The organism is Tritonibacter scottomollicae (assembly GCF_032924845.1).
Classification (GTDB): domain Bacteria; phylum Pseudomonadota; class Alphaproteobacteria; order Rhodobacterales; family Rhodobacteraceae; genus Epibacterium; species Epibacterium scottomollicae.
This window is the reverse complement of sequence record NZ_CP136704.1, coordinates 632,644-747,986: the sequence shown is the minus strand read 5'-3', so window position 1 is coordinate 747,986 and position 115,343 is coordinate 632,644. Positions and strand designations below refer to the sequence as shown.

The window sequence follows — 115,343 nt, the reverse complement described above, 5'->3', positions numbered from 1 at the left end:
AGCTGCCGGGGTTGAAATTGCCCAGGTTGCCGACAAGCTGTCGCAGGAATGTCTTGTCCTCCAGGCTCGAGTCGGTCACGCGGCGCTCCAGCGGAATGACCCGGCCATCCTCCAGCGTGTAGCGCTGCACGCTGTCCACCACGCCTGACGATGCGAAGGTGATCGCCACCAAATCGCGCGAGACCACCTGAGGCTCCTTTGCGCCAAAGCGTTTGACCCGCGAGGTCACGTAATAATATCCGCTTTCGTCGGCCAGCGAGTCGATTGTCGGCTCCCCAACGGTTTCAGCGACCGAGTCGCGGGTATCCACGCCAACCACGACCTCGTTCAGAAGGTCCGGTCCGGGGATCCAGCCATGCTTGCGATACTGGGCGGTACAGGCCGTCACGGCCAACACCGCTCCGACAAGAAGCGCGCCCCGCAATGCGGTTTTTACGGTCTTCGGACTTGCAATCATGCGCTTCCCCTGCCCTTCGGGTTGATAAAGACTGAAGTCCCGATTACCTAACTCGGGCTTCTGGTTCAAGAAATGAAAGTACACACGTGAGTTCGCACCCTTCCGAGACGACAGCCCTGCGGGTTGCCGAGTTGCCCCAGAACCGCCCGACACAGTTTTCGGTGGTTCCGGACGCAGACACACTCCGCGCCATCGCTCATGATCTGGGCGTCGACACCCTGCGCAAACTCCGCTTCGAAGGAGAGATCAAGGCGCGCGGCAAGCGGGACTGGACCCTGACAGGCAAACTTGGCTTTACAGTCGTGCAGCCCTGCGTCGTGACGCTGGAGCCGGTGACCAGCCGGATCGACACGCAAGTGGAGCGCCTGTTCCTTGCGCATATCGCCACCCCCGAAGAGGAAGAGGTGGAAATGGCGGAGGATGACAACGTCGATGAACTGGGTGAAACCATCTCTCCGTTTGACGTTATGGTTGAGAGTGTTGCCCTGCATCTGCCGCAGTATCCACGCAAGGACGGCGCGGAACTGGGACAAAGCCTGCACGCTGAACCCGGCACCAAGCCGATGACAGACGAGGACACCCGCCCCTTTGCAGGGCTTGCAGATTTGATGAAACCAAGCGACAAGGACACCTGAACGACGCATTCGGATGTGCGGCTCTGGATGTCCTGGACTGCAATATCTGATGTCACCTGAATTCTTGCTGGCACTTACGTGCTGGCTCTCCTAAGAAAAGCCTTGCGCCGCCGAAGATTCGCAGTATTTTTGCGCGCTCATCGGAATTTTTGGTTGGACATCGGAGAGACTGCGGCCTACACGCACGTCACACCGGACGTCACACCGATTGACACGGAAACATGAAACGCGCCCGACGGCTCTCTTGCCTGGTGGCCCTAGTTAGACAAAGGTTGAGACATGGCTGTCCAACAGAACAAAGTATCCAAATCGCGCCGCAACAACCGCCGCGCGCACGATGCTCTGGTTGCTGCAAACCCGAACGAATGCTCGAACTGCGGTGAACTGCGTCGTCCTCACCACGTGTGCCCGTCCTGCGGCCACTATGACGACAAAGAAATCGTAGCACAGGCCGACGAGATCGACCTGGACGAAGACGCGGCCTGAAGTCGAAACGGGATCACGAATGCCAGGCAGGCACGCAGTCGTATGACGGGTAACACCGCTCCATCGCAGGCAGATGCCCGCCGCACCGTGATCTCGGTGGACGCCATGGGTGGCGATGCCGGACCGGCCGTTGTGGTCGCAGGCATCGCCAAATCCGCCAAGAAGAATCCCGACATCCGGTTTCTTCTTCATGGTCCTATCGAACAGCTCGAACCACTCGTGGCCCGCAGGAAGCACTTGGCGGGCCGTGTAGAGATTCGTGACGCGCGCGACGTCGTCACGATGGAAGACAAACCCAGCCAGGTGATGCGCAACGGCAAGGGCACCAGCATGTGGTCCGCCCTCGAAGCTGCGCGCAATGGCGACGCTGCTGGCGTGGTCTCTTGCGGCAACACCGGTGCGCTGATGGCGCTGTCGATGCTGCGCCTGCGCAAATTGCCAGGCGTAAATCGACCCGCGATTGCGATTCTCTGGCCCTCCCGCAACCCTCAGGGCTTCAATGTGATGCTCGACGTAGGGGCGGACGTGCGCGCCGACGCAGAGGATCTTCTGCAATATGCCCTGATGGGCACCTCCTACATTCGCAACTCGATGGATCTGCCCTGCCCCCGTGTCGGCCTGCTGAATGTGGGCACCGAGGAGCACAAGGGCCGCGCCGAACTGAAAGAGGCCTATGCGCTGATCTCTCAGAATGCGGAAAAGGCCAACTACGAGTTTGTCGGCTTTGTTGAAGGCAGCGACATTCCCGGCGACATCGCAGATGTGATCGTCACCGACGGGTTCACCGGCAATGTGGCGATCAAGACCGGCGAAGGCACCGCAAGTCTTTTGCGCTCCGCCCTGCGCGAGGCGTTTGAATATTCGATTCTGTCGCGGCTTGCCGCGCTTCTGGCCTATACTTCCCTGGCACGGCTGTCGAAACGCATTGACCCGCGACGGGTCAATGGCGGCATTTTTCTCGGGCTGAACGGAACCGTCGTCAAATCCCACGGCGGCGCCGATGCAACGGGCGTATCTGCCGCCATCAAACTCGCGTTTCTCCTTGCAGAGCAAGGCTTTGCGGAAAAGCTTGCAGCCCGGGTTGCATCCGCCGTAGAGCTTGCCCAAGATGACGCAACGTCCGCAGACGCGGACGAACCCGGCGATTCTGAGTCCGGGAGCACGAACTAGAAGGCAGGCAAAAGAATGACGCGACGCGCAGTGGTGATTGGCGCAGGGCACTACCTCCCCGAACGCATTGTAGAAAACGCGGAATTCGAAGCCACGCTGGAGACCTCCGACGAATGGATTCGCTCCCGGTCCGGCATCGAACGCCGCCATTTCGCGGCCGAGGATGAAACCACCTCGCATATGGCGACCCGTGCGGCTGAAGCTGCGCTGAAATCCGCCGGCCGCACTGCTGCGGATGTGGACGCCATCATTCTGGCAACCTCCACGGCCGATCTGACCTTCCCCTCCGCCGCCACCATGGTGCAGTCGCAGTTGGGCATGACCAAAGGCTTTGCCTTTGACGTCCAGGCGGTCTGCGCGGGTTTCGTCTATGCCCTGTCGAATGCCAATGCGCTGATCGCGTCCGGTCAGGCTGAGCGGGTGCTGGTCATTGGCGCCGAGACCTTCTCGCGCATCATGGATTGGACGGATCGCTCCACCTGCGTGCTGTTCGGTGATGGTGCCGGTGCGATTCTTCTGGAGGCCCAAGAAGGCGACGGCACCAGTGCTGATCGTGGTATTCTGGCCACCGATCTGAACTCTGATGGGCGCTACAAGGACCTGCTCTACGTGGATGGTGGTGTTTCGACCCAATCCACCGGCCATCTGCGCATGCAGGGCAACCAGGTCTTCCGCCACGCGGTCGAAAAACTCGCATCAACCGCGACCACCGCACTGGAGCGCGCAGGCGCCAGCACGGATGACGTGGACTGGATAGTGCCGCATCAGGCCAACATCCGCATCATTCAAGGCACCGCAAAGAAAATGGGCCTGCCCATGGACAAGGTGGTCGTGACGGTACAGGATCACGGGAATACATCCGCAGCCTCCATTCCGCTGGCATTGTCCGTCGGCGTCGAGCGTGGCCAGATCAAACAGGGTGATCTTATCGTGACCGAAGCCATTGGCGGCGGTCTGGCTTGGGGTGCCGTGGTTTTTCGGTGGTAAAGCCGACGAAACAGCGCCTTCCAATTCATTGATATTGACAGGGAAATTCTCAACACCCTATTGTTTTTGAAAACAATGGGGATGGCGATGACCGAAAAAACAATTACGAGAATGGATCTGAGCGAGGCCGTGTTCCGCGAGGTCGGCCTGTCACGCAACGAAAGCGCACAGCTGGTCGAGAGCATGTTGCAACACATGTCGGACGCCTTGGTGCGCGGTGAACAGGTGAAAATCTCCTCCTTTGGCACCTTCAGCGTACGCGATAAATCTGCCCGCGTGGGCCGCAATCCAAAAACTGGCGAAGAAGTTCCAATCCAGCCGCGCCGGGTCCTGACCTTTCGGCCGTCTCACCTGATGAAAGACCGCGTCGCAGACGGCAACCGAAAGTAACCCCGAGACGGCTGACCCGTCCGTTCCCAAACCGGCTCTGCGCGCAGGGCCTCATCCAGTTGCGCGCAGCGCGCCACCGATACAAGAGAGATGCCCCAATGTCCAAGTCACCTGACGCCTTTCGCACCATCAGCGAAGTCGCGGAATGGCTGGATATTCAGGCCCACGTCTTGCGGTTCTGGGAAAGCAAGTTCACTCAGGTCAAACCGGTCAAACGGGCTGGTGGACGGCGCTACTATCGCCCGACCGACATGCTCCTGCTGGGCGGCATCCAGCATTTGCTGCATGAAAAAGGGCTGTCGATCAAGGAAGCGCAGGCGCTTGTCCGCGAGGAAGGTGTGCAGCATGTGCAGAGCCTCTCAAAGCCGCTGGAAGCTGACGAAGCCGAGGAAGAGACCCCGCCCGTGGAGGCCAAACCTGTCAGCAAATGGGTCGAGCCTGATGCGGTTCAGCCGCCTGAACCCGAGGCGCCCCGTCCCCCGGTCGTGGATCGAGATCCGCCGGAAGAGCCGGAGCCCCCTCTGCGCACGTCAGCCCCCCCGACACCTCCGCCGTTCAGCGCCCCGCAGCCTCCAGCGCCGGTGGATCATGCAGATCAGCTCGAAGGCCAACCTCTCAATAACCAGCAAGAGGGCGAGAACGCAGGGTCTCCTGCTTCAGCCGCTCCTGCCGCCGCACCTCCAGCAGCGCCTGCCCCTCCTACGGCTCCCACCGTCCAGCCCGATGTGGCCCAGACACCCTCGGGCGCGGAACCGCAGGAACGCGCTGTGGGGGCAGCACCGATAGATACAGCCCTGCCGTCCGCGTCGGAGCGCCCAGAAGGCTCCGCCGATGCTCAGCCCCCGCAGGACACTGATATGTCCCAGCAAAATACGCACCCTGCAGAGACGCCCCCGATTTCCGCTTCCACCTCGAACGCGGGGGACGAGCCTGTGGCATTGACCGACGCGCCGCCAGCTGCGGTTGAGGCCACCGCAAGTGAAACGCCTGCCGAAAGCAGCGCCGACCAAGCTGAAGGCCACTTCGAGGGCGACACTGAGGGCAGCGCTGAGGGCAACACTGATGTCCAAATCGACATGCCCTTTGATCTGCCAGATGCTCCCCAGCGCCCACGAGATCTGTCAGAGCAAGGGCCCGCGCCCTCACACAATCCCGCTCAGATCTCCGATGCCGCGTCTGATGCTGCACCAACTGCGCAACAGGATTTCTTTGCCAGCTCAACCGCAGCGGACACCGCCCCCACGGCGAAGGAGGACGTAGAGGACGCATCGCGCCCGCAGTCGCCTGCGCCTTCAGGGTCTGAGCCCTCAGAGGCGCCTGCGCCGCAGACAGCTCCCATCTCCAGCCCATCGGCCCCGCACGCAGCCCCTCAGGAGGCAAGCCCGCAGGCCGCATCTCCATCTCCATCTGCATCCGAAGACGAGGCGCCAGAGGCCGATGCCTTTGCCGCGCCGGACCCGATGGAGGACGCAAGCGGATTTTCAACGCACCGGGAGTCTGCTGCCGCTGACGATGCCTCCACAGCGGAGCCTGCAGACACGTCCGCCACCGCCCGTGAAAGCAATCCCGAACCCGAGGGTCCGGACAGCAGCCCGCCTGCGACAGAGCCGACCCCGGAGGCCCCCTCACCAGCCGAAGGTGAGACCGCAGAACCGACCAGAACAGCGGAAGAGATCGCACGTGCCATGGCCGCCATGGCAGAGATCATACCGAGCCAGGATCAGGCCTCTGCACCGGACCAATCTCCTGCCCCTGCTGCCGAAACTGATGACGATCAGATCACCCCTGCAGCGACCCCGGATATGCCGGAAGATGCGCCAGATACCCCGGAGGCGGCGCCGGACACATCTGACGCCCCTGTCGAAGAGATGCCGATCTCTGCCGTGGCCGACACATCGGAATTCACCGATCCGTCCAGCGCAGAGGACGTAGACGCCGACGATGACATCAGTGAAAGCGTCGCTGAGATCGAAACCGCCTCCAGCGATATGGCGTCTCCCGATGAGGGCCTGCCCGCACAGTCCAATGACGACAGTGATGCGCAAGACAGCGATCCAGTGCAGACCACGCCGGAGCTGACAGCGGATGAGCCGCAACAGACGTCCCTGAGGGCGCGAGTCGTCGATGTCCCTGATGAGCCGCAAGGGACCATTCCTGCCGGGGTTCTTCAGCGTTTGTCCTCAGTGGCGGCACAGTCACCCGCGCAATCCGCGGTGCTGAGCGAAATCATCGAGGATCTGCGCCACTTTGGACAGCAGCGCTGATCCGCCTTTCTGGCGAGGGCAAAATGAGGCGCGTTGAAAAAGCGCGGAAAAAGCAAATTCGCCTCTTGCCCCTGCCGCAAAAAGCAGTAGAAAGCTCCAACAACGGGCTATGGCGCAGCCTGGTAGCGCGTCCGTCTGGGGGACGGAAGGTCGCAGGTTCGAGTCCTGCTAGCCCGACCATAACAAAACGCCCGAGCGGTCACCGCTCGGGCGTTTGTGTATCCGCCGCCTGCTTTGTCGTTGGTTTTCCAAGGTAAATTCTCGGCCTCAAGTGACAAGGCGATTGTGGCACGACAGAATTTGCGTCAGCATCCTGCGGGATAGCGACGCCATCAGGGGGAACGGCAGATATGACCGGTGTTTTGCCCAGCCAGACGATCGAGACCATGCTTGCCCGCGCGGAGATCATCCTCGACGCGCCGCTGATCGAGGGTCAGATCCAGCCCGCCAGCCTTGATTTGCGCCTTGGCACAGTTGCCTATCGTGTTCGCGCCTCCTTCCTCGCCGGTCAGGGGCGCACCGTGTCCGAACGGCTGGACGAGTTTGAGATGCATCGCATCGACCTCAGCGGCGGCGCCGTGCTGGAAAAGGGCTGCGTCTACGTGGTGCCGCTGATGGAATCGCTCGATCTGCCCGCCAACATCACCGCCGTTGCCAATGCCAAAAGCTCGACCGGGCGGCTTGATCTGCTGACCCGGACCATTACCGATGGCGGCGAGGAGTTCGACCGCATCCGCGCCGGCTATACCGGTCCGCTTTACGCCGAGATCTGTCCGCGGTCCTTCTCGGTGCTGGCACGCCCCGGTATGCGCCTCAACCAGATCCGCTTCCGCGACGGGCAATCGGTGCTGGATGACGACACCCTCGCCGCTCTGCATGCCGACACACCACTGGTCGATGGCGAGGCCGTCATCGAGGATGGCTTGGGCTTTTCCGTCGATCTGCGCCTGCCGGGCACCGATCTGGTGGGCTACCGCGCCAAGCCGCACACCGGCGTGATCGATCTGGACCGGATTGGCGCCTATGACCCCAGCGACTACTGGGAGGAGGTGCGCAGCGACAAGGGCCGCATCATCCTCGATCCCGGTGCGTTTTATATCCTCGTCAGCCGCGAGGCGGTGCATATCCCGCCCGAATATGCCGCCGAAATGGCGCCCTACCTTGCCATGGTGGGCGAATTCCGGGTGCACTACGCGGGGTTCTTCGATCCCGGTTTTGGCCATGCCGAGGCAGGTGGAGCAGGGTCACGCGGAGTGCTGGAAGTGCGCTGTCACGAGGCGCCCTTTGTGCTCGAACACGGTCAGGTGGTGGGCCGTCTGGTCTATGAACGGATGGCCTCCCTGCCCGAGCAGCTTTATGGTGCGGGCATTGCCTCCAACTATCAGGGCCAGGGGCTGAAGCTGTCGAAACATTTCCGCAGCCCCGCCTGAGGCACCTCAGCGCGGATAACTGACGCTTTCTAGGTCCGCCGTGACATCCGCCTGCGCGGTGCGTTCCAGCACTGTCGACAGGGTCAGATAGGTGCTGGTGCCGCGCACCCCCTCGATATCGTAGACCTTTGACAACAGCCCCTCCAGCGCCTGCGGGCTGGCAACGCGCACCTTCATGATCAGGCAGGTATCACCAGTGGTGGAATGGATCTCCTCCACCTCGGGGAATTGCTCCAGCGCCATGATCTCGCGCGTTTTGCCCCAGCCGATGGTATCCACATGGATGAAGGCGAGAATCGGCTTTCCGACCTGCGCCCCATCGATTTGTGCTACGGTGGCTTTGATCGCGCCCGAGGCCCGCAGCCGCTTGACCCGTTCATGCACCGCCGGTGCCGACAGGCCCACCTGTTCGCTGATCGCCGCATAGGACTGCGTGGCATCCTGGCTCAGCGCGCCTAATATTCTTCGGTCCAGCGCGTCCATACCCCGTGCGGATCGTGCCGAGGTCCGAATGCTCTCTGTTTTTTCCACCATCAGATCTTTAACACCTTCACAGAATGATTTTCGCCAATTAAGCCAAACTGCCGAATGAAATTCAATCTGGATTAAGCCTGACCATGCCATCTTCTGCCCCGCCGCTCTGGATCTCCATCGCCACGCTAATGTGCGCCATTGCCATCGTGGGCACCAATGCGCTGTTGCTGTCCCCCTTGGTGCAGACCGTGGGCGCGGATCTCTCCGCCAGCCCGACGCAAGTGCTTTGGGCCTCCAGCGGTTACGGGTTGGGGGTGGCGGCAGCGGCGCTGCTGATTGCCCCGATCGGAGATCGCATCGGCAGCGGTCGGCTGTTGCGGATGGCGCTGGCAGTTCTGACCGTTGGCTTTGTTGCCAGTGCGCTCGCCCCCGGCCTGATCGCGCTGATTGCCGCGCAGGTGCTCTGCGGCATCGCCGGTGGGGCGGCCCTACCCTCGATCTACACAATGGCGGCGGTGATCGCCCCAAAGGGGCGCGAGGCGCGGGTGGTCGGCGCGGTCATCACCGGCTGGACCCTCTCGCTGGTGCTGGGGGTCAGCCTCGCTGCATGGAGCGCCGAGTTCCTTGGCTGGCGCATGGTCTACGGGGCCCTTGCGGCGCTGTGCGCTCTGGTCTGGGGGCTGAGCGCACCGCTGGCGCGGCTTGATGCCCCGGGGGGTGCGACCAGCTCGCCGCTCAGCGCGCTCCGGGTGCCCGGCATGGGGCGCGGTATCCTCGCCTCGGTCGGCCTCATGCTCAGCTTCTATGTGACCTATTCCTATACCGGCGCCCATGCCACCATCGATCTTGGCCTCAGCACCGGTCAGGCCGGGCTCTTGCCGCTGATCTACGGCCTGGGGTTTGGCGGCGCGGTGCTGCTGGACCCGCTCCTTGACCGCATCGGCATGGCGCGTGCCACCACACCGGTGTTTCTCGCACTCACCCTGACCTATGTGGCAATGGGCGTACTGGGCGCCAGCTACCCGCTGTTTCTGGCGCTGGCGGTGCTCTGGGGGATCTTCCAGCATTTCGGCCTGAACCTGCTGGTGGCCCGGCTCACCGCGCTGGACCCGCGCCAGCGGGGTGCGATCATGGGGATCTACTCGACCACCACCTACCTCAGCGTCTTTGCCGCGCCCTTTGTGGGCGGCATCGGCTTTGCGACACTGGGAATTCTGGGCTGCGTTCTGATTTCAGCGACCCTGACTATGATCGCCGCAGTCGAGGCACTGAGCCTGCGGCGCACCACCGCGCTCAGCTCTTCTCACGCGCCGCACGACGTGCCCGACGCGCCTGTCTGACCTCGCGGATACGGGCGCGCTCGGCCTCTTCCTCGGGCGTGCGCTGCGGCTTTTGCGGCGCGCCCTGCGTTTCGTCCTGGCCCCGGCGTGCCGCCTTCTTGCCGCCGGCCCGTTTGCCAACTGCATTGATGCCGGCGTTGACGCCCGCGTTCACCGCGCGCCCGATCAGGCGGCGCAGGACCATATTGGCGATCCGGTCAAATCCCATGAGGACCTCCCTTGGGGTCTGAGTGTAAGTTTGCTGCGTTCGCCATACATATAGGTGCGGAGTACGGCGATTTCTTGGCATGCGCAAAGAGGAGCGAGCGCCAAGCCCCGGTTCAGTCCTCGAACAGCTCCGGCTGCTCTTCGTCCTGTCGCTCGTCCTCGCTGTCGCCCTGACCGATCGGGAAGGCGCTCGGCGGTGGGCGGTTCTCCAAGAGCCCGGCGGCGCGCAGCTCCTTCAGCCCCGGCAGATCGCGCGCGCTCTCCAAACCAAAGTGATCGAGGAAGGTCGGTGTCACCACAAAGGTCACCGGCCGCCCTGGCGTCATCTTGCGCCGCCCCAGACGGATCCACTCCATCTCCAGAAGCTGGTCGATGGTGCCCCGTGACACCGATACACCGCGGATCTCTTCGATCTCGGCCCGTGTCACCGGCTGGTGATAGGCGATGATCGCCAGGGTCTCGATCGCCGCGCGCGACAGCTTGCGGCTCTCCACGATTTCCTTTTGCATCAGATAGCCAAGATCCGGCGCCGTGCGCATTGCCCAGGCGTCCCCCACCTGCACCACCCGCACACCGCGCCCCTCGTAGCGTTTGCGCAGATACTCCAGCGCCTCGCCCGGGTTGCAGCCATGCGGCATGCGCGACACCAGATCGCGCACCGTCACCGGCTCGGCACTGGCAAAGAGCACCGCCTCCACCATACGCTCCTGCTCTGCCATCGGTGGCGCATCGAACAGGCTGTCACTGTCCTGCTTCGCGGACGGCTCATTGGGGCTGTGGGTCTGGTCGTCCATCATATATCCTCTGGCCGGTTGCGCAGCTGAATGGGGGCGAAGCTCTCGCTCTGGCGGATCTCCATCTTGCCCTCCTTCACCAATTGCAGCGAGGCGGCGAATGTGGCGGCGGTGGCAGAGCGGCGCTTGACCGGATCACTGTGCCAGCCGTCTGGCAGATAGCTCAGCATATCGGTCCAGCTGCCGGTAAACCCCAGCAGGCTGCGCATACGTTCCAGCGCCTCTTCCATGGTGAAAACACTCTCGCGATCCATCACGAAGGGCCGGAATTCATCCTTGGTGCGGATGCGCGCATAGCCCTGCATCAGGTCCAGAAGGTTCGCCGTGTAGGTCACCGTCTTGATGCGCTGCACGTCCTCGGCCTGCCCGCGGGCAAAGAAATCCCGTCCCAGCTGGTCGCGCCCCATCAGCCGCGCAGCGGCATCGCGCATCGCCTGCAGGCGCTCCAGCTGGAACGCCAGATGCGCCGCCAGTTCCTCGCCCGAGGGGCCTTCTTCTTCCGGGTCAGGGGGCAGCAGCAGGCGCGATTTCAGGAACGCCAGCCAGGCCGCCATCACCAGATAGTCGGCAGCCAGCTCGATGCGCAGCTCCTTGGCCTTTTCCACGAAGGTCAGGTACTGGCGCGCGAGTTCGTAGACAGAGATCTGGCGCAGATCGACCTTCTGGGTGCGCGACAGCGTCAGCAGCAGATCAAGCGGCCCTTCAAAGCCATGCACATCAACGATCAGCGCCTCGGCTTCGAGGCGTTCCTCGACCGAAATCTGCGTCTCATCCGGGAATAACGAGTTCTTCGTCAGCCATATACCTGTCCGCCCATGAGGGCAGATAGTTCCGCTTCAGCCGCATCCGTGTCAAGCGCAGCAGGGGTTTGACGGCAGGCAAGTGCCGCCTCGGCGCGCCGTTGGGCGGCATCCGTCATGCAGCCGGCAGCCTCAACAACGGCAGCACGGGCCACCAGCGAGGAGTTGCAAAACAGCGCCACATCGCAGCCCGCATCGAGGGATGCCCTCGCAATTGCCCCAGCCGCCATATCTGGATCGTCTGGCTGCAGGCCGGACAGCTCAGGTGCCCATAAGGCCTTCATCGAAATATCATCGGTCATCACCAGACCGTCATAACCCAGCTCCTGCCGGACCAGCTGCATCATCACCGGCGACAGGGTCGCAGGACGCGGATCAAAGGCGTCGTAGACCAGATGCGCGGTCATCGCCATCGGCAGATCCTTCAGCGGCGTGAAGGCGGCAAAATCCTCGGCCCGCAGCACCTCCGCCGGGGCAGTCACATGTGGCAGGTCGTGGTGACTGTCCATGCTGGAGCGGCCATGACCGGGGATATGCTTCATCACCGGCACGACGCCGCCATCCAGATGCCCCGCCGCACACGCGCGGGCAATCGCGGCCACGCTGGCGGCATCCGTTCCGTAACAGCGGTTGCGCAGGAAGGGATGCGTGTCAGCGCTGGCGATATCCGCCAGCGGCGCGCAATTGCTGTCGATGCCAAGCGCATGCAGCTCCGCCGCGATCAGCCGTGCCCGCAGATACATCGCCCGCACCGGGTCGGTGGCCGCCTGCACATGGTCCAGCGCCGGACGCCACTCGCGTGCAAGCGGCGCGCGCAGCCGCTGCACCCGACCGCCTTCCTGATCGATGGTGATCAGACACTCATGCCCCGCCGCCTCGCGGAAATCATCACAAAGCGCGCGGATCTGGTCGGCGCTGTCGATATTGCGGGCAAAGAGGATAAAGCCAAAAGGCGCCGCCTCGCGGAACAGCGCCTTTTCATCCGCCGTCAGGCGATGGCCTTCGGCGTCCAGAATGGTGGCCCCGAACCGCATCGGCTCAGCGCATTGTCACAGGGATGCAATCGGCATTGCCCGCCACCAGGGCCGAGCAGAAGCGCCGCGCGTCCGACAGGTCCTCAAACCCATGCGCGCGCAGGCGATAGAAGATCCGGCCACCGCTTTCGGCGCGCTGTACCACGCGGGCCTTGTCGTCAAAGAATTCACCAAAGTTGGCGCTGATCCGGGTCCACTCGCTGCGGGCCACCTCGGCACTTTCAAAGGCGCCCAGCTGTGCCAGCCGCGTGCCAACTGCCAGGCTCTCGGGGTCAATATCAACGGTCCGCTGCTCTGGCTGTGCGGCGCTCTCGCTTGCGGCGGGCGCCGGGGCAAACCGCGCCGGACGAACCTGCGGCCGCGGTGTTTCGCGTACACCTGGGGCATTGCGGATCGCTGCAGGCACACGGGCGATCGTAACATCTGCGGTATCCAGCGGATCCGGTTGCACGATAGATGCGGAGGTTTCGCGCAGGTCTTCCAACGGCACCGCCCCGTCCGTCAGGGACGCCACCAATGCGTCGATATCATTATTGCGCTGCTCCAGCGGCGAAACATCTTCGATCTCTGCGGTTTGCAGTTCATCCTCGGCGACAGGCGCCTGCGCGTCTTCTGCGGCATATTCCGCCTCGAGCGCGGCCTCGTCCTCTGCCGCCTGGGTCAGTGCCGGGATCGGCTGGTCATCCTCAGTGAGGGCAATGGTCTCAGGCGCCAGCCGCAGGGTATCTGCCGGATCTTCGGCTATCCCGTTTGCGGCAACGGAATTGACTGCCAACCCCTGATTGTCCGCCGTCTCGCCGCCCGGCTCCGCTGGCGCCACGCGCATCGGACCCGCAACGGCGCTGACCACCGGCACGCCGGAGACATCGCGCATAATCAGTTTGTATCCCCAGACGGAGATGCTCACCACAAGCGCGATGGAGGCCGCAGCGCCGAGAAACGCCGCCATGCGCCCCAGCTCGCCGCGTGCAGGTTGCGGGGCAAAAAGCTCCTCTTCGTCACCGCCAAACCCGTCACCATAGTCGCTGACGTAGTCATATCCCGCTTCGGGGTAGTCGCCGGCGTTGTCATAGTTTCCCGCACCGGAAAACGTGCCGACATTGACGCTCGGCGACTGTCTCAGGCCGAAATTCGGATAGGGTGTCTCTGCCACAGGCTCAGCGGCTTCGATGGCGGCCGCTGCCATGTTGTCTTGCGCGTGATCCTGTGCCGGAGCACGCGAATATTGATGAGAGGAAAACGGATCGAAGGCGGAGCCTCCGGTGTCACCATCGCCATTTGAAGAGGGAGCGCCCGCGCCCACCTGTGCAAAATATGCCATATCCGCCTCACTGCCCTAAGTCGCAGTCATCCCGCCAAAATAAAGGGCGGGACGCATGCGCGTGGGTCTCTTGATCTGCCTCGGGCCAGCGGTTCGGGTGACTTTGGCGTCACATCTCCTGCGCTGGTTTAACGCCAAGAATACCAAGACCAGCAGAAATGACAATGGAAACAGAGCGGGCAAGTGCCAAATTAGCATGTGTTGCCGTTTGGCTGCTCTCATTAACAAATCGTAAACTCATTTCAGATTTGCCAAGGTGGTATAGCCCATGCAGGTCCGACGCCAGATCATAGAGGAAAAAGGCGATCCGGTGCGGCTCATTGGTGCGTGCAGCAATCTCTACCTGACGGGGCCATTCGGCGATCTTCCGCGCAACCGACAGCTGTGCATCGTGAGCAAGCGTGCTCAGGTCGGCTGATGCGAGGGTCGCGTCGTCGGTGGCGATGCCCGCCTCCGACGCCTTGCGCAGGGTCGAATGGATGCGCGCATTGGCATATTGCACGTAGAACACCGGATTGTCCTTGGACTGCTCCAGCGCCTTGTCGAGATCAAAGTCGAAGCCCTGATCGTTCTTGCGCGTCAACAGCATGAAGCGCGTCACATCCGCGCCCACTGCCTCGACCACGTCGCGCAGGGTGACAAAGGTCCCTGCCCGCTTGGACATCTTGAATTCCTGGCCGTCCTTGAACAGCTTAACCAGCTGGCAGAGCTTGATGTCCAGCGGAACCTGACCATCGGACAGAGCTGATACCGCTGCCTTCATCCGCTTGACATAACCACCGTGGTCCGCACCGAAGATATCGATCAGCATGTCAAAGCCACGGCTGACCTTGTCGTAGTGATAGGCGATATCCGGCGCAAAATAGGTCCAGGCCCCATCGGATTTCTTCACGGGGCGGTCAACGTCATCGCCATGTTCGGTGGATTTGAACAAGGTCTGCTCGCGGGGCTCCCAATCATCAGGTTTCTTGCCCTTCGGCGGCTCCAGCACGCCTTCGTAGATCAGCCCCTTTGCATCAAGGCTCTCCAGAGCGGTTTCGATCCGCCCGGTGCCATAGAGCGATTTTTCCGAATAGAAGACATCCATCTTAATACCCAGAAGCGCCAGATCGCCCCGGATCAGATCCATCATCATCTCGGTGGCGGCGTTGCGGATTTCCTCCAGCCAGATTTCCTCGGGCTGATCGATGAACTGCGCGCCGTACTTGTCCTTCAGCGCGGCCCCGACATCCTTCAGGTATTCGCCAGGATAGGTGCCGTCTGGGAATTCCACCGTCTGACCATGCGCCTCGAGGTAACGCAGGTAGGCCGAGCGCGCCAGAACATCGACCTGCGCGCCGCCGTCGTTGATGTAGTATTCGCGGGTGACCTCATAGCCAGCGTAGTCCAGCAGGCTCGCCAGCGCGTCGCCAAACACCGCACCTCGGGTATGGCCCACATGCAGCGGCCCGGTTGGGTTGGCAGAGACATACTCCACGTTGACCTTCTTGCCCTGCCCCAGATCGGAGCGGCCATAGGCCTCGCCACCCTTCAGCACCTTGCCCAGAACCTCCTGCCAGACCGATGCCTCAAGGCGCAGGTTCAAGAACCCCGGCCCGGCCACCTCGGCAGAGGCGACGCGCGTGTCCGCCCCCAGCTTTGCGGCCAGCGCCTCGGCAATGTCGCGGGGCTTCATCTTGGCAGGCTTTGCCAGAACCATCGCCGCATTGGTTGCCATATCGCCATGCGCCGCATCTCGGGGGGGTTCCACCGCGACATTGGCAAAATCGAGCCCCTCAGGCAGGGTCCCTTCGGCCGTCATGGCCGCGAGGCTATCAATCACAAGCGTACGGATATCGGTAAAGAGGTTCATGTCTGGCGTCCTTTGGTTCAGCCTCAGCGGATACCGAGGGGCGCGCTCAGGGTCAACAGTCGAAGCAGGCGCGCCCAGTGGCCGCGCGCGAACTCTGCGGCGCGACATCGCCCGATCTGCCCCCTTCAAAGGGGGGCACCACCAGCCCAATCCTGCTCAAAGTGAACCACCGCGCGCGACGCAGAAGGGGTTTAGACGCCGCGATACCAGCGCCCCTTCAGCTTTTTGCTAAATACCTCGGAGCGCGAGGCAGCGCCTCGCTTCCCCACACTGCAGCACCTGCCGTCAGTCTCGGAGGTCCCCCAGCGCCAACTGATCATAGAGCTGCAGCGCAAAGCGGTCGGTCATCCCGGCGATATAGTCCGACACGATCCGCGCCCGCTCCACCTCTGTGGCAGCAGCACGGATGTCATCATGCCAGCGCTCCGGCATCGCCATCGTATTCTCCAGATAGTAGGTGAACAACGCCTTCACCACATGTGCGACCCGCTCCCGCACCACCATCACCGACGGGGCACGATACATGCGGGTGAACAGGAACGCGCGCAGCTCTTTCAGCTGACGCCATATCTCATCCGAGAATGTCACGACCGAGTGGTCAAGCGCCCGGATCTCCTGCACCGACTGGGCGCCAGAGGCGGCCAGTTTCCGGCGCGCGGTGTCGATCACATCACTGACCATCACGCCGAACACCCGGCGCAGCGCCTCGTGCCGACGGCGGTTCGCATCCAGCCCGGGGTATGTCTCGTCGACCTGCGCATAGGCGGGGCCGATCAGAGACAGACCGCAAATATCGTCATCACTGAACAATCCGGCCCGCAGCCCGTCATGCAGGTCGTGATTGTTATAGGCCACATCATCCGCCAGCGCCGCTACCTGCGCCTCGGCGCTGGCGTAGGTGTGAAGCTCCAGATCAATCGCCTGATTGCAGGCTGCAAGCGCCCAGGGCAGATCCCCCACAACAGGCCCATTGTGTTTGGCGATCGCTTCCAGTGTTTCCCAGGTCAGGTTCAACCCGTCGAATTCGGCATAGTGCCTTTCCAGCGCCATCACGATCCGCAACGCCTGCGCATTGTGGTCAAAGCCGCCATAGGGCGCCATCATCTCGTGCAGCGCGTCCTCGCCGGTATGGCCAAAGGGCGTGTGACCGAGATCATGGGCCAGCGCCACCGCCTCTGTCAGTTCCTGATTGAGCCCCAGTGCACCGGAAATCGTCCGCCCCACCTGCGCCACCTCGATGGTATGTGTCAGCCGGGTGCGATAGTTGTCGCCTTCGTGTTCGACAAAGACCTGTGTCTTGTGCTTCAGCCGCCGAAAGGCGCTGGCATGGATGATCCGGTCACGGTCGCGCTGGAACGGCGAGCGAAAGCTGCTTTCTTCTTCGTCGACCTGACGCCCGCGTGAAAGCTCGGGCATGGTGGCATAGGGCGCGTACATGGTTTATTCCTCGGGAAATCTTGTCGCCTCGCGCGCACCTTTCTATATTTGACTCAACGCTGCAACACGCCATCGGAGAAAACCAGTATGCAACTGCCCCCAAAAGTGACGGATCGTGCCTTTGACCGGCTGGCCGAGATCGGGGCCGCCGACCAGGGCCAGGCCCTGCGCATCGCCGTAGAAGGCGGCGGCTGTTCCGGGTTCCAGTATGAAATCGCTCTGGACGCGCCCAAAGCAGAGGATCTGATCCTCGAAGGCAAAGGACAGAAAGTCGTTGTCGACGAGATTTCCCTGCCCTTTCTGGAGAATGCGGTGATCGACTTTACCGAAGAGCTGATCGGCGCGCGCTTCACCATCGAGAACCCCAATGCCACCTCCAGTTGTGGCTGCGGCACCTCCTTCTCGATGTAACGGCTTTGTGTAGCGGATGTCAGCGCCGGTTTAGCGTCCGGCGCGCCAGGCGCCGCGACACTTTCCGACATGGGGCTTTTCACGCGGTGCTGGTGCCGTGCCTCGCGTCCGCGCCGGCCGGCGACGTCCGGCCCTCTATGCCCCCTCGCCCCCCAGCGCCACGGCGCGGGCCGCTTTGATGGGCGGGGTGTGCGCCTGATCCCACACCAGGAACACGCCAGAGGCCGCAACCACGGCCATGCCCAGATAGGTTGAAACCGCTGGCAGCTCACCAAAGGCCAGCACCCCGATCAATGTCATCCAGACGAATTGCAGGTTGAGCAACGGCGTAACCGTATAGGCTGGCAACTGACGCAGCGCCAAGACCAGCAACCAGCGCGCGCCGAACAGAACAACAGCATAGGTACAGATCCAGCCCCAGTCGGCCACCGCCATCGGCCGCCAGACGAACGGCAAGACACACAGCATCACCACCCCCAATGTCAGGTTCGGATAGAAGACCTGCGGCAGAACATTGCTGTCATACCGACTGATATAGCGCGCCATGATGATGGACAGGGTTCCGAAACCCACGCCCGCCAGCGCCAAGGCCGAACCGGTAGCACCGCCCATCTGCACGGCAGGTCGCATCACCAAAAGACCGACCACCCCGAGACATAGCGCCAGCCAGACCACGGGTCGGATCCGCTCCTTCAGGATCAACCCCGACAGCAGCGCTGCAAAAAGCGGCATCAACGCGATGAAGACAAACACCTCGGCGAGCGCCAGATACCGGAAGGCAAAAAAGAACGACGTGCAGGCCAGAACCGTCGCAACTGACCGCAGCATCATCGCCTTCACGCAACGCGTACTCAACCCATCCGGGGGCCCCTGCACGTGATTTACGCCAAGACAAAAGGCCGCCACCAACAGGCCGGAGACCGCGAACAGCTGCGCCGGTGCGAACTCCGACGCCATCATTTTGGTGATCCCGTCCGCCGTTGCGATGAGGCCGGTGTACACCAGCACTGCAATCACCCCTGCGGCAACCCGGTTCATGCGCGACCAACTTGGCCCGAGCGCGAAAATACCTCGAAGAAGGGCTCAAAAACGGGGGTGCTAGCCTCGACCCGGCACAGCACATCTCCATCCTCCGTGCTCAAACTCTGCAACAATGGACGACGCATTCTGGCCCAGGTTCCGGGGGCCTGATCCAACAATGTGTAAAGAGCCATCGACACCCCCCGCAACGCACTGGGGCGCGCTTGCCCCTCGATAACGACTGACCCTTTGCAGTCTGCATCAGAAAATCCGCGGCGTCCAACCAGAAGTTGAAACCAGTTGCACATAAAATAGGGATGGTAGTCGTCGTTTCCGACGCGCCCTTGCGCTGGCCGCAAGGTGAAGCTGCCGACTTGCTGGTCCAACCAACGGCACCAATCCTGCGGCGGCACCTCGTTGCAGAAGGTCAGCGCGATGCAGATCTCGGCCAGCAGATCCGCGTCCTGATCCAGAAAGGCAACCAGCCCAGCGAACAGCAAGCTGCGGCGCTCTTCGCTCTCCAGACGGATCGGCGCGCGGCCATATTCAGTCAGATAGAAAACCACATGCGTCAGCTCATAGGCGGCCTTGCGGTTTGGCACCGCGAAACAGGCGCTTTGGCGCATGAAGCCCCGCAACCTGTCATCAAGCCCCTCCACGCCGCGCAAATCGACGCCCCGGCGCGCCAGCAAGCGCCGCGCCTCGCCCCGCTGCAGATCCGACAATTCATTGCGTGCGATATCGCGGTCGGCAATCCAGCCCGCCATCGCTTCGCCCCGCTCCCCCGGCAGGCCCAGATCCTCCAGGTCGAGACAGATCGACAGGATAAAGCGGTAATACTGACGGAAGAAATTGAGGTGCCGCAGGCTCCCTTCGTAAAACGGGAGCAAAGGCTCCAATGCGTCGCAGGATATTTTGCAACCCGTGGTTTCTAAAACATTGAGCAGCTCCGCATTTTCCTTGAGCCACAATACATCGAGGCGATCCTTTCGAAATGCGCCAAAGGTTTCCAACAACCCTGAAACTCCAGAACTGCCTCTCTGCGCACGGGCATTTGAAAATGATAAAACCTGCCCCATCGGCATCCCCTCCGCGGAATTAAAAACCTGTCGATTTTCGTGATCCAGCACAGGCCGGATCACGATATCTCACCGGGGTTACTTCATCTGCTCGAGGCAGGTCGACGACACCATATGCGTTGCGGCGCCGCCATGCATGTCCGTCACGTAAGAAGAAATACATGTGGAACTGTAAAGGGATACGTGGCCACCCTCATGCGCACCATCAAGGCAGGTCGAGCTGACGAGCCCAACATTCTCACCAGCAAATGCGCCGGTTTCACACAGTGCGACGTCTACCATTTTCTTCAGTGCAGTCATGACTTTTCTCCTATTTGGAAGCTCACACTTAAAAGGTGCCCGCAAATATAAATACATCAAGAAAATAATTAGAAACCGCGCCCACCAAATGACAATATCACATTAATTCCGATCAGCAATAAACTGATTCCCGATCCAATTTCGAGTTACACACATTCAACTCACAGAATTACTCACACCGTCATTCCTGCAAAGCAAAAGTCAAAACCGCTTAGGTTGTACGTAGATATTTGCTTTAACCTATTCCAAACACCAATTCTCCCTCCCCGGAGGATTCGGCTTCGCCCCCTCTCGCCCGCTTGCAGGACGGTTGGAATTCAGCGATAGAACGGGTCTCGGATCGCAACACGGAGACCGCCATGAAGATCGCCAGTTTCAACATCAACGGCATCAAGGCCCGTGTGAATGCGCTCGCCGATTGGCTGGACGAGGCGCAACCCGACGTTGCCGTCCTGCAGGAAATCAAATCTGTCGACGACGCCTTCCCGCGCGAGATGTTCGAAGAGCGAGGGTACAACCTGGAGACCCACGGCCAAAAGAGCTTCAATGGCGTTGCGATCCTGTCGAAACTCCCCCTTGAGGATGTACGTCGCGGCCTGCCCGGCGATGACAGCGACGAACAAGCCCGCTGGATCGAGGCCACGGTGGTCGGCAAACAGGCGATCCGGATCTGCGGTCTTTACCTGCCCAATGGCAACCCGGTCGAGCTGGAAGAGGACGGAACCCCGGTGGCCGGCGGCAAATACGCCTACAAGCTTGCCTGGATGGAGCGGCTGAAGGCGCGGGCCGAAGAGCTCATGGCAGAAGAGATGCCCGCCCTCATGGCCGGTGACTACAATATCATCCCTCAGGCCGAAGACGCCAAACGGCCGGAGGCCTGGCAGGAAGATGCGTTACATCGGCCCGAAAGCCGCGCCGCCTTTCAGCGCATCGTAAACCTTGGGTTCACCGAAGCCTTTCGTGCCCGGACGCGGGGCCCGGGGCACTATACGTTCTGGGATTATCAGGCGGGCGCGTGGAACCGCGACGACGGCATCCGCATCGACCACTTCCTGCTGACGCCACAGGCTGCGGACCTGCTGAAGGACTGTCAGATCGACAAGGACATTCGCGGCCGTGAAAAGCCGTCCGACCATGTTCCGATCTGGGTCGAGCTGGACATCTGAGCCCTTAGACCATCCGCTCGCCAATGGGCAGGCAACGAGGCCATGCTTTCAGAACGGGGCATGCGCCGCGAATACCTCCCGCCCGGCATCAGCGGCATTCATAATGCCACCATGCCCGTTGGGCCGAGCGCCGCGCGCCCCGCAAGGGGAGCGCGGCGCGGGTCGCTTCGGGCAAAGCCCGAAGCGAAACTCCTCACGCATCGACAAGTGTTTCAGAGCGCGGTTTCATCGTGGCGATAGATCCAGTCGAACTGACTGACCATCTTCTGGGGTGCCAATGAGCCTGCGGCGCGCAAGATCTGATGTGCCGGCCAGCTCAGCGGCGGGCGCAGGTGATACTTCCAGGCATTGCCATTCGCCGCTTCGACCACCTTGGAGGCACGTGTGCGACGACGGGCCTGATAAGCAGCGAGGCCTGCCGCAAGATCCTCTGCCTGCCCCAGACAATCGGCCAAGGCATACGCGTCCTCCAGCGCCATATTGGCTCCCTGCGCCATGAATGGCAGTGTCGGATGGGCGGCATCGCCCAACAACGCAACCCCGTCATGCCCCCATGTCTGCGCCACGGGATGACGGAACAAGCCCCAGAGCTTCACCTCGCGCACATCATCAAGCAAGGCACCAGCCGCCCCGCCAAAGCTACCAAACGCCTGGCGCAGGTTCTCCGGATTGTCGCTGCGGTTCCAGCTCTCATCCGCCCATTCTCGACGCTCTTGGGCTGCAACCAGGTTGACCAAAGAGCCGTCTTTGAGGGGATAGGCCACCAGATGTCGCCCCGGCCCCATGAAGACCTGCGCCTCGGCTGGCAACTCCAGTCGGTTGGGCACGGTTGCCCGCCAGGCCACCTGACCGGTGAATTTTGGTGCCGAGACAGGATTGAGCGCCGGACGCACCCGCGAATGCAGCCCATCGGCACCAATCACCAGATCCGCGCCACATCGGGCGCCATTGGCCAGCCGGACTTCGGGACGCGCGCCGGGCACAACGCTGCTGACCTTTTGCAACAGCCGCACCTGAACGCCGGACCGGCGCACCGCATCCGCCAGCAGGTTGATAAGATCAGCACGGTGGACGAAGTAATACCGCAGATCGTGAGCATATTGGTCGAGATCCAGGCGCAAAACCTCGCGGCCCTCGCGGTGATGGCGCAGCACCACGGCACGCGCGCGCTGTGCGCACCAGGCCAGATCATCCGCCAGCCCCATTGCCCGCAGCACCGCCACACCGTTGGGCGTGACCTGCAGCCCGGCGCCGACTTCGGAAATCTGCTCGGCCTGCTCCAGCACCGTGACCTGCGCGCCTTTTGCACGCAAAAGCTGCGCCACCGCCAGGCCGCCAATCCCGGCGCCGATCACCGTTACCCTGATATCCTTGAAATTCATGCACCCAATGCCTGCTTACCGCACGTATAAGCTCATAACAAAAAAGCGCCGGAGCAAAAGGCCCGGCGCTTCATAAACTTGTGGATGGACTATAAAATTAGTCGTCGCGATGGACTTTCTCACGCCGTTCATGCCGTTCCTGAGCTTCAAGGCTCATGGTGGCAATCGGACGTGCGTCCAGACGCTTGAGTGAGATCGGTTCCCCCGTCACGTCACAATATCCGTATTCGCCCTCGTCGATACGGCGGATTGCGGCGTCGATTTTGGCAACCAGTTTGCGTTGACGATCACGCGTGCGCAACTCCAAGGCCCGGTCAGTCTCTTCGCTTGCGCGATCAGCCACATCGGGAATGTTACGCGTGTTTTCCTGCAGGCCTTCGATGGTATCCCGGCTTTCGTCCAAAAGCTCGGCTTTCCAATTCAGCAACTTGCGACGGAAATACTCCATTTGCCGTTCATTCATAAACGGCTCGTCTTCGGCCGGGCGATAGTCCTCCGGCAGAAACACGTCCTGCTTCATTTCGGCTCCTTCGGTCTGGCCCATAATCTTGGTCTCTTTTAAATTTCCAAGCATCGTGGCTCCCCCATGCCGCAGCGTTTAATCCCAAGCGCGCCGAATGTCACTACACAATAGTGGTGCGCTATGATTATACGGAACCCTAACATGCCAGTTCGGCAATTCTATGGCGCAACCCAAGGGAGAGTTCATGTTATTTCAGGGCACTAAGGACTATGTGGCAACCGAAGACCTGAAAATTGCGGTCAATGCAGCCGTCACGCTGGAGCGCCCTCTGTTGGTCAAGGGAGAGCCCGGCACCGGCAAAACCGAGCTGGCCAAGCAGATTTCCAGCGCCCTTGGCATGCGCATGATCGAATGGAACGTGAAGTCGACCACCCGCGCCCAACAAGGACTCTATGAGTATGACGCCGTCTCCCGTCTGCGTGACAGCCAGCTTGGTGACGAACGCGTGCATGACGTGGCGAACTACATCCGCAAAGGCAAGCTCTGGGAAGCCTTCGAGGCCGATGAAAAAGTGGTTCTGCTGATCGACGAGATCGACAAGGCGGACATTGAGTTTCCCAACGACCTCTTGCAGGAACTCGACAAGATGGAGTTCCACGTCTACGAGACCGGCGAAACCATCCGCGCCAAGAACCGCCCGGTGATCATCATCACCTCGAACAATGAAAAGGAACTGCCCGACGCCTTCCTGCGCCGCTGTTTCTTTCACTACATCCGCTTTCCCGATGCCGAGACGATGAAAAAGATCGTTGAGGTGCACCACCCCAATATCAAGCCCGACTTGCTGTCTGCCGCACTGACGCAGTTCTACGAGATCCGCGACACGCAAGGTCTGAAGAAGAAGCCCTCGACCTCCGAGGTGATCGACTGGCTGAAACTGCTGCTGGCCGAAGACCTGAGCCCCGAGGATCTGAAACGCGACGGCGCCAATGCGCTGCCGAAACTGCATGGCGCGCTGCTGAAGAACGAACAGGACGTGCATCTGTTCGAACGGCTCGCCTTCATGGCGCGGCGCGGGCGCTGACGCGCCCCGCCTGCCCCGGCTGGCACACGCAGGGCCTCAACACCCTCATGACTGCAAGGCGGCAGGCAAAAGCCGACATGCAGGGGGGCGCCCCAAGACCAGCGCCTTGATCGGGGCCATTGCGTGGCATTGACGCCACGCACCGCCCTCTCCGCTTCAAACTGATGTCCAATTCCTGGTCAAAGTAGTAGCCTTGATAGGGTCCGTTTCCGATGACGGACCAGACAGGGCAGTCAGTTGAATTTGAAACACCATTTTTCGGGATACAGCTTGCGCGCACGGCGCCCCCTGATGACCGGGTTGGCGGTTCTGCTGGCATTGGTCGCCGGGGCCTGCAGCGACGGCGCCTCACCGCCATCGCGCGCGTCGGCGTCCCTGACCATGGACCTGCCCCCGATCCGCACCTTCCCGACACGCGCCGCCCTGCCGCCCCAGCGCTCCAATGCCGATATGGCGCGCGATTTTCTGGATCTGCACTTCCGCCTCGAAGGCGGTACGGAAATGCCGGTGCTGACCCGATTTGAAACGCCCGTAGGCGTGACCATCACCGGCAGCCCCACCGCAACGCTGCGCCCCGATCTTGAGGCCCTGCTGTCCCGGTTGCGCAACGAGGCCGGGCTCGACATCCGCCGGCTGCCGACAGGGACGCCCGCGGCCATTACCATAGAGGCGGTCAACCGCTCCCGCATTCAGCGCCTGCTGCCGCAAGCCGCCTGTTTCGTGGTTGCCAATGTCAGCTCTCTGGACGAATACCGCCGCACCCGCCGACAGCCCCAGACCAACTGGAAGAACCTGCGCAGCCGCACGCGGCTGGCCATCTTCGTTCCCAATGATGTCAGCCCGCAGGAACTGCGCGACTGTCTGCACGAGGAACTGGCCCAGGCGCTGGGGCCGCTGAACGACCTCTACCGACTGCCGGACTTTGTCTTCAACGACGACAACGTACATACGGTTCTGACCGGGTTCGACATGCTGATGTTGCGGGCAACCTACGACCCGGCGCTGAAGACCGGCATGACCCGCGCCGAGGTCGCCGCGAGGCTGCCAGCCATCCTGGCCCGCTTGAATCCGGCCGGTCAGCGTCGCGCCTCTGCCCCTCTGCCGGAAACTCCACGCAGCTGGGGGCTGGCGGTAGAGACCGCATTGGGCGGTTATGGGTCCGGCGCCATGCGGATCCGTGCGGCGCATGAGGCCGCGCGCATTGCCCGTGACCTCGGCTGGCGGGACCATCGTCGTGCATTTGGGCATTTTCTGATCGGCCGCGCCATTCAGGACAGTGATCCCACAGAGGCTGAGGCCCATTTCCGCAGCGCGCTGACCTTCCTCGGCAGCGGGCCCGACACGGCAGGGCATCGTGCGCTCGTGCAATCCCGACTGGCCAGTTTCGCCCTACGCCAAGGCAAGTTGAAAGAGGCGGACCGCCTGATCGCAAAGGCCCTGCCCGCGGCAACCGCTGGGCAAAACGCGGCTCTGATGTCCACTCTGCTGGTCTTGAAGGCGCATCTGGCCGAGGCGCGCGGGCAGAAACGCGCAGCGAGCAGCCTGCGGTCCGAGAGCCTTGGCTGGGCGCTCTACGGCAATGGCGTCGAGGCCACGGTGAAAACACGGCTGCGCGAGGTTGCCGCAGCGCGCCCGTGACCTTTGCACATGAGGCAAAGCCGGGCTATATCCGACAAATCACCTGACACCGGTCACTCCACTGATCCGTAACGCACCCTGCGGACCATGCCGACCACAGACCTGGATAGCTTCCACATGATCGTCATTCTCTCGTTTCTCCTCGGCGCGGCAATCGGTGCCTTCAAGGCCCGCAAACGTGGCGGCAATGTCGCCGACATGCTGCAATACGGGGCTGTCTACGCCATCATCTTTGGTATTGCTGGCCTGTTCGTCACAATCGTCATCGACCGCACCCTGTTCTGATCTCCCACAGATCCCGACCACGCCGGAGGCCCCATGTTCCAGCCCTTCTTCGAGAATCTGCGCAACGCCGCCGTGCCGGTGAGCCTGCGCGAATATCTCGCCTTTCTCGAAGGGCTGAAAGCGGGGCTGGCCACCTATGACGTGGAGGCGTTTTATTACCTCGCCCGCGTGGTGATGGTGAAGGACGAGCGCCACCTCGACCGCTTTGACCGCGCCTTTGCCGCCACCTTCGAAGGGCTCGACCAAATCCCCGCCTCTGCGGTGATGGAGGCGGTCGACATCCCCGAGGAATGGCTGCGCAAGATGGCCGAAAAGCATCTGAGCGCCGAGGAACGCGCCGAGATCGAGGCGCTGGGTGGCTTTGACAAGCTGATGGAGACGCTGAAGGAGCGCCTGAAGGACCAGGAGGGCCGCCATCAGGGCGGCAACAAGTGGATCGGCACCGCCGGCACCTCGCCCTTTGGCGCTTATGGCTACAACCCCGAAGGCGTGCGCATCGGCCAAAAGGAAAGCCGCCATCAGCGCGCGGTCAAGGTCTGGGACAAGCGCGACTTCAAGAACCTGGACGGCGATGTCGAACTTGGCACCCGCAACATCAAGGTCGCGCTGAAACGCCTGCGCCGCTGGGTCCGCGAAGGCGCCGCCGAAGAGCTGGATCTCGACGGCACCATCCGTTCCACCGCCGAGAACGGCTATCTCGACGTCAAGACCCGGCCAGAGCGCCACAATGCCGCCAAGGTGCTGCTGTTCCTCGACGTCGGCGGCTCCATGGATCCGCATATCAAGGTGGTGGAGGAGCTGTTCTCCGCCGCGCGCAGCGAGTTCAAGCATCTGGAATATTACTACTTCCACAATTGCCTTTATGAGGGCGTGTGGCGTGACAACCGCCGCCGCTGGGACGCGCAGACGCCGACCCATGAGGTGCTGCGCACCTACGGTCCGGACTACAAATGCATCTTTGTCGGCGATGCCTCGATGAGCCCTTACGAGATCGCCTACCCCGGTGGCGCCAACGAGCATTGGAACCAGGAGGCCGGTCAGGTCTGGCTGCAGCGCGCCCGCGAGCAATGGGGCGCGCATCTGTGGATCAACCCGGTGCCGGAGAAATACTGGGAGTACACCCATTCGATCCAGATGATCCGCGAGATCTTCGAGGACCGCATGGTGCCGATGACCCTCGACGGGCTGGAACGCGGCATGCGCGACCTGACCCGCTGAGCCGCATCACTTTCGCGAGCTAACACTTTCCAAACGCAACGTTCTGACAGGGCGCAACCCGCATCTGGGTGCGATTTTCGGGCGTGGCCCGACAAAAAGTATCAGCCTTCCTGCCCCATTGTTTCGTGCGCGAAACAATGGGGCAGCCCTCCTGACCTGTTCAGTCTGTTTGGCCTAACCGCCCCACAAACCCCAGGCCCCCAGCAGCATCACCGGGACAAACAACCAGCCCTGCGGCAGCACCGCATAGGACAGCCGCCGCAGCGGTGGTACGGAAATACCGATCCCGGCGCTCATCGCCGCCAGCAGCACTCCGGCCAGCGCCATGTCGCGGCGCCCCAGTGCTCCGAGAACGAGAAACAGCGCCATCAGGGCCAGCATGCCAGTCACCAGATGCCAGCACAGGATCATGGTTTCGCGCACCTCGTTCGGCAGCGTCGTGTTCGCCGCCAGCGGGCGTTCGCACTGCCGTCCGCCAATGATCACATGCACCAGCATCCAGCAGGCCGAAAGCCCGGCCGCACTCACCAAATAGAGGTTCATTCCAATATCCCTTGCCCGCATCTGCCGCCAGGGAACCACGCGTCACCGCCCCGCGCCACAGGCACATGGTCGCAGGTCTTCAAGGGAGAGCTCCCGCCACTGTTTCCGCAGGCACAGCCTGCGTCAAAAGCGTTGGGCCGGGCGGCAGCCGCGCCGCAGGCGCGGCTGCCGCCCTCGCGCGATTTGCAAAGCAAAGCGCAACACCTCTGACCTAGTACTCAAGAACGCGCCTCACCCGCGGTCCATCACCTCGACCGACAGGATGGTGGGCAGATGCCGGGCGATCTCCTGCCACGCATCGCCTTCGTCAAAACTGGCGAAGACAGAGCCGGAGTTGGTGCCGAAATAGACCCCTGCCGGGTCGCGCCGGTCCCCGGCCATCGCCTGTCGCAACACGGTGAAGAAACACCCTTCCTGCGGCAGGCCGGCCCGACAGTCCTGCCAGCTCTCACCTCCATCGCGCGACCGCCACACCGCCGCCGCCGCCTCAGGTGGGAACCGCCCGGCGCTGTCGCCGTTGAGCGGCAGCGTCCAGATCACCTCCGGGTCGCGCGGATGCACATGGATCGGAAAGCCGAAGGTCGAGGGCAGCCCGGCGTTGATTTCCTCCCAGCTGCGGCCCCCATCGCGGGATTTCCAGACCCCGTGGTGGTTCTGCTGGTAGATCAGCTCGCCGCCCCCCGGTGCCCGCACCATGTTGTGCACGCAATGTCCGGTTTCCCCGTCCCGCGGTGCCGCCGGGTGGTCATGATGGGCGCAGCCTTCCGCATTGGACAGCCGGTTGCGCCGCTCCCAGGTTATCCCGCCATCCTCGCTGGCAAAGACGCCGGCAGCGGAGATCCCGCACCACAGATGCGAGGGACGCTCCGGGTCGGTCAGGATCGTATGCAACACCAGCCCCGCCGCGCCCGGGGTCCAGCTGTCAGACGATGGATGAGTGCTCAGCCCCTCCACAAGGGTCCAGCTTTGACCGCCATCCACGCTGCGCAACAGGTTGGCGGGTTTTGTGCCAGCATAGAGCACGCCTGCACCGACCCCCACCGACCAGATCTGCTGGAAGTCGCTGCCAAAGGGCAGCTCCACCAGCTCATAGCCGATCATCGCGGCAAATTCCGGGTCTTTCTCGGCCCAGTCATCGGTGGTGCCCCGTGTCAGCCGGGTCACCTGCCAGCTCTCGCCGCCATCGGGGGAGTGCCAAATCCCGGCGCCGGTCCACTCCCCGCCACCACCAGCCCAGATCTCACCACTGGCAGGATCCCCCACCACATGGTTGATCCCCCAGCCATCACAGAACGGCCCGCGCACCCGCCATTCGCTTCGCTCTGCGCCACCGTCGATCAGGAACGCGCCCTTGGTCGTGCCCACCAGTACCGTCACCGTGCCATCCATCACTGACCCTCCTCTGCCTGGCTATCGCTGGCGCAAGGGTAACATGAACCGCCCCACAGCTGGCGTGAAATCCCGCAAACCGCTTGTCGCGGGCCGGAAACACGCCCATATCACAAGTCATGCTGAGACTGACTCCCATCCTCCTCGCCGTGATCTACGGGCTGGGCATGTACCGCCTGTCCGTTTGGCGCACCCATCGCGAGCTGGACGCCCGCTCCACCGAGCTCGCAGACCCGCATCTGAAGCGCATGACAGACCGGCTCGCCGCGGCGCTGGAGCTGCCGCGCATCCCGGTCTACATCTACGAGATCGACCCGGTGAACGGGCTGGCGGCACCGGATGGGCGGATCTTCATCACCCGCGGCTTTTATCGCAAGTTCCAGAGCGGTGAGGTCTCCGACGCCGAGATGGCCAGCGTCATCGCCCATGAGCTGGGCCATGTGGCGCTGGGACATGCCAAGAAGCGCATGATCGACTTTTCCGGCCAGAACGCCCTGCGCACTATGTTGATGATGGTGATTGGCCGCTTTATCCCGGTGATCGGCCCGTGGATTGCCGGCGCGCTGACCAGCCTGATCGCCGCGCGCCTGTCGCGGGGGGATGAATATGAGGCGGATGAATATGCCGCCGCACTTCTGACCAAGGCCGGCATCGGCGTCGAGCCGCAAAAGAGCCTGTTCCGCAAGCTCGAAGAGCTGACCAGTGCGCGGGCCGGCATGGCGCCTGCCTGGCTGATGAGCCACCCCAAGACCGAAGAGCGCATTGCCGCGCTGGACCGGCTCGAGGCCAAATGGGACGAGGGCTGAGCCGAACAGGCCCGGTTTCCGCCGCAGCCCTCTTGCGCACGTCACCACGAGACCCCATCTAGACCTTCCAGCAAGGAGAAGGTTTTCATGCGCTATTCCGTCCTCGATCTCGCCCCGGTTCCGGAAGGCTCCTCTACCGCAGACGCGCTGCGCAACAGCGCCGATCTGGCGCGTCATGCGGAGGGTTGGGGCTATCATCGCTATTGGCTGGCGGAGCATCACAACATGCCCGGCATCGCCAGTGCTTCCACGGCTGTGATGATCGGCCATATCGCGCAGGCGACCTCTACCATGCGCGTCGGGGCCGGCGGGATCATGCTGCCCAATCACGCGCCCTACATGGTGGCCGAGGCCTTTGGCACATTGGCCGAGATCCACGGACCGAGGATCGACCTCGGGCTGGGCCGCGCGCCGGGCACCGACATGGCCGCGATGCGCGCCATGCGTCGCGGCTTGCAGGAGGCTGGAGACCGTTTCCCGCAGGATGTGCAGGAGCTCATCGGCTATTTCGGCCCCCGCTCCGAGGGCGGCAATTTGCGCGCCATTCCCGGCGAGGATACGCAGGTGCCGGTGTGGCTTCTCGGCTCCAGCCTCTATGGTGCGCAGCTGGCGGCGATGCTGGGGCTGCCCTATGCCTTTGCCTCGCATTTTGCGCCGCAAGCGCTGGAGCAGGCCTTCGAGGTCTACCGCCGCCAGTTCCGCCCCTCGGCGACGCTCGACAAGCCCCATGCGATGCTGGCGATCAACGTTTTTGCCGCCGAGAGTGACGCCGAGGGCGAGCGGCTCCGCACCACCATGCAGCAGGCCTTTGCCCGCCTGCGTCTGGGCATGCCCGGCAAGCTGCCAGCACCGGTGGACAATATCGCCGAGGCCCTGGCGCCGGAGATCCTGGCCGGGGTCAATCAGGCGCTGACCATATCGGCGACGGGGTCAAAGGAGACGGTGCGCGGAGACCTGTCGCGGTTGATCGAGACATATCAGCCCGACGAGGTGATCTTGACCGGGCAGATCCACGACCACACCGCGCGCTTGCGGTCCTTTGAGATTGCAGCGGAAATCTTGGGCGAATTGGGGAACTAAGGGCCGAGCCTGTCCGCGGGCGTAAGCAAAGCGCCCGCGCATGGGGGCGGACGGGCGCTGCCCGGTCTTGCGACCGGGCGGTAGACTATCCTGCGGCCTTGCTAGAACCTGACGAACCTAGGGCCTTGGCAATCCTCGGCAAGCGCGCCTTTTTCAAGAGCGCCCGCATCTCCCATGTCTGGCCGGACAGGCGATCAGCTTCGGCCAGCACCTTGGCCCCAACTGCGGCCAACCCGTCGCGATCCTTCAACCACAGTTCATAAAGCAGCTGATCCGGGCCCAGTCGCTCCAGCCCTTCCTCGGCGAGCAGATTGCGCGGGAAATCCTTGATATTCACCGTGACGATACCATCCGCATGACCGCTGATCGCCGACGACAGCACGTGGATGTCATTGGCATCCGGCAGCCACAACCGCGAGGTCACCCCCGGCTTCAACGCCACTTCTGCACGCGGCCAGACCGCGCGCAGGAGGGCGATTTCCGCCTTGGCCTGCACGGGGCCTTCGGGGCCGATCTTGGCCGCCGCGCGTTCCCATTCCCCGAGGATCCGCTCCGACCAGAGCGGGGTGAAATGCCCCAATTTCGCCGCGCCCAGCAGCATCTCCCGCATCACCGTCGGGTAGAGCACACAAGTGTCCAGAAGCAGCTTCATCGGGGCGTCTCCTGTCTCAGTCCAACCGGAAGAACACGGATTTCAGATAGCCGCTCTCGGCCAGCTGCGGCATCTGCGGATGGTCCGCCCCGGCATAGCCGGTGTGCAGCAGCTGCCCGCGCCGACCACCCCGCCCGATGCCACGCGCCGAGGCATTGCGGAACAGCGTCAGATCGGCCGCGTGGGAACAGGAGCACAGCCCCAGATAGCCGCCCGGCTTGACCAGCGGCGCGGCCAGTTTGGCGATGCGCTCATAGGCGCGCAGACCGGCCTCCAGCGCCGGTTTTGCAGGCGCAAAGGCGGGTGGATCGCAGACCACCACGTCAAATTGCGCGCCCTCTGCGGCAAGGGCAGCCAGCGCGTCAAAGGCATCGCCTTGACGGGCGGTAAACCTGTCGCCGTGGCCGGAGGCCGCGGCGCCCGCTTGGGCAAGATCAAGGGCGGCAGCAGAACCGTCGACGCAGGTCGCATGGCCTGCACCCGCTGCCAGCATCGCCAGACCAAATCCGCCCACATGCGAAAACACATCCAGCACAGCCGCGCCGGGTGCCACCAATCGGGCGGCAAAGGCGTGGTTGTCGCGCTGGTCGTAAAACAGCCCTGTCTTCTGGCCGCCGGTGAGGTCGGCCATATAGGTCGCGCCGTTCATCTGCACTGGCAGAGGCGCGTCGGGGGCGGCGCCCTTCAGCACCGCGTTCACATCGTCCAGCCCCTCAAGGCTCCGGGTGCGTCCAGCGGCATTCTTCAGGATCACCTCACAGCCGGTAACCTCGCCCAGTGCCGTGCTCAGAGCCTCCAGATGCGCGTCTGCCCAGGCGGCATTGGGCTGCACCACGCAGGCCGCGCCAAAGCGGTCGATCACCACGCCGGGCAGCCCGTCGGCCTCGGCATGCACCAGCCGGTAGAATGGCGCATCATAGAGCTGCGCGCGCAAGTCCTGCGCGCGGGACAGCCGGGCGGCAAACCAGGCCACGTCGATCTGTGCCTCTGGATCGCGGTCCAGCATCCGGGCGATGATCTTGCTCTCCGGGTTCACCGCCACCAGACCCAGGCGGGCGCCGGTCTCATCCTCCAGCACTGCAAGGCTGCCGGGGGCGATCTTCTTGGTGCGCCGGTCGGTCACCAGCTCATTGGCATAGACCCAGGGAAAGCCGTGGCGGATAGCGCGAGCGTTCGATTTGGGTTTCATCTTCACGCGCGGGCGTGGCGTCGGGGTCAGGTCAGGTTCTGTCATGGATCTCACATAGCCTGACTTCTGCAAGACCCCAAGACGTAAAAGCAGAGGCGCACGAAACAGAAGCCTCTGCCTTCTTTGCCGCTTGGGCGCAGCGCCGATGGCTTACATCTTGTTCAGGGTCTGGAGCAGCCCAAGCCGCGCATTCCGGTAGGAGTTCGGGTCTACCAGAACCTGCTGGATGACCTGTGCGAGGTGATCGGTGATGCGTCGCTTCTGGGTCTCCCCCCGCGCCATCGCAGTGATCGCAGCCTTGCCGCCATAGGCCTCCAGATCGGCCTCCACCCGACGAACATCGGACAGTGGCGTGCCGGTTGCCGGATCGACGAGGCGCATATCAAAGGCGATTGAGTGAACTCCGCCGGTGAACTTGCGCGCCTTTTCCGTCAATGCATGAAACCGCACCAGCTGAACCTGCAGGATTGCCTCGACAGGGCCATTCATGCCCGCAACACCACGCTCCATGGCGCTCTGAACGATGGTTTGGACCTGCTGGTAGCGATCTCCCGCGGGATCTTCGCGCCAGACAATGTCACCGGATGGCAGAAAGAGGTTCGCCTCCGTCACCCGCAGCGATCGCGGCACCACCACCTGCACATCAATTACCGAGACCGACGGCACCGGCAGCGGCGCAATCGCCGGGGAGATGGCGGCAAGTGGCTCGCCGCTGGCGTTGCGGCTGGGTGGTTCGACCGCTCCGCAGGCAACAAGCGACAGGCACAGCCCCAAAGTCATAGTCAAACGCGTGATCAGCATAGAACCCCTCCTGGCCCGCTAGGGGGCCACAATCCACCGTGTTGCAGATGATGTGGCAGCCAATCAGGGCAGGATTTCGACCGAACCCGCACATTTTAACGAGTTGTTAACCATTTTTCTGGCCGCTGAGCGGTTCGGCATGAAAGATTGCGGCGCGGCGCGCGATCCACGGAAGCAGAGCCACAGATCAAGGCTTCAGACCACGCAAACGGTCACTCACTGCGCGGGCGGGCGCGCCAGCCGCCGCGGCGCCTTGGACGGACGCTCCCTGCCAGACCATCGCGCAGCACGCCTGTCATCGGATGATCGGGATGCATAGGCCCATAGCGTTCCAACAGGGCCGAGAGAGCCGCATTCGTGTCCTGATCCATGGGCGCCGACAAAGCCCAGTCGAGAAAGATGCTGCGGCACTGCGCGGCATCAACCCCCTCGATCCGGTAGGCTTCGCGGATCAATCCCTTTGGGTCCAGCGCCCCGGCCTCAGCTGATGGCTTGCTCATCACTCTCGTCCTTCGTTCCCGCGGCGGCACCCACCGCGGCATCAATACAGGCGGCCGACGTCGCATAAGCTGCTTCCAGCGCCTGTTGCAAGGTGCCAATCCCGTCGCATCCGGTGCTCCGCTGAAGGAAGGCCGCGCCCCCCTCACCCCGTACCGCACCGTCAGAGCCTTTGCCCGCGATCAACCGCGCGGCGCTCTGTACCGACCAATATAGCCCATATGCCTCTGTCAGCCCTTGCGCCTGAGCGTCATCAAGCCAGCCACTGGCGACACCTGCCAACAGCCCCTCTGCCACGGTCCGGCAGGATTGCCCCGCCAGCAGCGTGCCAGCCTGCGCTGCCAGTTCGATATCCAGCATACGTCCCGGCCCGGTCTTGGCATCCCAGGGGCCATCCGGCGTCTTTGCCGCAGCCAGACGTCGGCGCATCTCCGACACCCCTGTCAGGACCGTTGTCCGGTCGCGTGGTGCCGCAAGGAAGTCGCTGCGGAAGGCCTCGACCTCGGCGGAGAGATCCCGGTCTCCCGCGACGACCCGGGCGCGGGTCAGTGCCAGATGCTCCCAGATCCAGGCGTCGTTCTTCTGATACTGGGTGAAGCTGGGCCAGCTGGTGGCCACCGGCCCCTGACTGCCGGAAGGGCGCAGGCGCATGTCCACCTCATAGAGCCGTCCTTCCGCCATCGGCGCAGACAGCGCCGTCACGACCGCCTGTGTCAGCCGCGCATAATATGGCCGCACCGCAAGCGGGCGTTTGCCCTCGGACATCTCGGCATCGAGGGGGTCGTAGATCATGATCAGATCAAGGTCAGAGGAGGCTGTCAGCCGTCCTGCGCCCAGCGACCCCATGCCGACGATCACACAGCCCCGCCCCGGCATCGGTCCGTGCTTGGCGGCGAAATGTTCTGTCACCTTCGGCAGCAAGCCGACAATCACCGCATCCGCCAGCTCCGCATAATGCTGCCCGGCCTCCGCCGCATCAATCAGTCCACGCAGATGATGCACACCCGTGCGGAAATGCCATTCGCGATGCCAGCGCCGGGTCAGGTCCAGCTGACGCTCGTAATCGCTTTCGACAGCCAGCGCCTCCTGCAGTTCGGCGATCAGCGCGGCGCGCCCCGGCCAGTCGGAAAAGAAACCGCCATCCAACACCGCGTCAAACACGGAGGAATTGCGCGACAGATAATTGGCCAGCGCTGGCGAGGTGCCGACGATATCCACCAGCAGGTCGATCAGCTGCGGATTGGCCTCGAAGAGCGAAAACAGCTGCACGCCCGCCGGCATGCCGGCCAGGAAGCCATCCAGCGCGAGCAGCGCCTCGCCGGGGTTGGCGGTCCGGGACAGGCGGCCCAGAAGTTCCGGTTTGAGCCGCTCGAAGATCCGCGCGCCGCGATCAGACCGCAGCGCGGGATAGGTCGGCCAGCGGGCGATCACCGATTGGTCCAGCTCCTCGGGCACGGGCTCTGCCGGTTTGGCCGTACCACCGCCGGAGGGCACGAAGAAGTCCTCTGTCAGCCGATGCACCTCCTGCAGCCGCTCCCGCAGACCGGCGACAAAGCTCTCGGCATCCTCGTCCATCAGGCAGGCGATGCGGGCAAGCCCCTCCTCCGAGGTGGGCATCCGGTGGGTCTGGGCGTCATGCACCATCTGGATGCGATGCTCGATCTCACGGTGGTCGCGATAGTGACGGGCCAGCGTCTCGGTCACATCGGCAGAGATCCACCCGGCCTGCGACAGCGCCTGCAGCCCCTCCACCGTGCCGCGCACCCGCAGCGAGGGATCACGCCCGCCCGCGATCAGCTGACGAGTCTGGGTGAAGAACTCGATCTCGCGAATGCCGCCGCGTCCCAGCTTCATGTCGTGGCCCAGCACGGTGATCGGCCCGCCGGTGCCCTTGTTCTCGCGGATGCGCAGCCGCATGTTGTGGGCGTCCTCGATGGCGGCAAAATCCAGATGCCGTCGCCAGACAAAGGGAGTCAGGGTCTTGAGGAACCGCTCACCCGCGGCGATGTCACCGGCACAGGCGCGCGCCTTGATATAGGCGGCGCGTTCCCAGGTGCGGCCCAGGCTCTCGTAATAGCGTTCCGCTGCCTCCATCGCCAACGCCACCGGTGTGACCGACGGATCCGGGCGCAGCCGCAGATCGGTGCGAAACACATAGCCCTCGGCGGTGCGGTCGTTGAGGGCGGCGCTCATGTTACGGGTGGCGCGCACCATGGCCTGACGCGCCTCCATGAAGTCATCGGGCGCAAAGCGGGTCTCGTCAAAGAGACAGATCAGGTCGATGTCGGAGCTGTAATTCAGCTCATAAGCACCCATCTTGCCCATGGCAAAGACGGTCATGCCGCCAGCGGTTGCGATGTCTTCCTCGCTCATCCCCGGCAGCTTATTGCGTCGGATCGCCAGGGCGATCTCCGCCTTCAACGCCACATCCACCGCCAGTTCGCCAAAACGGGTGAGCGTGCCGGTCACCTCCTCCAGCGGCCAGTGACCGGAGAGATCGCAAAGCGCACAAAGCAGCGCGATCTTGCGTTTGGCCCCGCGCAGGACAGACTTCAGCTGGTCCGGTGGGCAAGCGCGGCAGTCGTCGAACACCGTCGCGCGTGCGGCGAGGGGATCCGCGAGGGCGCCCTCGATCCAGTCACGCTCGGAGCGGATCAGGGTTTGAAGATACGGGCTGCTGCCCGCTGCCCCTTCCAGAAGCGCGCGCCAATCGGCGGGCAAGTGGCCAAGCTCTGCCGTGACCTCGCGGCTGATCGCGGGGTCGAAGGAACGGGGACAGCGTATGATCTGAAGCGCATTTGACATGGCGGGAGACTGTGGCGCAGCGACCAGAGCGTCAATCCCCAAATGCCAGGTGCCGTCCGCGCAAGAACATCGTTAAATTTTCGAAAAGCGATATTGCTGACGCCAAAGCCTGCGCGTTTTTCGAAGCACCAGACGCGCCGCGCCCTCCGTAAACACTCAATCTTTTCGGTAAACTAACGGTTCAGGAGCCGTAAGGCGCATCTACAGCCTTCCACAAATGCAACTATTCGGATATTATTGAAACAGCGGTCGCGCTCCCATTTCGGGGACCGAGTGATGCAGTAACCAGTTGTTTGTCTGGCGGGCTTGTTTCCGGCAGGCCGTCCGAAACCAGTGTTTTCGGACATTATACCTAGTACACGTGGTTTTGGGCGCGTGGCCGCACCTCGGTTTCCCTCTCTCTCTGCGCTTTTGCGTCATCCCGCGTCGCAGTCTGACGGCCTCGGCGCTGTCCTTGGCAGGCATGTTCCTACGCAAAATCAAAGTAAATGTGAAAAACATTTACATGCCCCCTTGTAGGGAGGCCGGTGGCTCCACATATCGGTGATGTAAATGATGTTTACATAAACCCATCACCGTGGAGAGAACCGATGACGAGTTATACCACCAACCTGCCGCCGACCCCGCACCAAGGGTGGCTGGCCAAGAGCGAAGCCTGGCTGGATTCCAAGGGCAAAGGGGCCTGGATCGCGGCAATGGTTCTGGGTTTCGTTCTCTTCTGGCCTGTCGGCCTTGCCATCCTTGCCTATATGATCTGGAGCAAACGTATGTTCAAATCCTCCTGCCGCCGCCGTTCGTCCCACATGCATCACGGATTTCACGCGATGAAATCGAGTGGCAACAGCGCCTTTGACGCCTATAAGGCCGACACGCTGTCGCGCCTTGAACAGGAGCAGAGCGATTTCGAGGCTTTCCTCGCCCGGCTGCGCGCCGCAAAGGACAAGGCCGAGTTTGACGAATTCATGGATGAGCGGTCCCGTCACGCCGGTACCGAAACATCGGATGATGACACCGCCGACCGTCCCGCCGGTCAGGCCTGATAGACACCCTGCCCGCCCGGAGCTGTTCCGGGCGGGAGCGCCGTTTCCAAATTTGCAGGAGCCCCGAATGACCGCCCTTCCCGATCCAGACATTCAGGCCGAGTTCTACTCCGGCGTCGCACCCAAGCGGCTGTTTGCCTTCCTGATCGATTCTGTCCTGATCTTTGCCATCGCAGCACTGATCGTGCCGTTCACCGCGTTTCTCGGTCTGCTGGTATGGCCCGCCCTCTACCTGACGGTCGGCTTTGTCTACCGGGTCGCGACGCTGGCCAACGGGTCTGCCACATTGGGTATGCGGTTCAGCGGCATCGAGCTACGTGAACAATCCGGGCAACGCCTGGATGGCGGCAGCGCGCTGTTGCACACCGTGGGCTATACCGTTTCCATGGCGGTTCCGGTGCTGCAGGTGATTTCCATCCTGCTTATGCTCACCACCGCGCGTGGCCAGGGGTTGAGCGATCACATGCTGGGAACCGTGATGCTGAAACGGCGCGCCTGACGCGCCGTTTTTAACGATGGATTCCGAGGCGTTAATCCATTTTTCACATGGCCACTTGTCTCGCGCGACCCTGTTGCTATCATCCAGATACTACAGAATTGTCATTGGACCGCCGTGCCTCGGCGGTCTGTCCCGTTAGAAGAGAGCCACAGACGCCCCTCATGCGCCATACGCTTCCGATTGCTCCTCAGTTTTATGTGACCGCACCGCAGCCCTGCCCCTATCTGGAGGGCCGGATGGAGCGCAAGCTGTTCACCTCACTGCAGGGCAACGGCGTGGAGCAGTTGAACAGCTCTCTGAGCCAACAGGGGTTTAGGCGATCACAAAATGTGCTCTACCGACCGTCCTGTTCGGATTGTTCCGCCTGCATGTCGGCGCGGATCAACGTCGACGCCTTCAAACCGACGCGTAGCCAGCGCAAGACCCACAATCGTAGTCGGTATCTGGAGCGTCGCGCCACATCGCCCTGGGCAACGGAAGATCAATACGCCCTGTTCCGCGAGTATCTGGACCAGCGCCATGCGGACGGGGGCATGGCCGACATGGATGTCTTCGAATATGCGGCGATGGTGGAGGAAACCCCGATCCGCACTCGCGTGATCGAATACATGGACCCTGAACGGAACGCGCTGACAGCCGTCGCGCTGACCGATGTGCTCGAAGACGGACTGAGCATGGTCTACTCCTTCTATACGCCGGACCTGCCGCAAAACTCGCTTGGCACCTTCATGGTGCTCGATCATATCGAAATCGCGCGCGAGGCGGGATTGCCGTATGTCTATCTCGGCTATTGGGTCGCGGGCAGTCAGAAGATGGGATACAAGGCGAACTTCTCCGGGCTTGAGGTCTATTTCGGCGGCCAGTGGACGCCGCTCAAGGATCCCGCAGCCTTTGAAGCCGAAGACCACCCGCTGTCCTCCGCGCCCATCGCCGAACAGGTGGCCAACATTCATCTGCCGCAGGGCCAGCACCCGTCAAAGAGATAGAGACCATGCAGCATCTGCATGCTCTGTCCCTTGTCGTTCCCGATTATGACGCAGCCATTGCCTTTTACTGCGGCCAGCTTGGCTGGCAGCTGGCCGAAGACGTCGATCAGGGCCGCAAGCGCTGGGTGCGCATCCTGCCACCGGGTGCCAGCCAGGGCAGCCTGATCCTTGCGCGCGCCGATGGCCCAACTCAGCAGGCAGCGATCGGAAACCAGTTCGGCGGCCGTGTCGGTCTGTTCCTCGCCACGGATGACTTCGACCGGGATCACGCCGCGATGCTGGCGGCCGGTGTTGTCTTTGAGGAAGAGCCACGGCACGAACCCTATGGCACCGTCGCTGTCTGGCGCGACCCGTTTGGCAACCGCTGGGACCTGATCCAGCTCGTCTAGATTTTGAATTCACTTTGGTTGATGAGGCCAGCCGCTGGGGCGGGCTGCTCAGTTTTGAGGCTGTGCTTTCCGCCCCTGAACGATGCCACGATGCGCAAAAGCCAAAGGGCCCCGCAGTTGCTGCGGGGCCCTTTTCTGTCTTGGTGTCTTGCCGGTGTCAGATCAATTCGGGATCAGCGCCGGCACGATGGTCACGATCGACGGGAAGAACCAAAGGATCGCCAGCCCTGCCACCTGGATCAGCACAAAGGGCAGAACCCCGCGATAGATATGCCCGGTGGTCACCTCTCGCGGTGCCACGCCGCGCAGGTAGAACAGCGCAAACCCGAACGGAGGCGTCAGGAAGGAGGTCTGCAGGTTCACCGCGACCATGATGGTGACCCATTTCGGGTCGAACGAACCGCCATAGATCACCGGGCCGACGATGGGGATCACGATGTAGATGATCTCCAGGAAGTCGAGCACAAAGCCGAGGATGAACAGCACGAGCATCACGATCAGGAAGACTTTCATCTCGCTGTCGAAGCTCTTCAGGAAGTCCTGAATATAGTGTTCGCCGCCAAAGGAGATCACGACCAGGTTCAAGAGCTGCGACCCGATCAGGATGGTGAAGACCATCGACGTCACCTTGGCGGTCTCCCGCACGATCGGCGTCATCACCCCGCCCCGGAACAGCACCCAGATGCCATAGAGGAGACCAAAGAGGGCAAACAGATAGCACGCGTAGGCAAAGAAGAAGGCCGCGTAGCTTTCTGCCGGCACCACGTCCTGATTGATGCGCAGGTCGAAGTTCACACCGGTCAGGATCGCAAGGATCACCGCAAAGGTGGCCCAGATGATGATACTGCCGGTCTGCCCCTCATCCTTCAGCTTGCGGTAGGCCGCCAGCATGATTGCACCACCGGCCCCAAGCGCCGCGGCCGGCGTCGGGTTGGTAATACCACCGAGGATGGACCCCAGCACCGCCACGATCAGAACCAGAGGCGGGAACACCACGCGGATCAGGTCGTTGCGGGCACAGCGCGCCGCCGCTTCACGACAGCCATAAAGCGCAAGCAGGGTCGGCAGCAGCATCCAGGCCACCGTGGCCGAGGCCGAAGTGGTTGGCGTGATCGCCACGATATCCACCAGCGCCAGAACCAACAGGCCGATGGCCCCCAGGATCAGCGGCTTGGCATCGCGTGACGGCGCCACCCCACGGCCTACGGCCAGGGTCAGACCCAGCAACACGATCAGCGTCGCGATCCCGGTACCGATGGGAGCTGCGTTGGCGATCTTCTGCTCCAGCGCAACCGCCTGCTCGTCTTCCGAGAGTTTGGTCGCGGCGGCAACCCCACCTGCGGCGTCGATCTTGACCTGCTCGGCCACCGCATCGTCCCAGGCTGATTGACCATGCAGATCGATCATCGCTGCCTGACAGTCCGGCCCCACATTGGTGCGCAGCGTCGCGGTCTGCCCCGCATCCGAGAATGTGGAAATGGTGATGTCCTGGCTGCCAACCACGTTGAGGCTGCTCATCAGGACCGTGCCAACGATCAGCGCCGCCGGAACACCAAGGAACCAGGTCAGCCCCTCACCGCGGGTGATCGGCTCTTCATTGGCCGCCCCCATCGACACCGCCGGTGCCTTGTGCGGGTTCATCAGCGCGTAGCCAAAGGCATAAAGCGCATAGAGCAGTGCCAGCATGATCCCCGGCAGCAGCGCCGCCTGGAACAGGGTGCCGACAGAAACCACTGCCGGCTCGCCGAGATAGGTCAACGCGTCAGAGCACCCTGCCTCCTGAGCGCGGTTTTCCTGCGCGGTGGAGTAGAGATCCCCTGCCAGCGTGCCCAGCAGAACGATCACGATCGAGGGCGGAATGATCTGCCCCAGCGTGCCGGAGGCCGCAATCACACCCGTCGCCAGCTCTGGCGAGTAGTTGTTGCGCAGCATCGTCGGCAGAGCGAGCAGGCCCATGGTGACCACGGTGGCCCCCACGATCCCGGTGGACGCGGCAAGAAACGCGCCCACAACCACGATGGACACCGCCAGACCGCCTGGCAGCGGGCCGAAGACGCGCGCCATGGTGGTCAGCAGATCGTTGGCGATCTTGGAACGTTCCAGCGTGATGCCCATCAGCACGAACATCAGCACCGCCAGCAGCGTCTCGATCGACGCACCTGCAAGGACGCGTTCGTTGATGCGATTGACGATGAAGGAGACGTTGCGATCCATCGCAACTTCCCAGCCCTGCGGGAACACCGGTTCGCCGATGCGTGGCAACTCCGGGTATCGGAAGACCGAGATCACATCGGGTTTCACACCCGAGTTGACCAGATTGCTGTAGGCTTGGCTCGACGTATCGATAGCCTGGTGGATAAGAAGGCCACCACTGTCCAGCGCGGCGATGATCCCGAAGGAAATGACCCCGGCCCCGCCGATGGCAAAGGCCACCGGAAAGCCGGAAAGAATGCCCCCGAAGAGGCAGAAAAAGACGATGATCAGGCCGATTTCGACGCCATCAAGTCCGAATAGCATGTGAGCTGTCCCTTAGTTAATGAGCGCCTTCATAGGCTTCTTCACCCGCGCCAAGCGTGTCCTTGTCGAGGTACTTCCCCTCTGCTTCCTCACCCTCGATGAACTCGAGGAAGGAGCGGTAGAAGAAGGCCACCGCATGCAGGAACACCAGTCCCGCAAAGGAGATCAGCAGGATCTTGAACAGGAAGTAGGCGTTGAAGCCGTTGGGCGAGAACCCGATTGTTTCGACATTCCAGCGCAGCGCACGCGCCTTCATGACCAGGCGATCAAGCGTGTCGGACGCCGAAGGGTTCGGCACGATCAGATGACGCCACAGGAAGAACCAGCCGTACATCCAGGTGATAACCGCAACCGGCATCATGAAGATCAGCGAGCCGATCATGTCGATGACACGTTTGGCCCGGTGTGAAATGCCAGCGTAAATCAAATCGACCCGCACGTGGCCGCCCTGCACGAAGGTGTAGGTGACGCAGAAACACACCACGAGGGCGTTGTAGAGTTTCAACTCTTCGGCGAACCAGGAAATGTCTTTTTCCAGCGCGATCCCAAGACCGAAGCTCATGTCCGGGCGGGCAAAGACGCGCTGCATGAACACGATGATGATCTGCTGGACCACCATCAGCAACCCGGCCCACGCAAAGATCCGTCCCAGCGTGTTGGCAAAGCCCTCAAGCGCGCGCACCATGCCCCACATGAAGCCGCGGAAGTAGAGCCCCACGCCGGTCAGTACGAGGAATGTGGTGAAGACCACAAAGAAAAACTCGACCGAGCCACCGTAGTAGACAAAGCGCATCACCGCCTCTTTGTCCTCGGTGGTGTTTGCCCAGGTCAGCCAGCCGAGCCAGAGCTCGGGATGGGTGATGGCATAGCCAAGATTATAAAAGGCGCCAAAAACATTAGAGACGAGCCACCACAGGAAGCCGCCAATTGCGCCAAAAAAGGAAATACTCATGTCGTCCTGCATGGCTCCCCCGGAAGTTCAGCAGGCGGTCAGGGGGCGTCTGGCAACGGAACATCCGGAGACGCGCACCTCAAGACCGCAAGTGCAAAAGAGATCCCCCGCGCGATGCGGGGGATCCGTTTCAAGTTCACAACCGGGGATTAGCCCAGAACGCGATCTCGCTGTGCCACATAGGTGCCGGACGAGGTGTTGATCCAACCCGAAGACGACTTCATCGACGCCATGGCGCTGTCGTAGATCTTCTTGTAGAGCTCGTCGCCCATGTTTTCCTGATGCACTTCCATGGAGGCCTTGCCGAAGGCATCCCAGACGCTGTCGGGGAATTCCATGACCTTGACGCCACCGGCCTGCAGACGCTGCAGCGCCGCGCCGTTGTTGGCGAGGAACTGGCTGAGGTTCCACTGGTGCGCTTCGGCGGAGGCGATCTCGATCACCTTCTGATGCGCGGGCGACAGGCTCTCGAACACTTCGCGGTTGGTGGCAACGGACAGACCCGCACCCGGCTCGTGGAAGCCCGCAGTGTAGTAGGTCTTGGTGATTTCCTGGAAACCGGCTTTTTCGTCCGCCCAGGGGCCGATCCACTCGGTGCCGTCGATCGCACCGGAGGACAGCGCCTGATACACTTCGGAGCCCGGGATGTTCTGAACGGAGGCGCCCAGTTTACCCAGTGCTTTACCGCCGAGACCCGGCATACGAAACTTCAGACCGTTGAAGTCGTCGGGGCTGTTGATCTCTTTGGAGTACCAGCCACCGGCCTGCGCGCCGGTGTTGCCGCCGAGGAAGGATTTCAGACCAAAGATCTGACCCAGCTCGTCGTGCAGCTCCATGCCGCCGTCCTGGTAGTACCAGTTCGCCAGTTCCTGCGCGGTCATGCCGAAGGGCACAGCGGTGAAGAAGGCATAAGCCGGGTGCTGACCGACGAAGTAGTAGTCGGCACCATGATACATGTCGGCCTGACCGGCGGTCACGGCGTCGAACACTTCGAACGCGCCGACGAGTTCGCCTGCGGCCTTGAGGTCAACGGTCAGCGCGCCATCGGTCATGGCGGTGATGCTGTCGGCCACGCGCTGCGCGGAGTCATGCACGCCTGCAAGGCCACGGCCCCAGGTGGTGACCATGGTCAAGGTGCGGTTGCCCTGGGCATAGGCCGGTGCGGCGAGGGTTGCGGATGCGGCAGCAGCGGAGCCGCCGATGGCGGATGTTTTCAGAAAGGATCGACGATCCATGGTGTTAGTTCCTCCCAAAACGTATCGGCCGCTCCGGTGCACGACACTTTGTCCTTGCGCGTGCGGCCTTCTTAACGTGACACACACCCTACCCACCCGGTGAGACATGTGAATACCAATTAATACGTAGACGCGGTGCTTTTTTGTCCGTAGCCGGAGGAAACCAGACCAGAAATGCCTTGCGAAACTGCCTGCGCGCAGCTTTGTGAGGGGGCAAGCGGTTTGCGGGGTTTGAATCTGACCGTCGGTGCCGTAACGATTTGAGATGCCCCTCTGCCCGACCTCCAAATTGGCCAACTGCGGAACCGATATGATGATCCGGCGCCTGTTTCGCCCGAATTACGCACAAAAACTGTCTCTTTTGGCAACGCTCCCGCTGATTGTGGCCTGCCTGGCAATTGCCGCGCTGGTGGCGCATCAGTCGCGCTCCATGGCAGAGCGCGAAATTCAGGTCCTTGAACGGCAGTTGATCGAGGCGAAGAAAGCCGAGCTGCGCAACTATGTTACCCAGGCTAGAAACGGCTTCATGCATATCTATGGCCCGGCTGCTCCTGATGACGCGCAGGCCAAGCAGCAGGTCACCCAGATCCTCAGTGCGATGATTTATGGCAAGGACGGCTTCTTCTTTGTCTATGACTACGACGGCACCAATCTCGTCAGCCCGCGCCAGACGGACTTCATCAATCGCAACTGGTCCGGTCTGACCGATCGCGATGGCGTGCCTGTCGTCGACCGGTTCATCGAGATCGCGCGTCAGGGCGCGGGCTGGCACAGTTTCACCTGGGAGAAACCCTCCACCGGCGAAGACGCGCAGATGATTGCCTATGTGGTCGGATTGCAGGACTGGCAATGGGCGGTGGGCACAGGCGTTTTCATTGACGATGTGATTGCCTCGATCGCCACCTCCCGCCAGGAGGTGGAGCACCGCGTGCGACGGACGTTTCTCTATATCGGGGCGATCACGCTGGTGGCGCTTTTGCTGGTATTTGCCTCCGGCATGCTCCTGAACATACGTGAACGGCGGTTGGCAGATGCCAAACTGAAGGAGCTGACCCAGAGGGTCTTTGACGCCCAGGAAGAAGAGCGTGGCCGGGTGGCGCGGGAGCTGCACGATTCCATCAGCCAGCTTCTGGTCGGGGTGCGCTACACGCTGGAAACCGTGAAACAGCGCATTGGACGCGGCGAATACAAAGCTGCCGCCGCCCCGCTGGGGAAAGGCGTCGAGGGGTTGGCAACCGCGATCACCGAAGTGCGCCGGATCAGCCGGGATCTGCGGCCGGGCGTGCTGGATGACCTCGGCCTTGGTCCCGCGCTCAAGGCTTTGACGGATGATTTTGCCAGCCGAACCGGGATAGAAACCGAATTCACCACGGTCGTATTCCGCAACCGTCTGGATCAGGAAGCCAAAATCGCCCTCTATCGCATCGCGCAAGAAGCACTGACCAATATCGAACGCCACGCAAAGGCAACACGGGTCACCATGGATCTGCGCGGCCACGAAAAAGGTGCAACCATGCGGATCACCGACAATGGCATTGGCCTGCCGTTGGACCAGGCGCGTGGAACCTCCGGCATCGGACTGCGGAACATGCAGGAGCGGATGGAACAGCTTGACGGTAGCATACACATTCTGTCATCTCGCGGCGCCACAGCTGGCAAGACCGGTGGAACCGTGATCGAAGCCAGCCTGCCGCTCAGTCACCTGCTGCCACCGGGAGACGAGCTGGCAGCACACCGCCTGCCCTAGCGCATGCACCAAGGAACCGACGGTTGATCGAACCGGGAGACACAACATGACCGCTATCACCCGCGTCTTGGTCGTGGACGACCACCCGATGGTGGCCGAAGGCATTCAGTCCATCCTGGAGGGGTATGAGGACATCGAAGTGGTTGCAGCCGCCTCCGGAGGCCGCGACGCCATCACCCGCGCCGAAGACCTGCTTCCGGATGTGATCCTGATGGATCTCAACATGCCCGATGTCGGCGGCCTCAGCGCCACCGAAATCATCCTGGAACGCTGCCCGGACATCCGCGTGCTGATCCTGTCGATGCACGACAGCCCGGAATATATATCCGCCGCCCTCAGCCATGGCGCCGTGGGCTACGTGCTGAAGGACGTCCAGCCAGAAGAGATCAAGACGGCGATCGATGCTGTCATGCGCGGAGAGCAATACCTCTGTACAGGCGCTGCGGGATCGCTGGCGCCCAGCTCCGGCACCAGCCGCGAGGCGCTGACCGGTCGCGAGCAGACCATCCTGCTGGAGCTGGCGCAGGGCAAGTCCAACAAGGAAGTGGCAATCGCACTGGACATCTCGGTGCGCACGGTGGAGACCCATCGAAAGAACATCAAACGCAAGCTCGGCATTTCCTCCACCGCAGGTCTCACCCGCTATGCGTTGGAACATGGCGTGCTGCAGGGCACCGGTCGCGGCATCTAACGTTACCCGATGCCCTCAGGCCAGGTGGTCCGTCCGTCCGGCGATGCAGACCGCCCTACTTCATCTTTTCCCAAATATCTCGGAGCGCGAGGCAGAGCCTCGCACAGAGCAGCGCGCACAACCGCGCTGCTGATCCGGCGCGCCGCAGGCGCTCCGCGTGGCCCTCTCCGCTACAAAAGCCACGAGGCGTCAAAAACCACCCCAAATCTTCCCAATAATGTCAAAAAACAATAGGCTGACGAAAGAAAACTTCACAACAGGGGTGTAAAACCTGTCTTTTCCCTGTTGACCCTCCCCGCGGACGCTCATAATGTCGCCGAAGAACGCATGAAGGAGGCCACCGACAATGGCACGGCTAGTCGTAATTGTAGGACACACGCGCATGGGCCGGTGACGGTAGACCATAATTGAACCCATGCGCCTCCGATCCAGAAAATCGGGGGCTTTTTTATGCCAAGACCACTGAGTGAAGACCGACGCGAAGAAAGACGATGTCGTGAACTGGAGCAAAGCAGATGACACGTGAAATGACCGGCGCAAAAATGATCGTACAGGCCCTGAAGGATCAGGGCGTGGACACGGTATTCGGATACCCCGGAGGCGCCGTCCTACCCATTTACGACGAAATCTTCTTGCAGAATGACATTCGCCACATTCTGGTCCGTCACGAACAGGGCGCGGTGCATGCCGCCGAAGGCTATGCGCGCTCCACGGGCAAGCCGGGCGTTGTGCTGGTGACCTCCGGGCCGGGTGCCACCAATGCGGTGACCGGACTGACGGATGCGCTGCTGGATTCCATCCCGCTGGTGGTTCTTACGGGCCAGGTTCCAACCTTCATGATCGGTTCGGACGCCTTTCAGGAGGCAGACACCGTCGGCATCACCCGCCCCTGCACCAAGCATAACTGGTTGGTGAAGGACACCGAGAAGCTGGCCGCCACCATCCACGAGGGCTTTCACGTTGCCACCTCCGGCCGCCCCGGCCCGGTGCTGATCGACGTGCCCAAGGACGTGCAGTTCGCCACCGGCGAGTACCAGCCGCCAAAGCCCACCGCCTCGCATTACCAACCCTTGGTGAAGGGCGACATGGAGGAGATCACCGAGCTGGTTGCCGCCATCGAGAAGGCCGAACGCCCGGTGTTCTATACCGGCGGCGGCGTGATCAACTCCGGCCCCGCCGCCAGCCAGCTGCTGCGCGAACTGGTAGAGGCGACAGGCTTTCCGATCACTTCGACCTTGATGGGACTGGGCGCCTATCCGGCATCCGGCAAGAATTGGCTGGGGATGCTCGGCATGCATGGTCTCTACGAGGCCAACATGGCGATGCATGACTGCGACCTGATGATCAACATTGGCGCGCGCTTCGATGACCGGATCACCGGCCGCATCGATGCGTTCTCGCCGAACTCCACCAAGGCGCATATCGACATCGACCCCTCCTCGATCAACAAGGTGATCCGGGTCGACATCCCGATCGTCGGCGACGTGGCCCATGTCCTGGAAGACATCCTCAAGGTGTGGAAGTCCCGCGGTCGCAAGACAAATGCGGAGGCACTGGCCAACTGGCAGGGCCAGATCAGCGAATGGCGCGCCATCAGCTGCCTGAGCTACACCGGCTCCGAAACCACCATCAAGCCGCAGTATGCGCTGCAGCGGCTCGAAGCGCTGACCAAGGATCGCAATCGCTACATCACCACCGAGGTGGGCCAGCACCAGATGTGGGCGGCGCAATATCTGAACTTCGAAGACCCCAACCGCTGGATGACCTCCGGCGGCCTCGGCACCATGGGCTATGGCGTGCCCGCCTCGATCGGGGCGCAGGTGGCACATCCCGATGCGCTGGTGATCAATGTCGCCGGTGAGGCCTCCTGGCTGATGAACATGCAGGAAATGGGCACCGCGACCCAGTACCGCCTGCCGGTGAAACAGTTCATCCTCAACAATGAACGCCTTGGCATGGTGCGCCAGTGGCAGGAGCTCTTGCATGGTGAGCGCTATTCCCACAGCTGGTCCGAAGCCCTGCCCGATTTTGTGAAACTGGCCGAGGCCTTTGGCGCCAAGGGTATCATCTGCAAGGATCCGGCGGATCTCGACGATGCGATCATGGAAATGCTGGACTATGATGGCCCGGTAATCTTCGACTGTCTGGTGGAAAAGCATGAGAACTGCTTCCCGATGATCCCCTCGGGCAAGGCGCATAACGAGATGCTGCTGGGCGAGGCCGAAACGCAGGGCGTGATCCAGTCCGGCGGCGCGGTGCTGGTCTGATCTTCACAGGTTTTCTCGCGCGGCGTGCCTGCCACGCCGCGCCCCGATATTTCGAGGAAAGGGACTGACATGTCTGCCCTACACATCAAAAAAGGCTCCACCAAGCACTCCGCCTACAACCTGCGTCCGAACTTTTCCGACGTGCAGGAGCGGCACACGATCACCGTGCTGGTGGAAAACGAACCCGGCGTGCTGGCCCGCGTCATTGGCCTGTTTGCTGGACGTGGCTACAACATCGACAGCCTCACCGTGGCCGAGGTCGACCATACCGGCCACCTGTCGCGCATCACCGTGGTCACCACCGGCACGCCGCAGGTGATCGAACAGATCAAGGCGCAGCTGGGCCGCATCGTGCCTGTGCATGAGGTCACAGATTTGACCGTTGCCGGCCCCTTCGTCGAGCGTGAGCTGGCGATCGTCAAAGTGGTCGGAGAAGACGACAAACGCGTCGAAGCGATGCGTCTGGCCGATATTTTCCGCGCCAAAGTGGTGGATACCACGCTCAACAGCTTCATTTTCGAGATCACTGGCACACCGGACAAGATCGACGCTTTTGCGGATCTGATGCGCCCACTTGGCCTGACCAAGATCGCCCGGACCGGAGTTGCCGCCCTGCTGCGCGGCGAGTGATCCGCCACAGGCCGGCCTGGCCGGCCGAAGGCTCAAACCTGCAAAAGCGCACCCGCAAGGGTGCGCTTTTTCCATTGGATCACGTAAAATCAGCCAGAAACGCCGCAGACGTGGCGACCTGATCAGTGTCAGCGCATCAGCGCTATGCGCGCATCAGTTCAGGAAACAAGGGCAGGATCGTCGCCCCGGAATGTTCCGTATTGGCAGCGGCTCGCCGTTCAGGCTCACCGCCCCGCACCGGGATCGACAGCGTCGTGACCTGCGCACCGTGGTGCACAGTATCGCGTCGATCTTCGACGTCATGACCAGCCAAAGCCTCACCATCGACGACGGTCTCACGCTGAGCAATGTCACCAGACACCGCCTCACTGCCCGCGGTCGGCACGCCAGCTTTCAGCACATCCGCAAGCCCTGGTCGCGTATCCATATCAACGACACGAACACCCGCGGCCATGCGCAGACCGCTTTCGTATTGGCTTTTAAATTCCACGAGATCGCCCTTCTTCAACAGGGTGGGTTTGGACACCACATCCTGATGAACGTAATAGGCTAAATCTCCTTGATCTTCACACCAGATGACCGCTTTTGACTTTGCGGTATCGGCCCAGACGACAACCCCGATCATTGCGGACCCCTTTTTGCCCGACTCTATTGTGCGTCAAATTCCTCTTTTCAAACATCCCCAACTTTCGCAATGAGAATTGCAATTTGTGTCGGCGTTGATACTCTACAGCGTCAGGGATTTCAAAAAATGTCTCTGAATGGCGTCATGCCATGATACCCAGAAGAACCAGTGCCGGAGTGAGTGCGGACCAAACATGTTGAAACAAAGCCGATCCCCTGCAGAATTGAGGACAGTCTTCGGAGACAATCTACGCATTCTGGCCCGCGAATACCCCTCCATTTCCGAACTCTCACGACGCCTTGGTATCAACCGCACCCAGTTCAACCGATATCTTTCCGGAGAGAGCTTTCCACGTCCCGATGTGCTGGACCGGATCTGTAGCTTCTTCGACGTCGATGCACGAATCCTCCTCGCTCCGGTTCAAACGCTTGGCCAGAATGAAAGCCACGCGCTGCACGGCAACTATCTGAAAGATTTCATCGACGCCGGGCTCAGCCGTCTTACCGAAGATATCTTTCCTTCAGGGTTCTATCGCTTTACCCGGCGCAGCTTCATCAGCGAAGACAAGTTCGTCGTGGGCATCGTCCATGTCCACCGGATTGACGGGGTGACCTACGTCAAAGGCTACGAACCCCGTGCTGGTATGCGCTATCAGGGCCTCTCGACCGACGGGCCATCCCGGGAATACCGCGGCTACATGACCTGTCACGAGGATGGCGTCGCCTTTGTTCTTAGCCGCCGAAATACCCTGACATACTCCTTCAACTATCTCGCACGGGTCTCATCCGCCGAAAACAGCCTCTGGGCCGGCTATGTCGCCCGTACCGTCCGCGAGAGCGAAAGCGGAGAGCGGGTGCTGCGCATGATCTACGAATATCTCGGCACTGACGTGTCGCGTGCAATCGCCGCTGCCCGCAGCGCTGGCTTCACCAGCGCGCCGGACATCATCCCGTTCCACAAACGGCTGCTGCAACTGGGCACCCCGTTCAAGTAGCCGGAGCGTCGACCCGGAGCAGCCGATAGAGATGCCAGCTGGAATGCCCCAGCCACGGCAGCACGATCAGCAGACCGAGAAACCCCGGCAGCAGCGCGACAAAGGTCAGCCCCGCCAGCAACATGGCCCAGCCAAGCATCGGCAGCGGATGCGCCTGAACATAGGTGAAACTGGTGATCATGCCGGTCACAAAGTCGATCTCACGGTCCAGAAGCAGCGGCAAGCCCAGCACGGTGATCATGTAAATCAACAGCGCGAACAGCGCCCCCACCAGCGTACCGACAGCCAGCATGGTCACACCCTGCAGGGTCAGAAAAACTTCGGTCGAGGTCGACACATTGACCATCGGCATATGCCCGAGAAACAGGGCAAAGATCATATGTCCGAGGAAGAACCAGAACATGAAGACGACGACGATTATGGCGCATATGGATGGCAATTGCCGCCCGCCCTGCTCAAGTATGACGCCAAAGATGCGGCGCGCATCCAGCCCTTGCCCCTGCTCGAGCCGACGTGACACCTCATAGAGTCCAACGGCGGCAAACGGGCCGATAAGAGGAAAACCGATGGCGGCCAGTACCAGCCAGTAACTCGTTTCGGTGCGGAGGGTGATCCAGGCCATCATCCAGCCAGCCAGCACATAGAACCCCGCAAAGATCAGGCCAAACATCGGCTTGGCCCGAAAATCGCGCCAGCCGCTGTACAGGGCCTGGCGCAAAATCGCTGCGTTCACGGGTCGCAACTCCGGCACCCCCATCGGGCGTGTGGGACTTTGCTGGTCGGGCCCAGTGATGTCTGTCATCTGCATCTCACCTTCCGTTCTGTCTCCGGCTCTGTCGCGGAACGCCTGGCGCTGCGCGTCACTCCCTCCGCGCGGTCAGGTCGCCGCCATGGCATTGTGGTAACGCTGGCCGAGGCCGAGGATCCGGGCGTCACTGTTGTGAGGGCCGATGATCTGAAGACCGATCGGCAAGCCTTCAGCCCCGCGCCCTGCAGGCACCGCCAGAGATGGCAGTCCCAACAGGCTGGCAGGCACCACGACCTCCATCCAGCGATGATAGGTGTCCATCGCCTGCCCGGCAATCTCGGTGGGCGCGATCCACTCCACCGGGAAGGGCCAGCATTGCGCTGTCGGCAACAACACCGCGTCATAACTCTCGAACATCCGTGCGGCCGCGCGCATCCATCCGGCCCGCAGGTCGGACGCGGCCTGCACTTCCGCCCCCGTGAACCCGAGACCGCGGTCCAGTTCCCACAGGGCGGCCTCCTTGAGCTGATCGCGCCGTTCGGCCAGTGGGCGCAAACCGGCCGCCACCGCATAGGAGCGCAGGGTGATCCAGCTCTGCCAGATGTGCTCGGCCGGATAAGGCGGGGTCAGACGGTCGACCTGATGGCCTTGTGCCTCGAGGTCGGAAATTGCGCGCTCGCAGGTGTCCAAAATTCCCGCATCCATCGGATACGCGCCGCCCCAATCGGCAAGCCAGCCCAGTTTCAGCGGCCCCGGATCCTGCAACGGTAGCACCGACTCAGCGCCCCGATGCAGGGGCAGACGCGGATCTCCCCCCGCCATGACATCCAGCAACAGGGCAACGTCCTGCGGCGTGCGCGCCATCGGCCCGTTGGTGGCCAGCATGTGCTGGAACATGTCCCCTGCCGGCTCTGATGGCACCCAGCCCCAGGTGGGGCGAAACCCGTATATCTCGTTCCAGCCCGCCGGATTGCGTAGGGATCCCATCATGTCGGAGCCATCGGCCAGCGGCACCATCCCCGCAGCGAGTGCCACCGCAGCGCCGCCGGACGAGCCCCCGGCGGAGCGGCTGGGGTCGATGGCATTGCCGGTCGCGCCATACACGGGATTGAACGTATGCGAACCGAGGCCGAACTCCGGCGTGTTGGTCTTGCCGATCAGGATCGCACCGGCGGCGCGCAGCCGCGCCACAAAGATATCATCCGCCTGTGCCACCTGCCCTGCAAAGAGCGGCGAGCCCTGAGAGCTGACCAGTCCACGCGCATTGGACAGATCCTTGATCGCCATCGGCAGACCATGCAGCGCGCCCCGTTCGGCCATCGGCACTGCGTCGGCAGCTCGGGCCTCGGCCATCAGCTCCTCGGTGGGCCGCAGTGCGACGATGGCATTCAGCGTTGGATTACGCTCCGCAATACGCGACAGAGAGGCCTGCATCAGAGCCTCCGCGGTCAGTGTTCCCTTGCGCAAATCGCCGAGTAATTGGGTGGCAGTCGTGTCGCAGAGCGTCATCCGAAGTCCCTTTCGATCTTTCGACCCAGAGCCTAGGATGCGGATAACGGTCTGAAAAGCCCCTAAAAACTAGAAAAGCAGATGCGCTAGGCGCACTGCAGCCGGACCGCCAGGTCAGGCTGCCACGCCCAACGCCGGAAGGGCATCTGTGATGCATGCACCGGGGGCGGGAGCCGTTCGCGCCAGCATGGGGCGTTGGCCGTCAGGCTAACGTAGCGACGAACACTGAAGAGACCCAATGGGACGCGCAGCCTAAAAGCGACACAACGGCGGACGCGGCGTACCCTTTTCAGTGAATGACGCGCCTTCAAACCATCCGGCGCCAATAGCGCCCCAAAACACCTCAAATCCGATCCAAACATTTTCAGGCTCGCGACCTGCCAACTGTGTCCAAAGCAGATACGCCTCCCTGCCCATCAGAGCGCCAGATACCTCATTCGTATCGCAGGAGGTTTCCGCGCCGCGCGCCCTGACGAACGTATCGAAATGCTGCTCCAGCATGGCATGACTGCGGGCGATCGCAGCTTCCTCCTCAGACGTCCAGCATGCGGGCGCTGTCAGCATGAAACCGGGTGGGGTGACCAGAATATCGTCGGAGAAAAAGGTCAGCTCCCCTTGCTTCAGGCCAGAGGCGATCAGCGCTACCGCTGCACGGAAGCTGCGATCTTGCGACCAGCCGCGTGTCTGTTGCAGTGCGCGCGTCAATTCCGTCGACCCGCCCAAAAGACAACGGGGGCGTTCCATATATTCTGCGAGGGCATCGGGATCGACACCGACAGCGCGCAACTCTTGCGCGGTAATGCCCTGCTCCTCGAAATTGCGAAGCGACAGCCCCTCCTCCCGCAGCGTGTCCGTCGTCTCGTTCAGCCATTGAATTTCGTCCAGCGACGGGATGGAAAGGGCCGTCCGCAAAGTGTTTTGAACCTCGGGACTGTTCAGCGTCAGCTCCGATGTAACATCGGGAAACCGTATCGTGCAGACCTCCGGGCCGAGCACGGTCCAGTCGCCTTGTTTTTCTGCAGATCCATCCACCAGAAGCCGCGCGCCGAGGGCCGTCAGTGCGTCCCCATCAAACCCAGCCGCCGTCGCAGCGCCCGCGCTATGCGGACCGATCACGCAGCCATCGCCACCGAGGTAAGTCAGCAACGCCTCTTCATTTGTTTCCGGAGTGGAGGCGCGATCTTCTGCCGCTGCGGGAAGCATACCTCCGAGAAGCAGCCACGTGACCATGACACACTTCAGCGCAGGTCTCTTCATGGCCTTAGTCCTCGCCCTGGGCGTCGGCGCGGCTCTTGCCGGCCACCTTCATCGCGAGCGTTGCCGCCATGAACCCGTCGAGGTCACCATCCAGCACCCCTTTGGTGTCAGCGGTCTCGAAGTTGGTCCGCAGGTCTTTGACCATCTGGTAAGGCTGCATCACGTAGGAGCGGATCTGGTTGCCCCAGCCTGCATCGCCCTTGGCCTCATGCAGCGCATTGACCTCAGCGTTGCGGCGGTCGAGCTCCATCTGGTAGAGCCGCGATTTCAGGGCCTTCATGGCGATGTCGCGGTTCTGGTGCTGCGATTTCTCGGAGGAGGTCACAACAATGCCCGTCGGCGTGTGGGTGATCCGCACCGCAGAGTCGGTGGTGTTCACGTGCTGACCGCCCGCACCGGAGGACCGATAGGTGTCGATGCGGATATCGGCCGGATTGACCTCGATCTCGATATTATCATCAATCACCGGATAGGCGCCGACGGCGGCAAAGGACGTCTCGCGTGTGCCCTTGCCAAAGGGCGAAATCCGCACCAAGCGATGCGTGCCGCTCTCGGATTTCAGCCAGCCATAGGCGTTGTGGCCCTTGATCTGATAGGTGGCGGATTTGATGCCCGCTTCGCCGCCCCCCTGCTCTTCCTGCAGGTCTACGGTAAAGCCACGGCTTTCGGCCCAGCGAACATACATCCGCGCCAGCATCGACGCCCAGTCGCAGGCCTCGGTGCCGCCGGCGCCGGCCTTGATCTCCAGGAAGGCATCGTTGGCATCGGTCTCGCCATCCAGCAGCGCTTCCAGCTCCTTCTTGGCGGCCTTTTCCTTCAGCGCCTTCAGGGTGTTCTCGGCGTCGGTGACGACCTCTTCGTCCTCTTCCATCTCGCCCATCTCGATCAGCTCGACGCTGTCGTCGAGATCCTGACGGATGCCCTTGTAGGTGTCGATGGCATCAACCAGCGACTGGCGATCCCGCATCAGCTTCTGCGCCGCTGCCGGATCATCCCAGAGGTTGGGATCCTCGACCCGTGCGTTGAATTCCTCAAGCCGAAATTCCGCCGTCTCCCAGTTCATCCGCTGGGCAAGCAGGTCGAGCGATTTTTCGATATCGGCCACGATGGTCTGGATCTCGGCGCGCATGAGCATTCCTTGAAATCTTGTTTGAGATTGCGTGATACCGCAGCACCGGGACCACTACAAGAGTGCGGGCAGACAGGTGTACCCCGCCTGCCCGCACCAGAACTGTCAGTGGTGTCAGTAGAGCCCGCCGGAGCTGACGTCGCCAAAGGTCGCCTTGGGACCCAGCACAGCAGTGCCGCCGCTGGAGGTGGTGACCTGACGACCAGATTCGCTGACTTCCTCGAACAATGGCAGGTTCGATCCCATGCCAAAGCCCCCGTCGAAGGTCAGACCAAAGATCGGCTCTTCCCCGTCGCGGAAATATTCCGCCACCACATTGGCACCGCCCGCGCCGTTGGGCAAACGCCCGCCCGTATAGCGGTCGATCTTGATGAAATGTCCGCCCGGTGGCACGTCAAACGGACCGCCCCCGAACTTCTCGGTCGCCTTGGTCATGAACTGCTGGAACACCGGCCCACACAGGGTGCCACCGTAACCGCGGCCCCCCTTCATCGGACGCGGATTGTCATAGCCGAAGTAGCACCCTGCAACGATGTTGGAGGTAAAGCCGACAAACCACGCGTCGCGCGCGTCATTGGTTGTCCCGGTCTTGCCTGCAGCCGGCACCGGCAGGTTGATAAGCCGCGAGGCGGTGCCGCGATCAACCACGCCTTTGAGCATGGATGTCAGCTGATAGGCAGTGATCGGATCCATCACCTGTTCGCGGTTGGTCACGATCTTGGGCGCGCGGCCCGCGTCGAGTTCGGTAAAGCTGCAGTCCACGCAATCGCGATCATCGTGACGATAGATGGTCTGACCAAACCGGTTCTGGATACGGTCCACCAGCGTTGGTTCCACCCGTTCGCCGCCATTTGCAAACATCGCATAGGCCGCGACCATCTTGTAGAGGGTGGTCTCTTCCGACCCGAGAGAGTTGGCGAGGAACGTGCCCATGTTGTCATAGACGCCAAAGCGCTCCGCATAGCCGGCAACCACTGGCATGCCGACCTCCTGCGCGAGACGGATGGTCATCAGGTTCCGGCTCATCTCGATCCCGGTGCGCAACGGCGTGGGGCCGTAGAACTTGTGGTTGGAGTTCTTCGGTCGCCAGACACCCTGCGGGGTGTTGATCTCGATCGGAGCGTCGATCACGATCGTCGCCGGGCTGTACCCGCTATCCAGCGCTGCGGCATAGACAAACGGTTTGAAACTGGAGCCGGGCTGACGCTGGGCTTGTGTGGCGCGGTTGAACACCGAATCCTGGTAGGAGAACCCGCCCTGCATGGCCAGAACACGGCCCGTGTTCACATCCATGGCGACAAAGCCGCCCTGAACCTCTGGCACCTGCCGCACCGACCAATGCTTCACTGCGTCGCCGTCGCGCACTGCCAGGGCATGGATCACATCGCCCGGTTTGAAGTTGTCGAAGAAATCGCCCCGCAGCCACTTGATATCCGACCGTGGAACGGTGCCGGTTCCGGTGACGCTCTCAATCCCGATGGTCAAGGCGTTTGCCTCAACCTCCATCACCACGGCGGGCAGCCAGGCGCCATCCTCGGTAATGATGTCACGCGAAATATCCGCATCGCCCAATGCCGCACGCCAGTCGTCCTCTGCGTCCAGGAGTGCCGGATCAATCTCTGCAACCGGCCCCTGCCAGACACCGGTGCTGCGGTCGAACTCTTCCAGCCCCTTGCGCATCGCCAGCGCGGCCTCGGTCTGCATTTCCTCGTCGATCGTCGCACGGATGGTAAAGCCGCCGGTAAAGAACTCGCCCTCGCCAAAGTCATCAGACAGCTGGCGGCGGATCTCGTCGGTGAAGTAATCGCGCGGCGGCAGTGCGGTCCGGAAGGCGTCGAAATCGCCGTTCTGGACCGACCGCAATTCCTGTTCGCGCTCCACCTCGTAGACCGCTTCGGAAATGTAGCCGTTCTCTTTCATCTCCCGCAGCACATAGTTGCGGCGTTGGAGAAGGCGCTCTTTTTCACGAACCGGATGATAGTCAGACGGCGCTTTGGGCATCGCGGCCAGCGTGGCTGCCTCATGCGGTTCCAGCTCGCCCAGCGTTTTGTTGAAATAGGTCTGCGCCGCCGCCGTCACCCCATAGGAGTTCTGACCGAGGAAAATCTCGTTCAGATAGAGTTCCAGGATCTTGTCCTTTGACAGGGTCTCCTCAAGCCGTGTGGCGAGGATGATTTCCTTGATCTTGCGCTCCGCACGGCGGTCACCGGACAACAGGAAGTTCTTCATGACCTGCTGGGTGATGGTGGAGGCACCGCGAACGTTCTCCCCGCGGGATTTCACCGCTTCGATGGCGGCGGCCAGGATACCACGCGCGTCATAGCCTGCGTGGGAGTAGAAGTTTTTGTCTTCCGCCGAGATGAAGGCCTGCTTTACCAGATCGGGAACCTCTTCCGATGGGGTAAACAGACGGCGCTCCTTGGCGAACTCGTCGATCAGCTGCCCCTCGCCGGAGAAAATCCGGCTGATGGTCGGCGGCTGGTACTGCGCCAGCGACTCATGGCTAGGCAGATCCCGGCCATAGACCCAGAAGATCGCCCCGATGGACAGGGCACCTACCCCGATTCCAAGGGTGATGGTACTGAAAATGGATCCAAAAATGGACAGAATGAACCTGATCACGGTGTGGGCCTCTCTCGCACGATGCGGCTCCTTATAGGGGGCAAGGTGACAAGGGTCAAAACGAGTTATGGCGGCGCATGAAACGCCACCGGATGGAGGGTAGAGCACATCATAGCAGATGCGCTGGGGTCTGTATTCTCACAATCTTATGTGGGGCCCCGACCGGCAAAAACCAGCAGAGTCGCAACCGCACAAGGGGGAGATCCCTGCACGCGGCGTCACTCTTGCTACGTCACGCTGTGTTGCCGTCCCGCCGGAGGGTGGCTACTGCCGTACTAACGCGCGGCGTGCGACATCGGCCTCACGCCAGGCCAGAAGACCATTGAGGATGCTTTGTGCCGTTCTCGCCTGCCACGCCGGATCGGTCAGCAACTCCAGATCGCGCGGGCTGGACATGAAACCCAACTCGATCAGCACTGACGGGATATCCGCGGATTTCAGCACCGAAAACCCGGCAGAGCGCAGCGGGCGGCGATTGACCGGTCCCCCCTGCTCCATGAGCGCCTCGATCACCGATTGCGCCAGTGCCTTTGATCGCGGATGCGTCTCCTGGCGCGCCAGATCGAGCAGAACATCCGTTACCACATCATCCGCTTCGCTCAGATCGCTGCCCGCCAGAAGATCGGCGCGATCATGGCGTTCCGCCAGTTTTGCCGAGGCCACATCCGAGGCGGCTTTCGACAGGGTGTAGATAACGGTGCCATGGGCCATGCCCTCTGTTACCGAATCCGCGTGCAGCGAAATGAAGATATCCGCGCCCTGCTGATGCGCCATGGCGATGCGGCGCTCCAGAGAAACGAAGTAATCGCCCTCCCGCGTCAGCAAGACCTCGAATGCGCCGGAGCGCACCAACCGTTCGCCGAGATCATAGGCAAAGGCGAGCATCAGATCCTTTTCGGCGATGCCGCCTTCTGCCTCTGCCCCGGGATCAAGTCCGCCGTGGCCCGGATCCAGCATCACCACGAGGGGGGCGTCTGTGTCGCGCGGCATCGGGCCCTCGATCTGTGCTGGCGCGGACAAATCCAGCCGTGGGTCATAGGGCGCCCCGGCCGCAACTGCAAAGGCCTCGGCGTTGGTCTGCGCCAGCGCCAGTTTCAGGGTGGCAGCGCTGGTTTCGCGATCAATTTCCATCGCTGCGGACCTCACCTGCATCGGCTCGGCCAATTCCAGCACCAGCCTGGACCAGCCGGGAACATAGCCGCCAAAGCGCACATTGCTGACTGGCGCTGCCTGCAGAAAGGTCGCCGCATCCAGTCCCGTCCAGTCCACTTCCTGAAAATCCAGCACCACCCGGCGCGGATCACTGAGGGTAAAGACCCGAAACGGAACCCCCTGGCTCAGCCCCAGTTCAAGCTGCACACCGGAGCCATCATCGCTGAGACGGCTTTCCTCGGGCAGCACCCGCGCCAGAGCCGAGAACCCCTGCGCCATTGCCCCGACCGGCAACAGCAAAAGCAAGCACGTCAGAATAGTCGCAAGTCCCCGCATCAGCGACGGCCTTCCATGAAGGTCTTGAGCCGGGCCAGACCTTCCTCGATATCCGCCGTAGATCGCGCATAGGAAAACCGCAGCGTTGTTGCGCCGCGCGCAGGATCGAAATCCAATCCCGGCGTCACCGCAACCCCTGCCTTTTCAAGTACTTCCGCGGCGAAGCTGCGGCTGTCGTTGGTCAGGTCGGACACATCCGCATAGACGTAGAAGGCCCCATCCGGCGGCGCGATCTTGGTGAACCCGGCTTTGGGCAGCCCCTCCAGCATCAGAGCGCGGTTCTTTGCGTAGACTGCAAGGTTGGCCTCCAACTCTTCGTGGCAGTCCATCGCAGCAAGGGCGGCAACCTGACTGGCGTGCGGGGCGCAGATGAACATGTTCTGCGCGATGCGCTCCACCGTTCGGATATGGTCCTCTGGCACCACCATCCATCCGACCCGCCAACCGGTCATGGAGAAATACTTGGAGAATGAATTGATGACATAGGCCTCGTCCGAGATCTCCAGTGCCGTCACCGCCTTCGCCTCATACTCGATGCCGTGATAGATTTCATCGGAGATGAAGCTGGCGCCTTCATCGGCTGCAGCGTCCATCAAGGAGGCCAGCGTCGGTCGATCGAGCATGGTGCCCGTCGGGTTGGCAGGGCTTGCCACCATCAGACCCGCAAGGTTCTGATCGCGGATATCGGCGGCGACGGGCTGTAGGCGATGTTCCGGCGCGGTCTGGATGTCCACGGGTTGCATGCCAAGCGCGCTCAGGATCTGGCGGTAGGACGGGTAGCCGGGCGCGCCAATGCCGACGCGATCCCCACTGTCAAACAGCGCCGTGAAGCTGAGGATAAACGCACCCGACGAACCGGGCGTGATCACAACGCGTTCCGGGTTCAGGTCGACGTTATACCACTCGCCGTAAAGCTGCGCGATACGACGGCGTAGCGCTGGCAGACCCAGCGCGACTGTGTAGCCCATGGCGTCCGTCTCAAGCGCCTGCGACAATGCGCGCCGCGCCGCTTCCGGCGCGCCGGTGGCGGGCTGGCCCACCTCCATATGGATGATATGACGTCCCTGTTCCTCCGCCTTGCGGGCGGCTTCCATCACGTCCATCACAATGAAGGGATCGACTTTGGACCGGCTTGAGTTTCGCATGCTGATCTCCCATGGTGCGGCCATGAGTTTTGACCGTGTATTCTCCTCCGCGTCAATCCCGGGCAGGCGCCTGTGGCCGCTTCTTTTCCATGCCGTTTGCGGCCTGTTTCACCGTGGGCGCATGACGGGCGCTGCGGTGGTCGTTGCGCTGGTGCTGACGCCAATGACGGCGCAGGCGCAATCCATTCGTTTGCTGCGCGATGCAGATATCGAGCATGGGCTGACGGAACTGGCCCGCCCGATCCTGCGGACCGCAGGTCTGAACCCGCGACGGGTGCGGATACTGGTGGTCAATGACAGTGGCTTCAACGCCTTCGTGATCGACCAGCGGGCGATCTTCGTCAACTACGGGCTGATTCTGAAGTCGGATACGCCGGAAATGCTGCAGGCGGTGCTGGCGCATGAAGCCGCTCATATCGCCAATGGCCATATCGGACGTCGCATCCAGAACATGAGATCCGCAAGCACGGCCGCCGGGTTTGGCGCCGCTCTGGGCATGCTGGCTGCGGCTGCGGGGGGCGGGCGTGCCGCCGCGGGGGTGGCGTTCGGGGTGCAATCCTCGGCTTTGCGAAATTTCCTGTCACACACCCGTGCGGAGGAATCCTCTGCCGACCGATCCGCCATCGGCTACATGACCGCCGCGGGCATCAACCCGAAGGGAATGGTGGAGCTGCATCGGATCTTTGCCGGCCAGGAGGTACTGAGCCCGGCCAGTCAGGATCCCTATATGCGCTCTCATCCGCTGAGCCGGGATCGTATCCGCGCTGCGCAGGCCTATGTGGCCAGCGCCGGAGACGGCACCCCGACAGATCCGCAAGCCGCCTATTGGCTGGCGCGGGTCCAGGGCAAACTGTCTGCCTTCACCCGCGCGCCCAGCTGGACCAAACGGCGGGTGGCCTCCGAGCGTTATGCGGATCTGAAACGCATGCGGGTTGCGGTCGCCCACCATCGCCAGAACAACCTCGGTCGGGCACAGGCCGAGATGCAGGCGCTGCTCGCGGCACGCCCGAAGGATGCATACTATCATGAGCTGTGGGGGCAGATCCTCTATGAGAACCGACGCTGGTCCGCTGCGGTCTCTGCCTTTGCCACCGCAGCAAAACTCGCCCCGAGCGAGCCGTTGATCCTGGCCAGTCTGGGCCGGGCACAGCTTGCTGCCGGCAATCCACGCGCGGCACTGGACACAATGGAAAAGGCGCGCAGCCTCGATTTTCGCAACGCAACCTTGCTTCGCGACATGTCGCTGGCCTATGCCAAGACCAAACAGACCGGCATGGCCGCACTGGTCACGGCAGAACGATACGCATTGCGGGGACGACTGGAAGATGCTGGCCCTCACGCCAAGCGCGCCACTGGCATTCTGCCACGCGGCTCCCCGGCATGGCGCCGGGCACAGGATGTGCTGATTGCATTTGAACAAGACGAGAAAAGGAAGAACAAATGATTGCCCCGACACGCATGGCCCTGATGGCGGCCTGCGCGCTCTCTCTCACCGCTCCGGCGGCGCGGGCGCTTGATCTGAACGACATGACCGAGGCCGAGCAGACGGCCTTTGGCGCAGCTGTGCGCAGCTATCTGATGGAAAACCCCGAGGTGATCCTGGAGGCCGTGGACGTGCTGGAACAACAGCAGGCTCAGGCAGACGCCCGGCGTGACGAAGCACTGGTCGCGGCCAATCTGCAGGAGTTGCAGGACGACGGCTATTCCTGGGTTGGCGGCAATCCCGATGGCGACATCACGCTGGTGGAGTTCATGGACTACCGCTGCGGCTATTGCCGCCGCGCCGCTCCGGAGGTCGAGGCATTACTGGCCGCAGACTCAAATATCCGCTTTGTGATCAAGGAGCTCCCGATCCTGGGCGACGCCTCTGTCCTGTCCTCGCGCTTTGCCATCGCCACCAAACTGGTGGCCGGTGACGCGGCCTACAAGGACATCCACGACACGCTGCTCGCCTTCAAAGGCGAACCCAACGAGGTCGCAATGCGCCGTATGGCCGAAGGGCTGTCGCTGGATGCCGACGCGATCCTGGCCAAGATGGATGCGCCCGAGGTGAACGAGCAATTGCGGCGCACCCGGACGTTGGCGCAAACCCTGTCGATTTCCGGCACGCCGACCTTCGTGCTGGAAGAGGAGATGCTGCGCGGCTACCTGCCTGCGGATCAGATCCAGATCATGATCGAGGAAATCCGCGCAGCGCGCAGCTGAGGGATGCCACCTTCGACGGGCGCGAGTGGCCCGGCCGCTATGACGTCCGGGGGGCAGCCAAGACACCAAGAGCATGGGGGCTCTGCCCCCAAACCCCCGAGATATTTATGAAAAGATGAAGGACAGAGATTACTCTGCCGCTTGCTCTACCGCCGCCGCCTCAGCATCGAGTGCGGCGGCTTTCTTTTCGACCTCCTCAACAATTTGGTCGATCATCTGGTCGTTGGACATCTTGTGGCTCGCCTTACCTGCCAGATAGACCATGCCAGAGCCTGCGCCCCCGCCGGTGAACCCCACGTCGGTCATCAGCGCCTCGCCGGGGCCATTGACCACGCATCCGATGATCGACAGGCTCATCGGCGTCTTGATATGCTCCAGCCGTTCTTCCAGCGTCTCCACCGTCCGGATCACGTCAAACCCCTGCCGCGCGCAGCTGGGGCAAGAGATGATGTTGACGCCGCGATGGCGCAGCCCAAGCGATTTCAGGATCTCAAAGCCGACCTTGACCTCCTCGACCGGGTCCGCCGAAAGGCTGACGCGCAGGGTGTCACCGATGCCCATCCACAAAAGCTGCCCAAGACCGATGGCAGATTTGATGGTGCCAGACATCAGCCCGCCCGCCTCGGTGATGCCGAGGTGGATGGGAGCGTCAGTGGCCTCCGCCAGCATCTGATAGGCGGCGGCAGACATGAAGACGTCGGAGGCCTTCACGGAGATTTTGAATTCGTGGAAATCATGATCTTGCAGGATCTTGATGTGGTCCATGCCGCTTTCGACCATCGCGTCGGGACAGGGCTCACCGTATTTGTCCAACAGATGCTTTTCCAGACTGCCGGCATTGACCCCGATGCGGATCGAGCAGTTATGATCGCGCGCCGCGCGGATCACCTCGGCCACGCGTTTCTCGTCCCCGATATTGCCCGGGTTGATGCGCAGACAGGCCGCCCCCGCCTCGGCGGCCTCGATGCCGCGTTTGTAGTGGAAATGGATATCGGCAACGATCGGGACTGGGCTTTCGCGCACGATCTCTTTCAGCGCGCGCGAGGAGGCCTCGTCCGGCACGGAGATCCGCACGATATCAGCGCCCGCATCCGCCGCCGCCTGCACCTGGGCAATCGTGCCCTTGATGTCGGTGGTCAGCGTGTTGGTCATGGTCTGCACCGCAATCGGGGCATCCCCGCCAACGGGAACATTCCCGACATGGATCTGGCGGCTCTTACGGCGTTCGATGTTACGCCAGGGGCGAATGTGATTCATGGACATGGCTGCCTCGTCCTGCTTGTCGCGTCCCCCTTAAATAGGCCGACACCCCGGAGCCTGCAATGGCTGTCCGGGGTGTCAGGTAAATCCGTAACGGGAACGCAGGGTCTGCGTGATCGTGATGTCAGTCCGAGACAGACCCCGGGGTGGTCTGAACCGCCCGCAGCTGTGCAACCATCGTGGCCAATGCCTCGTTCTGATCGGCCTCGAGATCCGCGAGCTGGAAACGTCCGCTCAACGCATCCGGCGAAAGTTCGACATTCTTTGTCACCTGACCACGCCCGCCGACAGGACCGTAGTGCTGGCCATTGACAGCGAAGTAGATGGCGCTGCTTTCGCCGGTGCGCAGGCGCGGCGCATCCTCGGTCAACGGCACCTCGAACGTCTGCCCCGGTTCCATGATGGTTTCAAAGATAACACTGCCATCGGCGGCCTTCACCTGAACCCAAGATGGTCGGACAGCAAGCATCTCGACTGACGGTGCAACGTCCTCAAGAACCTGTGGCACCGAGAGATCCGTTGCCTCATTCGCTGGAACCATTGCCTCCGCCAGCATCAGGCCGGGACGCTCCGTGCCCGCGAAATTACCCTGACCGCGCGGATCGAGTGTCGAAATCGGCGCGTCGCGCGCCACAAGAACCGGAACATCCAGGGCCTGCGGACGATACAGACGATCCAGCGCTTCCGTTGCGGGATCGTCGGTCACATCACCCGTCGCCAAGGCGGCAGTGGCCAGCGGGTCGAGTTCGGCAAGCACCTCGGGCGTTTGCTCTATCGGAGCAAATGTCACCTGCTGAACTTCGTGCAGCAGCTTCCACCCCCCGAAGGTCAGACCGCCAATGACACCGCACAAGACCAGCAAGGAGCCGATGGCACGCGGATCAACCTGGCTCAGCAGACTGTCGGTCACGGGCACGAAGGGCGTGGTGGAGTTGGTAAACGCGTCTGCCCCAAGCCCTTTTCCAGCGCCGTAGGTCAGTTCCTTGGGCTTGCGAACAGAGGCCTCGGAGGACATCCCATGCGCCACGGAAAACCCGCTCTCGGCGCAAAAGCCATTGAAGGCCTTCTCCGGATCCATGTTCAGGTAACGGGCGTAGGAGCGCACATATCCGGCAATAAAGCCCGGCGTATCAAAGACAGAAGGATCGCAATTCTCGATGGCGTCGATGTAGGAGGCCTTGATCCTGAGTTCACGCTGCACATCAAGCAGCGATTTACCCATGGTTGCCCGCTCGCCGCGCATCATGTCACCAAGGCGCACCTCGAAATCATCAAAGCCGCGGGGCGGCTCTGTTGTATTTTGACGACCTCGGAAACTGCGCTGCGTAAGGCGCCCGATCATGCCTGCTGTCCCATCAATACCTGCCGTTTTGCGACATATGCGCTGTACCAACCGATTCTCGATTCGTCAGCGCAGTTTCATTGATGAAACGATAACACAATTCTGTTTAATGAACACTTAGCAGTAGCTCATCCGGCTAGTTCGGCACGATTTAGCGCACAATGCGACCAAAGACTGTCCATGGCGCGCACCAGATGATCCATTTCCTTCGGTCCGTGCACCGGCGAGGGTGTGAAGCGCAGGCGCTCGGTGCCGCGCGGCACGGTCGGGTAATTGATGGGCTGCACGTAAATCCCGTAATCCGCCAGCAACATGTCCGACAATTTCTTGGTGTGGACGGGGTTTCCGACAATAACCGGCACGATGTGCGTGCCGTGGTCGATGATCGGCAGCCCCATCATCTTGAGACGGGTCTTGAGATACCGTGCCTGCTCCTGATGCTTGTCGCGCAAGTCCTGGGCGGTCTTCAGATGGCGCACGGAGGCTGCTGCGCCCGCCGCGATCGACGGTGCCAGCGATGTGGTGAAGATGAAGCCCGGCGCGTAGGAGCGGATGGCATCGCACATCTTGGCCGATGCCGCGATATAGCCGCCCATGACGCCGTAGGCCTTTGAGAGCGTGCCGTTGATGATGTCGATGCGATGGGCGAGATTGTCACGCTCGGCAACGCCGCCACCGCGGGGACCATACATGCCAACCGCGTGGACCTCATCAATATAGGTAAGTGCGTTGAACTCTTCGGCGAGGTCGCAGATTTCCTCGATCGGGCCAAAATCCCCATCCATGGAATAGACCGACTCAAACGCGATCAGCTTGGGAGCAGCCGGGTCGTCCGCTGCCAGCAACTCGCGCAGATGGGCGACATCATTGTGGCGGAAGACACGTTTCGCACCGCCATTCCGGCGCACGCCTTCGATCATGGAGGCATGGTTCAGCGCATCGGAGTAGATGATCAGGCCGGGCAGCAGCTTTGGCAGGGTCGAGAGGGTGGCGTCATTGGCGACATAGGCAGAGGTGAACAGCAGCGATGCTTCCTTGCCATGCAGGTCAGCCAGCTCCGCCTCGAGCTCCTTGTGATAGACCGTTGTGCCAGAGATGTTGCGGGTGCCCCCCGATCCGGCGCCGGTGGCGTCCAGCGCATCGCGCATCGCCTTCAGCACCACCGGGTGCTGGCCCATCCCGAGATAATCATTGCCGCACCAGACGGTGATGTCTTGCTCTGTCCCGTCGGGGCGTGTCCAGACGGCATGGGGAAACTGGCCACGACGGCGTTCAATATCAATAAACGTCCGATAGCGATCTTCCTCGTGAAGGCGTTCAATCGCTGCGTCGAGTTGTGAGGTATAATCCACCGTCATCTCCATAGCTGTCTGCCGTTGCCTGACCGGCCTGGCTGCGTCTTGATCCCGAACAGCCCTGCTGATGAAGCATGAGCGTCGTGATATATTTCACGGTCTCTAACTGGCACCCCTGTCCTGCACAACGTGATAGAGTGTCACGGCTCCAGCATCCTTGATACAGGTCAAATAAACCTTTTCTGGGCTTTTAGAACCATTCTGAGTTTCAGGCAAGCGCCAGAGGCCGCAATGGCGCCATGTGAAAGTAGCGCAAAACGCCGCAGACAAGCGCAATGGTTGCGGATCGGAAACAGCTGTTCCGAAGCGAGACGACGCCGAAAAACTGCCGCCGGTGTTCTGATACAATTGTGCGACTGGCCCTTGATTTATCCCACTGCTAGGCTCCGCTCCGAGACCCGCCAGCAGCGCCTCGACCACAAGGCCCGCATGCGGAAAAGCACTATTTTCAGGAGAGACCGATGTCCCTTACCCCCGTTCTCGACAAGATCGATTCCGATATCTCGGCTGCAACCGACCGGCTGTTGGAGCTGCTGCGTATCCCGTCCATTTCAACCGACCCCGCCTACAAGGCTGACTGCGAGACCGCCGCGGATTGGCTGGTGGCAGATTTGAACAGCATCGGCATCAAGGCCGAAAAGCGCACAACTCCCGGCCATCCGATGGTGGTGGGCCATGTGGGCGAGGGAAACACGGAAGGCCCACATCTTCTGTTTTACGGGCACTATGATGTGCAACCGGTGGACCCGCTTGACCTGTGGAACACGCCCCCGTTTGAGCCACAGATGGAAGAGACCAAAAACGGCACCGTGATCCGGGGGCGTGGCGCATCCGATGACAAGGGCCAGCTGATGACCTTCGTCGAGGCCTGCCGCGCATGGCAGGCTGTGCATGGCACCCTACCCTGCCGCATCACCTTTTTCTTTGAGGGTGAGGAAGAATTGGGTTCTCCCTCGCTGATCCCTTTCCTGGAGGCTGCAAAGGAAGAGCTGTCTGCGGATATCGCGTTGATCTGCGACACCTCCATGGTCGCCCGTGGCGTGCCGTCGGTGGCCTCGCAGCTGCGCGGCATGATGAAGGACGAATTCACCCTGATCGGGCCGAAGATCGACCTGCACTCCGGCCACTACGGCGGTCCCGGCCTCAACCCGCTGCGCGAGATTTCCCATATCATCGCCTCTTTTCACGATCCCGAAACCGGTGCCGTTGCCGTGGATGGATTCTATGAAGGTGTGCGTGAGGTGCCCGCCGATATCTTGCGCCAGTGGCAAGGCTGCGGCTTTGACGAGAAAGACTATCTGTCGAATGCCGGCTACACGGTGGCCCATGGCGAGAAAAAATACTCCACCCTGGAGCAGCAATGGGCCCGCCCGACGCTGGAAATCAACGGTCTGTGGGGCGGCTATCAGGGCGCGGGCACCAAGACGGTGATCCCGTCAGAGGCACATTGCAAGATCACCTGCCGTCTGGTCGGTGACATGGACCCTGCCGCGCTGCGCAAGAAGATCCGCGCCCATGTGGAGGCCCGCCTGCCCAAGGATTGCACCGTAAAATGGGATCTCGATCTGGACGGCGCCCCTGCCTATGTGATCGACACCACCCGCCCCGAGTTCGAGGCCGCCCGTGGCGCACTGACCGAGGAATGGAACCGTGAGGCGGTGTTCTCCGGCATGGGAGGCTCCATCCCGGTGGCCGGCTATTTCAAGTCGATCCTGGGCATGGATGCGATGTTGATCGGCTTTGCCAATGAAGATGACGCGATCCACTCTCCGAACGAGAAATACGATCTGGAGAGCTTCCACAAAGGCATTCGCTCCTGGGCGCGCGTGCTGGATGCTCTGAGCAAAGCCTAAGTTAACAATGCGTGGGGGCGATGGGCGCCCCCGCGCTTGCGTAGGACAAAGCCCTGGATTGAGCCGACAGCCGATACCGTTGCTTTCGAGGGCGGTCCCTGCTCTCGTGTCACTCCTCGCGCAGCACCGGCCTTGGGCGCGCGTCATCATCCAGCGCCACAAAGGTAAAGATCGCCTCGGTGACCTGCTGGGTCTCTTCCTGATGGCGGGCACGACGCCACGCGCGAACACGAATTCGCATCGAGGTGCGCCCGACCTTCAACATCTCCGCATAAAGAGAGACCTCATCCCCGACCAGAACCGGGCGATGGAACTGGATCTCTTCCACCGAAACGGTGGAAGCGCGCCCCTTGGACACACGTGCGGCGATTGTGCCTGCTGCGAGGTCCATCTGGCTCATCAACCAGCCCCCGAAGATGTCGCCTGCCGGATTGGTGTCAGTCGGCATGGCAATCACGCGGATCGTCGGCTGAGATTCAGGTGGGCTTTCAGGCGGATTTTCTGACACTGGCATGAATGGGCTCTCGTCTGTTCAACGGATGGCTGGGATCTGCCCCACTGTGTCGCCAGGATCTGCGCAGGAAAAGGCCAAACAGCCGCCTGAATGCGCGAAGAAACGACTAATGCCAGTGTTTTGGAAGTTTTTGCAAAAGGAAGTGAAAGTGGCGCGGTTGACGGGGCTCGAACCCGCGACCTCCGGCGTGACAGGCCGGCACTCTAACCAGCTGAGCTACAACCGCGCATTTTTGCTGACCTTGGTCAGCAGCTCCCATCCGGGACGGTCCTGATCCCTGTCGAGGGCCCTCAGGCGGGATGAAAGTGGCGCGGTTGACGGGGCTCGAACCCGCGACCTCCGGCGTGACAGGCCGGCACTCTAACCAGCTGAGCTACAACCGCGCATTTTCAATGCTGACCTTCGCCAGCGCTTCCCATCCGGGACGGTCCTGACCCTCTGACGAGGCCCCTCAGGCAGGGCAGCAGTGGCGCGGTTGACGGGGCTCGAACCCGCGACCCCCGGCGTGACAGGCCGGTACTCTAACCATCTGAGCTACAACCGCTTGCTGTGCGTTCAGCACCGTGTCTGAACGTTGGGGTGTAATATTCGCAGGTCGCAGGGGCCGTCAAGCGCAGAAACGCCATTTTTCTGGCTTTCGAGGGAAAATTTTGCTGCCGTCGATTAAACACATGAATTCGTGTGGGTTTCCCTGACCGAACCTACCGCGCCTTGGCGACGTCGCCACATCGCTCGCGATCCCGGGCAGAGCAACTTGTGCTACACCAACGCTCAGAGGACTGGGCCGCATGCCGAGCAACACCGCCGCCCCTCAGCCCCCCGCATCACTGAGGCGCAGACTGGCAAATACATAACGGACCGACGCAATATGGCCCGCGCAGCGCGACACGCCTCACTCATGGACAGGTCCATGCATATCCGTAAATTAATGTGTGATTGCGACTGGATTTTCTTTTGTTCGGGATCTAGCCTACCCAAGTTCAAACTCCGAGCCTGTCGCCTTCGGCCTCCCCGATGCCTCGACAGCAATCAAACTCGAACGGCATCCAGGGCGATAGCATCTTTTATGTGCGTTAATCCGGATCGTGGTCTCGTATTTGAACGTCAAAGTATTGGTTTCGAACTTTGGCCTTTAAATGGTTAAGTCATCAGTCATCATTTAGCTTTATTTTTACGGTAACAGATGTCGCCATCCGTTAACGAATACGGTGAATGGCTTCGATCACCGCTTGCAACACTGCACAAGAGGCGCAGAAACGGACTACGTCATGAGGATGCGTATGCTTACTTTGTCACCAGACCTCAGGCGCTCTGTCTCCACGCAGAATGATCTGGTGCGCGCAGACCTCCCGTCCCGGTTCGCGTCGATTACACTGATGTCGATCATGTCGCTTTACTTCCTGCCGATACGGACCGTCGCGGCGATCTACTGCATCTACGCTTTCGTCGAAATCATCGGGCTCGTCGTGTACAAAATGCTGGCGCGCAAAGTCACATTTGGCGCTGTCTTGCTGTTCACATCCTCGGCGTTCTGCGGCGTCTGGATTTTCAATGCGATCCCCGTGATGCTGTTTCTGCAACCGGATCCCTTCCCCAAACTGATGGGGGCGATGCTACTGACCATCGCGCTCAATCACTGTGTGGTCGCGCGTGCGGCCTGGATGTTCTTTGGTATCCTGACAGCTGTCCCGATCATCTGCGTCGTCGGCTACATGATCGGCAGCCTGCTCTATTCCTTTGCCGACCCGATCGAAATCGCCATTGCCGGGGTGGTGGTGGTGTTGGGGGCGGCCTACATGCTGAACGCAATGTGGGCGCAGCACCGCCTGACCAGCCGATTGCGCGAAGCGCTGGTAGAAGCTGAAGCTGGCAGCCGTGCCAAGAGCCGCTTCCTCGCGTCCATGAGCCACGAGATCCGCACCCCCCTGAACGCCATCTGCGGCATGTCCGAGCTTATTGAAGAAGGGCATTCCGACGCGGAACTACTGAAAGAGCGCACCCATCTGCTGCGCAAATCCGCACAAGCACTGACCGGCATACTCGATGACATACTCGACTACGCAAAGATAGAATTGGGTCATTTCGCATTGAACCTCGACGCCGCTGAGCTGAGGCTTGAAATCTCAAGTACGGTGGAAATGTTCCGATCACAGGCTGCAGACAAGGGACTTCAATTCGAAATCCAACTGGACGACTCCGTTCCGACCTATGCCAAGTGTGATGCCCTGCGCCTGCGTCAGGTGATCGGGAATCTGGTCTCCAACGCAGTGAAATATACAGAAAAGGGTGTTGTCTCGGTCAACGTGTGGGGAGAACCGCAGGACGGCAGCACCCTGCTGACTGTTCAGGTGACCGACACCGGGCGCGGCATGACGGAAGAACAGGCGGCCCATCTGTTCACGGAATTCTATCGCGCCGAGGACAAAACAGCGCCGAGCGTTCCGGGCACCGGGCTTGGCCTGTCGGTCGCACGCCATCTGGCCCGATTAATGGGCGGCGACATCACCTTTGCCACCCGCCCGGCAAAGGGAAGCAGCTTCACACTGGCTTGCCAGGTCGAAGCACTGCCGGCATCCGAGGCCCCCGCGATACCAGCGCAGGCAAAACCCGATGAGCGTCAGGACCTTGGTGGCATCCGGTCCGTCTTGCTCGTCGACGACACGGCCTCCAATCGCATGGTCGTGCGCGCCTTCCTCAACAACAGCGATGTTGAGATCATCGACGCTGGCAACGGTGCCGAAGCGCTGGAGCAGCTTGAAGAACGCTCGGTTGACCTTGTCTTGCTGGATATGAAGATGCCGGTGATGGATGGTCAGGAGACCCTGATCGAGATGGCGCGGCGCGGAGGGCGGATCAGTGCGACGCCGGTGATCATGCTGACTGCAAATGCCGCACCGGAAGATCAGGAACTGTGCCGCAGCCTGGGGGCCGCCGGGTATCTGGCCAAGCCCGTCAAGAAGTCCGTCTTGCTGTCCGAAATGCGCAGGGTCGCCAGCGCCCGGTCTTCTAAAGTGGCCTGATCCGCCTAAACCGGCACAGCCCCAACTATGAAATTTGCGCCTGAAGGTTGCAAATCAGTCGCCCGTTCATCGCGCGGCGAATGCCTGTGATCATGGCCCAATCAATTTCCATTTTTGCAATATGACTTGTCTCACAATCCAACAACTTGATCGCCCCTGACTGTCTGGTTGCCTCAGGCGCCACACCATCATTTCTCCACCCAATTAATTCTTAATTTACTATTTTAGGCGAATCTATTTTCAAATTTAAACAAATTTTCCCAAAGCTGCTTTTGGGAAGACTGAAAAGGTGGATGGGCACCGTCATGCAGTCGACAGAAATCACTTTTGAAAACCTTGGCGAGACAGGGGCTCTTTTCACTGAGCTGATGCGCGCACGGTATCATCATTTTATCGAAGCGCGTGGCTGGCCACTTCCGAATGTGCGCGGCCTGGAGTTCGATCAGTATGACACGCCAGAGAGCATATACTGTGCAATCCACGATGGCTTGGATGTGCACGGTGGCTTCAGGGTCACGCCGACAACCGCCAAATGTGTAAATTCCAGTTACATGCTGCGCGATGCGCAGCTTGGTCTGTTGCCAGACCTTCCGCCAACGATCCTAGACCACCCTGCCCCGCAAGACCCCAAGGTCTGGGAGGTGAGCAAAGTCTTCGTCGGCGACACGCTGAGCAGCCGTGAACGGATGAAAGTGCGGGACCAAATGGGGCTGAACTTCGCCCGCGTCGCGCGAAACTGGCATATTGATGCCTTTCTGTGCATCACCTCCGTCACCGTGGCGATGCTGACACGCCGGTCGGGGTTGGACATGCTCGCCGCAGGACCTCGGTTCGAAGCGGGCGGCGAAACGTGTCAGGCCTATCTCCTCAAGGTCAATGCAACCAGTTTGCGCAGCCGCGCCGCCTGAGTACGATGTGCGTCACATTCGAAATCTGGTCAGGCTATACTGGCGTCGGCGGACGCCAACACTGTGCTATGCGCCTGTGGCAAGGCAGACATCTGGCCTGAAAGCACCAGATCAGCTTGCCATTCCAGGTATCGGGACTGTAGAGAAAGCCGAACTTGCATAAATGGAGCCGGAGATGGCCGAGGAGCTTCTGTTCGAAGACGAACCGATGGCCCGTCAGCGGCTGAGACTGTGGCTGCAGATGTTGAAATCAGTGCGCCACGTCGAAGGTGTCCTGCGCGAACGACTGCGCGAGGGGCACAACATGACCCTGTCCCGGTTTGACGTTCTGGCCGCCCTCCATGCCGCACCTGACGGCATGAAGATGAGCGAGTTGTCCCAACACCTGGTGGTCTCCAACGGCAATGTGACTGGTGTTGTGGATCGGCTTGCCAAGGATGGTCTGGTGCAACGGGCCCCCTCGCCGCACGACCGCCGAGCATTCGTCGTTTCGGTCACTCCGGAGGGGCGCGAGAAGATGGATCAGATGGTGCGCGAACACCTGGCCTGGATCGACTCCCTGATGTCACATGTCTCAGAGCCGGATGTCGCACGGGCGATATCCGTGATGCTGGATATCCGACAAAAGCCTGACAGACCGTCCGACACCTGACATCTCGTCATATCAGACAGGCGGAGATGCAGAGATGCGGATGACTTCTGCACTCAGACGCTATGAACAGTCTCCTTGCTTTACACGCAGGAACAACCGGTCGTGCCTCGGGCATGTGTGCGTACCTGCGGATCTGGCCCTAACTGAATTACTTTGAACCTAAAGTAAAAAGCTGCATTTCGGCGCGCTGCGGGCCCGTGCGAGAGGCCGACGCGGTGGGATTCGCGACGCCTCGACGCCTGCCTACCGATGCTGCAGCGCAGAGAAAACAGGCGCTCCCCCGACAAAGTCCCTGAAAATTCGCCCAAAAACCAGCGTCCAGAAAAATATTCACTGCGATTAGAAACTTTATACTTGAAACAATGAGAAATATCCACCTGCATATATACCAAGCGAGAACAACAACAGGGATGAGGTCAATGAACCAAACAGACACGCTTGCCGCACTTGCCTCGGGACTTCTGGATGGGGGGATCAGGGTCGTCGATTGCTCCGCCCCGCTGGGACCGGACACCCCGCTTTTAAAGCTGCCGCCCGAGATCGCAGACGACACGCCCCAGATCGAAATTCATCAGATTTCGAGATACGGCGACCGTGGTCCGTTCTGGGCCTGGAACTGGCTCAAGCTTGGTGAGCATTCGGGCACGCATTACGATGCGCCGCACCACTGGGTCACCGGCAAGGACTATCCAGATGGGTCCGTGGACACGATCAATCCGCAAAAATTCATGGCCCCTGCAAATGTCATCGACTGTTCGGCGCAGGCCGCCGAAGACAATGATTTCCTGCTGACCAAGCAGGGCGTGCAGGACTGGGAAGCCGAGCACGGAGAGATCAAGGCTGGCGAATGGGTCCTGATGCGCACCGACTGGGATCAGTACAACCACGACGAGGACAAGTTTCTCAACACCGATGAGAACGGCCCTCACACTCCCGGCCCCTCGGCAGACTGCATCGAATACCTGATGGAGAAAAATGCGCTTGGTTGGGGGTCTCAGTGCATTGGGACCGACGCCGGACTCGCGGCCAGTTTTGAACTGCCCTTCCCGGCCCATAACCTGCTGCACAAGGCAAACCGCTATGGTCTGGCCTCGCTGACCAATCTCAAGGAGCTGCCCGCCAAAGGCGCGATCGTGGTCACTGCGCCGCTGAAGATCGTCAACGGAACAGGATCTCCGGTGCGTGTTCTCGCACTGGTCCCGGGGGCCTGAAACTATGTCATCTGCCACTGAATTCGACGTTGCCATCATAGGTTCAGGCATCAACGCGCTGACCTCCGGCGCCCTGCTGGCCAAGGCCGGAAAGCGCGTGGTGCTGCTGGAACGTGAATCCGTGGCAGGTGGCTGCATGCGCACCGAACCGCTCGGCGACGGCGTGCTCCATGACCCTTTGGCGACCACATTGGTCCTGTGGGTGACCGGAGCTGCCCATGCCGCCCTTGGCGACGACCTGACCCGTCACGGCGTCGAATTCTGCGCCACCCAGACGCCCACTGGCGTGCTCCTGCCCGACGGTCAGGCGCTGGTCTACCAGATGGATCGTGCCGCCAATGTTGCGGCCTTCAATGCGGCAGCGGCGCGCGATGGCGACCAGCTTTCTGCGGATCTGGACGCCTTCGGCGGCAAGGCTGATCTGCTGTTCGGCCTGATGGGCGGCGATCCATGGTCTCGCGCAACTGCCAAGCTGCTCGGCAAGGAGGCCTGGAAACGTGGCCCCCACGGGCTTGCCGCGACCATGGGGGAATCGCTGACCTCGATGCGGGGTTGGCTGGAAACCTCCTTCCAGTCCGAACTGTCTCAGGCGCTCTGGGCGCCGTGGTGCCTGCATGCGGGTCTCGGGCCGGAAGCTGCCTTTTCCGGACAGATGGGGCAGATCATCGGTTTTGCCCTCGAAGCCGCCGGTGCGCCGATCGCCAAGGGCGGCATCGCGTCCATGGTGCAGGGCCTGTGCGCGATCATCGAGGAACACGGCGGGACGGTGCGAACCAACGCCGACGTCAGCCGGATTGAACAGGCCGGCGGGGCGGTCACCGGCGTTACCCTCGCTGGCGCGGAGTATATCGCCGCGCCCTCCGTACTGGCCTCGGTCACGCCGCATCAGCTCTACGGCACGCTGCTGGAAACAGAGAGCAAAGCGGATGACCTGCGCCGCTATCGTTACGGCAAGGGAAACTTCCAGCTGCACTACGTCCTCGATGGGCCGGTGACCTGGCGCACGCCGGGTGTTGAGACCGTGCAGCTGTTGCATCTGACACCGGGATTGGACGGGGTCTCCAAGGCCGGAAATGAGGCAGAGCGCGGCCTGCTGCCGGAGGTGCCGACAATCTGCGTCGGCCAACCCTGTGCGGCAGACCCGACACGCGCGCCGGACGGGAAATCCGTTCTTTGGCTGCAGATGCCAGAGGCCCCGCGTCACGTCAAAGGCGATGCCAAGGGCGAAATCTCCGTCCCCGAGGACGGCAGCTGGACGCCGGAGCTGCGCGAGGCATTTGCAGATCGTGTCGAGCAGATCCTGGCCAGCCATATCGACGGCTTTGCCTCCAAGGTCGTGACACGACGGGCCATTTCACCTGCAGATCTGGCTGGCATGAATGCCAACCTTGTGGGCGGCGACCCCTATGGCGGCGCCTGCTCGCTGGAGCAGTTCTTTCTCTGGCGCCCATTTACGGACAGCAAACGGCACACCACCGGGGTAAAGGGCCTCTATCACATCGGGGCCTCGACCCATCCGGGCCCCGGTCTGTCAGGTGGCTCGGGCTATCTCGTAGCGAAGGAGCTTGGCGCATGACCACCGGCCCCGATCATCTGGAGGAGTTCACCCCCTATCTGATGAACCGCATCATGGCGCGCTACAACAAGGGTGTTGAAGAGGCCCTGAAGGAGGTTGGGATCACGGTGGCGCAGATGCGCGCGCTGGCGGTGCTGACCGAGAGCGGCCCCTGCACCATCAATACACTCTCGGTGCTGACGGTGATCAAGCAATCAACGCTGTCACGCACGCTGGACACGATGGAAACAGCCGGGCTGATCCGGCGCGAGGCCGACAGCAAAGACAGCCGCATCCGCCACATCCAGCTGACAGACACGGGGCGGCACGTCCACGAGACCGCCTGGCCGGCCATGCTGCAGATGCAGGAGGTCATGCTGTCCGCGCTCTCTCCAGACGACAGAAAGATGATGAACGATCTGCTGCTGCGCGTGTTCTACAACATCCGCCAGCACGATTTTTAAAAGGCCCTCGCGGCCCTGTCCCGATGAGGGGCAGATCCATGCCACCTGCATCGCGCATGTGGCCAAGTTTTCCGACATGGAGGCACAGCGACAGTGCGTCGTCCCCTTCAGATGTCGGTCGGTACGACCCAAGGAGACCACCCATGGCTGAACGTTCCTTTGCCAAGGAAGTCCAAAAACTGAAACAGGGAGATGGAGAGACCTTCTCGGGCGAAGGGATCCTCGCCATCACCAAGGCGCTGCTGGAAAATGGCGTTGGATATGTCGGGGGCTATCAGGGCTCGCCGATTTCGCATCTGATGGATGTTCTTGCAGATGCGCAGGAGATCCTCGGAGAGCTGGGCGTCCGGTTTGAAGCGTCCGCAAGCGAGGCCACCGCAACGGCGATGCTGGCGGCATCCGTACATTACCCCATTCGCGGAGCGGTCACCTACAAATCCGTTGTCGGGACCAATGTGGCCTCCGATGCGCTCTCCAATCTGGCCTCGGGCGGCGTAACCGGCGGCGCGCTCATCATCGTCGGCGAAGACTACGGCGAAGGCTCTTCGATCATGCAGGAGCGCACCTACGCCTTTGCCATGAAAAGCCAGGTCTGGATGCTGGACCCGCGCCCCAACCTGCCCTCGATCGTTGCCGCAGTTGGAGATGGTTTTGAACTGTCGGAGGCCAGCAACACGCCGGTCATGCTGCAGATGGGCATCCGCTCCTGCCATGTGCACGGCTCTTTCGCCGCCTCCGACAATCGCCGCCCCGATATGACAGTGAGCCAGGCGCTGGAAAGCCCCCGCCGGGATCTTGAGCGGATCGTCCTGCCCCCTGCCACCTATCTCCATGAGGCGGAGAAGCTGACAAAACGCAAACCCGCGGCTGAACGCTTCATTCTGGAACGCGGCCTGAACGAGCGGTTTGGGCAGCCATCTGGAAAGGTCGGTCTGATCATTCAGGGCGGGACCTACAACACGGTGATCCGCGCGCTGAACCGTCTTGGGCTTGCCGATCTTTATGGCGATACCGATCTGGATATTCTCTGCCTCAACTGTGTCTACCCGCTGGTCGAAAGCCAAATCCTCGACTTCTGCGAGGACAAGGAGGCCGTTCTGATCGTCGAGGAAGGCCAGCCCAACTACATCGAACAGCAGATCGGGCATATGCTCTACAAGGCCGGCAAGCGCGTCACGCTTGAGGGCAAGGGCATGCTGCCGATGGGGGGCGAATATACCGGACAGGTGATGCTGCACGGGCTTGGGGAGTTTCTGACGGCATATGCGCCGGGCCTGATGCCAGCCGCCGCGGTCACCAAAAATGAAGCACCGGCGCCGATCCCGGATCTGTCCGACGTTCTGCCCGCACGCCCGCCGGGGTTCTGCACCGGCTGCCCGGAGCGGCCGATCTTTGCAGCGACAAAACTGGTCGAGCAGGAACTGGGTGAGCACCACATTTCATCGGACATCGGCTGCCATCTGTTTTCGATCATGCCGCCCTTTGATCTTGGCGCAACAACGATGGGATATGGTCTGGGTCCGGCCTCGGCTGCGGCGTTTCACAACGAAGACCCGCATGGCCGCCGCTCTATCTCCTTCGTCGGGGATGGCGGGTTCTGGCACAATGGTCTGACGTCGTCTGTGGGCAATGCGGTCTTCAACAAGTCCGACAATGTGATCGTGATCGTCGATAACTTCTATGCTGCAGCGACCGGCGGGCAGGACATTCTATCATCCCGCGCAGACAACAAGACCAAGCAGACGCAGAACTCCATCGTCGAGGCCTGCCAGGGCATGGGCGTCAAATGGATCCGCCAGATCGACAGAACCTATGACGTCACCAAGGTCCGCGACACGCTGAAAGAGGCGCTGACCACACAGGTTGCAGGCCCGAAGGTCATCGTCGCCTCCTCAGAATGCATGCTGAACCGGCAGCGTCGGGAGAAACCACTGCTGGCCAAGGCCACCAAGGAAGGCAAGCGCACCGTGCGGCCACGCTTTGGCGTCGATGAGGACATCTGCACCGGCGATCACGCCTGCATGCGGCTTTCGGGCTGCCCGTCCCTGTCGGTCAAGGATACCGGCGATCCGCTGCGCGATGATCCGGTCGCGGCGATCGACCAGACTTGCGTCGGATGCGGCAATTGCGGCGAGGTCGCCGATGCTGCCGTGCTCTGCCCCAGTTTCTATCAGGCCGATATCGTATCAAACCCCACCCCGCGCGAAGGCCGTAAGGCGCGCAGGACCCAGAAGATCATTGATTGGCTGCAACGCAGGCGTGACGCGAAACGCGTGGTTTTCGCCTGAAGGAATTGACGACATGAACATTCAAAACACCTCGATTGCCGCCCGCCGTTCGCCCAGCGCAGAAGGTGAAAAGATCATCACGTTGGCCGCACTTGCCGTTGGTGGCCAGGGCGGTGGCGTCCTGACCAACTGGATCACTGCCGTCGCGGAGGCCAATGGCTATCGTGCGCAGTCCACCTCCGTCGCGGGTGTGGCCCAGCGCACGGGGGCCACGATCTACTATGTCGAAATGTGTCGCGACACCGGCCGTATGCCGGTCTTTGCCCTGTCGCCCGCCGAAGGGGACGTCGACATCCTGATCGCGTCCGAACTGATGGAAGGCGGCCGCGCGATCATGCGTGGCTTTGTGACGCCGGGGCGCACCACCCTGATCGCTTCGACCCATCGCATTCCTGCGGTTGCGGAAAAAACGGTTCCCGGAGATGGGCGTGCCGATGGTCAGAAGGTGATCGAAGCCATGGGCATTGCCGCCGATCATACGGTGGCCTTCGACATGGAGGCGCTGGCAAAATCTGCCGGTTCGATGATCTCGTCCTCGCTGTTGGGCGGGCTGGCCGGGTCTGGCGCCCTGCCCTTTCCCAAGGAGAGCTATGAGGACGTGATCCGCGCCTCAGGCCGTGGCGTCGAGGCCTCGCTGCGGGCTTTCAATGATGCGTTTGACTGCGCCACGGGTAAACAGCAACCGCCACAGCCCGAAGCGGTAACGAAGCAGATCGAAACGCTGCATGTGCCATCCCGCCATCAGGACAAATGGGCGCAATTGCAATCGCGCCTTACTGCCTTGCCCGTCGCGGCCCAGGAGATGACAGGGTTGGGATTGACCAAAGTGGTGGATTATCAGGACCTTGCCTACGGCGAGCAGTATATGGACATGGTCGAAGCTCTGGCCCTGACGGACAGTGCTCCGTTCGAGATGACCATTGCAGGGGCGAAATACTGCGCCCGCGCGCTGTGCTACGATGACATTCTGCGCGTCGCCGACATCAAGACCCGCGCCAGCCGGATGACCCGTGTGCGCGACGAGGTCGTGGTGGGTGATGACCAGGTGTTGATGGTGACCGAGTATTTCCATCCGCGCTTTGAAGAATTCACCACGACACTGCCCGGCTGGCTTGGCAAACGGCTGCGCAATTCATCCCGTCTCGAAGCTTTCTACGCGCGCTATCTAGACAAGGGGCGCCGGATCCGAACCGACCGGCTGCGTGGGTTCCTGATGCTCTGGGCGGTGTCGGCGCTGCGGCCCTGGCGCCGGTCTTTGCTGCGGCATGAAACAGAGATGGCCCATATCGACCAGTGGTTTGCCACGGTGACAGATGTGGCCCAACGTGACCGTGCTCTGGCGACGGAGCTTTTGGCCAACTACCGGCTGATCAAGGGCTACTCAGACACACATGTGCGCGGCCATTCGAAATTCGCCCGCATCATGCAGGCGCTGCCCATTCTGCAGGGACGGCCCGACGCAGCGGACTGGATGCGACGACTGCGCACTGCCGCCTTGGCCGATGAGTCTGGGGCGCAGCTCGAGGGCGCGCTGGCCACGGTCCAGAGCTTCGCCGGAGACGCTGCATGAGCGGCCCCATTCACGTCATTGGCGCCGGGATCAACGGTCTTGTGGCCGCCGCGGATCTGGCCGCACGCGGGCGCAAGGTTCAGGTCTGGGAGCGCGGCCCCACCCCCGGCGGGGCGGTACAGACCAAGGCGCTGACACTGCCCGGCTTTCACCATGACGTGGCCGCGATGAACCTCTCGATGTTCGCAGGCTCCGGCTTCATGGCGCGCCATGGCGCGGAGATGGCCCGCCATGGGCTGGAGCTGGTGTCCGTTGATCGTCCCTTTGCCCAGGCGATGACGCCGGGCGATTTTGTCGGCGTGTCGACAGATATCAACGAAACGCTGGCGAGCTTTCACAGTGAGCAGGACAAAGACACCTGGCAGTCATTGATGCGCGAATTCCCCGAGAAGGCCGCGGTAATCGGTGGGCTTCTGGGGACGCCAATGACGCGAACAGCGCTGCTGAAGTTCGTTTGGCGACAGTGGCGCAGCCTGGGGCTCGGCAAGATGACCGATATCGCCCGCCTGCTGATGACCTCGCCGCGCGACTGGCTGCAGGATACGTTCGAAGATCCCCGGTTGCATTGCGCCTTTTCCACTTGGGGGTTGCATCTGGACTTTGCGCCGGATGTTGCAGGCGGGGCCATCTTCCCGTTCCTTGAGGCCCTCGGCGGACAGGCACAGGGCATGGTCATCGGCAAGGGCGGTGCCGCGACTGTCACGGACGCACTTGTGCGGATGATCGAGGCCCATGGCGGCAGCGTCACCTGCGATGCCGATGTCCGCGCCATTTCCCACACGCACGGAACCGTCACGGGCCTGAGCGTCAATGGCGAAGACATCGCAGCCGAGACGGTGCTGGCAGGACTGGCACCGCGTCATCTGTCCACGCTGATTGGCGACAGCGGCCACGCCCGTTTTGATGCCGGGCTTGACGCCTTCCGTCACGCACCAGGCACGATGATGATCCACCTTGCACTGGATGGCCCGGTGCCGTGGGCTGCCCCCGAATTGGGTCGCTTTGCCTATGTGCATGTCGGCCAGTCCATCGACGCCACGGCGCAGACCTATCAACAGGCGATGGCCGGTTTGCTGCCGGACAGCCCGGTGTTGGTGGTTGGGCAACCTTCGGTCTTTGATCCGTCACGCGCGCCGGAGGGCAAACAGACGCTCTGGGTGCAGGTTCGCGTCCTGCCTGCGGATATCGCAGGGGACGCCAAGGGCAAGATCTCCGCACGGGACTGGGATCAGGCCAAAGCACCATTTGCAGCCCGCGTGATTGATCAGCTGGAGGAGCAGGCACCGGGAGTGCGGGACCGCATTCTCGCCCAGACCGTAGTGTCGCCGAGAGACCTGGAAGCTGGCAACCCCAACCTCGTGGGCGGCGACCAGCTCTGCGGCTCGCATCATCTGCGGCAGAACTTTCTGTTCCGCCCGGTGCGTGGGTTCGCCGATGGCACGACCCCCATCAAGGGGTTGCATATGATCGGAGCAGCGGTCTGGCCAGGCGCCGGCACCGGCGCCGGTTCGGGGTTTTTCAAGGCACAAGACCTTTGACCGCCCTGCGGTCGCCCCTGCCCGCATGGGCAAAACACAAAAAATAAATTGGGTCGAAACAGGCCCGCCAACAGGAGAGAGAAGACATGAACACTATGAACCGTCGTGGTTTCCTAGGCACCTCAGCCTTTGCCACCGCTCTTGCGGCCTCGGGCCTGCCGGTGATCGCCCAGAACGGGGGCGACCTGACCATTGCCTATAACGTGCCTGTGCAAAGCTGGGATCCGACCACCGGCCCGGCTGCGGTCAACCCGGTGCTGCAATCCATCTACCTGGCGGTGTTCGACCGCTTTGTCGGCCAGAACCCGGATCTCAGCTTTGACGCGGGGCTGCTGACCGACTGGGGGTTCAGCGAGGACAAATCCCAGGTCCACATGACCGTCCGCGAAGGGGTGACCTGGCAGAACGGGGATCCGCTGACCCCGGATGACATCGTCTGGTCGCTGACCCGTGCCGCCCAGTCCGAAACCGGAAACCCGATGCAGTTCGTCTGGTCCAAGATCGGCAATTTCCAGATCGACGGGCAGCGCATCACCGCAGATGTGATCGAGTTCGAACCGGCCTTGTTCAAATGGATGGCGTTTCTGACGGCCTTTGTTCTGCCCAAGGACTATTACGAAAGCGTCGGCTCCGAAGGGTTTGAAAAAGCGCCGATCGGATCTGGCCCCTATATGGTGGATACATTCGAACCCGGCGCCTACGTCCGCCTGAAAGCCTACGACGGCTATTGGGGGGCGGCTCCGGAGTTCTCTACCGTGACGATCAAATTCGTGACCGATGCGACCTCGCGCGTGGCCGAGGTGGAATCCGGCAACGCGGATATTACCACCAATATGCCCTACGAAGATTACGACCGCCTGATCGCCAAGGACGGCCTGTCCGGTCAGGCGGTGCCGATCACCGATATCGGCATGATCTTCCTCAACGACATCGGGCCGATGCTCGACAAGAATGTCCGCCTCGCGGCCCACCACGCCATCGACAAGGAGCTGATCATCGACCGGCTGCTGAAAGGCTATGGCGTGCCGCTCTCCACCCTCGAAGTGCCCGGCTATGCGGCCTTCGACGACAGCATCACGGTGCCCTACGACCCGGAGCGCGCCAAGGCGTTGTTGGCAGAGTCCGGCTATTCCACGGACAACCCGGTCAAGTTCACCATTCAGACGACCAAGGGCTTTAAGCCCAAGGATTATGAAATGGTGCAGGCCATCGTCGGACTGTGGCGTCGTGTCGGCATCGAAGCCGAAATCGAAGTTTACGAGATCGCCAAACACTACGAGCTGCGTGCCACCGACCAGCTGGCGCCTGCGGCCTTCTACAACTGGGGCAATTCCATCGGTGATCCGTCGACATCGACGGGATTTTCCATGTTCGGCCCCTCGCCACACGCGGTCTGGGACACGCCGGATCTGGTGGAAAAGATCGGCCCGCTGTTCGTGGAAGCCGACGAAGAAAAGCGCATTCAGGGCTACAAGGACGTATCCCGCTACATTGCTGAAGAGGGCTATGTGATCCCGCTCCTGCAATATGTGATGCCCATCGTCTACCGCTCGGATCTGAACGTCGCGGCCTATACCTCGGGCGACCTGCTGCCCCAGGCCGTGACATCCGTCTGATCTGTCAATCTCCTGCTGCCGGCCCGTTGCGGTCGGCAGCATCGAAGCGGAGTACCTTTGATGTTTCTCAGGACAGTGCTGTCCCGTCTGTTGACGACCCTCGTCACGCTGTTTGGCGTTGCGGTTGTTGTCTTTGTTCTGGTGCGTGTTGCACCAGGCAATCCGATCGCCATGATGCTGCCGCCAGGTGCGAGCGAGGATGACATCGCCCAGCTGACGGCCCTCTACGGGTTCGACAAGAGCCTGGTCGAACAGTTCTTCATCTGGATTGGCGGGGTGGTTCAGGGCGATTTCGGCACCTCCATCACCCTGCGCCAGCCGGTCGCCGATCTGGTCTTGTCCCGCCTCCCGGCGACGCTGGAGCTGTCATTTTTTGCCTTGCTGATCGCGGTCGCCATCGGCGGTGTGGCTGCCGTGATCGGGGCGCGTCGACGGGGCAGTCCGACGGAGGCCGCTGTCGATCTGACCAGTGGCGCTGTGCTCTCAATCCCCGATTTCCTCTGGGGGCTGCTGTTTGTCCTGCTGTTTGGTGTGCTCTGGCCCGTCCTGTCTATTTCCGGGCGTCTGGATCCGAGGCTGGAATTCGATTTCCTCACCAACTTCGTGGCTATCGAAGGGCTTTTGCGGGGGCGTTTCGACGTCGCTGGCAGCGCGTTTTCACATATGCTGATGCCGGCGCTGTCGTTGGCGCTGCCGTTGGCGGCGTTGATTGCACAATTGCTGAAGCAGAACCTCAAGGAGGTTCTGATCCAAGACTACACCACCTTGTCGCGGGTGCGCGGGTTCTCTGAAACGCAAGTGATCCTGCGGGACGCCATGCGCAATGCCGCCCTGCCGACGCTGACGCTGGTTGGGGTGCAGTTCACCTTTCTCATCGGTGGCACGGTGATCGTGGAGCGCCTTTTTGCCTACGGCGGCCTTGGGAACATGGCCATCGATGCGGTTATCAATCGTGATCTGCCGCTGATCCAAGGCATCGTGCTGCTGTTTGCCGCCCTGTTTGTGGCCATCAACCTGCTGGTGGATCTGTCCTACACCCTTTTGAACCCGAGGTTGCGTCATGGCTGATGTCTCCCTGCAAACCACGCCCCGTGCCCGCTCAGGGCGCCGCAACCTGCGTCTGTGGTTGCCATTGGCCTGGATCACCACGCTGGGTCTGGCGGCCCTCTTTGCACCGCTGATCGCGCCTCATGATCCGCTCTATCAGGATCTGTTCCTCGAACGCCTTCCGCCGTTCTTCATGTCCGGCACGGAACCGGGCTATTGGCTCGGCACCGACAGTCTGGGCCGGGACGTTCTGTCGCGGGTCATCTACGGCACCCGCATCGCGCTGTGTGTCAGCCTGATCGCGGCAACGGCAACCTGTCTGGTGGGCTCGACCCTTGGGTTGTTGGCCGGGTACTTCGGCGGTTGGTGGGACCGGGTGATCTCTCGCCTCATCGAGATCTGGATGGCCTTTCCTCCGGTGCTGTTCGCGGTGTTGCTGGTGGCAGTCATGGGCACTGGTCTGACCTCGGTCATCGTGGCCATCGCCCTGATTGACTGGACCCGCTTTGCCCGTGTGATCCGCGCCGAGACCATGGTGCAGGCGCAGATGGATTATGTGGACAGCGCCCAGATCGGCGGCGCCCGGCGACTGACCACACTGGTTTCGGAAATCCTGCCAAACGTGCTGCCGTCGATTGTCGCCCTGCTGATGCTGGAGATGGGCATCGCGGTGATCGTCGAGGCGATCCTCAGCTTCGTGAACCTGTCTCTGTCGTCGGATGTGGCGACCTGGGGCAGCATGATTGCCGAGGGACGCAACGCCATCCACTTTGCCTGGTGGGTGCTGCTGTTCCCGCTGATCGCCCTGTTCCTCACGGTGCTGAGCTTCTCGCAGCTCGGCGAAGGGCTGAAACAACGCTTTGATCCGGTGCTGCAATGACCATGTCCTCGACGCTGAACATCCAGAATCTGACCGTATCGCTGCGCAGCGGCTTGCCGCTTCTGAGACAGGTCAACCTGACGCTAGAGCCCGGAGAGGTGCGCGCGCTAGTTGGGGAAAGCGGCGCTGGCAAGTCGATGATCGGCAAGGCCGTTCTGGGCACCCTGCCTCCGGCGACACGGGTGACCGGCGGTCAGATATTCCTCAGGGGTCAGGCACTGGTTCACCTCAACGCCGCCCAGAGACGCCATTGCGTTGCCCAGAGTGCCGCCCTGATCCCGCAGGACCCGCTCACCGCACTAAACCCGGTACGCCGGATCGCGCCGCAGATCACCGACCCGCTGACCCGCATCCATGGCTGGTCTGCTGAACGTGCGCAGACGCGGGCACTGGAATTGCTGGATCGGGTCGAAATTCGTGATCCGGCGCGTGTCATGCGCAGCTACCCGCATGAACTGTCCGGCGGCATGCGTCAGCGCATTCTGATCGCAGCAGCCTTTGCACCCTCGCCGCCCCTGATTGTGGCGGACGAGCCGACCACTGCGCTGGACGTCACCGTACAGAAGCAGATTCTGAAACTTATCAGAGAGTTGCAAAAGGAAGTTGGCACCGCAGTGCTGTTTGTCACCCACGACATGGGGGTCGTGGCCAAGATCTGCCAGAAAGTATCCGTGCTGTTTCAAGGCCGCGTCATGGAGGATTCAACCACCGAGGCGATCTTCTCCAGTCCGACGCATCCCTACACGCGCGCGCTGATTGCCGCCACGCCCAGCTATGCCGACCCCGCTCGCAGCTTCTCTCCGGTGCCGCCCGAACTGATCGCACAGATGAAATCAAAGATCGCACAGGAGGAGATCTGGTGATGGCCGCTCCCTTGATCTGCCCACAGACGGCTCCCGCTCCGGCGTTGTTTTCGGTGCGCGGCCTGCGCCTGTCCTTTCCCGATACCGCCCATAAGCCGCTGTTTGCCCCCGCACCCCGGATCGAGGTTCTGAAAGGTCTCGATCTTGATCTGCCGCGGGGCCAGATCACCGGCATCGTTGGCGAGAGTGGCTCCGGCAAATCGACCTTGGGGCGGGTTCTCGTGCGTCTGCTGCGCCCGGATGCCGGTCAGGTTCTGCTCAATGGACAAGATATCGCCACGCTGGACGAGGCGGCGTTGCGTCCCCTGCGGCGAAACTTGCAGATGATCTTTCAGGATCCGATGTCGTCCCTCAATCCGCGCCACAAGATCTGGCGCATCGTTGCAGCCCCACTGGCGCGCTACGCGAATGACACGTCCAGCCGCAGCGGAAGCGCCGCGCGTCGGGATCAGGCCCTGCGGGCGCTGGAACGTGTCGGCCTCGATCCCAGCTTTGGCGAGCGGTATCCGCATGAGCTTTCCGGCGGGCAGCGCCAGCGCGTCGGCATCGCCCGCGCGATCGCACTAGAGCCGGAGTTCATTCTGGCCGACGAGATCGTTTCGGGCCTTGATGTCTCCAGCCAGGCGCAGGTGCTGTCGCTGCTCAAATCGCTGGCGCAGGAGATGAACCTGACCATCGCCTTCATCAGCCATGATCTGAGCGTGATCCGGCACCTATGCGACAATGTCATTGTATTGAACCGTGGTGAAATTCTGGAGAATGGCTCCGTAGAGCAGGTCTTTGCCGCCCCGCAATCCGAGATCACGCGCCTGCTGCTCGATGCCATTCCACTGCCAGAGCTGGACGACAAATGGTTCGACTGACCATGTAACACAAGACAACGCCACAGTCCGCGCTGGCGTAGCGAGATCCAGTTTGGACCAACGGAGACGATCAAAATATCGCCCCTGTCGCGCCAGTGCGCTGCGCGGGCGAAAAATTCACATTCTTGCGCGACTTGGCGCATTGAGGTTGCAAAAATCACCACACCCCAAGATCCGTCGCATTTTTATTTCAGACTTAAAGCTTCATGCTTGAAGAATTGAGAATGAGGCTCTACGCTTTTCGATATGGATACGGAACACCAAGAGGCTCAGAAGCGCCCGCTCCGCGCCAGCACACTCACCCAGGGAGACCGACTATGACCATCCGCTCACTCGCCACTGCCGCGTTTTTTGGCGCCTCAACCTTCACCGCAGCCGGCGTTCAAGCCGAAGAGGTGACGCTGAAGGCTGTCACGGCCTTTGCCACCGGCACAACTTTCTCCCGCGACTTCGAAGCCTTTGTCGACTGGGTCAATGAAAACGGCACAGGTCTGGTTCAGATCGACCTGCTGGGCGGGCCCGAGGCAGTGCCGCCCTTTGAACTGGGCAACGCGGTTCAGGCTGGCATCGTCGATATCGCGAACAACACCACAGCCTATTATCCCAACCTGCTGCCCACCGGTGATGCGCTGCATCTGGCGCAAAACACCATTCAGGACCAGCGCGCCAATGGCTGCTATGAGCTGATCGACAGCATTCACCAGCAGCAGATGAATGTGAAATACCTCGCACGCGTGGGCGACAACATGAACTATCACCTGTATCTGGCGAAACCGCTGGAGGGTCCGGACCTGACGGGTCTGACCATTCGCACCACGCCAGTCTATCGCGCGATGTTTGAAAAGCTGGGGGCAACCCTTGTGCGCACCGCCCCGGGCGAGGTCTATACCGCCCTCGAACGCGGTGCGATTGATGGCTATGGCTGGCCCAGCCAGGGGGTTCTTGATCTTGGTTGGCACGAGCAGACAGCCTACCGGGTCGACCCTGGTTTTTATCAGGTGGATGTGAATTTCCTGGTGAACATGGATCGCTGGAACGACCTGAGCGCCGATCAACAGGCGCTGTTGGAACAGGCCGCCACCTGGATCGAGACGCAGAACGAAGAAAACATCGCGCGCAATCAGGCCGAAGCAGAAGCACAGGCGGAAGCTGGCATTGAAACCGTCACCTTTGACGGCGCCGACAAGGAGCTATGGGCTGAGACCGCCCAATCCGAAGGCTGGGGCGAGGTGATGGAAATCGACGCTGAGCTTGGCCAGCAACTGCAATCCTGTCTGACAAAGTGAAGTGGCTGGGGCGGCCTCTGGTCGCTCCGCCGTTGTTCCCATGATGAACTTCAACCGCTGCTTCGGCGCGCTGACCACTGGCCTTGCCGTGCTCGCCGCCGCCATCCTTGCGGCGATCACGCTGGTGATCCCGTTAAATGTGTTTCTGCGCAACCTGGGCCTGCCGGTGATCTACGGCGCGCTTGATGTCATCGAGTACGGTCTGATGGCCATCGCCTTTCTGGGCGCCCCTTGGGTGCTGCGACTGGACGCCCATGTACAGGTCGACCTCGTAACCCGCGGGCTGCCGCCGCGTGGGGCACGCGTGGCCGCAATCCTGACCTGCCTGCTGGGGGCCATCACCTGTGCCGCGCTTGGCTGGGCCGGACTGCAGGCCCTGATGCAATCCTACGCGCGCGGCTCCATGGTGCGCACCGCGTTCACCTTTCCTGAATGGTGGACACTGACCGTCCTGCCGCTGTCGATGCTTCTGTGCATGATCGAATTCCTGCGCAAAATCTTCCAACCCTCCGAAGACTCTGCGCCGCTGACCGGCCTCTGAAAGGAAATCCCATGGATTGGATTCTCACGCTTTCGCTGATGCTGGGGGGGCTGGCGGTCCTGCTGCTGATCGGCCTTCCGGTCGCCTTTGCCTTTATCACCGTCACCATGATCGGCGCGTTCGAGGTGTTGGGCGGGGATCGCGGCCTGCTGCAACTGGCCCGAAACTCCACTCAGTCGGTGGCCAATTTTCAGATGGCCCCGATACCCCTGTTCATCCTGATGGGGGAAATTCTGTTTCAAACCGGCATTGCCCACAGGGCCATAGATGCGATCGAACGCGTGGTGACCCGGGTGCCTGGCCGCCTGTCGGTGGTCACCGTCTTTGGCGGCACGATCTTTGCCGCTCTGTCCGGCTCTACCATCGCCAATACGGCCATGCTGGGCTCCACATTGATGCCGGGCATGCTGCAACGCGGCTACCATCCGACGATGGCCATGGGGCCGATCATGGCCTCTGGCGCGATCGCGATGCTGATCCCCCCGTCAGCCCTGGCAGTTCTGGTCGGCAGCCTTGCGGGCATCTCCATCTCGGGCCTGTTGATCGCGGGCGTGATCCCTGCGCTGATGCTGGCCGGTGCCTTTGTCGTCTACATCATCGGTCGCAGCATCCTGGACCCCAGCGTTGCCCCGCCGGATGATCTGCCCGAGATGACACTTGCAGAGCGTTGGCGTCCCTTCATGATCTACGTCGCGCCCCTGTCCGTGCTGTTCGCGGTGGTGATCGGAAGCCTGCTGATGGGGTTTGCCACCCCGACAGAATCCGCCGCTCTTGGCTGTCTCGCAGCACTTGTGATCGGGGCCGCCTACCGCGCCCTGTCGCTGAGCAAGATCGCCAAGGCATTGATGGAAACGGTCAAACTCTCGGTGATGATCCTCTTCATCATGGCGGCCAGCCAGACATTTGCGCAGGTTCTGTCGTTCAGTGGCGCCACCAATGGTCTGATTGCTGCAATCAATGCTGTGGACCCGACCCCGACGATGGTACTGGTGGGCATGATCCTGATCCTGCTGTTCCTGGGATGTTTCGTGGATCAGGTTTCGATGCTGATGGTCACGGTGCCGGTGTTTGTGCCGCTGGCGGCGCAACTGGGCATCAACGAGCTGGTTCTCGGCGTCGTCTATCTCCTGACCATGGAGATCGGACTGCTGACCCCGCCGTTTGGCCTGCTGTTGTTCGTGATGCGCGGCGTCGCGCCCGAGGGGATCGGCATGAAGCATATATATGCGGCTGTGACGCCATTCCTTGTCATCAAGCTCGCGGTATTGGCATTGATCGTCTGGCAACCTGCCATCGGCACCTGGCTACCGGGGTTGATGGCGCACTGAGCCGTCTGTCCCGAACAGGCGCACCGGGCGACACGTGATCGCCAACCACGGCACTCTGTGCCGTTCTCCGGGCCCGCCATGACGCGGGCCCGGAGAAGCGGAGCCACAAGGCTCTCGCCGCCCCCGTTCATCTGCCACAGCCCGGCGTATCCCTGCGCAATACCCTGTGGGCCGAACCACCGAGACCCGGCCTCCGCTGACATGCTGACCAGAACTGTGTCGGCGACCTGACACCCGATCGGCCCCTCCTTCACGACGCCTCCACATATTCTGCGCGCGATCCCAACGCTCTACCGCTAACTCGCGAAACATCTGACAGAGGCGGGGAGCGGCGAATGAAAATCACAAAATCCAGCGGAGGGTGGCCGATATCCGGACTGACCCTGCGCGACATGGCACTTTTGGTATCCATTGCCGTTGGAGCCTGTGCGGCCTCTGATCAGGAAGGGGAGATTGTGGCCAGAGCCATCAGTCCGCTGGAGGGGTATTGGACACTGAGCGATGCCCCAAATACCGTCTTGATAGAACCCTGTGAGACGGGATCAGAAAAGCTCTGCGGTCGGCTTGTTGTCTTTGAGGGAGACCCAAACGCGCGCGACGCTTTCAACCCTGACCTTTTCGCCTGGGGGCAAAAGATCTGCAACAGTGTCGTCATCTCCGATCTCGAAGCAACCAAAGAGCCTCAGTCATATGCAGGTCGATTTTATGATCCCGGAGACGGCGAAGACCTCAATCTCATCATATCAATGACGTCGCACAATGTGATCGAAGCGCGCGCCTATTACGGAGCCAGCATTGACGAAGCGGTCGACCTGGGCGTGGCTGCCGCCACCGGAGAGCTGCCCGTATTCGCGACGGTTTCCTACGCAACGCGTGCCATCATCGGCAAGAAACACCTGGGCGAGACCTTCAGCTGGGTCCGCACAGCAAAACCGCAGCAACTGTGCAGCGACGCCCTCTGACCTTACTTTGACGCCTGACGGAAGCAGGACAGGATCTACCGCGCCGCCTCTCCTGTTGTGCGGCCATACGACGGTGATCCGGAAACAGGGGGGTGGATTTCATAGATCCGCAGGCGGGTGAGCTTTTGATGTATTCTCCCGCAAACTCTTGAGAACAAAGGCCAGCAGCGCTTGGCGTGCTACTCAACAACGCAAGGCAAGGCTTTCTCTATTGTTCCGAGCCTGGATTCTTGCTTCATTCGCCCCGACGAGGGGACAATATTGATAAAAATACTTCACACTGCCGACCTCCACTTGGATTCACCACTCCGATCACTTGCGCTGAGAAATTCTGGCCTGCGCGACACCATTGCAGCAGCGTCCCGAAGTGCCTTCAGCCAGTTGATCGACCGTGCGATTTCCGAAGAGGTCGCCGCATTTCTGATTGCCGGTGATCTCTTCGACGGCAAGGAACGCACGGCTACAACCGGCGCTTTCTTGTTGGCAGAACTGGATCGGCTTGGTGAGGCGGGTATCGAAGTCTTCTACATCAAGGGAAACCATGACGCGGAGAATCCGATAGCCGGAGCCCTCGACCTGCCCGCCCATGTGCATGTGTTCGACGCGCGCGGGGGCAAGAAACAACTGAACGATGACATCTGGATTCACGGTGTCAGCTTTGCCGATAGCCATGCCCCGGACAGCCTTCTCCCGCGCTTCAAATCACCGGTGCCGGGTGCGGTGAACATTGCGATGCTGCACAGCTCTCTTGGGGGGGCTGCAGGTCATGATGACTATGCCCCTTGCAGCATCACCGCACTGACCGAGATGGGGTTTGATTACTGGGCGCTTGGTCACATCCACAAGCGGCAGGTACATTCGCGAACACCATGGGTTGTGATGCCCGGCATGCCACAGGGCCGTGATATCGGCGAGGCTGGCCCCAAGTCCGCGACACTTCTGACGATTGATCGTGGATGCATCAATGTGAGTGAAGTGCCCACATCTGTCGTAGAATTTGTCCATACCGAGCTGGACGTGACCGAAGCCGACAATAACGAGACCCTGCGCGCACTGCTCAAGACCCACCTAAAAGAGACGCGGCACGCAATCTCTGCACCCGCAGGCGTCCTCCGCTTGTCTCTGACCGGTTGCCCTGCCCGCCATTGGAAATTCCTCAGGGACCGAGATGTCTGGAGCGAACAACTGGGCGAACTCGCCGAGAGCGCTGGCAATCTTTGGATCGACAAGCTGCTGTTCGCCTTTTCACCACCAAGCGCGAATGACACGGCCGGCAACGCCTCGGACGAGCTGGCCACAACCATGGCGACAATCCGCACGGAACCGGGGTTCACGGAGCTCGCGCGCACCGAGGTTGAGACAGTTCTGCAAGCTCTGCCTGCCACGATACGCGACAGACTGATGGCGGATGAGGCCGAGCGAGATGCCTTGGTCGAGCGCCTCGCGAAAGCGGGCGCAGATCTTGTGCTCGCGCAGATGAAGGGCGTGGAGAAATAATGCGGATCCAACGGCTTTCCCTCGACCGTTTCGGCCATTTTACCAACCGGCAGTTCGACTTCGGACCTGCGGGTGATGGTCATGATTTTCACATCATCTATGGCCCCAACGAAGCTGGTAAAACCACCACGATGGAAGCCGTCTTGCGGCTGTTTTACGGCTTTCCAACACGCGAGAGCTACGCGTTCAAGCACCCGCGCAAGAACCTGAAAATCTCCGCGATGCTGGATTTCGACGGGGAGCTGCGAAATTTCACCCGTCTGCCTACCAATAATGGCGCGCTGGTGGATGATACTGGTACTCCCGTACCGGAAGCGGCGCTGTCCGCTCATCTGGCCGGCCTGTCAGAACTGGATTACCGCCGCCTTCTTTGCCTCGACGATGAAACGATCGAAAGGGGCGGCGAGGAAATCGCCAACGCCGAAGGCGATATAGGGCGCCTGCTCTTTTCTGCTGCGGCGGGGGTCGCCGACCTCAGCAGCGTTCTGGACGGTATTCGTGAAAGGGCTGACGCGCTCTGGAAAAAACGCGGCCGCACCACACGCATCGCAGAACTAAAACGCGCGCTGATGGAAGTCGAAAAGGACATCAAGGCGCGCGACGTGACCGCCAGCGCGTGGAAGGCGCTCAAACGAGATCTTGGGAAGGCACAGGTCGCCGAACAGGCAGCGCGCACGGCACGCGATGCGTTAAACAGAGCGAAGGCCCGCACAGAGGCGCAACGACGCGCCCTGCCGCTGATCGCTGAGATACGCGAGCTTGAGCAAAACATAGCGCCTTGGTCCGATTATCCCGAGCATCTCGACTTTCATCCCGAGCGCCTGATTGAGCTGCGCAGTGATCGCGGCGTCGCCACGCAGAACATTGCACGCCTGACCGATGAAATCGCGGCACTGGAAAAAGATCGCGCAGCGCTCACGGTTGCGCCAGAGCGTCTTGAGCTCGCGACCGCCTTGGAGGCGCTGGAGGACCTTGCTGCGCGCGACCGCACTGCACATCTCGACCTCAAAAGGCGACAGGACGAACATCAAGCGGCAGAGACAGCCATGCGGCAGGCAGCCGTGGATCTAGGCATCACATCGCCGGATACGGATCTGCAAGACCTTATCCTGTCGAGCGCCGATATCGCCGAATTGGAGACTGCCGGAGAGCGGCTGCGCTTGGCCATTTCAAAAGAAGCGGCCGAGGCCGACGAAGTCGTAGAACTGCAAGAGCGCGTGGGCGCCGCCACCCAAGCCTTGCAAGCTGACATGCCATCCTCTGAGACTCCGGAAAAGGTTGGTGACATTCTGCTCCGGTTTGATGCGGACAGCCTTGCGCCCGCCCATGCAGCTGCGCTGCAAGCAATCGGGGTTGCGCAGGCAAAGCTCCGACGAGCCCTTTCGGCGCTCGCGTTCAACGGTGTCACATTCGACGCGCCGCCCGTCTGCCCAAGTTCGCGCCAGCAGGCAATAATCTGGTCCGAACGCCATCAGGAGTTGCTGCGTGAGCTTCGCAAGACGACGGACAAACGGGACGAGTACCTAGAGGACGCGGAGGCGCGCGCCGCCCACGCCAACGCACTGACACGGAGTGCAAAGATCGTCTCTGACGCAGAATCTGAGGAGTTGCGCGGGCTGCGTGACGCTCGATGGTCAGAGCATCTCGCCGCATTAGACACCGGCACTGCCAACAGTTTTCACACGGCGATGCAACTGCATGACAATGCCGCAGATGCGCGATTGGCGCAGCATCGCGAACTGGCACAGCTGCGCGAGATTTCACAGGCCGAGGCCGAGGCGCGCGCACGCGCAGCACAGACCGAAACGCGTCTCGCATCCCTGCGCCAAGAACTCTCTAACATTGAGGCGGCGGTCCATGCGGCAGCAACCCAAGTGGGGCTTGCCGCCAGCATCATGCCTGCCGAGTGGCTGGAATGGGTGCATCGACACGAGGTGGCCAGTGACGACGCTCAGGCCCTTTGGGAAACGCAAGAGGCGCATCAATCAACACTGCAGCGCGCCGACGCCCTGATGGCAGAGCTTTCAGCTGTCCTGCCGGTCGCTCCTGCAGATCTCGATATCGCCCTGAAAACGGCAAGACGTCTGGCCGAGGAGGAGCGCAAACAAGCAGAGATGCGCGTAAAGGCCGAGCACCTACTGCAACAGGCGCAACGTGATCTTTGCCGTCGTAGAGAGCGCCACGCAGACGCACTTAAAGCCAAGGAAAGTGCCAACCGGACCTGGCGCGCGCTTGTCAATGACCTTGCCGGAGCGCTGCTTTCGCCAGAACGTCTGATGGCCTCTTTGGAACCGCTGCGCGCCTTGCGCGAGTACGAGAAGACCCGCGCGAATGCTGCGCGAAGGGTCACAACAATGCAGGCAGACCAAAAGCAGTTCATCACGGAAGTCAGCACCTTAGCGCACGCTCATGATGTTCCAGCCCAAACCACGGCCGCCGAAACATACGCGACGCTCAAATCACTCGCGGAAGACGCGCGCTTGGCGCGGGAGAAGCGCGAGGCAATCGACACTGCAATAGCGGCCGCCAAGGCCGACAAAGACACCCACACAAAAGCGCAAAATGCCATCGATCAAGAGGTCGCGGCGATCGCATCAATCTTCCCGAAGCCTGACGCGCTGCAGGATGTTGATCGTCTGCGTGAGGTCGTAACCCGCGCACAGAAGGTGATCGAAGACCGCGCCTTGCTTGAAAAGCGCACCCGCGAAGTCCTGTCCGAGCTTGAAACCACCGATATGGAGGCGGCTCGGGCTGAGCTTTCTCGAACCTCGGTCGCCGCACTGGAGGCCGCACTGGAAAGCCACGGCTCCGACCTTTCCCACGCCGAAGAAGAGCTGACCCGATCAACCCAAGCGCGGGTCACGGCGGAACATGCCCTTGCCGCGATCAAGGGCGACGACGCGGTTGCCACGCTGGTCGAACAAAAGGCGATGCTGGAACTTCAGTTGGAGGACGCTGCAGTGGAGCATCTTGAGTTGTCCTTGGGTCATCACCTCGCCTCCGACGCAATTCGACGCTACCGTGACAGTCACCGCAGCGGAATGCTAACGGCGACAGAGCAGTGTTTCTCCAGCCTCACACACGGTGCCTACCCCTCCCTCAGCACCCAGATCGACAAGGATAGCGAGGTTTTGCTGGCCGTTGACAATAATGGCGTCAGCAAAAGGGCGGATGAAATGTCAAAGGGCACGCGGTTCCAGCTGTATCTGGCACTGCGTGCAGCGGCGCACGATCAGCTTGTCGCTCAAGGCACGACACTTCCCTTTTTCTGCGATGATATTTTTGAAACCTTCGATGAGGCGCGCACCAGTGCCGCGTGTCGCGTCATGGAAACCATAGGTAGACGCGGACAGGCGATTTACCTGACCCATCACCGCCATGTGGTCGATATCGCCAAGGCCGTTTGCACCACGCCACCCATTGTTCATGAGCTTTAGAGCGCGGCGGCCTTGGCGGATCTGTCTTAGCCCGAGGGCAACACATAGTGGAGTTGTTGGTGGTGCTTGCGTGCCCGGCCTCCGATATCAATTCACACGGTAGGACAAACCGCCGACGATCAACGTTTTTCTCCGCCATATGCTGTAAGGCTGCTCGCAAGTGTGACGCCATACGAGAGCCAGTTGCCTTGCCGTTTCACGTCATGCCAGCTCTTTGGCGTGTTCGCGCAGGACAAACTTCTGGATTTTGCCCGTGGAGGTGCGTGGGATCGGCATGAACACGAACTGTCCCGGTACTTTGTAGGACGCCAGCTGTTCTTTGCACCACGCACGCAAGACTGCCGCATCCACGGTTTGACCGCCGACCAATTCCACAAAAGCGCAGGGCGTTTCGCCCCATTTTTCATGAGGCATCGCAACCACTGCGACAGTCTCAACCGCAGGATGGCGATACAGCGCTTCTTCCACCTCGATCGACGAAATATTCTCGCCCCCCGAAATGATGATGTCCTTGGAGCGATCCTTGAGCTGGATATAGCCATCCGCGTGCCGCACCCCCAGATCACCGGAATGGAACCATCCCCCCGCAAAAGCCGCCTGCGTGGCTGCAGGATTGCGAAAGTAGCCCTTCATCACGACGTTGCCGCGAAACATCACCTCGCCCATGGTTTTGCCGTCACGCGGCACGGGCTGCATGGTTTCGGGGATCAGCACGTCAAGACCTTCGAGCGGCAGATAGCGCACGCCCTGACGGGATTTCAGCGCCGCTTGTTCCGCCGCAGGCAGGTTTGACCAGTCTTGATGCCAGTCATTCACTACGGCGGGTCCGTAGGTTTCGGTCAGCCCATAAAGATGCGTCACGTCGAAACCTGCGGTTTTCATATCTGCCAACAGCTTTTCGGGCGGCGGGGCGGCGGCCGTGAAGACCTGAACCGTCTGGCTGAGAGGGCGTTTTTGAGCTTCGGGGGCAGAGATCATCAGAGACATCACGATCGGTGCGCCGCAGAGATGGGTGACGCCCTCCTCCGCCAGGGCGGTCCAGATCGGCTCTGCCCTGACCTGGCGCAAACACACATGGGTTCCGATAATTGCCGACAGGGTCCAGGGGAAACACCAGCCGTTGCAGTGGAACATGGGCAGGGTCCACAGATAGACCGCATGTTTCGCCATCGAGGTGGTCAGCGCATTGCCCTGTGCCAAGAGGTAAGCACCACGATGATGCGAGACCACACCCTTCGGGTCGCCGGTGGTGCCTGAGGTGTAGTTGATTGAAATCGCATCCCATTCATCCAGCGGCATCAGCCAGTCAAAATCGGGATCACCCGTGGCGAGAAACGCGTCATAGTCCTGCAGATCAGTTTGGATCTCAGCCTCGGAGAACTCAGGATCATTGTACTGAATAATCAGCGGCTTCACTGTTGCCAGTGCCAGCGCCTCTTGCACCAGCGGCATGAATTCGCGATCCACAATGACCACTTTCGACATGGCGTGGTCCAGCTGAAACGCGATCACGGATGCATCAAGGCGCGTATTCACCGAGTGCAAAACTGCGCCGCACATGGGCACACCATAGTGGCATTCCAGCATCGCAGGCGTATTGGCCAGCACGGCAGACACCGTATCCCCACGCCCGATGGCCTGCTGCGCCAAAGCAGACGCCAGTTGGCGCGACCGCGCGTAAAACTCCGCATAGCTGCGACGCAACGCGCCATGCACGATCGCTGTGTGTTCCGGAAAGACCAACGCTGCCCGTTCCAGAAATGTCAGCGGTGTCAGCGGCTGGTGGTTTGCGGGATTGCGGTCCAGGTCGGTGTCGTAGGGGTTCGCACTCATGTCTCAGGCGTCCTGCCAATGGGGGCTGCGCTTTTCAATGAATGCGCTGATACCTTCGCGCGCGTCCTGCGCCAGCATATTTTCGACCATCACGCTGGAGGCGTAGTCATAGGCGTCAGACAGCGACATGTCGCGCTGCGCGTAAAAGGCGCGTTTTCCGGTCGCCAGTGTCATGCTGGATTTTGACGCGATCTTGCGTGCAAGCTCCATCGTCGTGTCTTGCAACACGTCTGACGCAACGGCGTGGTTTACAAGACCGATCTCCGCCGCCCGCGTGGCTGACGTGATATCGCCCGTCAGCAACATCTCCATCGCGTGTTTGTTCGCCACATTGCGCGACAGCGCCACCATCGGGGTGGAGCAGAACAGCCCGATATGCACGCCGGGCGTGCTGAATGATGCGCTATCCGATGCAATCGCCAGATCGCAGCTTGCAACCAGCTGGCAGCCAGCGGCAGTCGCAACACCGGTGACTTCGGCGATGACCGGCTTGGGGCAATTCACGATGCCCTGCATGACGCCCGCACACATCGACATGATCTTGGCAAAATAGGCTTTGCCACCATCGTCTGCGCTGCGTCCCGCCGTCATTTCCTTCAGGTCGTGACCGGCACAAAACGCAGGACCGTTGGCGGCCAGAACAACGACGCGCACGGCTTGGTCCGCCCCCGCGGCGTCAAAGGCCGCGCCAAGTTCTGCCAGCATCGCCTCGGACAGTGCATTGCGCCGCCCAACATCATTCAGTGTCAGCCGTAGAATTCCGCTCGCGTCCAGATCACGCTGCAGGATGTCGGAGGTGGTCACGACGATACTCCTTTCGGGGTTCAAACTATGTTGATTTCTACACTGTCAGCCAAAGTATTGGCGATAAAGCAATATCGATGCGCGCGGTCCTGCATTTGCGCCAGTTCCTCGGTGGTAACGGCAAACCCAGTGTCGAAACGCACCACAGGATGCAGGTCGATCCGGGTCACCGACATTTGCCCCTTTGGGTTTTTGCCCAGATGCGCCTCAGCGTAATCGTGATAGCTTGCCACCGGCCAACCCGCTTTGGCCGCCAGCGCCAGAAAAGTCATCATGTGGCAACTGGACAGCGCCGAAGCCAGCGCCTGTTCGGGGTTTGTGTTGTCCGGATCTCCGCCCCAGTCTGGGGCGGAGTCCACAAGCATGTCATAGCGGTTGTTGTACTGAACCGTATGTTCGTTGGAATATGTCCCTGTCTGAAACACAGGTGCCGCACGCTGCCAATGCAGCTCAATGGCGAGGTCTGACATTTGAATTGCCTTTTCTGAAGATGCCTTACGCCGCTGCGATCTGCTTTTTGGGATCATAGAACGGACGCTCACAGATGGTCGCACGGGCGGGGCCGGAATTGGTCACCACCTCGACCTCTGCGCCGATGTTGGCATGCTCTGCGGCAACCATGGCCAATGCGATGTTCTTCTCCAGACGTGGTGAATAGACCGCGGATGTCACCTTGCCGATTTCCTCACCGGCGGACTGCACCCCCCAGAAGGTCGTGTTCGGCCCGGTAAGTGGCGCACCGTCGAGGATCAGCCCCACCTGCTTGCGGCTGACGCCTTCTTCCTTGATCCGGCGCAGCGCGGCTTTGCCGATAAAGTCGGCCTCCATGTCAAGGTTCACCAGCCGGTCAAAACCCAGCTCGAACGGGTTGGTACCCATGTCTGCATCCGCGTGATAGGACAGCATCCCGCCCTCGATACGCCGGATGGACGACGTGTGACCAGGCTTCAGGCCAAACTCCAGCCCCGCGGCCATGATCGTCTCCCAAAGCAGATCACCCTTGGAGCCGTCACGCAGGTAGATCTCATACCCCAGCTCGCTCGACCAGCCGGTGCGGGACACCACCAGCGGGATGCCGTTCAGTTCAACCTCGCGCAGCCAGTAGTAACGCAGGTCCATAATCTCGTCACCGAACAGCGCTTTCATGATCTCACCCGACATGGGACCCTGCAATTGCAACGGCGAGACATCAGGTTCACCAATCACGACATCAAGGCCGGAATTGATCGCAACCCCTTGCGCCCACAGCAGAATGTCACTGTCGGCCAGCGAAATCCAAAAGTGGTTTTCAGCGAGGCGCAGCAAGATTGGGTCATTCAGGATGCCGCCATCGGCGTTTGTGATCAGAATGTATTTGCACTGCCCCACAGCCATCTTGGACAGGTCACGGCAGGTCAGCATCTGGGTGAATTGCGCGGCATCCGGACCGGTAATTTCGACCTGCCGCTCAACCGCGACATCACACAGGATCGCGTCGTTCACGAGGTTCCAGAAGTTCTGCTCCGGATCCCCGAAATCACGTGGGATATACATGTGATTGTAGACCGAAAACCCTTGCGCGCCCCAACGCACAGTTGCGTCAAAATAGGGCGATTTGCGGATCTGTGTGCCGAAACCAAAATCATCTGCGTGCATTGAAACGCCCTCCCGTTTTGTCCGTGATCCTCCCGACCACAAACTGCCAAACTCTGTCCGAGATATAGTCCGAGAGATGCAGCGACTGTGGTCTGAAGTTTTTCAATTCGCAGACTGGTCAGGCCGTTTATTGCCCTCCAACAGGACCGATTGGACCGGCTTGCCTATTTTTGACGTTCGCAGATGCCAGCTTTGCGATACTGGGCAAGGCTGACTTCACCTGCCGCGTCGCGAAATGAGTCATGTAGCGATCAATGCCGAGATCTTCGGCATGAAACTCTTCCATCAGATCCTGAAACGCAGAGAGCGTGGGTGTGATCACCTTCATGATGTAGTCGACCCCGCCACCCGTGGCGATGCAGTCAATGATCTCGTCGCGACTGTTGATGAAGGCCTCGAAACGATCAAAGTCTATCTTCCGGTGACGGCTCAACGAGACTGTCACAATCACTTGGGCGAAATCAGCCAGTTGCGCCAATGCGATGTCAGCATGATAGCCGCGAATATACCCGGCAGCTTTCAACCGTGTCAGCCGTGCCCAGCAGGGCGTCGCCGAAAGACTGCAAATCTCTGCCAGTCTTGCTTTGCTCAACTGGCCGTGTCTCTGCAGCGCACTCAGAATACGAATGTCTGCGGCATCAAGGGCAAGCTGTTTCATTCACGTCGTCCTTACGGTCCTAGCAATTTGCAGAATGCGGTCATGGACGGTTCTAGCCTGCCCCACCCGCGCCAACGCCCTCTTTTGCGACAAGTATCCACTCTTAACGCCCCGCTGACCTGCGCGCGTTCCCCAACTTCATTGGCGGAGAAAAACGATCTCTTGGCGGTACACCAGCACGGTGATTGGCAATTTGACGCGCAGTAGATTCCTTCGCAGCCGATCATACCTGCAATAGCGACGATGATACCGACACACCGCGTTCGACTGCGGAGACAACTGGAACACTGCGCATCGCGATTAGTTTGCCAAACCATACTAGGGTCAGGACTCGTTATCCTTCATAGCCAGAAGATGACGAGAGCGGCGAGAGCGATAGCTGACAGGAACACTGTTGGTGATCTGTCGTATCGTGTTGCGACCCTTCTCCAGTCTTTCAGCCTGCCGAACATGATCTCGATCTGGTTGCGGCGTTTGTAACGGCGCTTATCGTACTTGACAGGGGTTTTACGCTGTTTGCGCCCAGGGATGCACGCCTTTATCCCCTTGTCTTCCAACGCTTCTCTGAACCAGTCAGCGTCATAGCCCCGGTCGCCCAGCAGCCATCCGACCGTCGGCAGGCTGCTGCACAGAGCCCGTGCTCCGACGTAATCGCTGACTTGGCCGGCAGTGATGAACAAGTTGAGCGGGCGACCACGGCTGTCGCAGATCGCATGCAGCTTCGTGTTCATCCCGCCTTTTGTGCGACCGATCACCCGCCCGCGCTTGTCTCCAGGTCCCCTTTTTTCGCCCGTAGGCTGGAAGCCGTACGGTGCGCTTTGAGATACGTCGCATCGATCATGACAGTTTGTTCTTCGCGATGATCTGCGGCCAGACCGACCAGCATTTGTGCGAAAATGCCCTTATCGCTCCACCGCTTCCAGCGGTTGTACAACGTTTTGTGTGGGCCGTATTCCTTCGGTGCATCACGCCACCGCAAGCCATTGCGATTGATGAAGATAATGCCACTTAGGACCCGCCGGTCATCAACTCGCGGCTTGCCGTGAGACTTGGGAAAGAAGCGCTCAAGACGCGCCATCTGCGCATCGCTCAACCAGAAAAGATCAGACATCGTCACCGCCCATTTTTGATGCGGTGAATCACGCAGCCAACCGAAAATCAATGGGTCCTGACCCTAGGCCGGTCAGCGCCAAAGAACGTATGACCTGTACACACGGTACTCCCAAGCGCATGAAAGTATCCGCGGCGTTTGAATTCAAGCGGCAGGAGGTAACAGTGATAACGACGTCCCAAACGACGGCGTACCTTTGCCGGATGGCAATGCCGGGTCACATCTGCCCCTTTGGGCTGAAATCAACGCGTGGTGATCGCGTTGATCCTGCAGGGCCATTCCAACCAGTCGGCAGCATTGCGGCGCGGCGTTGCGCGCCAGATCGTCAAGGTCCATCGCCGCAACATCGACGTTAATTGATGATCACTTTGCAGGCAGAATTATTCGCGATGCTGAACTGCCTTGTTCTGCGCAGGTGAAGCACGACAGAGAGATGAGGGGATGTGTTACCGCCCTGCCCCGCCGATCAATTGCTTCCCGAACACTCGAAACTGACGTTTGGATCCTCTTTGAGCGCCTCGCGGCACGCCGCGCCTGTCAAAACTCGAGCAGAGTCATCCCTTCGACTTATTCGTCTGCCGGAGCAGTCTACAACTTACACCTGATCATTCCCGCTGGAGGCAAAAGCCCCACTTCGGTTTGCACGGGCTCAGCACTATGGTTAAACCAGAACTCTTCTGTCGCGGTGCGGCGGGTACGGACCCCTTCAGGCATTTTGCGCAACGCCAGCCCCGCCGCTGTGCCAATGATCGTGATCAACTGATCCAGACCATCCGCATCAAGCCAACCACCGCAATAGGTCTGTCTGCCCATTCGCATCGCTACCGGAGCGCCCTGCGCAGTCACAAGGATCACTTCGGCGTCCCCTTCCAATACCTCCAGATAGCAGTGTACCGCGCCGCCATTCCTCAGCGCGACAGGCATATCTGGCCGCAGGCTTTCCACTCGGGAAACCGTCACATCAAGCCCGACAAGCGCAGGTGGCAGCGGATTGGTCGGGATGTTGAAGTGATCATCCCGCGCGCCACTACGGGGGCCATAAAGGACTTCGGCATCGCTCTGTTCCAGCGAGGCTTTCAAATCCGCTGGCATATGCATCATGCCTGGCGCGAGTATCAGCCTATAGCCGGCGAAATCGCGCGCCTTGGCGGGAAGGATATCAATCGTAAGACCGGCCCGCCGAAGCGCTTTATAGTGGTCGAGGATCAGTTGGAAATAGCTGAGCCCAGCGCCATGCGGCTGCGTCGACCAAGCCCAATCGGCGTCATAATCAAACAAGATCGCCACTTGAGCCTGTGCGGACTGGACCTCAGGCGCGTCTTCCAACTCACTCGCCACGTCGCGTGCCTCCTCGATGGCAGGTGCGTCCTCGCTGTCGGGGCGCAGAAGTCCTGCGTGCATCTGTTCTTGTGCGAACGGGGCTTGCCGCCAGCGAAAATAACAAACCGCCTCAGCCCCATGGGCGAAGGCCTCCCAGGTCCAAAGTCGCACCATTCCCGGCAACGGCGCAGGATTGTAGGGGGCCCAGTTCACCGGGCCCGGCTGCTGCTCCATCACCCACCAACGCCCGCGCCCGACAGCACGGTAGAGATCGTGATGCAGCGCCTGGAAATCGGGATCGCCCTGCCGTGCATAGGCGCGTTGTTCTTCGGGCGTCGCACCGACGCGGTCCTCTAGAAACCCGAGCGGATAGCTGTCCCACGTCGCAATTTCCAGATCTTCTCCCAGCTTGAAGTGATCAAAATCGGTGATCCGCCCCATGTAGTTATGAGAAATCGGCGCGGTAGAGCATGCCTTGATGATGTCCACCTGAGCGCGGTTGAAGGCCACCACCTGATCCGAACTGAAGCGTTTGAACGCAAGCACATGCGCGGGGTTAGGTTCCGTCACCGTCAGGTTTGGCAGGCCGATCTCGGAAAAACTGCGGTATTCCATAGACCAGAACACATTGCCCCAAGCCGCGTTCAGGGCATTGATGTCGCCATCGAAAGTCTCAAACAGCCAGTCGTGAAAAGCCACTTTGGCGGCGTCGGAATAACTGATGGTCGTATCATGGCATCCATATTCGTTATCAGTCTGCCATGCTGCCACATAGGGATTGCCGCCGTAACGCTCCGCCATCAGACGGGTGATGCGCTGGCTCTCGGCAAAGTAGCCTTTGTGACTGAAGCAGTAATGCCGCCGTGATCCGAACCCGCGCACCTGCCCCTGTGCATCCACGGCGAACATGTCCGGGTGGCGATCTGCCATCCAACGTGGCGGCGTCGCTGTGGGCGTTCCCAATACCACCTGCAGGCCCTGCGCCCCAAGCGTCTCGATCGCGCGATCAAGCCAATCCCACTGCAGCTCACCTGGGTTAGGTTCGATCTTTGACCAAGAGAACTCACCGATGCGGACCCACGTAAGGCCTGCCTCTTTCATCCGCGCGGCGTCCTGAGCCCAGATTTCTTCCGGCCAATGTTCGGGGTAGTAGCAGGTGCCAAGGGTTCGTTTCATGATCGTCTCACAAGATGACTTGATGTTCACGCTGCCCCACGACCGATGTCGGCGCAGCGAAGGTCTGACCAGCGGGGGAGCGGTCCAGTCCCTCGGCTGCTGTGGTGATATACAGAGTGGAAAGATCCGCCCCACCAAAGGCCGGGCAGGAGGACTGTGGGGTTGGCACGGAAACAGATGCCAACAAGGCCCCTTCAGGGCTGTAGCAGGCCACGCGCCCTGCGCCCCATTGAGCGTTCCAGAGGTTGCCATCCGCGTCCACGACCGCGCCATCGGCGCCAAAATCCTCTCCGCTGAAATCAAGGTAGACTTCAGCCTCCCCTTCAGGCCAACCGGACTGAACCGCCAGCGGCTGGCGCAAGATCGTGCCCACATTGGTGTCGGCATAATACGCACAGGAGCGATCAGGCGCGAAGCAGATCGCGTTTGAAATGGTCACATCCGACACCAGTTGGCGCAATTCGCCGCGATAGTAGCGATAGATGGCCCCTGCCCCTTTTTCTGCATGAAAGCCCATGGTGCCGATCCAAAATCCCCCCCATGGATCCGCGCGCCCATCATTGGAGCGTGTTGTCGGATTATCCGCTTCCAGAGGACACAAAAGCACGCGCTCTTCGCTCAAGAGGTCGAACCGCCAAAGGCCAGTTTGGCTGGCGATGACCAGCGTATCATGATCCACCCAACCGGCAGCAGAGACGCATTGGGCAAACTGCCAGATGCGCGTCTCATCCCCCTCGACCGAGAGCATCCGCTTGCCCAGAATGTCGAACCAAAAAAGCTGTTGGCGCTCCGGGTGCCAAAGCGGTCCCTCTCCGAGTGCACAGGCCACATCACTGAAAACCGACGCGTTCACGAAAACGCCTCGTCATAGGCACGAACCATCTTCCGTGCGTTGGCTGCGATCTCTGCAACCGCCATGCCGGGCTGGAAGAGATTTGACCCGATCCCGAAACCGCTGATCCCCGCCGCCTTCCAATCGGCAAAATTCTCAGGCCCCACGCCGCCCACCGCATAGGTCGCGGTACCCGCAGGCAGGATCGTCTTGATCGCCCTAAAGCCATCAACTCCGAGTTTGAAAGCGGGGAAGAATTTCAGCCCATCCGCCCCCGCGCGAAGTGCGGTGAGTGCCTCAGTCGGGGTGAACACACCGGGAAAGGACAGCATCTCTGCCGCTTTGCTCGCCGCGATGACCTCTGGGTTGCAATCGGGCGAGACGACCATCTGCGCACCAATGTCCTGAAGACGCGCGACGGATTGCGTGTCAAGCACGGTCCCGGCCCCGATCAGCGCCCCGCCCGAAGCATGTTTCACCATCGCAGAAATACTGTCGAAAGGACTGGGTGAATTCAGCGGCACCTCAATGCGCGTAATTCCGGCTTCGATAAGCGCGTCTGTGACAGGCAATGCTTCCTCGGGTGTAAGCCCCCGCAGGATGGCAATAATATTGCGGCTCATGGATTTATCCTTACTTCATTTGAGCGCGGGCGGCACTGAGACCGGCCAGCGTGGCTTTTTCCGCTTCAAAGATCTCGACCGTCGCGCCCCCTATTTTGAGAGCTGTGGCGTAGGCCTGCGCGATTGCATTGTCGCCCACGACCACAACCGGACGCCCCCGCCAGGCGTCACGCATCGCCGCGACCTCCATGCCGAGCAGATATCCTGAGGCGCGCGCACGTGCCGCGACCGGATCAAGATCGTTCAACAAAGCTGCAGCCCGCAGACCAAAGAGCGCGTTGGCCAAGTGATCTGGCCTGGCAGCGCCATCCCGACATCCCGCGTCGAAGGCTTGATCGTCCCAACCTTCATGCGCCAGCGTATGCCGTAGCACGGAATGGTCGCTGACCAGTTGGAACAACTCACCCGACATAAAGGTCGAAAACCCGGTGATACTGCCCTTTTGAACCGAAACCCATTTGGTATGAGTGCCGGGCAGGCAAATGACCCCGTCTAGCTTTGAGTGCGTCGCAAAGACGCCGGCGATCTGGGTTTCCTCGCCGCGCATCACGTCGGCAGGTTCGGATTGTTTTACACCTGACAGGATATGCACGCGAAGACGCTTGTCCCCTGTTGCAACGCGTGTTGCGGTTTCAAACGAGGGCGGCCTGCACGGGGTTGCCATGTAGGGGGCCTCCGCCCAGCCCTGCCGTGAGCCCGCCATGCCGCAGCACACCACTGTCACTTCCCCGTCCGAGGTCAGATACGGCTCCAGCAAGTTCAAAAGTGTCTGCTCATACTCAGCGGGTGTCAGCCGCGACATGCCTTTGTCAGAATCGATGCGGCAAAGCGGCACCCCATCCGCCCCCATCGGCCAAAGCCGCAGATGCGAGGTGCCCCAATCCACCGCCACCCATTGAGCCGGAGTATGGTTCAGATCACTCATCCTGACACCACAACGCCACCATCCACCACCAGCGCCTGACCAGAGATCATGCGACTGGATTTGGACGCCAGGAAGAGGTCGATTCAACAATATCCTGGGGTGCGAGATGGTCTTTCAGGCACTGGCGCTCAAGATGCGCGGCAAGCGCCTCCGGCGTCGCCCATTTGTCGAGCTGTTTGTCGGTCAGCACCCAGCCCGGCGCAAGCGCGTTGACACGGATGCGGTCAGGCCCGAATTCACGCGCAAGGCTCCTGGTCATGCCGTTGATACCGGAATTGGCAGTGGTATAGGCCGGATATCCACTGTTCCCCATCATGTAGCTGATCGACGTGAAATTCACGATTGCGCCACCGCCAAGCTGCTGCATCCCCGGCAGCACCGCCTGGCAGGCGAAAAAGTATGCCTTGAGATTGATTGCCTGCGACCAGTCCCAGAAATCCTCGTCAACATCGAGTGTCGCGTGGCGCTGATCATTCGCAGCGTTATTGACCAACACGCCGATAGGGCCATGCGCGTGTGCGGCATGTGCAATCGCAGCTTTCAGCGCAGAGATATCGGTAATATCACATTGGACAAATAGCGGTCTGTTGCCGGTCTCCCTTTCCATCCGTTCGACAAACTCACTGGCGTCAGAGCGCCCGACAAAAGCCACCTTCGCCCCCTGTTTCAGAAAGCCTTCGGTCAGTGCCGCTCCAATACCAGAACCGCCGCCAGTGATGAAAACGGAGGCCCCCTCAAGGTCACGGAAAGTTGCGTTAAGATCCATATCAGTGGCTCTCCCTTGTCACGGGCCGAGTATCCTTACCCACCAGGAAATCCAGATCCGCGCCCCTGTCGGCCTGCAGGACGTGATCGACGTAGAGTTTCGCATAGCCGCGGGTGTAGTGCGGTTCGTCCGGTCGCCACGCCGCGCGGCGCGCCTCCATTTCTTCTGTTGAGATCAACAGCTCCAGTTCGCCCCTTGAGGCAGACACGCTGATCCGGTCGCCGGTTTTTACCAGTGCCAGCGGTCCACCCGCCTGTGCCTCGGGCGAAACATGCAAAATGACCGTCCCAAAAGCGGTGCCGGACATGCGCGCATCAGAGACGCGGATCATGTCCTTCACCCCTTGGGTCACCAGTTTGCGTGGGATCGGCATATTTCCCACCTCCGGCATCCCCGGATAGCCCTTCGGTCCACAACCCTTGAGCACAAGAATGGTCTCTGCCGTCACGGGCAAATCCTCGCGGTCGATATTGGCCTTCATGTCCTCAATGCTCTCAAACACATAAGCCTCGCCCTCGTGTTCCAGCAGATGGTCCGAAGCCGCAGAGGGCTTCACGATCGCGCCGTTGGGTGCAAGGTTGCCGCGCAGCACCCGCAAGCCGGCAGCGGTTTTCACGGGCGCGTCAAAACGGTGGATCACGTCTTCGTTGAAGCACTCAGCCCCGTCTGCATAGGCCGCAATATCGCCGCCCAGCACCGTCTTGGCGTTGCGCAGATGGCCCTGGTCCTGCAATTCCCTCAGCACCACGGGCATGCCGCCAGCGTAGCAAAAGTCTTCCATCAAGTATTGGCCCGAGGGCATGCAGTTGACCAGCAACGGGATCTCGGACCCGATCTCGAAATCCTTCAGGTCCAGCTCCACGCCAACCCGACCCGCCATCGCCAGAAGATGCACCACCGCATTGGTGGAGCCCCCGACGGCGGCATTTGCGAGGATGGCGTTTTCAAACGCCTGTTTGGTCATCACGTCAGAAGGCTTCAGGTCTTCCTCGACCATTTCGACGATCCGTTTCCCCGTGAGATGAGCCAGCGCCATGCGACGTGAATCTACCGCTGGAAGTGCGGCGTTTGTTGGCAGCGATAGGCCCATGGCTTCCACCAAGGACGCCATAGTCGATGCCGTGCCCATGGTCATGCACACTCCCTTTGAACGGCTCATGCCCGACTCCGCGCTCATGAAGTCCTTCAGGGTCATTTCGCCCGCACGCACCGCTTCAGAGAATTTCCACACGTCAGTGCCAGACCCGATATCCTGACCGCGGTATTTGCCGTTCAGCATTGGACCGGAGGAGACGACGATAGACGGCAGGTCGACCGATGCCGCCCCCATCAGCTGGCCCGGAGTGGTCTTGTCACACCCACCGAGCAGCACAACCCCGTCGATCCCATATGCGCGGATCGATTCCTCCACATCCATCGCCAGAAGGTTGCGAAACAGCATGGCCGTGGGCTTCATCTGAGTTTCGCCCAGGCTCATCACCGGGAACTCCACCGGAAAGCCGCCCGCCTCCCAGACCCCGCGTTTCACACCCTCAGCAAGGTCACGCAGGCCAGAGTTACACGGCGTCAGCTCGGACCAGGTATTGCAGATGCCGATGATCGGTCGCCCGTCAAAGGCATGATCTGGATAGCCCTGGTTCTTCATCCAGGACCGGTGAATGAAGCCGTCCTTATCCAGCTTGCCGTACCAGCCACGGCTGCGACGGTCTTTGGTCATAGTTTTTCTCCTTCGATCACCCAGATCGTTTCAGGGAATTGCCAGGGAAGCGTCAGCCCCTGTTGCATCAGGATCTGACCGCTGAGTGTGAGCGCCCCGTCCTTCAGTGCCGTGCGTCCCCGAGAAAGGTGGTGCAGCTCGTCGCGGTTCACGAGATCGATCCGGTAAAGCGCGAATGGATCAAGGTCAGTCAGCCGCAACGGGCGCGGCATGATCTGATGCGACGTGCGCGCCTTACCAGCAAAAACCACAAATCGACTGCCGTCGGCCGCCTGCTGCTGTTCTGCGATGACGCTGTCATCCGCACTATCGAGGCGCAGGATGTCCGCACCCATCCGCCAATGTCGGTTGTCTTTCCACCAGGCGGTGACGCGGGTGAGAACGTCGGCCTCCACCTCGGTTAATTCGCGTGGGTCCATCTCGAACCCCATGTGTCGCTGCGCCGCGACCCAGGCGCGCATGTGGATGTCGATCATCCGCCCCGACGTATGGCACCGGCGCGGCCCGACATGCGAACCTGTGACCGGCAGCGGCAGGAACAGCGCCGCATCGTGCTGGATACGCAGCCGCTCCAGTGCGTCGTTGCTGTCGGACAGCCAAACCCGCTGCGTGAGGCTCAGAATTCCGGCATCAATCCGCCCGCCACCTGAGGCACAGCTCTCGATTTCGACCTCCGGAAAAGCCGTACGCAGGTCTCGTAGAAGCGTATAAATGCCCTCAGACTGTGCCGCATCAGCGACGGGTAGCAAACGGTTGTGATCCCACTTCAGGTAGTCGATCCGGTTTGTGCTCAGGATCGTTGAAAGCGTCTCGAACAGGTGGTCTCGCACGTCGCCTCTCGACAGGTCCAGAACGCGCTGTTGGCGCCCCTCGATCTGATCGATAGGCCCAAGAATCCAGTCCGGATGCGCCCGCGCCAGATCGCTGTCGAGGTTCACCATCTCCGGCTCGACCCACAGGCCGAAGGTCATGCCGAGGCGCTCGACATGGTCGATCAGTGGCGTCAGCCCCTCGGGCCATTTGCGGCGGTCGATGTCCCAATCGCCCAACGATGAGGTGTCGTCATCACGTTTCCCGAACCACCCATCATCAAGCACGAAACGTTCCGCGCCCAGCTTGGCCGCCCGCTCTGCGATCTCGCTCAGGACGCCGAAGTCATGCTTGAAATAGACCGCCTCCCAGCAATTGTAATGCACCGGGCGTGGGATATCGGGCTTTGGCCAAACAACCACATGGTCGCGCAGCAGGCGTTGAAAGGCAGTCGCACATCCGTTGAAACCGCGTTGAGACACTGCCAGATATAGCGGCGCGCTGCGAAACCTGGTGCCGGCAGGGCGCGCACCGGACGCATGACCCCACTGTATCTGACGCCTTCCAGAAGGCAGCTCTTCCGCAATCATCACATGTCCGCCGGACCAGCCATAGTGCATGGCAAAGACGGTACCTTGGGTATTGGTGGCGCCCGCTTCTGGGAAATAGGCCAAAGGCGGGTGCTCATGACCGGACCGCCCGGACCGTGCCTCACGCTTGTGGATACCCGCGCGCCAGGGGGCGCGTTCCATTTGAAATTCACCGATCCAACGGCCCGAGAAATCCACGATCTCCTGCCCCATTTGCGGCCCTGGTAAAACCGGCGCTGCGAGATGATGCAGTGTGATCTCCTGCTCTGCGGTCAGCGACGTCGAGGCCGCAATGGTCTCGCCCCGCACCTCGAAGTCTATGATCAGAGTCAGGTCAAGCTTGCGATCCCTACAGGTGAACCGATGGCCATTTGTCTCTTCCAGCCGGAAACGCGGATAGAGCGGCACGCCATCGCGATATGCAATCAATCCCGGCTGCCCCTCGAAGGACAGAGCAGCCTCTGGGCATAACGACAGCGGTGGCAGACGATCGATCATCCCCCCCGTCACTTCCTGTTCACAGGCACGGGCCAGCGCGGTCAGATCCGTCTCCGGGTGCAGCGAAGGCCCCCAGTAGAGCCCGCCGGGAAGACCTCCGTCAGATGACAGCACCAGCGTTTGGCCCGGCGCATCAATCCGCCAAAGTTGCAGCCCTGCGCTCATTTCACCGCACCAAGTGTGAGACCCGCAATGAAGTGTCGCTGCATCAGGAAAAACATCGCCACCGGTGGCAGCGCCGCGACGATCGATCCTGCACTCATCAGGTGATAGGCGGCACGATACTGCGCATTAAACGAGGTGATCCCCGCCGTAACCGGCTGGCTCTCGGCGCCCTGGGTCAACACCACTGCCCAAAAATAGTCGTTCCAGATGAAGGTGAAGATCAGCACCGACAACGCTGCGATCGCAGGCTTCATCAACGGCAGCACGACAAACCAGAAAATCCGCCATTCCGCGACACCCTCGACCCGCGCGGCCTCGATCAGCTCAAATGGCAGGGCGCGGATGAAGTTGCGCATGAACAATGTACAAAAACCGGTCTGAAAGGCCACATGGAAAAGCACCAGTCCAAGCTTGGTGTTATAAAGCCCCATATCCAGAGTCAGATCGCGCACCGGCACCATCAGGATTTGAAACGGCACAAAATTCCCGGCCACAAACATGAAGAACAACAAGAGGTTGCCGCGGAATTTATACACGCCAAGCGCAAAACCGGTCATGCAGGACAGGGCCACCGCACCGATCACCGTCGGTACTGTAATCAGCACCGAATTCAGGAGATAGCGCGGCATGTCAGAAGCAAAGAAAACCTTGCCGTAGTTCTCAAAGCCTTTGAACGCGGAGGGCCAGCCCCAATAGTTGCCGGTGGTGAAATCCACATCCGGCTTGATGGAAAACACGGCCACCGCGATCAGGGGCAACAGCCACAGTACCAGCGCCATCGGCACGAGCGCCTGATAGGTGGCGACCCAGGCGGGAGAGGATTTCTCGATCGGACGCGGGAACATCAGCGGCCCCCTTTCTCTTCTTGGTACATCGACCACAGGAAGTAGGCGATGAAGGACAGCATGATGAGGAACAGCACCACCGCAATGGCTGCGCCGTAGCCCATGCGGAAACCGTATTCTGACAAGGCTTTTTCAAACATGTAAAAGGACAGAACGCGGGACGATCCAAACGGTCCGCCGTTGGTCATGATCGAAATCAGATCGAAAGATCGCAAGGCCCCGATGATCGTCACGACGAAGGCAATGAATGTGGCAGGCCGCAGCTGCGGGATGATGACATACCACAGCATCTTCATGCCCTTTGCGCCATCCAGACGGGCGGCTTCCACTTGCTCGGGGTCCACCGCATTAAGCCCCGTGAGGTAGAGGATCATGCAATAGGCCGTTTGCGGCCAGAGACCGGCAACAATGATACCGTAGGTCACAAGGTTCGGATCACCCAATACATTGACCGTACCAAAGCCGAAAAAACCAAGGATCTGATTCAACAAGCCAAACGTCGGGTCGTAAAACCAGCTGAACACCAGTCCTACCACCACTTGGCTGATCACAAACGGGAAGAAGAACAGAGATTTGTATAGCCGAATACCGACAACGTTCTGGTTCAGGAACAGCGCAATCGCCAATCCCGCCGGAATCGCCAGCAGATACATCAGCAGCCATTTCAGGTTGTTCCACATGGAGACCTCAAAGGCGCGGTCATCCATCAGCTCAATATAATTCTCCGCCCCCACATAGACCGGCTCTCCGAGGCCATCCCAGCGGTAGAACGACAGGTTAAAGCTCTGCACAATCGGAAAGATAACGTAGAACGCGAAGAACAATACGCCAGGCAACAGGAATAGAGCCGGCGCCAGTGCCTGACGGTTGCGCCGGATCCAGCCCGGCGCACCATCGTTAAGCGGAGTTGTTGTGTCAACCAAAGGAGCACCTCCAGGATACACGCACCACGCTGCGGATGATCGCAGGCTGGGTGAGCGAAACGTCAGTTATTGCGGCGAAACGGCCATAGAGATCGCGTGGCGTTTTTTGGGCGGAAGCGAGCCCGCCCAAAAATTCACGATCAGTAGATCCGCTGACGGGCCTTCTCGAGACGGTTCAGGACGTCTTCCAGGTTGTCAGGAAACACCATGAACTCCTGAAAGCCTTCCATCGCGATCGAGGCCATTTCTGCCGGGGCGTCGCGGTCAAAGAACTGAGCGATGCCGCCGGGGCTGTTGGAGGACAGCATCTCAAACCCTTGGTTGAGCATTTCGTCCGCATCCACCGAGGACGATGCATTGACCGGCAACTGACCCAAAGCAGGGCCTGCGTTGATCTCGGTCTGCACATCGGCAGAGACCACGTAGCGCAGGAATTCGCGAGCAGCTTCCTTGTTCTGTGCGCCTGACGGGATATGGAACGTATCGGTCGGCGCATCTTCGGCCAGTTCCACATCAGGGTTGATCACCGGGAACTGATAGAAATCCAACTGTTCGTCGCTGAGGCCCGCCTCGCGCAGTGGCGCCACCGCAAAGTTGCCCATGAGATAGGCCGCGGCCTCCCCATTTACCATGAACGGAAGAGCTTCCTGCCAGCTGTAGGACTGATGGTTGTCAATGAAGGCCCCCATATCGATCAGCT

Annotated in this window: 98 protein-coding genes, 4 tRNA genes and 2 pseudogenes (2 of these 104 only partly in view); 49 read left to right on the top strand and 55 right to left on the bottom strand. The window is 61.1% G+C overall.

Annotation, left to right across the window (positions count from 1 at the left end):
* Positions 1–457, bottom strand: partial view of an outer membrane protein assembly factor BamE gene (locus R1T40_RS04115; protein WP_106164554.1) — the 5' portion only. 14 nt of this gene lie to the left of the window's left edge; 457 of the gene's 471 nt are visible here — the first part of the coding sequence; its start codon is at positions 455–457; its stop codon lies beyond the left edge, outside the window.
* An 86-nt stretch (positions 458–543) separates the two neighbouring features.
* Here R1T40_RS04115 and R1T40_RS04110 point away from each other — a divergent pair, with 86 nt between their 5' ends.
* From R1T40_RS04110 to R1T40_RS04075, 8 genes are all read left to right on the top strand, one after another.
* Positions 544–1,092, top strand: a complete 549-nt coding sequence (locus R1T40_RS04110; RefSeq protein ID WP_317385968.1) for a YceD family protein — start codon at positions 544–546, stop codon at positions 1,090–1,092.
* 279 nt (positions 1,093–1,371) lie between these two features.
* The gene (rpmF, locus tag R1T40_RS04105; RefSeq protein ID WP_005623419.1) at positions 1,372–1,578 is read left to right on the top strand and encodes a 50S ribosomal protein L32; all 207 of its coding nucleotides are present in this window, start codon (positions 1,372–1,374) and stop codon (positions 1,576–1,578) included.
* 42 nt (positions 1,579–1,620) lie between these two features.
* Complete coding sequence (gene plsX / locus R1T40_RS04100; RefSeq protein WP_106164552.1) at positions 1,621–2,748, top strand: phosphate acyltransferase PlsX; 1,128 nt, start codon at positions 1,621–1,623, stop codon at positions 2,746–2,748.
* 15 nt (positions 2,749–2,763) lie between these two features.
* Complete coding sequence (locus tag R1T40_RS04095) at positions 2,764–3,735, top strand: beta-ketoacyl-ACP synthase III (RefSeq protein WP_106164551.1); 972 nt, start codon at positions 2,764–2,766, stop codon at positions 3,733–3,735.
* 87 nt (positions 3,736–3,822) lie between these two features.
* On the top strand, positions 3,823–4,125 hold the full coding sequence (gene ihfA / locus R1T40_RS04090; RefSeq protein ID WP_106164605.1) for an integration host factor subunit alpha: 303 nt from the start codon (positions 3,823–3,825) through the stop codon (positions 4,123–4,125).
* Between the two features lie 98 nt (positions 4,126–4,223).
* On the top strand, positions 4,224–6,389 hold the full coding sequence (locus R1T40_RS04085) for a MerR family transcriptional regulator (protein WP_317385967.1): 2,166 nt from the start codon (positions 4,224–4,226) through the stop codon (positions 6,387–6,389).
* Between the two features lie 103 nt (positions 6,390–6,492).
* Positions 6,493–6,569, top strand: a tRNA-Pro gene (locus R1T40_RS04080).
* Between the two features lie 170 nt (positions 6,570–6,739).
* Positions 6,740–7,819 carry a 2'-deoxycytidine 5'-triphosphate deaminase gene (locus tag R1T40_RS04075; protein ID WP_317385966.1) on the top strand — a complete coding sequence of 360 codons (1,080 nt, stop codon included), beginning with the start codon at positions 6,740–6,742 and terminating at the stop codon, positions 7,817–7,819.
* A gap of 6 nt (positions 7,820–7,825) precedes the next feature.
* Here R1T40_RS04075 and R1T40_RS04070 read toward each other — a convergent pair whose 3' ends face one another.
* Complete coding sequence (locus R1T40_RS04070) at positions 7,826–8,353, bottom strand: Lrp/AsnC family transcriptional regulator (protein ID WP_243395029.1); 528 nt, start codon at positions 8,351–8,353, stop codon at positions 7,826–7,828.
* Between the two features lie 83 nt (positions 8,354–8,436).
* Between R1T40_RS04070 and R1T40_RS04065 the strand changes: the two genes are divergently transcribed.
* Positions 8,437–9,633 carry an MFS transporter gene (locus tag R1T40_RS04065; protein WP_317385965.1) on the top strand — a complete coding sequence of 399 codons (1,197 nt, stop codon included), beginning with the start codon at positions 8,437–8,439 and terminating at the stop codon, positions 9,631–9,633.
* Here R1T40_RS04065 and R1T40_RS04060 read toward each other — a convergent pair.
* The 7 genes from R1T40_RS04060 to R1T40_RS04030 form a co-directional block, all read right to left on the bottom strand.
* On the bottom strand, positions 9,587–9,841 hold the full coding sequence (locus tag R1T40_RS04060; RefSeq protein ID WP_106164548.1) for a hypothetical protein: 255 nt from the start codon (positions 9,839–9,841) through the stop codon (positions 9,587–9,589). The genes R1T40_RS04065 and R1T40_RS04060 overlap by 47 nt on opposite strands.
* Positions 9,842–9,953: 112 nt before the next feature.
* Entirely contained in the window at positions 9,954–10,634 is a 681-nt protein-coding gene (gene scpB, locus R1T40_RS04055; RefSeq protein WP_317386941.1) for an SMC-Scp complex subunit ScpB, read from the bottom strand.
* Positions 10,634–11,431, bottom strand: a complete 798-nt coding sequence (locus R1T40_RS04050) for a segregation and condensation protein A (protein ID WP_317386940.1) — start codon at positions 11,429–11,431, stop codon at positions 10,634–10,636. Before R1T40_RS04050 ends, scpB begins: the two co-directional genes overlap by 1 nt.
* Positions 11,428–12,468 (bottom strand): glycoside hydrolase family 3 N-terminal domain-containing protein, encoded by a 1,041-nt coding sequence (locus tag R1T40_RS04045; RefSeq protein WP_317385964.1) that lies wholly within the window; start codon positions 12,466–12,468, stop codon positions 11,428–11,430. The genes R1T40_RS04050 and R1T40_RS04045 overlap by 4 nt, the downstream gene beginning before the upstream one ends.
* 4 nt (positions 12,469–12,472) lie before the next feature.
* The gene (locus tag R1T40_RS04040) at positions 12,473–13,789 is read right to left on the bottom strand and encodes an SPOR domain-containing protein (protein ID WP_317385963.1); all 1,317 of its coding nucleotides are present in this window, start codon (positions 13,787–13,789) and stop codon (positions 12,473–12,475) included.
* A 109-nt stretch (positions 13,790–13,898) separates the two neighbouring features.
* A complete protein-coding gene (argS, locus tag R1T40_RS04035; RefSeq protein WP_317385962.1) occupies positions 13,899–15,641 on the bottom strand; it encodes an arginine--tRNA ligase in 1,743 nt (580 codons plus the stop codon).
* A 285-nt stretch (positions 15,642–15,926) separates the two neighbouring features.
* A complete protein-coding gene (locus R1T40_RS04030; protein ID WP_317385961.1) occupies positions 15,927–17,078 on the bottom strand; it encodes a deoxyguanosinetriphosphate triphosphohydrolase in 1,152 nt (383 codons plus the stop codon).
* Between the two features lie 87 nt (positions 17,079–17,165).
* On the opposite strand from R1T40_RS04030, the gene R1T40_RS04025 reads away from it, so the two are divergent.
* Positions 17,166–17,489: a HesB/IscA family protein gene (locus R1T40_RS04025; RefSeq protein ID WP_106164541.1), complete on the top strand. Its 324-nt coding sequence runs from the start codon at positions 17,166–17,168 to the stop codon at positions 17,487–17,489.
* Positions 17,490–17,624: 135 nt separating this feature from the next.
* Here the strand turns inward: R1T40_RS04025 and R1T40_RS04020 are convergent, their stop codons facing one another.
* The 3 genes from R1T40_RS04020 to R1T40_RS04010 all read right to left on the bottom strand — a co-directional run bounded on the left by R1T40_RS04020 (position 17,625) and on the right by R1T40_RS04010 (position 19,888).
* Positions 17,625–18,527 (bottom strand): DMT family transporter, encoded by a 903-nt coding sequence (locus R1T40_RS04020; protein WP_317385960.1) that lies wholly within the window; start codon positions 18,525–18,527, stop codon positions 17,625–17,627.
* Positions 18,524–19,588: a DUF6902 family protein gene (locus R1T40_RS04015; RefSeq protein ID WP_394805015.1), complete on the bottom strand. Its 1,065-nt coding sequence runs from the start codon at positions 19,586–19,588 to the stop codon at positions 18,524–18,526. Before R1T40_RS04015 ends, R1T40_RS04020 begins: the two co-directional genes overlap by 4 nt.
* 78 nt (positions 19,589–19,666) lie before the next feature.
* Positions 19,667–19,888 (bottom strand): hypothetical protein, encoded by a 222-nt coding sequence (locus R1T40_RS04010; protein ID WP_317385958.1) that lies wholly within the window; start codon positions 19,886–19,888, stop codon positions 19,667–19,669.
* 359 nt (positions 19,889–20,247) lie between these two features.
* On the opposite strand from R1T40_RS04010, the gene xth reads away from it, so the two are divergent.
* On the top strand, positions 20,248–21,054 hold the full coding sequence (gene xth, locus R1T40_RS04005) for an exodeoxyribonuclease III (protein ID WP_106164537.1): 807 nt from the start codon (positions 20,248–20,250) through the stop codon (positions 21,052–21,054).
* Between the two features lie 212 nt (positions 21,055–21,266).
* Here xth and R1T40_RS04000 read toward each other — a convergent pair whose 3' ends face one another.
* Positions 21,267–22,436 (bottom strand): FAD-dependent monooxygenase, encoded by a 1,170-nt coding sequence (locus tag R1T40_RS04000; RefSeq protein ID WP_317385957.1) that lies wholly within the window; start codon positions 22,434–22,436, stop codon positions 21,267–21,269.
* A gap of 97 nt (positions 22,437–22,533) precedes the next feature.
* Positions 22,534–22,956, bottom strand: coding sequence for an RNA polymerase-binding protein DksA (gene dksA / locus R1T40_RS03995; protein ID WP_005634254.1), 423 nt, complete (start codon positions 22,954–22,956; stop codon positions 22,534–22,536).
* Between the two features lie 187 nt (positions 22,957–23,143).
* Between dksA and R1T40_RS03990 the strand changes: the two genes are divergently transcribed.
* From R1T40_RS03990 to R1T40_RS03975, 4 genes are all read left to right on the top strand, one after another.
* Entirely contained in the window at positions 23,144–23,983 is an 840-nt protein-coding gene (locus R1T40_RS03990; protein ID WP_106164535.1) for an AAA family ATPase, read from the top strand.
* Between the two features lie 291 nt (positions 23,984–24,274).
* Positions 24,275–25,621, top strand: coding sequence for a DUF2927 domain-containing protein (locus R1T40_RS03985; RefSeq protein ID WP_317385956.1), 1,347 nt, complete (start codon positions 24,275–24,277; stop codon positions 25,619–25,621).
* An 87-nt stretch (positions 25,622–25,708) separates the two neighbouring features.
* Positions 25,709–25,906 (top strand): hypothetical protein, encoded by a 198-nt coding sequence (locus R1T40_RS03980; protein ID WP_317387016.1) that lies wholly within the window; start codon positions 25,709–25,711, stop codon positions 25,904–25,906.
* Positions 25,907–25,939: 33 nt separating this feature from the next.
* A complete protein-coding gene (locus R1T40_RS03975; protein ID WP_317385955.1) occupies positions 25,940–27,124 on the top strand; it encodes a vWA domain-containing protein in 1,185 nt (394 codons plus the stop codon).
* A gap of 174 nt (positions 27,125–27,298) precedes the next feature.
* On the opposite strand, the gene R1T40_RS03970 is transcribed toward R1T40_RS03975, so the two are convergent.
* Complete coding sequence (locus tag R1T40_RS03970) at positions 27,299–27,667, bottom strand: hypothetical protein (RefSeq protein WP_317385954.1); 369 nt, start codon at positions 27,665–27,667, stop codon at positions 27,299–27,301.
* Between the two features lie 231 nt (positions 27,668–27,898).
* Complete coding sequence (locus R1T40_RS03965; RefSeq protein WP_317385953.1) at positions 27,899–29,056, bottom strand: beta propeller repeat protein; 1,158 nt, start codon at positions 29,054–29,056, stop codon at positions 27,899–27,901.
* Between the two features lie 119 nt (positions 29,057–29,175).
* On the opposite strand from R1T40_RS03965, the gene R1T40_RS03960 reads away from it, so the two are divergent.
* The gene (locus tag R1T40_RS03960) at positions 29,176–29,862 is read left to right on the top strand and encodes a M48 family metallopeptidase (protein ID WP_317385952.1); all 687 of its coding nucleotides are present in this window, start codon (positions 29,176–29,178) and stop codon (positions 29,860–29,862) included.
* 87 nt (positions 29,863–29,949) lie between these two features.
* On the top strand, positions 29,950–30,942 hold the full coding sequence (locus R1T40_RS03955; protein WP_317385951.1) for an LLM class flavin-dependent oxidoreductase: 993 nt from the start codon (positions 29,950–29,952) through the stop codon (positions 30,940–30,942).
* An 85-nt stretch (positions 30,943–31,027) separates the two neighbouring features.
* Here R1T40_RS03955 and R1T40_RS03950 read toward each other — a convergent pair whose 3' ends face one another.
* The 5 genes from R1T40_RS03950 to R1T40_RS03930 all read right to left on the bottom strand — a co-directional run bounded on the left by R1T40_RS03950 (position 31,028) and on the right by R1T40_RS03930 (position 36,887).
* Positions 31,028–31,594, bottom strand: a complete 567-nt coding sequence (locus R1T40_RS03950) for an RSP_2648 family PIN domain-containing protein (RefSeq protein ID WP_317385950.1) — start codon at positions 31,592–31,594, stop codon at positions 31,028–31,030.
* 16 nt (positions 31,595–31,610) lie between these two features.
* Entirely contained in the window at positions 31,611–32,828 is a 1,218-nt protein-coding gene (locus R1T40_RS03945) for an RSP_2647 family RNA methyltransferase (RefSeq protein WP_317385949.1), read from the bottom strand.
* Between the two features lie 105 nt (positions 32,829–32,933).
* Positions 32,934–33,584: a DUF6778 family protein gene (locus tag R1T40_RS03940; protein ID WP_317385948.1), complete on the bottom strand. Its 651-nt coding sequence runs from the start codon at positions 33,582–33,584 to the stop codon at positions 32,934–32,936.
* Positions 33,585–33,796: 212 nt separating this feature from the next.
* A complete protein-coding gene (locus tag R1T40_RS03935) occupies positions 33,797–34,084 on the bottom strand; it encodes a hypothetical protein (protein ID WP_317385947.1) in 288 nt (95 codons plus the stop codon).
* Positions 34,065–36,887: a [protein-PII] uridylyltransferase family protein gene (locus tag R1T40_RS03930; RefSeq protein WP_317385946.1), complete on the bottom strand. Its 2,823-nt coding sequence runs from the start codon at positions 36,885–36,887 to the stop codon at positions 34,065–34,067. The genes R1T40_RS03935 and R1T40_RS03930 overlap by 20 nt, the downstream gene beginning before the upstream one ends.
* A 590-nt stretch (positions 36,888–37,477) precedes the next feature.
* Here R1T40_RS03930 and R1T40_RS03925 point away from each other — a divergent pair.
* From R1T40_RS03925 to R1T40_RS03910, 4 genes are all read left to right on the top strand, one after another.
* On the top strand, positions 37,478–37,927 hold the full coding sequence (locus R1T40_RS03925) for a DUF2852 domain-containing protein (RefSeq protein ID WP_317385945.1): 450 nt from the start codon (positions 37,478–37,480) through the stop codon (positions 37,925–37,927).
* A gap of 67 nt (positions 37,928–37,994) precedes the next feature.
* The gene (locus tag R1T40_RS03920) at positions 37,995–38,426 is read left to right on the top strand and encodes an RDD family protein (protein WP_106164524.1); all 432 of its coding nucleotides are present in this window, start codon (positions 37,995–37,997) and stop codon (positions 38,424–38,426) included.
* 161 nt (positions 38,427–38,587) lie between these two features.
* Complete coding sequence (locus tag R1T40_RS03915) at positions 38,588–39,412, top strand: arginyltransferase (protein ID WP_106164523.1); 825 nt, start codon at positions 38,588–38,590, stop codon at positions 39,410–39,412.
* Between the two features lie 5 nt (positions 39,413–39,417).
* On the top strand, positions 39,418–39,801 hold the full coding sequence (locus R1T40_RS03910) for a VOC family protein (protein WP_317385944.1): 384 nt from the start codon (positions 39,418–39,420) through the stop codon (positions 39,799–39,801).
* Positions 39,802–39,963: 162 nt separating this feature from the next.
* On the opposite strand, the gene R1T40_RS03905 is transcribed toward R1T40_RS03910, so the two are convergent.
* From R1T40_RS03905 to R1T40_RS03895, 3 genes are all read right to left on the bottom strand, one after another.
* Positions 39,964–42,318: a TRAP transporter large permease gene (locus R1T40_RS03905; RefSeq protein ID WP_317385943.1), complete on the bottom strand. Its 2,355-nt coding sequence runs from the start codon at positions 42,316–42,318 to the stop codon at positions 39,964–39,966.
* Between the two features lie 16 nt (positions 42,319–42,334).
* Positions 42,335–43,282, bottom strand: a complete 948-nt coding sequence (locus R1T40_RS03900) for a TRAP transporter small permease subunit (RefSeq protein WP_106164520.1) — start codon at positions 43,280–43,282, stop codon at positions 42,335–42,337.
* A gap of 137 nt (positions 43,283–43,419) precedes the next feature.
* Positions 43,420–44,505 (bottom strand): TRAP transporter substrate-binding protein, encoded by a 1,086-nt coding sequence (locus R1T40_RS03895; protein WP_106164519.1) that lies wholly within the window; start codon positions 44,503–44,505, stop codon positions 43,420–43,422.
* A 313-nt stretch (positions 44,506–44,818) separates the two neighbouring features.
* Here R1T40_RS03895 and R1T40_RS03890 point away from each other — a divergent pair, with 313 nt between their 5' ends.
* The 4 genes from R1T40_RS03890 to ilvN all read left to right on the top strand — a co-directional run bounded on the left by R1T40_RS03890 (position 44,819) and on the right by ilvN (position 49,840).
* The gene (locus R1T40_RS03890; protein WP_317386939.1) at positions 44,819–46,252 is read left to right on the top strand and encodes a cache domain-containing protein; all 1,434 of its coding nucleotides are present in this window, start codon (positions 44,819–44,821) and stop codon (positions 46,250–46,252) included.
* 46 nt (positions 46,253–46,298) lie between these two features.
* Positions 46,299–46,943 carry a response regulator transcription factor gene (locus tag R1T40_RS03885; protein ID WP_106164518.1) on the top strand — a complete coding sequence of 215 codons (645 nt, stop codon included), beginning with the start codon at positions 46,299–46,301 and terminating at the stop codon, positions 46,941–46,943.
* Between the two features lie 515 nt (positions 46,944–47,458).
* Positions 47,459–49,210, top strand: coding sequence for an acetolactate synthase 3 large subunit (locus R1T40_RS03880; protein ID WP_106164516.1), 1,752 nt, complete (start codon positions 47,459–47,461; stop codon positions 49,208–49,210).
* A 69-nt stretch (positions 49,211–49,279) separates the two neighbouring features.
* Complete coding sequence (ilvN, locus tag R1T40_RS03875) at positions 49,280–49,840, top strand: acetolactate synthase small subunit (RefSeq protein ID WP_106164515.1); 561 nt, start codon at positions 49,280–49,282, stop codon at positions 49,838–49,840.
* A gap of 142 nt (positions 49,841–49,982) precedes the next feature.
* Here the strand turns inward: ilvN and R1T40_RS03870 are convergent, their stop codons facing one another.
* Positions 49,983–50,465 (bottom strand): hypothetical protein, encoded by a 483-nt coding sequence (locus R1T40_RS03870; RefSeq protein WP_317385942.1) that lies wholly within the window; start codon positions 50,463–50,465, stop codon positions 49,983–49,985.
* A 193-nt stretch (positions 50,466–50,658) separates the two neighbouring features.
* Here R1T40_RS03870 and R1T40_RS03865 point away from each other — a divergent pair, with 193 nt between their 5' ends.
* A complete protein-coding gene (locus R1T40_RS03865) occupies positions 50,659–51,459 on the top strand; it encodes a helix-turn-helix domain-containing protein (RefSeq protein ID WP_317385941.1) in 801 nt (266 codons plus the stop codon).
* On the opposite strand, the gene R1T40_RS03860 is transcribed toward R1T40_RS03865, so the two are convergent.
* The 7 genes from R1T40_RS03860 to R1T40_RS03830 all read right to left on the bottom strand — a co-directional run bounded on the left by R1T40_RS03860 (position 51,452) and on the right by R1T40_RS03830 (position 61,357).
* A complete protein-coding gene (locus tag R1T40_RS03860; protein ID WP_317385940.1) occupies positions 51,452–52,261 on the bottom strand; it encodes a DUF2189 domain-containing protein in 810 nt (269 codons plus the stop codon). The two genes, R1T40_RS03865 and R1T40_RS03860, sit on opposite strands and share 8 nt — an antisense overlap.
* A 75-nt stretch (positions 52,262–52,336) precedes the next feature.
* The gene (locus tag R1T40_RS03855) at positions 52,337–53,716 is read right to left on the bottom strand and encodes an amidase (RefSeq protein ID WP_317385939.1); all 1,380 of its coding nucleotides are present in this window, start codon (positions 53,714–53,716) and stop codon (positions 52,337–52,339) included.
* A 252-nt stretch (positions 53,717–53,968) separates the two neighbouring features.
* On the bottom strand, positions 53,969–54,973 hold the full coding sequence (locus R1T40_RS03850; protein ID WP_317385938.1) for a hypothetical protein: 1,005 nt from the start codon (positions 54,971–54,973) through the stop codon (positions 53,969–53,971).
* 4 nt (positions 54,974–54,977) lie between these two features.
* Entirely contained in the window at positions 54,978–56,102 is a 1,125-nt protein-coding gene (prfB, locus tag R1T40_RS03845; RefSeq protein ID WP_106164511.1) for a peptide chain release factor 2, read from the bottom strand.
* Positions 56,103–56,216: 114 nt separating this feature from the next.
* Complete coding sequence (locus tag R1T40_RS03840) at positions 56,217–58,724, bottom strand: penicillin-binding protein 1A (protein ID WP_317385937.1); 2,508 nt, start codon at positions 58,722–58,724, stop codon at positions 56,217–56,219.
* A 264-nt stretch (positions 58,725–58,988) separates the two neighbouring features.
* Positions 58,989–60,212, bottom strand: a complete 1,224-nt coding sequence (locus R1T40_RS03835; protein WP_317385936.1) for an N-acetylmuramoyl-L-alanine amidase — start codon at positions 60,210–60,212, stop codon at positions 58,989–58,991.
* Positions 60,212–61,357 (bottom strand): pyridoxal phosphate-dependent aminotransferase, encoded by a 1,146-nt coding sequence (locus R1T40_RS03830; protein ID WP_317385935.1) that lies wholly within the window; start codon positions 61,355–61,357, stop codon positions 60,212–60,214. Before R1T40_RS03830 ends, R1T40_RS03835 begins: the two co-directional genes overlap by 1 nt.
* Here R1T40_RS03830 and R1T40_RS03825 point away from each other — a divergent pair.
* Together R1T40_RS03825 and R1T40_RS03820 are read left to right on the top strand one after the other, a co-directional pair.
* Complete coding sequence (locus tag R1T40_RS03825) at positions 61,356–62,801, top strand: M48 family metalloprotease (RefSeq protein WP_394805014.1); 1,446 nt, start codon at positions 61,356–61,358, stop codon at positions 62,799–62,801. The genes R1T40_RS03830 and R1T40_RS03825 overlap by 2 nt on opposite strands.
* Positions 62,798–63,562: a DsbA family protein gene (locus R1T40_RS03820; protein ID WP_106164506.1), complete on the top strand. Its 765-nt coding sequence runs from the start codon at positions 62,798–62,800 to the stop codon at positions 63,560–63,562. The genes R1T40_RS03825 and R1T40_RS03820 overlap by 4 nt, the downstream gene beginning before the upstream one ends.
* A 129-nt stretch (positions 63,563–63,691) precedes the next feature.
* On the opposite strand, the gene ispG is transcribed toward R1T40_RS03820, so the two are convergent.
* From ispG to hemA, 3 genes are all read right to left on the bottom strand, one after another.
* Positions 63,692–64,825, bottom strand: coding sequence for a flavodoxin-dependent (E)-4-hydroxy-3-methylbut-2-enyl-diphosphate synthase (ispG, locus tag R1T40_RS03815; protein ID WP_317385933.1), 1,134 nt, complete (start codon positions 64,823–64,825; stop codon positions 63,692–63,694).
* Positions 64,826–64,946: 121 nt separating this feature from the next.
* Positions 64,947–66,164: a helix-turn-helix domain-containing protein gene (locus R1T40_RS03810; RefSeq protein WP_106164504.1), complete on the bottom strand. Its 1,218-nt coding sequence runs from the start codon at positions 66,162–66,164 to the stop codon at positions 64,947–64,949.
* Positions 66,165–66,292: 128 nt separating this feature from the next.
* A complete protein-coding gene (gene hemA, locus R1T40_RS03805; protein ID WP_317385932.1) occupies positions 66,293–67,516 on the bottom strand; it encodes a 5-aminolevulinate synthase in 1,224 nt (407 codons plus the stop codon).
* Between the two features lie 464 nt (positions 67,517–67,980).
* Between hemA and R1T40_RS03800 the strand changes: the two genes are divergently transcribed.
* A complete protein-coding gene (locus R1T40_RS03800) occupies positions 67,981–69,372 on the top strand; it encodes a dipeptidase (protein WP_317385931.1) in 1,392 nt (463 codons plus the stop codon).
* A 109-nt stretch (positions 69,373–69,481) separates the two neighbouring features.
* Here the strand turns inward: R1T40_RS03800 and R1T40_RS03795 are convergent, their stop codons facing one another.
* The 4 genes from R1T40_RS03795 to R1T40_RS03780 form a co-directional block, all read right to left on the bottom strand.
* Positions 69,482–69,886 (bottom strand): acyl-CoA thioesterase, encoded by a 405-nt coding sequence (locus R1T40_RS03795; protein WP_317385930.1) that lies wholly within the window; start codon positions 69,884–69,886, stop codon positions 69,482–69,484.
* Positions 69,887–70,035: 149 nt separating this feature from the next.
* Positions 70,036–70,112 (bottom strand) — tRNA-Asp (locus tag R1T40_RS03790).
* An 80-nt stretch (positions 70,113–70,192) separates the two neighbouring features.
* A tRNA-Asp gene (locus tag R1T40_RS03785) sits at positions 70,193–70,269 on the bottom strand.
* Between the two features lie 84 nt (positions 70,270–70,353).
* Positions 70,354–70,430: transfer RNA gene (locus R1T40_RS03780), tRNA-Asp, on the bottom strand.
* A 724-nt stretch (positions 70,431–71,154) separates the two neighbouring features.
* On the opposite strand from R1T40_RS03780, the gene R1T40_RS03775 reads away from it, so the two are divergent.
* The 20 genes from R1T40_RS03775 (at position 71,155) to R1T40_RS03680 (ending at position 97,412) form a co-directional block, all read left to right on the top strand.
* Entirely contained in the window at positions 71,155–72,906 is a 1,752-nt protein-coding gene (locus R1T40_RS03775) for an ATP-binding protein (protein WP_317385929.1), read from the top strand.
* A gap of 305 nt (positions 72,907–73,211) precedes the next feature.
* Complete coding sequence (locus tag R1T40_RS03770; protein ID WP_317385928.1) at positions 73,212–73,814, top strand: acyl-homoserine-lactone synthase; 603 nt, start codon at positions 73,212–73,214, stop codon at positions 73,812–73,814.
* Between the two features lie 175 nt (positions 73,815–73,989).
* Positions 73,990–74,466, top strand: a complete 477-nt coding sequence (locus tag R1T40_RS03765; protein WP_106164596.1) for a MarR family winged helix-turn-helix transcriptional regulator — start codon at positions 73,990–73,992, stop codon at positions 74,464–74,466.
* Between the two features lie 419 nt (positions 74,467–74,885).
* The gene (locus R1T40_RS03760; RefSeq protein ID WP_317385927.1) at positions 74,886–75,677 is read left to right on the top strand and encodes a cyclase family protein; all 792 of its coding nucleotides are present in this window, start codon (positions 74,886–74,888) and stop codon (positions 75,675–75,677) included.
* 4 nt (positions 75,678–75,681) lie between these two features.
* Positions 75,682–77,253 carry a phytoene desaturase family protein gene (locus R1T40_RS03755; protein ID WP_317385926.1) on the top strand — a complete coding sequence of 524 codons (1,572 nt, stop codon included), beginning with the start codon at positions 75,682–75,684 and terminating at the stop codon, positions 77,251–77,253.
* Positions 77,250–77,696, top strand: a complete 447-nt coding sequence (locus R1T40_RS03750; RefSeq protein ID WP_106164498.1) for a MarR family winged helix-turn-helix transcriptional regulator — start codon at positions 77,250–77,252, stop codon at positions 77,694–77,696. Before R1T40_RS03755 ends, R1T40_RS03750 begins: the two co-directional genes overlap by 4 nt.
* 143 nt (positions 77,697–77,839) lie before the next feature.
* Entirely contained in the window at positions 77,840–79,984 is a 2,145-nt protein-coding gene (locus R1T40_RS03745; protein ID WP_317385925.1) for an indolepyruvate ferredoxin oxidoreductase subunit alpha, read from the top strand.
* Positions 79,985–79,997: 13 nt separating this feature from the next.
* Positions 79,998–81,554 (top strand): indolepyruvate oxidoreductase subunit beta family protein, encoded by a 1,557-nt coding sequence (locus R1T40_RS03740; protein ID WP_317385924.1) that lies wholly within the window; start codon positions 79,998–80,000, stop codon positions 81,552–81,554.
* Complete coding sequence (locus R1T40_RS03735) at positions 81,551–83,092, top strand: phytoene desaturase family protein (protein WP_317385923.1); 1,542 nt, start codon at positions 81,551–81,553, stop codon at positions 83,090–83,092. Before R1T40_RS03740 ends, R1T40_RS03735 begins: the two co-directional genes overlap by 4 nt.
* Positions 83,093–83,178: 86 nt before the next feature.
* Positions 83,179–84,708: an ABC transporter substrate-binding protein gene (locus R1T40_RS03730; RefSeq protein WP_317385922.1), complete on the top strand. Its 1,530-nt coding sequence runs from the start codon at positions 83,179–83,181 to the stop codon at positions 84,706–84,708.
* 60 nt (positions 84,709–84,768) lie between these two features.
* On the top strand, positions 84,769–85,776 hold the full coding sequence (locus R1T40_RS03725) for an ABC transporter permease (protein ID WP_317385921.1): 1,008 nt from the start codon (positions 84,769–84,771) through the stop codon (positions 85,774–85,776).
* Positions 85,769–86,635 (top strand): ABC transporter permease, encoded by an 867-nt coding sequence (locus R1T40_RS03720; RefSeq protein ID WP_317385920.1) that lies wholly within the window; start codon positions 85,769–85,771, stop codon positions 86,633–86,635. Before R1T40_RS03725 ends, R1T40_RS03720 begins: the two co-directional genes overlap by 8 nt.
* Positions 86,632–87,498, top strand: coding sequence for an ABC transporter ATP-binding protein (locus R1T40_RS03715; RefSeq protein WP_317385919.1), 867 nt, complete (start codon positions 86,632–86,634; stop codon positions 87,496–87,498). The genes R1T40_RS03720 and R1T40_RS03715 overlap by 4 nt, the downstream gene beginning before the upstream one ends.
* Complete coding sequence (locus R1T40_RS03710) at positions 87,498–88,361, top strand: ABC transporter ATP-binding protein (protein ID WP_317385918.1); 864 nt, start codon at positions 87,498–87,500, stop codon at positions 88,359–88,361. Before R1T40_RS03715 ends, R1T40_RS03710 begins: the two co-directional genes overlap by 1 nt.
* A gap of 317 nt (positions 88,362–88,678) precedes the next feature.
* Positions 88,679–89,647, top strand: coding sequence for a TRAP transporter substrate-binding protein DctP (dctP, locus tag R1T40_RS03705; protein WP_317385917.1), 969 nt, complete (start codon positions 88,679–88,681; stop codon positions 89,645–89,647).
* Between the two features lie 40 nt (positions 89,648–89,687).
* Complete coding sequence (locus R1T40_RS03700; protein WP_106164594.1) at positions 89,688–90,188, top strand: TRAP transporter small permease; 501 nt, start codon at positions 89,688–89,690, stop codon at positions 90,186–90,188.
* A gap of 11 nt (positions 90,189–90,199) precedes the next feature.
* Positions 90,200–91,516 carry a TRAP transporter large permease gene (locus R1T40_RS03695; protein ID WP_106164489.1) on the top strand — a complete coding sequence of 439 codons (1,317 nt, stop codon included), beginning with the start codon at positions 90,200–90,202 and terminating at the stop codon, positions 91,514–91,516.
* Positions 91,517–91,851: 335 nt separating this feature from the next.
* Positions 91,852–92,478 carry a DUF2147 domain-containing protein gene (locus tag R1T40_RS03690; RefSeq protein ID WP_317385916.1) on the top strand — a complete coding sequence of 209 codons (627 nt, stop codon included), beginning with the start codon at positions 91,852–91,854 and terminating at the stop codon, positions 92,476–92,478.
* Positions 92,479–92,739: 261 nt separating this feature from the next.
* A complete protein-coding gene (locus R1T40_RS03685) occupies positions 92,740–93,975 on the top strand; it encodes a metallophosphoesterase family protein (RefSeq protein ID WP_317385915.1) in 1,236 nt (411 codons plus the stop codon).
* Positions 93,975–97,412 carry an AAA family ATPase gene (locus R1T40_RS03680; RefSeq protein WP_317385914.1) on the top strand — a complete coding sequence of 1,146 codons (3,438 nt, stop codon included), beginning with the start codon at positions 93,975–93,977 and terminating at the stop codon, positions 97,410–97,412. The genes R1T40_RS03685 and R1T40_RS03680 overlap by 1 nt, the downstream gene beginning before the upstream one ends.
* Positions 97,413–97,613: 201 nt before the next feature.
* On the opposite strand, the gene R1T40_RS03675 is transcribed toward R1T40_RS03680, so the two are convergent.
* From R1T40_RS03675 to R1T40_RS03600, 16 genes and pseudogenes are all read right to left on the bottom strand, one after another.
* Positions 97,614–99,245 (bottom strand): acyl-CoA synthetase, encoded by a 1,632-nt coding sequence (locus R1T40_RS03675; RefSeq protein ID WP_317385913.1) that lies wholly within the window; start codon positions 99,243–99,245, stop codon positions 97,614–97,616.
* 3 nt (positions 99,246–99,248) lie between these two features.
* Complete coding sequence (locus R1T40_RS03670; RefSeq protein ID WP_317385912.1) at positions 99,249–100,049, bottom strand: enoyl-CoA hydratase; 801 nt, start codon at positions 100,047–100,049, stop codon at positions 99,249–99,251.
* Positions 100,050–100,069: 20 nt separating this feature from the next.
* The gene (locus R1T40_RS03665) at positions 100,070–100,519 is read right to left on the bottom strand and encodes an OsmC family protein (protein ID WP_106164483.1); all 450 of its coding nucleotides are present in this window, start codon (positions 100,517–100,519) and stop codon (positions 100,070–100,072) included.
* A 25-nt stretch (positions 100,520–100,544) separates the two neighbouring features.
* On the bottom strand, positions 100,545–101,684 hold the full coding sequence (locus R1T40_RS03660; protein WP_317385911.1) for a glycine cleavage T C-terminal barrel domain-containing protein: 1,140 nt from the start codon (positions 101,682–101,684) through the stop codon (positions 100,545–100,547).
* A 127-nt stretch (positions 101,685–101,811) separates the two neighbouring features.
* Positions 101,812–102,342, bottom strand: coding sequence for an Lrp/AsnC family transcriptional regulator (locus R1T40_RS03655; protein WP_106164481.1), 531 nt, complete (start codon positions 102,340–102,342; stop codon positions 101,812–101,814).
* A 341-nt stretch (positions 102,343–102,683) separates the two neighbouring features.
* Positions 102,684–103,453, bottom strand: a pseudogene (locus R1T40_RS03650) (IS5 family transposase).
* Positions 103,454–104,041: 588 nt separating this feature from the next.
* Positions 104,042–105,949 (bottom strand): beta-galactosidase, encoded by a 1,908-nt coding sequence (locus tag R1T40_RS03645; protein ID WP_317385910.1) that lies wholly within the window; start codon positions 105,947–105,949, stop codon positions 104,042–104,044.
* Between the two features lie 7 nt (positions 105,950–105,956).
* A complete protein-coding gene (locus tag R1T40_RS03640; protein WP_317385909.1) occupies positions 105,957–106,802 on the bottom strand; it encodes an SMP-30/gluconolactonase/LRE family protein in 846 nt (281 codons plus the stop codon).
* Positions 106,799–107,404, bottom strand: a complete 606-nt coding sequence (locus R1T40_RS03635) for a 2-dehydro-3-deoxy-6-phosphogalactonate aldolase (protein ID WP_317385908.1) — start codon at positions 107,402–107,404, stop codon at positions 106,799–106,801. Before R1T40_RS03635 ends, R1T40_RS03640 begins: the two co-directional genes overlap by 4 nt.
* Positions 107,405–107,414: 10 nt before the next feature.
* A complete protein-coding gene (locus R1T40_RS03630; RefSeq protein WP_317385907.1) occupies positions 107,415–108,329 on the bottom strand; it encodes a 2-dehydro-3-deoxygalactonokinase in 915 nt (304 codons plus the stop codon).
* Positions 108,326–109,095 (bottom strand): annotated as a pseudogene (locus R1T40_RS03625) (SDR family NAD(P)-dependent oxidoreductase). The gene R1T40_RS03630 and the pseudogene R1T40_RS03625 overlap by 4 nt, the downstream one beginning before the upstream one ends.
* Position 109,096: 1 nt before the next feature.
* Positions 109,097–110,812, bottom strand: a complete 1,716-nt coding sequence (locus R1T40_RS03620) for an IlvD/Edd family dehydratase (RefSeq protein WP_317385906.1) — start codon at positions 110,810–110,812, stop codon at positions 109,097–109,099.
* The gene (locus R1T40_RS03615; protein ID WP_317385905.1) at positions 110,809–112,875 is read right to left on the bottom strand and encodes an alpha-galactosidase; all 2,067 of its coding nucleotides are present in this window, start codon (positions 112,873–112,875) and stop codon (positions 110,809–110,811) included. The genes R1T40_RS03620 and R1T40_RS03615 overlap by 4 nt, the downstream gene beginning before the upstream one ends.
* Entirely contained in the window at positions 112,872–113,720 is an 849-nt protein-coding gene (locus R1T40_RS03610; protein WP_317385904.1) for a carbohydrate ABC transporter permease, read from the bottom strand. Before R1T40_RS03610 ends, R1T40_RS03615 begins: the two co-directional genes overlap by 4 nt.
* Positions 113,720–114,643: a carbohydrate ABC transporter permease gene (locus tag R1T40_RS03605; protein WP_317385903.1), complete on the bottom strand. Its 924-nt coding sequence runs from the start codon at positions 114,641–114,643 to the stop codon at positions 113,720–113,722. Before R1T40_RS03605 ends, R1T40_RS03610 begins: the two co-directional genes overlap by 1 nt.
* Before the next feature lie 140 nt (positions 114,644–114,783).
* A protein-coding gene (locus R1T40_RS03600) for an ABC transporter substrate-binding protein (protein WP_317385902.1) crosses the window boundary here: on the bottom strand, positions 114,784–115,343 show its 3' end. Its footprint extends 694 nt past the window's final position; 560 of the gene's 1,254 nt are visible here — the last part of the coding sequence; its start codon lies beyond the right edge, outside the window; it ends in the stop codon at positions 114,784–114,786.

Coding starts and splice junctions, on each gene's coding strand:
- rpmF (WP_005623419.1), top strand. CDS start 1,372: ATGGCTGTCCAACAGAACAAAGTATCCAAATCGCGCCGCAACAACCGC.
- plsX (WP_106164552.1), top strand. CDS start 1,621: ATGACGGGTAACACCGCTCCATCGCAGGCAGATGCCCGCCGCACCGTG.
- R1T40_RS04095 (WP_106164551.1), top strand. CDS start 2,764: ATGACGCGACGCGCAGTGGTGATTGGCGCAGGGCACTACCTCCCCGAA.
- ihfA (WP_106164605.1), top strand. CDS start 3,823: ATGACCGAAAAAACAATTACGAGAATGGATCTGAGCGAGGCCGTGTTC.
- R1T40_RS04085 (WP_317385967.1), top strand. CDS start 4,224: ATGTCCAAGTCACCTGACGCCTTTCGCACCATCAGCGAAGTCGCGGAA.
- R1T40_RS04075 (WP_317385966.1), top strand. CDS start 6,740: ATGACCGGTGTTTTGCCCAGCCAGACGATCGAGACCATGCTTGCCCGC.
- R1T40_RS04070 (WP_243395029.1), bottom strand. CDS start 8,353: ATGGTGGAAAAAACAGAGAGCATTCGGACCTCGGCACGATCCGCACGG.
- R1T40_RS04065 (WP_317385965.1), top strand. CDS start 8,437: ATGCCATCTTCTGCCCCGCCGCTCTGGATCTCCATCGCCACGCTAATG.
- R1T40_RS04060 (WP_106164548.1), bottom strand. CDS start 9,841: ATGGGATTTGACCGGATCGCCAATATGGTCCTGCGCCGCCTGATCGGG.
- scpB (WP_317386941.1), bottom strand. CDS start 10,634: ATGGACGACCAGACCCACAGCCCCAATGAGCCGTCCGCGAAGCAGGAC.
- R1T40_RS04045 (WP_317385964.1), bottom strand. CDS start 12,468: ATGCGGTTCGGGGCCACCATTCTGGACGCCGAAGGCCATCGCCTGACG.
- R1T40_RS04040 (WP_317385963.1), bottom strand. CDS start 13,789: ATGGCATATTTTGCACAGGTGGGCGCGGGCGCTCCCTCTTCAAATGGC.
- argS (WP_317385962.1), bottom strand. CDS start 15,641: ATGAACCTCTTTACCGATATCCGTACGCTTGTGATTGATAGCCTCGCG.
- R1T40_RS04030 (WP_317385961.1), bottom strand. CDS start 17,078: ATGTACGCGCCCTATGCCACCATGCCCGAGCTTTCACGCGGGCGTCAG.
- R1T40_RS04025 (WP_106164541.1), top strand. CDS start 17,166: ATGCAACTGCCCCCAAAAGTGACGGATCGTGCCTTTGACCGGCTGGCC.
- R1T40_RS04020 (WP_317385960.1), bottom strand. CDS start 18,527: ATGAACCGGGTTGCCGCAGGGGTGATTGCAGTGCTGGTGTACACCGGC.
- R1T40_RS04015 (WP_394805015.1), bottom strand. CDS start 19,588: ATGGGGCAGGTTTTATCATTTTCAAATGCCCGTGCGCAGAGAGGCAGT.
- R1T40_RS04010 (WP_317385958.1), bottom strand. CDS start 19,888: ATGACTGCACTGAAGAAAATGGTAGACGTCGCACTGTGTGAAACCGGC.
- xth (WP_106164537.1), top strand. CDS start 20,248: ATGAAGATCGCCAGTTTCAACATCAACGGCATCAAGGCCCGTGTGAAT.
- R1T40_RS04000 (WP_317385957.1), bottom strand. CDS start 22,436: ATGAATTTCAAGGATATCAGGGTAACGGTGATCGGCGCCGGGATTGGC.
- dksA (WP_005634254.1), bottom strand. CDS start 22,956: ATGAAGCAGGACGTGTTTCTGCCGGAGGACTATCGCCCGGCCGAAGAC.
- R1T40_RS03990 (WP_106164535.1), top strand. CDS start 23,144: ATGTTATTTCAGGGCACTAAGGACTATGTGGCAACCGAAGACCTGAAA.
- R1T40_RS03985 (WP_317385956.1), top strand. CDS start 24,275: ATGACCGGGTTGGCGGTTCTGCTGGCATTGGTCGCCGGGGCCTGCAGC.
- R1T40_RS03980 (WP_317387016.1), top strand. CDS start 25,709: ATGCCGACCACAGACCTGGATAGCTTCCACATGATCGTCATTCTCTCG.
- R1T40_RS03975 (WP_317385955.1), top strand. CDS start 25,940: ATGTTCCAGCCCTTCTTCGAGAATCTGCGCAACGCCGCCGTGCCGGTG.
- R1T40_RS03970 (WP_317385954.1), bottom strand. CDS start 27,667: ATGAACCTCTATTTGGTGAGTGCGGCCGGGCTTTCGGCCTGCTGGATG.
- R1T40_RS03965 (WP_317385953.1), bottom strand. CDS start 29,056: ATGGATGGCACGGTGACGGTACTGGTGGGCACGACCAAGGGCGCGTTC.
- R1T40_RS03960 (WP_317385952.1), top strand. CDS start 29,176: ATGCTGAGACTGACTCCCATCCTCCTCGCCGTGATCTACGGGCTGGGC.
- R1T40_RS03955 (WP_317385951.1), top strand. CDS start 29,950: ATGCGCTATTCCGTCCTCGATCTCGCCCCGGTTCCGGAAGGCTCCTCT.
- R1T40_RS03950 (WP_317385950.1), bottom strand. CDS start 31,594: ATGAAGCTGCTTCTGGACACTTGTGTGCTCTACCCGACGGTGATGCGG.
- R1T40_RS03945 (WP_317385949.1), bottom strand. CDS start 32,828: ATGACAGAACCTGACCTGACCCCGACGCCACGCCCGCGCGTGAAGATG.
- R1T40_RS03940 (WP_317385948.1), bottom strand. CDS start 33,584: ATGCTGATCACGCGTTTGACTATGACTTTGGGGCTGTGCCTGTCGCTT.
- R1T40_RS03935 (WP_317385947.1), bottom strand. CDS start 34,084: ATGAGCAAGCCATCAGCTGAGGCCGGGGCGCTGGACCCAAAGGGATTG.
- R1T40_RS03930 (WP_317385946.1), bottom strand. CDS start 36,887: ATGTCAAATGCGCTTCAGATCATACGCTGTCCCCGTTCCTTCGACCCC.
- R1T40_RS03925 (WP_317385945.1), top strand. CDS start 37,478: ATGACGAGTTATACCACCAACCTGCCGCCGACCCCGCACCAAGGGTGG.
- R1T40_RS03920 (WP_106164524.1), top strand. CDS start 37,995: ATGACCGCCCTTCCCGATCCAGACATTCAGGCCGAGTTCTACTCCGGC.
- R1T40_RS03915 (WP_106164523.1), top strand. CDS start 38,588: ATGCGCCATACGCTTCCGATTGCTCCTCAGTTTTATGTGACCGCACCG.
- R1T40_RS03910 (WP_317385944.1), top strand. CDS start 39,418: ATGCAGCATCTGCATGCTCTGTCCCTTGTCGTTCCCGATTATGACGCA.
- R1T40_RS03905 (WP_317385943.1), bottom strand. CDS start 42,318: ATGCTATTCGGACTTGATGGCGTCGAAATCGGCCTGATCATCGTCTTT.
- R1T40_RS03900 (WP_106164520.1), bottom strand. CDS start 43,282: ATGCAGGACGACATGAGTATTTCCTTTTTTGGCGCAATTGGCGGCTTC.
- R1T40_RS03895 (WP_106164519.1), bottom strand. CDS start 44,505: ATGGATCGTCGATCCTTTCTGAAAACATCCGCCATCGGCGGCTCCGCT.
- R1T40_RS03890 (WP_317386939.1), top strand. CDS start 44,819: ATGATCCGGCGCCTGTTTCGCCCGAATTACGCACAAAAACTGTCTCTT.
- R1T40_RS03885 (WP_106164518.1), top strand. CDS start 46,299: ATGACCGCTATCACCCGCGTCTTGGTCGTGGACGACCACCCGATGGTG.
- R1T40_RS03880 (WP_106164516.1), top strand. CDS start 47,459: ATGACACGTGAAATGACCGGCGCAAAAATGATCGTACAGGCCCTGAAG.
- ilvN (WP_106164515.1), top strand. CDS start 49,280: ATGTCTGCCCTACACATCAAAAAAGGCTCCACCAAGCACTCCGCCTAC.
- R1T40_RS03870 (WP_317385942.1), bottom strand. CDS start 50,465: ATGATCGGGGTTGTCGTCTGGGCCGATACCGCAAAGTCAAAAGCGGTC.
- R1T40_RS03865 (WP_317385941.1), top strand. CDS start 50,659: ATGTTGAAACAAAGCCGATCCCCTGCAGAATTGAGGACAGTCTTCGGA.
- R1T40_RS03860 (WP_317385940.1), bottom strand. CDS start 52,261: ATGACAGACATCACTGGGCCCGACCAGCAAAGTCCCACACGCCCGATG.
- R1T40_RS03855 (WP_317385939.1), bottom strand. CDS start 53,716: ATGACGCTCTGCGACACGACTGCCACCCAATTACTCGGCGATTTGCGC.
- R1T40_RS03850 (WP_317385938.1), bottom strand. CDS start 54,973: ATGAAGAGACCTGCGCTGAAGTGTGTCATGGTCACGTGGCTGCTTCTC.
- prfB (WP_106164511.1), bottom strand. CDS start 56,102: ATGCGCGCCGAGATCCAGACCATCGTGGCCGATATCGAAAAATCGCTC.
- R1T40_RS03835 (WP_317385936.1), bottom strand. CDS start 60,212: ATGCGGGGACTTGCGACTATTCTGACGTGCTTGCTTTTGCTGTTGCCG.
- R1T40_RS03825 (WP_394805014.1), top strand. CDS start 61,356: ATGCTGATCTCCCATGGTGCGGCCATGAGTTTTGACCGTGTATTCTCC.
- R1T40_RS03830 (WP_317385935.1), bottom strand. CDS start 61,357: ATGCGAAACTCAAGCCGGTCCAAAGTCGATCCCTTCATTGTGATGGAC.
- R1T40_RS03820 (WP_106164506.1), top strand. CDS start 62,798: ATGATTGCCCCGACACGCATGGCCCTGATGGCGGCCTGCGCGCTCTCT.
- ispG (WP_317385933.1), bottom strand. CDS start 64,825: ATGTCCATGAATCACATTCGCCCCTGGCGTAACATCGAACGCCGTAAG.
- R1T40_RS03810 (WP_106164504.1), bottom strand. CDS start 66,164: ATGATCGGGCGCCTTACGCAGCGCAGTTTCCGAGGTCGTCAAAATACA.
- R1T40_RS03800 (WP_317385931.1), top strand. CDS start 67,981: ATGTCCCTTACCCCCGTTCTCGACAAGATCGATTCCGATATCTCGGCT.
- R1T40_RS03795 (WP_317385930.1), bottom strand. CDS start 69,886: ATGCCAGTGTCAGAAAATCCGCCTGAAAGCCCACCTGAATCTCAGCCG.
- R1T40_RS03775 (WP_317385929.1), top strand. CDS start 71,155: ATGAGGATGCGTATGCTTACTTTGTCACCAGACCTCAGGCGCTCTGTC.
- R1T40_RS03770 (WP_317385928.1), top strand. CDS start 73,212: ATGCAGTCGACAGAAATCACTTTTGAAAACCTTGGCGAGACAGGGGCT.
- R1T40_RS03765 (WP_106164596.1), top strand. CDS start 73,990: ATGGCCGAGGAGCTTCTGTTCGAAGACGAACCGATGGCCCGTCAGCGG.
- R1T40_RS03760 (WP_317385927.1), top strand. CDS start 74,886: ATGAACCAAACAGACACGCTTGCCGCACTTGCCTCGGGACTTCTGGAT.
- R1T40_RS03755 (WP_317385926.1), top strand. CDS start 75,682: ATGTCATCTGCCACTGAATTCGACGTTGCCATCATAGGTTCAGGCATC.
- R1T40_RS03750 (WP_106164498.1), top strand. CDS start 77,250: ATGACCACCGGCCCCGATCATCTGGAGGAGTTCACCCCCTATCTGATG.
- R1T40_RS03745 (WP_317385925.1), top strand. CDS start 77,840: ATGGCTGAACGTTCCTTTGCCAAGGAAGTCCAAAAACTGAAACAGGGA.
- R1T40_RS03740 (WP_317385924.1), top strand. CDS start 79,998: ATGAACATTCAAAACACCTCGATTGCCGCCCGCCGTTCGCCCAGCGCA.
- R1T40_RS03735 (WP_317385923.1), top strand. CDS start 81,551: ATGAGCGGCCCCATTCACGTCATTGGCGCCGGGATCAACGGTCTTGTG.
- R1T40_RS03730 (WP_317385922.1), top strand. CDS start 83,179: ATGAACACTATGAACCGTCGTGGTTTCCTAGGCACCTCAGCCTTTGCC.
- R1T40_RS03725 (WP_317385921.1), top strand. CDS start 84,769: ATGTTTCTCAGGACAGTGCTGTCCCGTCTGTTGACGACCCTCGTCACG.
- R1T40_RS03720 (WP_317385920.1), top strand. CDS start 85,769: ATGGCTGATGTCTCCCTGCAAACCACGCCCCGTGCCCGCTCAGGGCGC.
- R1T40_RS03715 (WP_317385919.1), top strand. CDS start 86,632: ATGACCATGTCCTCGACGCTGAACATCCAGAATCTGACCGTATCGCTG.
- R1T40_RS03710 (WP_317385918.1), top strand. CDS start 87,498: ATGGCCGCTCCCTTGATCTGCCCACAGACGGCTCCCGCTCCGGCGTTG.
- dctP (WP_317385917.1), top strand. CDS start 88,679: ATGACCATCCGCTCACTCGCCACTGCCGCGTTTTTTGGCGCCTCAACC.
- R1T40_RS03700 (WP_106164594.1), top strand. CDS start 89,688: ATGATGAACTTCAACCGCTGCTTCGGCGCGCTGACCACTGGCCTTGCC.
- R1T40_RS03695 (WP_106164489.1), top strand. CDS start 90,200: ATGGATTGGATTCTCACGCTTTCGCTGATGCTGGGGGGGCTGGCGGTC.
- R1T40_RS03690 (WP_317385916.1), top strand. CDS start 91,852: ATGAAAATCACAAAATCCAGCGGAGGGTGGCCGATATCCGGACTGACC.
- R1T40_RS03680 (WP_317385914.1), top strand. CDS start 93,975: ATGCGGATCCAACGGCTTTCCCTCGACCGTTTCGGCCATTTTACCAAC.
- R1T40_RS03675 (WP_317385913.1), bottom strand. CDS start 99,245: ATGAGTGCGAACCCCTACGACACCGACCTGGACCGCAATCCCGCAAAC.
- R1T40_RS03665 (WP_106164483.1), bottom strand. CDS start 100,519: ATGTCAGACCTCGCCATTGAGCTGCATTGGCAGCGTGCGGCACCTGTG.
- R1T40_RS03660 (WP_317385911.1), bottom strand. CDS start 101,684: ATGCACGCAGATGATTTTGGTTTCGGCACACAGATCCGCAAATCGCCC.
- R1T40_RS03655 (WP_106164481.1), bottom strand. CDS start 102,342: ATGAAACAGCTTGCCCTTGATGCCGCAGACATTCGTATTCTGAGTGCG.
- R1T40_RS03645 (WP_317385910.1), bottom strand. CDS start 105,949: ATGAAACGAACCCTTGGCACCTGCTACTACCCCGAACATTGGCCGGAA.
- R1T40_RS03635 (WP_317385908.1), bottom strand. CDS start 107,404: ATGAGCCGCAATATTATTGCCATCCTGCGGGGGCTTACACCCGAGGAA.
- R1T40_RS03630 (WP_317385907.1), bottom strand. CDS start 108,329: ATGAGTGATCTGAACCATACTCCGGCTCAATGGGTGGCGGTGGATTGG.
- R1T40_RS03620 (WP_317385906.1), bottom strand. CDS start 110,812: ATGACCAAAGACCGTCGCAGCCGTGGCTGGTACGGCAAGCTGGATAAG.
- R1T40_RS03615 (WP_317385905.1), bottom strand. CDS start 112,875: ATGAGCGCAGGGCTGCAACTTTGGCGGATTGATGCGCCGGGCCAAACG.
- R1T40_RS03610 (WP_317385904.1), bottom strand. CDS start 113,720: ATGTTCCCGCGTCCGATCGAGAAATCCTCTCCCGCCTGGGTCGCCACC.